This window comes from Nocardia sp. NPDC003183, from assembly GCF_053590715.1.
In genome coordinates, this window is sequence record NZ_JBSFTG010000003.1 from 736,965 (window position 1) to 851,792 (window position 114,828).

Genomic DNA, 114,828 nt, shown 5'->3' on the forward strand with positions numbered 1-114,828 from the left:
CAGGGAGCGCGCAGCACCGAACGCACCACTTCCGCTACCGCCGATCGCAATCGGTCGACCTCGTCCGCCCTGGCCAGTTGCTGTGCGAGTTCCCCGCCGACTGTCGACAACAACAGCGCGCTCACGGTGTCGGCGTCGATATCGGGACGGACTTCGTGCAGGAGCGTGCTGATGTGCTGCGCCCAGAACGTGTGGAATTCGGCGCTGCGCGGATGTGGCGGCATCGCCTGATAGGCCGCGATCAGCTCCACGTCGTCGGTGACCATGCGCGTCATCGCATCGAAGAAGGCGAGTAGCCGGTCGGTCGCCGGCGCGCCCGGACCCAGCGGCGGTGGGCCGCTCGACACCGCCGCCATCAACGCGACGGCGCCCTCGGCGACGAGCTCGTAGAGCAGGCCCGCGCGGCTGCCGAACCGGTGGAAGATGGTCCCCTTTCCGACACCTGCCGCCGCGGCCACCCGATCCATCGTCACCCCGGCCGCGCCGTGTTCGGCCAGCAGCGCGGCGGTGGCATCGAGGATCGCTCGACGGTTGCGCGCGGCATCGGCGCGTTCGGTGGGACGTCGGTCGGTCATCGCACCCGCTTTCTCGGCACCCGCCGATCCGTTGACAAGTTGACCGACGGTCCATATCGTTCGAGATATCTGGACCGGCAGTCAACTTATGGAGTTCTGATGCAGGCAATCGTAATGACCCAGACCGGCGCACCCGACGTTCTGGTAGCGCGCGAGATCGGCGAACCTCGCCCCGGCGAGGGACAGGTCGTCCTCCGGGCCGAAGTGGTGCCGGTGCTCTACCCCGAGACCAAGGTTCGGGCCGGCGCGTTTCCGTTTCCCGCGCCGCTGCCCGAGGTCTTCGGGTTCCAGGCGGCGGGCACGGTGATCGATATCGGCGCGGGCGTCGATCGGGCATTGCTGGGCGCCCGGGTGGTCGCGTCGACCCGCGGCTTCGGCGCCTACGCCGAACTTGTTGTCGCCGAGACCGATTCGGTGACCACGATCCCGGCCGACCTGACCATCGAGCACGCCGCCGCGATACTGATGCCGGGATCGGTGGCACTGGCGCTGATGCGGACCGCGGGTGTCGCGGCGGGCGAGACCGTCCTGGTCGAAGCGGCGGCTACCGGTGTCGGCAGCTGCCTCACCCAGCTGTGCGCCGCCGCGGGCGTGCGCGTCATCGGCACCGCGGGCGGGGAACAGAAGGCTCGGCTCGCGCGCGAGCGCGGCGCGCACGAGGTGCTCGATCACACCGCGCCCGACTGGGCGGATCAGCTGGCCGATCTCCTCACGGACGGCACGGTCGATGTCGTGTTCGATTCCATCGGGGGCGCATCACTGACGCCGCTGCTCGACCTGATCACGCCCCTGCGTGGCCGAATCCTCAGCTACGGCTGGCTCGACGGCGCTCCCGCACAGCTGGGCGTCACCGAACTGATCCTGCGCGGGCTCACGCTCACCGGCTGCGCGGGCACCGCCTGGCTCGGCGAAGTCGCCCGGCAGCGATCGGCGGCACTCACGGCAACAGCACAGGGCCTGCTGACACCCGCGATCGACTCGATCCTCCCCCTCGCCGACGCCGCGCGGGCACACCGAATGCTGGAGGACAGGACCGCTTTCGGCACGGTGCTCCTGCGGCCATGAACCTTCAGCCTCCTTGAAACTCGAGGTATGCTTCAACCAGCCTGAAGGTTGGTGGACGTCACGCAACCCGGGCACACCGATAGGAGCAAACCTCATGTCACAGGCCACATTCGGCGTCGACTCGCTGGCACTACCGTCCACCCCACTCGCGATCGAGACCCACCGGCTGATCAAGGAGGCCCTCGAAACATCGGTATGCCATCACAGCGTTCGCGGGTTCTTGTTCGGACGGGCCCACGCCGCCGAGCAGGGCCTGCGGCCCGGCGCGGACTACGACGAGGAGCTCATGTACCTCATCTGCGCGCTGCACGACATCGGCCTGTCCGAACGTGCCGTCGGCACACAGCGATTCGAGATCGACGGCGCGGATTTCGCGGCCGAGTTCCTCGAAGCGCAGGGCATCGACGACGAACGCGTCGACATCATCTGGGACGCCATCGCCGCACACACGACAGGCCTCAGCGACTCACCCGTGTACCGCCGTCGCCGACCCGACGCCATCTGGATCGCGGTCACCGGCATCGGTCTCGACGTCGGCGGCGGCCCCGACGATCTGCCCCCGGGATTCGCGGACCTGGTCCACGCCTCCTATCCACGTCTCGGCGGCACGCGAGTTCTCACCGACATCATCGAACGTCAAGCCGTCGCCGATCCGCGCAAGGCACCGCCGGGCTCGCTGCCGGGCGAGATCCTCCGGCTGCGGCATCCGGAATTGGTGCCGTACACGTGGGACACGGTTCTCGACACGAGCGGCTGGCAGGACTGAGATGTCGAGAGCGCCCGGGCGGCTCCGTCCCAGGGTTACGAGAGCCGAACGGGCCTCGAGACGACGAGCGTCAGCGCGTCCGAAATCGATCGACCCGGCCAGAATGAGCCGGACGAACCCGAGGAGAACATCATGACGGTCCATCGGATGGATCATGTCGGCATCGTGGTCGACGATCTCGCGGCTGCTGTCGCGTTCTTCGTCGAACTAGGCCTGGAGCTGGAGGGCGAAGCCACAGTCGGGGGCCAATGGGCAGACGACCTGCTCGGATTGACGGGCGTCCGAGCCGACATGGCCGTCGTTCGGACACCCGACGGCCACAGCCGGGTCGAGCTCTCGACGTTCCGCTCGCCGACGACCACCCTTGCCGCGCCGAACGCGCCGGTGAACATCCCCGGCATCCCGCGCCTGACATTCGTCGTCGACGATGTCGAGAACGTCCTCGACCGCCTGCGCGCCCACGGCGCCGAACTCGTGGGCACGCTCGCCCGATACGAAAACATCTGCCGCTACGCCTACGTGCGCGGCCCCGACGGCGTCCTCCTCGGGCTGGTCGAGGAACTCCGCTGAGCGACACTCGCACCACAGGCCGTCTATCGAACATACATTCGAACACGTTGTAGACTGGGGCTCATGTCGCTGCCCCTGCAAGGTTCACTGTTCGACGGTGATGCGATTGCCCTGGGTTCGATCGAGGCGATCCGGCGCACCCCACTCGACGCGACCAGCTGGGTCGATGTGCTGCCCGGCTGGCTGAGCGGCGCGAGCCGGCTGTTCGATCGACTGGCCGAACGCGTTCCCTGGCACGCCGAACGCAGGCCGATGTACGACCGGGTCGTCGACGTGCCGCGACTGGTGTCGTTCTTCGGGGAGAACGACCCGCTGCCCGATCACATTCTGGTCGATGCGCGGGCGGCCTTGACCGCGCACTACGCGGCCGAACTCGGTGAACCGTTCCGCACGGCCGGGCTGTGTTTCTACCGCGACGGTCGGGACAGCGTCGCCTGGCACGGCGACACGATCGGCCGCGGCGCCACCCACGACACGATGGTCGCGATCGTCTCGGTCGGAGCGCCGCGCGCTCTGCTGCTGCGCCCGCGCGGCGGTGGCGCGAGCGTCCGGTTCACGGCCGGGCACGGGGATCTCCTGGTGATGGGCGGGGCATGTCAGCGCACCTGGGAACACGCGGTCCCCAAGACCGCACGCCCCGTCGGACCCCGCATCAGCATCCAGTTCCGCCCCCGCGGGGTCCGGTGACCCGACCACGTCCGTCGGACTGATTCCGTCGAAACACTTTCCGTTGCGATGGCCGGTTTGCGATCGTCACCGGCGCGACGGTGCGCACACTGACGGGCCGGCGATCGGTGATGCCCGCACGGTTGGCCGGCAGTACTGCACCCAGGCCGAGCTGCACAGTCACAATCGTCGCCAACTGGACAATATTGTCGCCCAAACCATTTCGCTGTCGGACACCGCGATCATCACCGATGCCGAATCGGAAGCCGTGCTCCGCCAACTGCGCCGCTGGGCAATCGCCGCCCAGGAGGTCCTCGACTACCGCTGCGCCGACACCGACAACGGCGTCGAGGTCGGCACGGTCTATCGCGCGAAGGGCGGGCCAGGGACTATGTCTGGCTGGGGATCGTCCGGGGCTGACGGATGTCGGCGACGTGGCGGATTGTCGGTCGCTGGTCGTAGGATCCGGGGATGGGGAGTTCACTTCTGCCGCATGTGCGGGCATCGAACGCGCTGACGGGGCGGTGGTGCGAATCGTTCGAGGGCGGGGACGCGGTGGTGTCGGGGGCCGGATTGTGGCCGTTGCTCGCTGTGTTGGCCGGGGCTGCTTCCGGCCCGGCCAGGGATGAGCTCGCTGCCGCGGTGGGAGTTCCGGCGGAGCAGGCGCATGCGGCGGGGCTGGACATGCTGAAATCGCTGGATACTTCGCGGGAGGTGTCGACGGCGATCGGGGCGTGGGTCCGGGCGGGGCTGACCTTGCGCGAGGAGTGGGTTCGCAGCATGCCCGCCGGGACGGTCGGTGAGCTGGGCGATCCGGCGGCACTGGATGCGTGGGCGAACGAGCAGACCCGGGGGTTGATCAAGAAATTTCCGGTACCGATCACCTCGGACACGGCGCTCGCGCTGGCGACCGCGCTGATGGCACGCACCCGCTGGGTGACGGCGTTCGACGAGATCCTCTACACACCGGAAACCGGTCCGTGGCAAGGACATCGGGGACCCGGCCTGTACCGCACGAGCCATCCCGACGGCAGTGTGTCGGTACTCGACGACGAAGTGACCCGGGTGATCGTCATCGGCAAGGGCGAACTGGACGTGCACGTGCTGATCGGCGCGAATCCGCGGCACGGTCTGGCCACTGGCCTCGCAGCTCTGGACGGGACCGTCGAGGTGCGGACAGAACTGCCTGTCGGCACGACGGCACCCTGTCTATCGGTGAGTCGACGGGAGACCTTCGGCGGTGGCGACTCCGTGGTGCTGACCATGCCACCGTTCGAGGTGGAGAACAAGCACAACCTCGCTTGCCATGCGGCGATGTTCGGCCTGTCCACCTCGATGAACGTTCCCGGTTCCCATTTCGCAGGACTCGCAGCTGATCCGCTGGCGCTGGACGCGGCGGGTCAGGACGTCATCGCACGCTTCGACGCCGAAGGCTTCGAAGCGGCTGCCGTCACGGCCGTGGCGATGCGCCTCGGCGGTGTTCCGCAGAAGACATGGTCGACGATCACATCGGTGAACGTCGACCGCCCCTTCGGATTCATCGCGGTAGACCGGCCGACCGGCCTCGCCTTGGTCGCGGGTCAGGTCACGAAGCCGCCGGTGGAATGGGTTCGGCCGGTCGGTGTGGAACCGGCGGGCAGACGAAACCCGGGGCCGCCGTGGTGAGATCGGTAATCGACATTGCCGAAGCCGTTGCTCAGCAACAGGATTCGGTTTCGATACGGCTAGTGGAGGCCGTATCCTGGTAGCAGTCCGCAGTCAGGTGCACAGGGGGTCGTGGTGATCGTCGTTGTCGCGGACGAGAGCGAACTCGAAGGCGCGGAACAGATCGTCGGCGCGGCGCTCCGTGACCAGGCGTTTCGGGCGGGCGGCGTCGCCGTGTTCCGCTGTCACGTACCGGAGAACCGGGGTGGGTCGGTCGAGGTCGACGCGTTGGTGTGCACGCCGCAGAGCGTGACCATCGTGGAGGTGAAGGGTTTCACCGCCCGTCAGGAAGGCACCCTCGCCACCCCACCGAACGGCCCGTGGACCATCGACGGCGAACCGGCGGCGCTCTATCACGCCGTCCGGGTGCCGAACCCGTTCGTCCAGGTGCGCCGACAGGTGTTCGCGGCCAAGAGCCTGCTGCAGCAATCCGGGATCTTCGGCTGGGTGAACGCGGTGATCGCGCTGGTCGCTCAGCCCGGCGCCGAGATCACCATCGAGGAAACCAGGATCGCCGACGGGTACCGTGCGGTGCTGATCGATCGCGACGACGCCGGCGCGTTGCACGACTATTTCCAGGCCGAGAGCGGGCGCACGGTCCGGCTCAGCATCGATGACGTCACCCGGGTGTTCGGCGCGTTGAACCTGGGCCATCTGCTGCCTTCCCCCGATGAGCTGACAGCACAGGGCTTTCCGGCCGCGCTCGACCCGGCGACCACTTCCCGGCCCATCGCCCCGACCGCTGTGGAGCTCGGCTCCCCCTCGGAGACAGCTGTTTCCGACACCACATCGGATTCCCCTGCGGCGTCGACCGGTTCGGCTCGCGCATCTACACCCGCGTTTCTCGCCGCGATCGACAGACTCGCCCATCGACCCCCTACCGCGGCTCATCCCGAGGATCCGACGTCGGTGCCCGCTGAACGCGAGACGGAATCCCCTTCTTCGAGTGAAGGTTTCACCGGCGCGCAAGCCGACGAGTCCGACGACGCGGCGTTATCGGCCACAGCGATCGGACCACCCGACGAGCCGATACCCAGCACCGAATCCGCCGAACCGGTGACTGACCGAACTTCACACCCCGACGGTGCCGAACAAGACTCGCCCCAGGACGACAACCCGGAGCACGAGCCAACCGCTGAGGGCGCTGCTCCGGATCGGGAAAGCGCCACACGCGCTGAGCCTTTCGACGACGACACGATCGATCTGGACGAACCCGCGCTCGGTGAAGTAGCCGAATCATCGGACGGTCAGCCCGAAAGCACTGTCTCACTGAGCAAATCCGTCGCCGCCGATGAATCGGTCGCGATCGACGATCCACCGACCGATGGCATCGAACGCCACGAACCCACGCCCGGGGACGAAGTGGCCGCTGCGGGCACACCCGCTGGTACCGGCGAAAACCGCACTGCCGAGTGGGCTCCCGCGGTCGGTACAGTGGCCGCGTCGGGCGCTGCTGCCGCGGTCGGTGCCGCCGGGTCGGCCCGCGAGACCGAATCGCGAAGTACCCCTTCCCCGGCGTACACCCCCGCCGTCGCACCGTCGTATCGTTCCCCGGAAACCCCAGCGCCCCAGCAACACCCGGAGCACTGGTCCGATTGGGTCGAACACGACCGAACGACGCGGCAGCCGACCCTCTCGCAGAAATGGCGGTCGTGGCGTCGCGGGGACGGCCCGTCACTGCTCGAGCGGTGGCACAACCGTCCCGTTCGGGAGCGGAGTGCCCCCAGGCGGGGCCTGCGAGTCGGGCCCGGTGTCGCTTTGCTGCTGTTCATCGCGCTGTTCGGAGCCGGGTTCTTCGCGATCGCGGCGGTGCAGGCGAGCCGATTCGAGATGTCGGACTACGACCGGATGTGTGGCGAGGACAAGAAGCCGTTCCCGAACGCCGCGCCCTACGAGCGCGACGGCGCGCGCCCGATCTATCTGTCCGGTGACCTCACGACCATGGTCCACCCGAACGATCCGACCGCGTGGAACCCGGACGACCCGTCGACCGTGCAGCTCATCGCCTGCATGAAGCAGCTGGAACTGCGCGACCTCGTGCAGACCTGCCAGTACGGCCCCTCCCCCGGCGCACCGGTGGGGCGCACCGTCAACCTCTTCCGCGCCACCTACGAGGTCGCCGTCTACGAACTCCGTACCGGACGCGAGGTCGCCAAGGCCACCATGCTCGGTGAACGCTATTCCGACAACCCGGCCAACACCGACCAGGACCGCTGCCGGGCGGCCGCCGACGCCCCCGACTATCTCGGCCGCCGCCTGGGCCAACCCTCGAGAGCCCAGCTCACCGGCTTCCTCGCCCCACTGGTCCACGCCCCCCGCTGAACCGCTTGACCTCGAGCGCACTCGAGGTAGCAGGATTCACCTCGTGCCCCGAGCACAACCCGACACCGCGCCTACCCAGCGTCGGTCGCGCCTCCGCCGGTTTCCTCGTACACCCACCGGCGGAGGCCGTCGGGCTCACAGCGGGGCATCTGCGGCGACCCGCACGACCTCGGCGAGATGCGGATCCAGTTCGCCCGACTCGAAGCGAGTCGTGCCGATCACATGCCAGAACTGGCCCGCGACGTTGCCCTCGTATTTGTATCGCCCGTCGGGCGTCAACGCGGCCCATCCTTCGGGCAGTCCGAGCAACACCGCGCGAATCGAGGGCGCCGCCCCCTGATCCGCCGCACCGGACCACAACACGACGTTTCCGTCTTCGCTACCGCTGGCGAGTAGATCGCCCGACGCGTCGAACGCCAAGGTCGACACCCGGCGGCGATGACCTTCCAAGGTGTGCAGATGCCGACCGGTGTCCATGTCCCACAGCCGGATCACCAGGTCGTCTCCCGCGGTGGCGAGGATGCCCCGCTGGGCGTCGACGGCCGCCGACCAGAGTTTTCCGGTGTGCCGCGTCAATTCGTGCACCGGCTCGCCCGACGTGACGTCCCAGATCCGTGCCGAGCCGTCCCAGGAGACGCTGGCGACGCGGTTGCCGTGAAATGCCACCCCGTACACCCGGTCTCGGTGCCCGCGCAGAGTGTGCAAGCACCGCCCCGACTCCACGTCCCAGATCCGAACGACGGAGTCGTCGCAGCCCGAGGCCATCAGCGCCCCGTCCGCGCTGAAGGCCAGGGACCGAACCCTGCCTCGGTGCTCGCGGTAGATCCCGTACTGGGCGCCGGTCGCACGGTTCCAGATCGTCACTGTGTCATCGTCGTTCGCCGTCGCGATCAGTTCACCGGAGGGATTGAACGCGATCGCCCAGATCGGCGCATCCTCGATGCTGATGTGGCGCTCATAGGAGTCGGCGTCGAGGTTGAACAGGCTGAGTCTGCCGTCGTTGCCCACCATCGCGAGCTGCCCTGGTCGCATCGTGCTGAACAGTGCCGACTCGAAGGTCAGCAGGTGGTCGTCGCTGCCGGTCAGCGTGCGAACGAGACGTCCGGTGACGGTGTCCCACAGCCGGACGACGCCGTCGTTGCCCCGGGTGGACAGCATCGCCGAATCGGCGCTGAAGCCCACCGCTGTCGTTCGGCGGCCGTGCCCCGTGAGCAGGTATCGGCAGGCTCCGGTGACCGGATCCCAGAAACGCGTGGTGAATTGGTCGTCGGTTACCACGAGCTGGGTGCCGTCGGGCCGGAAAGCGAACGGCCAGATGGATCCGGTGTGGGCGGTGAGACGATGCCGCAGCTGACCGGTCTCGGACGCACGCAGGCAGACGAGCCCCGCACTGTCCCCGGAGGCCAGCAGCTCTCCCGACGGGTCGTACGACACCCAATAGATCGCCGCGCTGTGTTCGGTCGGCGCGTGCAGCACTTCTCCGGTGTCGGTGTTCCAGACGCGGAGCAACCCGTCGGTGTCCCCGCTGGCCAGCACGTCCCGGGACGGGTGGAAGGCCAGCGTGTAGATGCGTCCGGTGTGACCGGTCAACCTGCCGGTGAGCGTGCAGGTGACGGGGTCCCAGAGCGTCAGTAGTCCGTCTACTCCACCCACCGCTATCCGGGTTCCCGAGGAGTCGAAGGCGATGCGGTAGGCGGCGCCGCCCGCTGCCTGGAATTCCCCTGTTTGCCTGCCGGTTTCGATGTCCCACAGGCGCACCATGCCGTTGCCGTAGGCGGCGGCCAGCGTCCGACCGTGCAGGGCGATGCTGTAGATCAAGGTCATGCCGTGTTCGGGTGGCAGACACTCGTGACGCAGATCGCCGCTGGGCAACGACCACAGCCGCAGCACACCACGCGCGTCACCGGTGGCCAGCAGATCACCGCCGGGACCGAGCAGCACCGGCCACGGCCACTGTTCGTGCCCCCGCAGAATCCGGCGGAGTTCCCCACTGACGGCATCCCAGATGCCGACCGTTCCGTCGCCGGAGCCGGTGATCAGGACCTGGTCGGTGTACGCGACCGCGAAGGTGCGTGCGCGGTGGGTCTGCAGCATCCGCAGCGGCCGGCCGGTGTCGGCGTCACAGATCAGCACGCCCCCGTCGTCACTGCCGACCGCGACCGTACTTCCGTCCTGGCTGTACGCGACGGGCTGGGGCAGTCTGCCTCGACTGGCGTGGAATCCGTGCCGAACGCCCAGTGCGGCAGGCGCGAATTCGGTCTGCACCGATCCGCCGGGTACTACGGCCGCGCCGCGCAGATCCGCCCCCGAGGCCTGGCCGATCACGTCCAGGAGTGCGGCGCGCTGCCAGCGGCTACCCCTGCCACGCGCGCCGGTCAGGTCGGTACGGATCAGGCGCGCCCTGGTGAGATCCGCGTCGGTCAGATCAGCGCTGACGAGGCGTGCGTCGTCCAGCCGCGCCGCGACCAGCCGCGCACCGCGCAGCACCGCGTGGGTCAGATTCGCGCCGATCAACCGCGCACCACTGAGATCGGCGCCGCTGAGATCGACCCCTTGCAGGTCGCGGTAGGAGAGGTCCTCGCCGGCCAACATCGCGCCGCGCAGGTCCGAGCTCGGCGCCGTGCGCAGCCGGGTGGTGATCCGCAGCGCGTTGGTGCGTGAGTTCGGGTCGGCGTCGGAGTCGGACAACACCGACTCCGCCCAGGTACGCAGCGTGCGCGGGTCGGCGAGATCGCACAGGAAATCTATGATGAGCAGCGACAATTGGGCTTGCGCGAGGTGTGGTGCACTCACGCCCGCACCGAGTAGGCGGGCGAGGTGATCGGCCACCAGCCATTCGGTCACCGAGGAATGGATGAAACCGAACAGGTCGTCGTCGGTACGCACCAGCAGGCTGCCCGAACCGATGGCGTGCGCCGACTGCTGCACCGACATGCGATCGCGGACCGCGGTGTCGGTGAGTTCCCGTGCCACTTCCGACAATTCGGCCGCACGCAGATAGGGCCTGCCTGTCTCCCACACCCGCAGCGCGAAAGCCGTTACCGCCCTCCACAATTCGTCCAGTCCCAGTCCCGGCAGCGATCCGGCCACGGTAGCCGTGCGATCCACCTCGTAGCGAAGCCAGGAATCGAGGATCTCCCGATACAAGGCGGCCGGACCGATGGCATTGGTCGTTCCCGCGGCCGCGCGCAACCGGCGCTCCTCGAGATCGGCGATGAAGCTGAGCATGCGCGGGTTCTGTGCCAGCCCGAGCAGGTCCTGGATGCCCCTGATCAACTGCATTCTGGCGTCGGCACGCCGCGTGTCACCCCCGTAGCGATTGGTGAGGAAGGTATGGATCTGTGGCGGCGCGAACTCCTCGATGCTGATGATGCGCCGGTCGTCGAGCAGACCCACCCGCTCGCCCAACGCTGTCAACACCTGGGCCCTGGACTCGAAGTGCTGAGTCCGGCTGGCCACGATGATCTTCGCCTTGCCGACGGCGGCCTGCAGGAGGGTCTCGAGATGGTCGGCGGCGAACTCGTAGCTGATCCTGGTCACCAGTTCGTCGAAGCCGTCGAACAACAGCACCACCCGGCCTTCGCGCAGCATGTAGCGCAATGCCTTCAGATCGATCCGGTCTTCGCCGTGATTGGCCAGATGGGCGGCGACCAGTCCGTCGACCGAGTGGGTCTTGTCGAGCGCGCGCAGGTCGATCAGGATCGGAATCAGCGCGGGCGTCGACTCGCTGATCCGGCGGGCGAGCTCGCGCAGCGCGAACGTCTTGCCACGCCCGAAGTCACCGAGCAGGAGTACGAACCAGCCGTGATCGGCGGTCACCACGCCCATGAGTTCGGCGATCAGATCGTCGCGAATCGCGGTTTCGTTCTCCTCCAGCAGCCGAAACCGTTGTGGTACATACAACTCGGGTGGGTAGCGCCGGTCGGTGCGCAGGTCGAGCACCTGACGGGCGAGGTAGTCGGTCAGATCGAGCATGCCCTGGAATTCCAGGAAGCTGCGGATACGCAACCCTTGACCCGCTGCCTCCTCCCGCAGCGAACGGGCCGGAACCGCGCCACGATAAACGAGCTCGGATCCGAATTCCGGGTCGTGCGCCAGGAAATCCTCGACCACCTGTCTGGTCAGATCTCCTACGTGGGCGCCGATGCGCCACTGCGCCGCCATCCCGTCACGATGATGGGTGACGAACAGGTGCGGCGGGTCCGCCTCGACCCGCCTGATCCGCGCGCCGGGGTAGCGCGCCGCACAGACCTCGATGACGCGCTCCAGCAAACGCCCCTGCGGATCGACCACAGGCGCCGAGTCACCGGCCTGTTCATCAGAATCCGGATCGTCGGTCCCCGCGGATTCGATCATCTTCGTCTCGGCGGGCGCGGCCAGGGCCGCGGCCACATTCGACCAGGACACGGGGATGACCGTGCGTTCGACCTCTCGATCATGGTGCTGGGCGGGATAGCGCGACATGCCCTCGGCCGTCAGGTGGATGATCTCCGCACTCCCCGGGGCCGCGGCGGGCAGCACCGGCAGCACGCCCCCCAGCAGATCGGCGTGCACGCCACCGGGTCCCGGCCCGTGCAGCAGCACATTCAACCGGTTGCCGAGCAGCCGGGAGACCGTCGTCGCGTCACGAAGAAGCGCTGGGTCGGTTCGCGCGGCCCCCGCACCCGGCATCGGATCGTGGCGCACCACACCCAGGCGTAACCATCCGCGTGCCTCGAACGCGCGTAGTTGCTCGGAGAACCACGCGACCTGGGTCTGCCCCACGCTGCCGTAGTCGTCTTCCTGACGATGCGTCGCAGCGATCGTCGAATTCAGTCCTGCGACGACAATTCGCAAGTCCGCGATGGGAAACAGGGTCCATGGTTGCCCGGCGTCGAACACCAGATGATCCAGGCCCTGGTACAACTCGCCGAACATGCGCTCGAACTGTTCGAGTTTCTCGAAATACGGCGGTTGCGGCAGCCGGTCGCGTGACTCGCAGCGCAGAAAGTAGCTCTCGCACGCCTTCTTCGACACGTCGTGATTGCCGGGTACGACGATCAGGCGATCAGGCTCGAGGCCCAGCAGAATGCGCAGGCCGGTGAGGAAGGCAAGCGCGTCGTCGACCTCGCGCGGGTGACCCGATTCGGTGAGGTCACCGGAGACGACGATCACATCCGGTGACGGCACGCCCTGATCGGACAGGTGGATGACATCGGCCCAGATACGTGATTGCAGTTCGCCGGGACCGTCCGGCTCGTCGCGCCCGAACAGACCGCGCCCGAACCGGGGGCCCGCGACATGCAGCACCGAGAGCCCGTTGCGCGCTTCGCGTGAACTGCCCGCGCCCGGAAAGCTCGGTGGCACAGCGGGAGTCCGCCGACGCTCCACGGCCTGTGCCGGGCCGAAACCATTCGGAACGGGCCGATCCCGCACCGCCGCACCGGAACCCGACGGGAACTCCGGTCCGCGCGCCGGTTTGGCTCGACCGTCACGCATGTGACCGACGCGATCGAGCAGGGTGTTCCGCGCGGTCTCGGCGCTGGCGACATTCACCAGATCCAGATAGGTGCGCGTGGCGAGCAGACCCTCCAGCGCGCAATCGGCGACCCGCACCGGCAGCAACTTGTGCTCGTCGGTGCGAATTGCCGCCTGCCACTCCATCGTTCCGTAATGGGAGGTCAGGTAGCTGTCGGACAGGATGGCGATCACGATGGCCGAATCGCGCACACCACGGTCCATGAAGTCGATGAAGTTCGTCCCCGGCACGAAGTCCCACGCCTGGATCAGCGTGCGGAATCCGGCGGTCTCCAATTGCCACGCCACCCAGGTGGCCCAGCGTTCGTCAGCCGGCGAATAGCTGATGAAGAAGAATTCACGTGCCCACCCCAGGTCCGTCACACCGTCGAGTATGCGCCCGAATGATCACCGCGGCAGACTCTTGGCGGGACGAGCACGCGTCCGGCAAGCCGCAATGCGATCATGGATCGGTGTCCGAAAAGGTCGACCCGCACCGCCGCGTCACGCCACCGCAGTGGTGGGCACGGCTACCACGACCACGGCTGTCGGTGCTGGATCGGATTCGCGTCGGCCTGCTGCTCGTCGGGTTGACCTTCGTCGCGACCGGACTGCTGCCCCGCGCCGAGGCGGCGGCGAACCTGCGTCGCGTCGGGCCGTTGCTGCTGTTTCTCGCCAGCGTGATCGTGCTGGCCGAACTCACCAGGGAAGCCAAGGTTTTCGATGTCATCGCCCATCGGATCGCGATCGTCGGACGCGGAAACTACCTCGCCCTGTTCGCACTGTGCGTGACATTCGCCTCGGCGACAACGATTCTGCTGAACCTCGACACCACCGCCGTGCTGCTGACCCCGGTCATGCTCGCGCTCGCGGGACCGACGCGCATCCCGCCGCTGCCGCTGGCGATCACCACGCTGTGGCTGGCCAACACCGCCAGCCTGCTGTTGCCCGTGTCCAATCTGACGAATCTGCTGGCGGCGGATCGGATCGCCAAGAGCTCCACCGAATTCGCGGCGAGTATGTGGGCGCCCCAGCTCGCCTCGATCACGGTGACGATGCTGTTCCTGTGGCTGTGGTACTGGCGTCGTGATCGTCGCGACGCCGACCGCTACGTGCCGCCGGAGCCCATCCGCACCGAGGGAATGCGTGCGCGGACATTGCTTTACGCGACCGCCGGTGCGTGCTTGCTGTTCATCCTCGCGATTCCGGTGGTCGGTGATCAGATCGGTCTCGCCGCGGTGGTGGCCGCCGCGATCGCGGTCGTCGCCTTCGCGATTCTGCGGCCCGCAGCGCTGCGGTGGTCGCTGATCCCGTTCCAGTTGCTGATCTTCGTCGTCGGATTGTTCCTGGTGGTGCCGACATTGAGCCGATGGGGACTCAACGACATCATGCACGGCCTGATCGGCGTCGACGACGGTGTCGCCGGGGCGTTCCGCGCGGCAGCCGCGGGGGCGGGCCTGTCCAACGTGGCCAACAATCTGCCTGCCTACACCGCCGGCGAATCCGTGATCCCGGTGGAGAACGGGACACAGCTGCTCGCGCTGCTCATCGGCACGAACGTCGGGCCGGTCGTCACGCCGTGGGCATCGCTGGCAACGCTGATCGGACTGGAGTTCTGTCGCACCCACGAGGTGCGCGTTCCGATGCTCCGGTTCGTCTGCACCGGATTCGCACTGGCCGTGGTCGCGACGGCCGCCGCGGTCACCGCGCTGCTGCTCATCGCCTGACTTCTCGACTTCCCGACCCGCCGACCCGGTCGCGCGGCCTATCCTGGAATCACCGAACTGGGAGGGGGCGGGATGTCGCGACTGCTGAACTGGTTGCGTACCAACGTCGATGGCGCGCTGGCGCTGACCATCGCGGTGATCATCGGCGCGATCGCCGTGATGGATCCACTGTCGAATCAGATCGAGCTCGAACCGGCGGTCATCGACGGCGCAGTGCTGCTCGTGCTCGCTCTGCTCGCGACCACCCTGCTGCGTGACCGACGGATCGCCACCAAAGCGGTCCGCGACGCGACCGCGGTCCATCTGCTCTACGGACCCGAGATCGGCCACGCGCACACCCTCGCCCGCCGCGACACCGAGCAGTGGATCTTCAAGGGCGGCACCGGAACCTACATTCGAGCCGTCACTTTGCGCGCGTGTGTGGAGAACGCGCGCCGCGAACAACGCCCCCTGCGCATGCAGATCGAGATCCTCGATCCGTCGAACGAGGCGCTGTGCAAGACCTACGCGCAGTTCCGGTCCTCGCTCACCCCGGAAGCCGACCGCACCGGCGAGCAGTGGACCACTGAGCGCACTCGCAAGGAGGCCTACGCGACGGTGCTCGCGGCGTGCTGGTACCGCCAACGGTTCACCTTCCTCACCATCGACGTCGGGTTGTCCGCGGTGATGACGACCTTCCGCTGGGACCTCTCGTCGAGTTGCGTCATCGTCACGCAGGACAACCCGAACACCCCGGCGCTCATGTTCGAACGCGACCGGCCCTACTACCGTGACTTCAGCCGCGAACTGGTCGCCAGTTTCAAACAGACCCGCCAGGTTCCGTTGTATCGGTGCGAGGACCTGCCGTTGGCGGACGAACCCTCCGTCGACCAGACCAGGCGACTCTTCGACGCGCTGGGATTGGGTCTGCCGACCTCGTTCACCGACCGCGACGTCGCCGACATCGTGCGCCGTGCGCTCCAGCCGAGAAACCCGTACTGATGCCCGCCTACACCCGGCTCCGTTCGCTGCTCACCGCTGCGGGCGCGACCGCCGAGGTGCGTGCCTGGGTGCACGATTATCTGGCCGACGTGGCAGCAGGCGTGGTCGAGGTCGTTGCGGTCCGACATCCGTTGGGGTTCACCTGTTTTCCGGTGTGGCGACAGGAGGGCCACGGCATCTGCCTGCATGTTTGGAGTACCGACCGGCCCGCCGCGCCGACGACATCGATGGTGCACGCCCATAGCTGGAATCTGGTCAGTCATGTCCTGTACGGCACGGTCGTCAACGAGATCATCGATGTCTCGGCCGATTCGGACGCGGGCACACATCGGGTTTTCGAGGTTCGTAGCGACACCGACGGCGATACCGTCCACGCCACCCGCCGCTCGGTCCGATACCGCAGCCGATCGCGCGAGGTGTTCCGCGACGGCGACGTGTACACGTTGCCGCACAGCGAGTTCCACGTCACCGACGTGTTGAGCGCCGCCGCCACCATCGTGTTGGGCGAACACATCCCCGGCGAGCTCGACCTGTCGCTGGGCGATCCCGGCACCACCGATCATCGTGTCGAACGCACACCGCACAGTTCCCAGCGAACGCGGGAACTGGCCGAAGCCGTCCTGGCGCGTCTGCGAACGGATTGCCCCGCGAATGGCCTGGAGGAACGGTGCGACACAGCGAATTCATAGATCTCACACTCGAACGCGACGTCATCGAGCGCGCCGCCGCGACCGCACGTGACACCGCGATCCGCGCCGGGCAGCTCATCCACTCACGTCTGACTCAGCCGCTCGGTATCCGGGTCAAGGACGCGGGCGGCGACCTGGTCAGCGATCTGGACCTCGGCGCCGAGGAGATCATTCTTCGCGATCTGCGCCGAGCGTTCCCCCACCACCGCGTCATCGCCGAAGAATCCGGCGAACTCCGCGGCGAGCCGGAATGGTGCTGGTTCGTCGACCCGCTCGACGGCACCAACAATCTCGCAGTCGGTCTGCCGGTGTTCAGCATCGGTATCGCGTTGTGCCACTTCGGGACCCCGGTTCTGGGTGTCGTGCACGAACCGATGACCGGCAACACCTGGTCGGCCATTCGGGGACGAGGCGCGGCAGGGCCGCACGGTGCGCTGCGACGCCAGGTGACGCCACGACCGCCCGGCGATCCAGTCCTGGCGTGGTTGCAGGGGTATCCGGTCGGCCGTACCGACACCACCGCCATCGCCCTTCGACTCGCGCTGGAAACCCATTCCCGACGTCTCATCCAGCTGTGGTCACCCCTGCTGTGCTGGATCATGCTGAGCCGTGGTCTGATATACGGATTCGTCGGCTACCGCGCCGGGTTGATCGACTTCCCCGCAGGTAGCGTGATCGCTCGTGAGTGCGGCATCGAGATCACCGACTTCGACCGAACTCCGCTGCCCGAATCCATCGATGATCCGTCGAGCGAAGTGAGCTTCCTCGCCGGTGGGCCGGTCGCTGTCGACGAGCTGGCACAGCTCGTGAAGTCCGTCGTGCGCAAACCGGAGCCTCCCGCTAGCCTGTAGCGCATCGCACCGGACGAATGACCGGCGATGTCGGCGAAAAGGGGTGGCCGCCATGAGTTTTCCCGCACGCATCGTCGCTGCTGCGGTGTGGATCAAGAGCAATTTCGAAAGCGCGATCGCCATTGTTCTTGCTGTCACGCTGAGCGTGCTCGGGCTGGTCGACCCCACCAGGCAAGAGCTGCTGACCAAGGTCATCCCACTCACTCTCGGGGTGATCGCCTTCGCCGTTCTGCGTGACCGATGGCGACAGGAGGCGATGAACGCACAGGTACGACAGTCCCTCACCGATATCGCGCACACGCTGGACGAGCTGAACGACCGGCGCGACCGGGCCTCGGCGATCGACGAACTGCTCACCAGCACCCAGCGCACGCTCGACAGCTTGTCGGCCGTCCGATTCGCCAAGGGCGACGAGGTATCGGACGTGCTCGCCGAGGCACGGACCGAAACCGATCGCTGGATCTTCAAAGGCGGTACCGGGGCTCACACCCGCGTTGTCACGCTGCCCGATTGCTTGCACCGGGCTCATCGCAATCGCCGAGAGCTGCTGGTCCGCCTGGAAATTCTCGATCCGACCGATCGCGACCTCTGTTCGCGTTACGCAGCGCTCTACCGCTCGCTGGCCGAAGGCGACGACGACGACGCGCGCACCTGGACGGCCAAGGGCACTCAGATCGAGGTGTACGCCACCATCGCCGCGGCATGCTGGCACAAACAACGACTGCCGCAGCTCCTCGACATCCAGATCGGCCTGACGTCGTCGGTGTCGCTGTTCCGGTGGGACCTGTCCACCCGCTTTCTGATCGTCACCCAGCGCGGACCGCGGTTCCCCGCCATGATCATCGAGCGCGACCGCCCCTACTACGACTCCTGGAACATCGAACTCAGGACCAGCTTCGCCGAATCCCGGCCGGTCGCGATCGACCGCGCGACGTCCGTACGGCTCGACGACGACCCGACTGTCGAACAGGTACGCGACCTGTTCGACACCCTGGGCATGGGCCTGCCCGGCGATTTCGACGATGCCGACGTCACCGACATCATCACGAAAGCACTCCAGGACCACGATCGAGCGGTCCGGGGCGCCGGCGACACGGCAGCGTAGGGCTCGCCCCGCGGTATGGGTGCGAGACGACAGCCGCGATGCGAGTTCGATTGCGCCGGTGGCAAGCTGGCGGGGTGGAGCAGCCGAACATCCCGCAGGGACAACAGACCGGGCAGCCGGCGCGACCGAGTGATCAGTGGCGACCGCCCCGCGGTCGTCGCACACGGCCGGGCTATCGGGAGCAACGGGCGCGCACTGAACGCTTGTTCGGCGGCAAACGTAAGTGGGTTCTGCTCGGGCTGGTCGCGCTCGTGCCGATCAGCGCGGTCGGGTTGATGGCCTGGGGTCTGCTCTCGCCGCGATCGGACACGGAGCGAACCGGCGATTGCGGGTACTACACCGATCCGACCCGCGGTGGCTGGGACTTTCATCGACGCGCATGCGCCGACCCCGACGCGGCGTTGATCATCACCAGCGCGTGGAGTACGCAGAAATGCGCGACCGGTGACATGGACTTCTCGCGGAGTCGCCGGAAGTACACCAGCAGCCCCATGAAGTACCTGTGCACTCACCTCAACGCGAAAGTCGGTGAGTGTGTCAACGACCCGGGCAACGTCAAGCTCCATCTCGACCGTCTACGCAAGGTCCCCTGTGGCGCAGGGGCATTCGAGGTCGATACTCGCGTCGAAGCCGAGGACCGGAACGTCTGCGACGCGACGCGGAAGCGGTTTCGCGAGACGAAAGCGGTGATCCACACCTCACCGGCGGTCTCGTTCTGCCTGCACAAGATCTGACCGGGCCCGCGTACGACAACAGCCGCACGTTCACTCGGAACGTGCGGCTGCGGGAACGGGATTCACGCCGAAACGGTGATTTCCCATTCGTGGATCGTCAGATCCGAGGCGCCGGTGGTGTGCAGCGGGTCGGAGTGGGCGATTGTTGTTGCGGCGGTGAGGCTTTCGGCCAGGATGACATAGGCGCCGCCGGTGCCGTCGGTGAAGCCACCGCTTTCCTGGAGTCGGCCCTCAGCGAGCAGTTCCCGCAGGAAGCTGCGGTGCGGTTCGATCACCGAGGCGTCGAACGCCGGGGTGCGTTCGGCCATCACGAGGTACTTGCGCGCCACGCCTCAGGACTCCGACTCGCCACGCGCGGCCTTCGTGGCGGCCGTTGCGGCCGCGGCGGCGCGGACCTGCGGCGCCACCTGCACGACCTGGCCGAGCACGCCGTTCACGAACGACGGGGAGTCGTCGGTGGACAGTTCCTTGGCCAGCTCGACAGCCTCGTCGACCGCGACGACCGGGGGCACGTCGGTGGCGTGGAACAGCTCCCACACCGCGATCCGCAGAATGGCCCGGTCGACCGCGGGCAGCCGCTGCAGAGTCCAGTCCTGGAGGTAGCCCTCGATGGTGCCGTCGACCCGGTCGAGATCGTCGGCGACGCCCTCGACGAGGGTGGTGGTGTAGGCGTGCACGGGGGCCACGCTCTGGTCGCGGGTCGCCAGCTCAGCGCGATCCGAGAGCAGCACGGAGACGTCGACATCGCGCGCCTCCGCTTCGAACAGCAGGTCCACGGCCCGGCGGCGCGCCTTGTGGCGCGCGCCGAGCTTCTTGAACGAGCCCTTCTTGTCTGCCGGGGAGTCGGTCACGATCAGCCGTTGACGCGGCCGAGGTAGCTGCCGTCGCGCGAGTCGATTTTCAGCTTGTCACCGGTGTTGATGAACAGCGGAACGGCCACCTCGGCGCCGGTTTCCAGGGTGGCGGGCTTGGTGCCGCCGGTGGAGCGGTCGCCCTGCAGGCCGATGTCGGTGTGCTGCACGACCAGCTCGATGGTGACGGGGAGCTCCACGAACAGCGGCGCGTCCTCGTGCACGGCGACCTGCACGCCCATGTTCTCCAGCAGGAAGCGGGCACCGTCACCGATGGTGGCCTCCGGGATGGAGATCTGGTCGTAGGTGTCACCGTCCATGAAGATGTAGTCGGTGCCGTCGTGGTACAGGTAGGTCATGTCGCGACGGTCGACGGTCGCGGTCTCGACCTTGACACCCGCGTTGAAGGTCTTGTCGACGACCTTGCCGGACACGACGTTCTTCAGCTTGGTCCGCACGAACGCGGGTCCTTTGCCCGGCTTCACGTGCTGGAATTCGATGATCTGCTGGAGCTGACCGTCGATCTTCAGCACAAGGCCGTTCTTGAAGTCGCTGGTGTCCGCCACTGTCCTCGGATCTCCTCTTTCGTATTACTGCGTACTGGGGGTTACTGCGTTCTGCGCGCCGACGTCAGTCGACGACGATCAAGTCCTTGCTGGTGCGGGTGAGCAGTTCCGGGCCCGCTTCGCGTACCACGAGCGTGTCCTCGATCCGGACCCCGCCGCGGCCGGGAAGGTATACACCAGGTTCGACGGTCACCGCCACACCAGCCAGAAGTGTACCGGTACTCGTTTTCGCCACTCCGGGTGCTTCATGGATCTGCAGCCCGACGCCGTGACCGAGACCGTGCACGAACTGCGGGCCGTACCCCGCTTCTTCGATGATCATCCGGGCCGCCGCGTCGACCTCGCTGGTCTGCGCGCCGGGTTCGAGCGCCTCGGTGCCCGCGCGTTGCGAGCGGGCGACCAGTTCGTAGATCTCCCGCTGCCAGTCGGCGGGGGTCCCCAGGACCAGGGTGCGGGTCATGTCGGAGTGGTAGCCGTTGACCACCGCGCCGAAATCGAACTTCACGAAGTCACCGGTGGCCAGGACGGCGCCGGTCGGCCGGTGGTGCGGGATGGCCGAATGGGCGCCCGCGGCGACGATCGTCTCGAACGAGATCGCATCGGCACCGTGCTCGAACATCGCCCATTCGAGGTCGCGGGCGACCTGTCTCTCGGTGCGGCCCGGACGCAGCAGGCCCCGCTCGAGCAGGGTGGCCAGCGCCTTGTCGGCGGCCGTGCACGCCGCGCCGAGCTGGTCGACCTCGTAGGGATCCTTGACCATCCGCAGCTGTTCGACCAGACCCGAGGTGGGGACGAGTTGCAGCCCGGTGCGCAGCTCCTGGAACGCGGTGTGCTGATCGACGGTCACCACGTGGCTCTCGAAGCCGACGCGACCGAGCTGCCATTCCCCGGTCAGCTCGAGAACGCGGCGCGCGGTGGCCCGGCAGATCTCGGCCTGCAGATCGGGGACCTGTTCGGCGACCTGAGCGGAGTACCGGCCGTCGGTACCGATGACGGTGCGGTCCTCGGCTCCGCGCATATCCCACGAATGCACCAGCACAACGGCATTGGATCCGGTGAAGCCGGTCAGGTAGCGGATGTTGACCAGATCGGTCACCAGCAACGCGTCGACACCGTTTTCCACCAGCAGGCTCCGCAGGGCACCGCGCCGGGCCGCGTAATCGGGAGCCGTGTAGTCAGCACACATGGGTCAACGCTACCGCCCGACGGGCGACACGTCGGCACGCGATACCCAGGATTTCGTGTCGGTGGGCGAGGTGGATACGGCGTTGTCCACATGCGCGGACGTTATCCACATTCTCGGGTACGGCCCACTTTCGGCGGTCGCGGCCCAGCACGATCGATCCCATGACCACTGCCGCGTTCTGTTGCCTCATCGCCTGGTGCCTGCTGCTGGGCGTCATCGACATCCATGCCCGTCGCCTTCCCAACGCGCTGACCGGCGTGGGTGCGGCCGCGGTGTTCCTGTTCGCGTTCTCGACAGGGGAATTGGAGACCGCGGTGATCGGGGCCGCGCTGTTGACGATGCCGTATCTGATCGCCCACCTGCTCTCCCCGGCCGCGCTCGGCGCGGGTGATGTGAAGCTCGCGGTGTCGCTCGGAGCTGCCACGGCGATCGCCGGTCCGCCGGCCTGGGTGTGGGCCGCGGTGGCCGCCCCGCTGCTCACCGCCGCGGCCGCGGCCGTGCTGCTCGGCGGTGATCGGCTGCGTGCGGTGGTGGGCCGTGGCTCGCGGCAGGTGCGCGCGGTACCGGCACGGCGGCTGGTGCCACACGGCCCCGCGATGTGCCTGGCCACCGTCACCGCGATGGCACTGGCATGACCGGCAGCGCGACGCGCCGAAACGAACCCGGTGATGCGATGTTGCCTCCGGTCCGGAGCAGGCCGGTTCGGCCGGATCAGGGCGGCGGCCGCCACCGCGCGGCCCGCCTCGGCGCCGACGTGCCGCTCGTCACGTCGGCCCGCATTCCCGACTACACGTGTCGACATGGGAAGATAGTCGGCGTGTTGCGCTGGATAACTGCCGGAGAATCCCATGGTCCCGCTCTCGTCGCCCTCCTGGAAGGGATGGTCGCCGGAGTCGAGGTGACATCGGACGATGTCTCCGCACAGCTCGCCCGCCGCCGGCTCGGTTACGGGCGCGGCGCCCGGATGAAGTTCGAGGCCGACAAGGTCACCCTGGTCGGTGGCGTACGCCACGGCCGCACCATGGGTGGCCCGGTCGCCATCGAGATCGCCAACTCCGAGTGGCCCAAGTGGACCGAAGTGATGTCGGCCGATCCGATCGACGAGACCGAGCTCGCGGGAATGGCGCGTAACGCGCCGCTCACCCGCCCGCGCCCCGGTCACGCCGATTACTCCGGGATGCTCAAGTACGGCTTCGACGATGCCCGTCCGGTGCTCGAACGGGCCAGCGCCCGGGAGACCGCGGCCCGGGTCGCAGCAGGCACACTCGCGCGCAACTTCCTGCGTCAGGCCTTCGGTGTCGAGGTCATCTCGCATGTGGTGTCGATCGGCGCCGCCGCCAACACCACCGGCGTCACGCCGGGCCCGGCCGATCTCGACGCGGTCGACGCCAGCCCCGTGCGGGCGTTCGACGCCGACGCCGAGGCGGCCATGATCGCGGAGATCGAAGCGGCCAAGAAGGACGGCGACACCCTCGGCGGCGTCGTCGAGGTGATCGTGGACGGCCTGCCCATCGGGCTCGGTTCGTTCGTCAGCGGTGAGCAGCGTCTGGATTCGCGCCTGGCCGCCGCCCTCATGGGCATCCAGGCGATCAAGGGTGTCGAGGTGGGCGACGGGTTCGAGACCGCGCGACGACGCGGCAGCCAGGCCCACGACGAGATGCGTCCCGGCCCCGACGGCGTCTTGCGCTCGACCAACCGCGCGGGCGGCCTCGAAGGCGGCATGACCAACGGCGAAGCACTGCGGGTGCGCGCCGCGATGAAGCCGATCTCGACTGTGCCGCGTGCGCTGTCGACGGTCGACATGTCCAGCGGTGAGGAAGCCGTCGCCATCCACCAGCGCTCGGACGTGTGTGCGGTGCCCGCGGCGGCCGTGGTCGCGGAGTCGATGGTGGCGCTGGTGCTGGCGCAGGCCGCGCTGGAGAAGTTCGGCGGCGACTCGCTGGCCGAGACCGTCGACAACATCACCAGTTACGTCAAGCGGATCGGTAGCCGCCCACACGTGCCCGCGGACAGCCGTATCCCGTGACCGCGCAGGGGCAGGAGGGGACCGCGCCGGAGAGCGACGCGGGCCCCTCACCGGCGATCGTCGAGCCCGGAGCTCCTGACACCGGCGGTGACGACCGGACCGCGCCTGCGGCACGCGTGGTGCTGGTCGGGTTGCCCGGCTCGGGGAAGTCGACCATCGGGCGCAAGCTGGCCAGGGAACTCGGGGTGGAGCTCTACGACACCGACGCGGGGATCGAGGCCGATACCGGCCGCACGATTCCCGACATCTTCGCCACCGACGGTGAGACGGAGTTCCGCCGGATCGAGGAACAGGTGGTGCGCCGCGCTGTGCTCGAGCACGACGGCGTGGTTTCCCTCGGCGGCGGTTCGGTGCTGTCCGAACGAACCAGGGACCTGCTGCGGGACGCTCTCGTCGTCTACCTGGAAATCAGTGTGTCCGAAGGGGTTCGGCGTACCGGCGCCAGCAGTACCCGTCCACTGCTCAACGGAGTGGACCCCGCTGCCAAGTATCGGGATCTGATGCGCGAGCGTCGCCCGCTCTACCGCGAGATCGCCTCCGTGCGTGTGCGGACCGACGGGCGGAGTCCGGGTCGGGTGGTGCGAATGATCCTGGCCAAGCTCGGTCTCGAATCGGTGCGCACCGATCTGCAATCTCCACGTGTGAACGCCGGAAACACCTCGCCCGCTTCGGGTTCGGTCACCGGCAGGCCCGGAACGGGCAGCAATCGGTCCAAGAACAGGCGACGCGCCAGGGCCCGCGCCGCCGCCGCACGCCGAAGCGGTGCCGACCAGACAGGTGTGGCGGCCATCGAACGCCGCGACGTCCCGGATGATCGGAACCGTTCGGGGGCAACACAATCCGCGACCGATCGGGCGGCAGTCGACGACACCACCGGCGCCACTCGCACAGCGGGTGCGGCGCAGAGTGAGTCACGCACGACCGCCGGTCGACGGTCCCGGCGTAGCAGGTCGCGCCGAGGCGGTGCGCGGATCCGGCCGGCAACCACCGTGGCCACCCGGGAAACCGGCGGCTCGGTGGCCGAGAGTCCGGAGAGCCGCGCGAGCTCGAAATCAGAGGGCCGCGCGGGTACAGCCGAAAACCAGCCGGGCAATCGCGCTGCCGGCGCCGGGGGCCGGACGGGTAATCGCAGCACGCCGGGCAATCGAGTAGGCGGCCGCAGCCCGGTCACGGGAGGCCAGGCGGCCGGTCGCAATGCCGGTCGCGGCAGGCGAACGGCGAGCCGTGAGGCAGGCGCCCCAGGGCGGGCCGGGCAGCGCGGTGGCGAGCCTGCCGGACCGTCGGGTTCGACTACCCCGGAGTCTTCGGTGGAAAGCCGGACCGGGGTACCACAACAGGTGCAGCGGGCCGGACCATCCGGTGACGCGGAGCGTGGGACCGGCGCCAACGAACGCCGACGACGCGGGCAACCGCGGCGACGCGGCGGACGACGCAATAACAATGACCAGAAAGAATCGGAGCAGCGCACGTGACAGAGCCGAACATCATCCAGGTTCGCACCGCCGACCCGTACCCGGTGATCATCGGCCGCGGACTGCTCGGCGATCTCGTCGAAGCGGTCAACGCGGGCAACGCCGTGCGGACCGTGGCGATCTTCCATCAGCCGCCGCTGGCCGAAACCGCCGAGGCGGTGCGTAAAGCACTGGCCGACACCGGGATCGACGCGCATCGCATCGAGATCCCCGACGCCGAGGACGGCAAGGAACTGGCCGTGGCCGGGTTCTGCTGGGAGGTGCTCGGCCGGATCGGCCTGACCCGCAACGACGCCATCGTGAGTCTCGGTGGCGGCGCCGCGACCGACCTGGCCGGCTTCGTCGCCGCCACCTGGATGCGCGGGGTGCGCATCGTGCACGTGCCGACCACGCTGCTGGCGATGGTCGACGCCGCGGTCGGCGGCAAGACCGGCATCAATACCGAGGCGGGCAAGAACCTCGTGGGCAGCTTCCATGAGCCCAGCGCCGTGCTGGTCGACCTGGCGACCCTGGAAACGGTGCCGCGCAACGAGATCGTGGCGGGCATGGCCGAGATCATCAAGGCCGGCTTCATCGCCGACCCGGTGATCCTCGACCTCATCGAGGCCGATCCCGAGGCTGCCCTCGATCCCACCGGCGATGTGCTGCCCGAACTGATCCGGCGCGCCATCCAGGTCAAGGCCGACGTGGTCGCCGCCGACCTCAAGGAATCGAGCCTGCGCGAGATCCTGAACTACGGCCACACCCTCGGCCACGCCGTGGAGCGCCGCGAGCGCTACCGCTGGCGTCACGGCGCCGCGGTGTCCGTCGGCTTGGTCTTCGCCGCCGAACTCGGCCGACTGGCCGGCCGTCTCGACGACGCCACCGCCGATCGGCACCGCACCATCCTGGAAAGCGTCGGCCTGCCCGTCTCCTATGACGGCGATGCGCTCCCCCACCTGATGGACGCGATGCAAACCGACAAGAAGACCCGATCCGGTGTGCTGCGTTTCGTGATCCTGGACGGTCTGGCCAAGCCCGGCCGACTCGAGGGCCCTGATCCGTCGCTGCTGGCCGCCGCCTACTCGGCCATCGCCCGCGACACCACCCCGGGCACGTCGCCGATCATGCTCTGAGATCCGCACTCTGGCACCTGTTCGCGCCCCGACACCGTGGTGGGGCGCGAACAGGTTCGAAGGGTCTGACTCGCGGCCGGTGCCGTTCCCGAGAGAACGACTCCGCTCAGTTCGCGGTGGCGAATTCGGGTTCCGCGGCGCCGGTGGCGGATTCGCTCGAACGGCGCGACCGCGAGTAGCCGAAGGCGACACCCGCCAGCGCGGGCAGGAAGATCAGCAGCAGGATGAACGATGCCGCGGACGTCAGTTCGTAGAGGATCCCGGCGTCGCCGAGTTCGATTCCGGGCACCTGATCGAGGACCCAGCACACGGCCGAGCTGGCCAGCCCCGCGCCGAACCCGGCAGCCAACCAGCGGACGGTGAGGCCGTCTGCGCCCGTGCGGCCGTCGCGCACGCCCCAGGCGACTACCACGGCGACGATGGCGAGCAGGCAGGCCGCGCGCCAGAAGGTGCCGTAGGTGGGCCAGGAGGCCATGACGAGGCCGAGCAGAACACGCAGGGCGACGACCAGCGCGCCGAGGACGGTGGCTCGTACCACCCAAGCGGTCATGAAGAACACCTTAGCGGGCAAAAACTAGAACCGGTGTCAATTCGACAGATCGGTTGGTGATGTCGAGGATTCGGCACCGCACTCGGCGGCAGCCACCGGAGCCGTCGCCTACTGCTGCGGAAGGGACGCTTCCAGCGCGGCGGCCATCGCCGCACGCGGCGCAGGTCGACCGGTGAACAGTTCGACCTGTCCGTAGGCCTGATTCAGCAACATCTGCAGACCGCTGACCACCGTGTGCCCGGCGGCCTCGACCGCCGTTGCGAGGGGGGTCGGCCACGGGTTGTAGATCGCGTCGAGCACGACCGGTGCCACGGCTACCGCCGACGCGATCACCGCGGCCGCCTCGGCGGGCACCGTGCTCACCACCGCCGCGGCCGACGCGCACGCCGCGCGCACCTGCTCCCTGTCGAACGGCACGACCGCGGCCCGCAGGCCGAGACGGTCCGCCAATTCCAGTGCGCTGCGTGCCCGTCCGGCATCACGGGCGATCACCGTCACCTTCTTCGCCCCGAGTTCGGTCAGGGCAAGCAACGCGGGCCTGGCCGTTCCGCCGGCACCGAGCACGACAGCCTCGTCGATCGCCGAGACGCCACCACCGCGCAACGCACCGAGGACGCCGTCGACATCGGTGCAGTCCGCCGACCATCCGGCATCGACGCGCACGAGGGTATTGGCCGAGCCGACCAGCACCGCGCGTTCGGTGCGCTCGGCAGCCACCGCCAGCGCCGCTTCCTTGCCCGGCATCGTCACCGACAGCCCGACCCATTCCGGGCCCAACTCACCGACGAGCCCGGGCAACCGCGCGGCATCGCATTCGATCCGCTCGTAACTCCAGTCGAGGCCCAGCGCGCGGTAGGCGGCCAGGTGCAGCTGAGGCGAGCGCGAATGCGCGATCGGCTGACCGAGGACAGCGGCCTTGCGACCCATCTCAGCGCCCACTGTCGAGAATGCCGCTCTGCTCGGCCTTCACGATATTGCGCAGGTGCTCGGAGTAGCTCTCGGTGAACAGGGTGGTGCCCTTCTTGTCGATCGTGACGAAGTACAGCCACTTCCCCGGCTCCGGATTCTCCATCGCCTGCAGGGCTTTGAGCGAGGGCGCGGAGATCGGATTGGCGGGCAGACCCGACATCGCGTACGTGTTCCACGGCGTGACGGTGTTGCGGTCGGAGTCGGTGGTGGCGACCTCGGTCTCCTCCAGCGAATAGTTCACCGTCGAGTCGAACTGCAACGGCTGGTCGATCCGCAGCCGGTTGACGATGACCCGCGCGACCTTCGGCATGTCCGGTGCCAGCGCTTCGCGTTCGACCAACGAGGCCGCGATCAACGTCTGGTAGGGGTTGAGCTGGGTTTCGGCGCCCGAACGCAACAATCCGGTGGACTCGTAGAGCGCCGCGCTCGCGGTGATCAGCTGACGCAGGATCTGCACCGCCCCGCCGCTGGGATCGAAATCCAGGGTGCCCGCGGAGATCAGCCCGTCGAGCTGCCTGCGCCGGTCTGGAGCGGCCGCGACCGACGCCTTGGCCCAGTCGGGCACGCCGAGAGCGGCCAGGTCGGCACTGGCGCCCGCGGCATCGAGTTGCTCGTAGGTGACGCACTTGGCGGCGGAACCGGCGCCGAGGCAGCTGGCGGCGGCGATCTTGGTGTAGATGCCTTCCGTGGGGGCGCCGGTGTGGACGTCGCGCCGGTTGTGCAGCTGACGCCCCTCCGAGATCACGACGTTGCCGACGCGCGAGTCCTTCGACACCAGCGAGGTCACCGCGTGCGCGGCGGGACTGTTCTTCTGCACCGCGTAGTACCCGGGCTGCACGCTGTTCATGTTCGAATTGCGCACGGCCGCTTCGTAGAACGCTTCCGAACTGGCGACGACACCCTTTTCCTTCATGGTGTCGGCGATCTGGGTGGCGGTGTCACCGGAGTGCACCTGGACCACTACGAGTTCGCCGGGCGGGCCCGCGAAATCCTCGGCGGGCGCGAGACTGCCCATCAGTTTGTACCCGGCGAAACCGGCGGCGGAGACGACCAGCACGACGAACACCGCCGCGATCACCCACATATTGCGGCGGCGCTTCTTGCGCTCAGCCGCCTTCCGCGAGGCGATCCGTGATTTGGCGCGTCCCGACGGCTTGTTCCGGCCGGGCGGCTTGTTCCGGCCGGACCCCGCGCGAGGACGGCCACGCTCGGCCGTCGCGGCGCGCTGCCCGACGCGACGCGGCGGAACGACCGGCTCCGGCTCGGGTTCCGGTTCGAGGACGTCTTCCAGGACCTGGTCGTCGTAGACCTCGTCCTCATAGCGCGGGATGACGTCGGTGCCGTCCTCGTCCCACTCGCCGCGATCCGGCGCCGCGTCCTCACGCACCGTGCGGGCATCGAGCCCCCAGTCGTCGCGGCGGGGGTAGCGCCGATCAGCTTCCCGAGCCCGGTAGCGTTCCTCGGCCCTGGTCCATCGGTCGGTCATGCATCGTCTCCGACCCTCGCCGTATCTGCTGCGTCCTTCAACACCGAACTCCGCTCGTCCAACCATCCTTGCAGAATCGACACGGCTGCCGCCTGATCGATCATCTGCCGCTGGCCACGTGCGCGAACTCCACTGTCGCGCAGCGCACGTGCAGCAGACACCGTAGTCAAACGTTCGTCGGAAAGGCGTATCGGAATCGGGTCGATCACCCGGCGCAACTGCTTGGCAAACTTACGCGCGATGGTGGCCGCGGTGCCATTTTCGCCGCGCAGCGTGCGTGGCAGACCGATGATCACCTCGACCGCTTCGTATTCCCGCACAATGTCGGCAATTCTTGCGATATCGGCGGGTGGGCCCGCGCGCCCACCGGATTTGGCGCGCGCGACGGTCTCGACGGGGGTGGCGAGGATGCCGTCGGGGTCGCTCGAGGCGACTCCGATGCGCACGCTACCGACGTCGATCGCGATCCGGCGGCCCCGACCCGGGTCGGTCTCCGGGTCGGGGCGGTCGGCCGATTCCTCGCTGGACGAACCAGGGGTGGTCATCAGCCGGCGAGTTCGGCCACCCGGGCGCGGACCGCGGTCAAACCGGCCGGGATGCCCGACGGATCCGAGCCCGCGCCCTGCGCCATCTCCGGCTTGCCGCCACCACGCCCGGCGATACTCGGTCCGAAGGCCGCGACCAGATCGCCGGACTTGAAGCCGAGATCCTGGGCGGCCTTGTTCACGGTCACCACGAACGGTGCCTTGCCCTCGACGTTGCCGAGCAGCACGACCACGGCGGCCTCACTGCCGAGACGGCCACGGATATCGGTGGCCAGCGTCCGCAGGTCACCGGCCGACACGCCCTCGGGCGCCGCGGCGGCCACCAGACGCACCGCACCGACCCGCTCGGCCTGCTCCGCGAAGGTGCCCGCCGACGACAGCACCGCGGCGATCTTGGTGCGCTCCAGTTCCTTCTCGGCCACCTTGAGCCGCTCCACGAGCTGCTCCACGCGCCCCGGCACCTCGTCGGAGGGCACCTTCAGCGACGACGCGACGCCGGCCAGCAGCGCCCGCTCCTTGGCCAGGTACCTGTAGGAGTCGAGGCCGACGAAGGCCTCGACGCGGCGCACACCGGAACCGACCGAGGCCTCACCCAGCAGGGTGATCGGGCCGATCTGCGAGGAGTGCTCCACGTGGGTGCCGCCGCACAGCTCCATCGAGAACGGGCCGCCGATCTCCACGACGCGCACCTCGTCGCCGTAGTTCTCGCCGAACAGCGCCATCGCGCCCATCTTCTTGGCGTTAGGCAGATCGGTGACGAAGGTGTTCACCGGGAAGTTCGCGCCGACAGCGTCATTGGAGACGGCCTCGATATCGGCCTTCTGCTGCTCCGACAGCGCACCCTGCCAGTTGAAGTCGAACCGCAGGTAGCCCGGCTTGTTCAGCGAACCCGCCTGCACGGCGTTGGGGCCGAGGATCTGGCGCAGCGCGGCGTGCACCATGTGCGTGCCGGAGTGGCCCTGGGTGGCGCCGCGACGCCAGGCAGGATCCGCTTGCGCGAGCACGACATCGCCCTCGGTGAGCTGGCCCGACTCGACGGTGGCCTTGTGTACCCAGACCTTCTTGGCGATCTTCTGCACGTCGTTGACCTGCAGCTTCACACCCGAGGCCGTGATGGTGCCGCGGTCGGCGATCTGACCGCCGGACTCGGCGTACATCGGGCTGCGATCGAGGATGACCTCGATGTCGCGGCCTGCCGTGGCCACCGGGACGCGCACGCCGTCGGCGATCAGGGCCAGCACAGTGGCCTCGGAGGTCAGCTCGTCGAAACCGGTGAACTCGGTGGCGCCACGGTCGACCAGTTCCTTGTAGACGGTGAGGTCGGCGTGGGCGTGCTTGCGCGCCTGGGCGTCGTCCTTGGCCCGCTTGCGCTGCTCGGCCATGAGCGAGCGGAAACCGTCCTCGTCGACGGAAAGGCCCGCCTCGGCGGCCATTTCGAGGGTGAGGTCGATCGGGAAGCCGTAGGTGTCGTGCAGGGCGAACGCGTCGGAGCCGGTGATCTGCTTGCCGCCCTTGGACTTCACCGCGGTGGCGGCGTTGTCGAACAGGGTCTCGCCGGTGTTGAGGGTCTTGAGGAACGCCATCTCCTCACCGACCGACACGGTCTCGATGCGCGAGAAGTCGGTGGCCAGTTCGGGGTAGGACGGCGCCATCAGGTCGGTGACGACCTTGATCAGCTCGGCCATCACCGGCTTCTCGGCGCCGAGCAGGCGCGCCGAACGCACGATGCGGCGCAGCAGGCGGCGCAGCACATACCCGCGGCCGTCGTTGCCGGGGTTCACGCCGTCGGCGATGAGCATCGCGGCAGTGCGGGCGTGGTCGGCGATCACGCGGAAGCGCACGTCGTCGGTGTGCTCGACGCCGTAGGAGCGGCCGGTGAGTTCCTCGGCCTTGTCGATGATCGGGCGCATCAGGTCGGTCTCGTAGACGTTGTCCACGCCCTGCAGCAGGAACGCGACCCGCTCAACGCCCATGCCGGTGTCGATGTTCTGCTTGGGCAGCGGGCCGAGGATCTCGAAGTTGTCCTTGGAGATGCCCGCGCCGCGCTCGTTCTGCATGAACACGAGATTCCAGATCTCGATGTAGCGGTCCTCGTCGGCCTCCGGGCCGCCCTCGACGCCGTACTCGGGGCCGCGGTCGTAGTAGATCTCCGAACACGGGCCACACGGGCCGGGGATGCCCATCGACCAGTAGTTGTCGGCCATGCCGCGGCGCTGGATGCGGTCGGCGGGCACGCCCATCTCGAGCCACATCCGCTCGGCCTCGTCATCGTCGAGGTAGACGGTGACCCACAGGCGCTCGGGATCGAAGCCGTAGCCGCCGTCCTCCACGCTGTCGGTGAGCAGCGTCCAGGCCAGCGTGATGGCCTCGCGCTTGAAGTAGTCGCCGAAGCTGAAGTTGCCCGCCATCTGGAAGAACGTGTTGTGGCGGGTGGTGATGCCGACGTTCTCGATGTCGAGGGTGCGCACGCACTTCTGCACGCTGGTCGCGGTGGCGTACGGCGGGGTCTGCTGACCGAGGAAATACGGAACGAACTGGACCATGCCTGCGTTGACGAACAACAGGTTGGGGTCGGCCAGGATCAGCGAAGCACTGGGGACCTCGGTGTGTCCGGCACGGACGAAATGGTCCAGGAACCGTCGTCGAATCTCGTGGGTCTGCACAAATACCCAGCCTACCGGGCCGGTGCGGGTGCTTTTTCATCGACCGGGGTGGTCCGCGCCACGCCGGTGGCACAGTGGATCGACGACAATCGCGTCGTGACGAAAACCGAGCGGCTCTACGCACTCGCCGAGGAACTGCGGGCCTACAGCCCGCGACCGCGGACCGCCCGGCAGCTCGCGGCCCGCTTCGAGGTGTCGACCCGCACGATCGAACGCGATCTGGCCGCATTGGCCCAGGCCGGGGTGCCGATCATGACCGTGCCGGGGCGCTCGGGCGGGTACGCGCTCGATCGGCATCGAACGCTCGCTCCGGTGAGTCTGACGACGGCCGAGGCCACCGCTCTCGCGGTGGCGTTGCCACGGTTGGCCGGTACGCCGTTCGCCGCGGCGGCGGCTTCGGCGGTACACAAGATCGTGGCGGTCCTGCCCGAACAGGACCGAGTGCGCGCTACCGCACTGGTGGAGCGGATCCGGTTCCTGCCGGTGGATCCGGCGAGAGCGGTCTCGCCCGCGATTCTCGACGCGGTGATCCGGCGGCGAGTGCTGCGCTTGGACTACGCCGACCGCGAGGGCGTGACCACCTCGCGGGAAGTGGAACCACTGGCGTTCCTGGCGGGCGAGGAGTGGTTTCTGTACGCCTGGTGCCGAATGCGGACGGGACTGCGGGGATTTCGACTCGATCGGGTGCTGGCCGCCGATGTCCTGGACGAGGCGAGTCCCGAACGCGAGGTGGACCTGTCGGCGATCCCGACGGGGTTCGGCACGCTAATCGATGTGATGGCGATCACCGACACACCGTTGTCGCGCAACGACTGAATTCTGGATGACGCAGGCCGCCGCACCCGCCGCGGCCCGACTCGAAGGAGCAGTCCATGACAACCACGACCGTCACCGCCGATCAGCTCGCCGCGACCTGGACCGAGCTGTGGAACGGCAGCACCGAACTCGCGACGGCGTTGCTCACCGACGACTTCAGCATCCGTTTCGCCTCGCCGACCCGCGACATCGCCGACGCGCTGCGCGGGCCTGCGGCGTTCGCCTCCTTCGTCGCCGAATACCGGGCGCAGCGACCCGCCGTCGGGTTCGTCGTCGATTCCGACGCGGTCGGCGGGCTCGATGCCACCGGCACCGGCACATTCGCTGTCCGTTGGCATTCAACCCACGACGAGATTCCCGCGCACGGCGGGATCGACGTCTTCGAAGCGGTCGGCGGGCAACTGCGCAAGGTGTGGTCGGTCGGTGGCGCCGGTCCGTTCACGCTCGATTGACCGCACCCCGCCTCACTTGCCGCGGATGATGCGGCGCAGCTTTTCCAGACGCGGGGCGATCGTGCGTTCGTTGCCGTGGTCGGTGGGCAGGTAGTAGTCGGTGCCGACCAGTTCGTCGGGTGGGTACTGCTGGGCCACGACGCCTTCGCGGTACTTGTGCGGGAACTTGTAGCCCTGGGCGTTGCCCAGCAGGGCTGCGCCCGCGTAGTGACCGTCGCGCAGGTACGGCGGGACGGCACCGGCCTTGCCGCGTGAGACATCGGCCATCGCCGTGCCGATCGCGGTGGTCACCGCACCGGATTTCGGGGCGGTCGCGAGATGGATGGTGGCCTGCGCCAAGGCGAGTTTGCATTCGGGCAGGCCGACCTGCTGGACGACCTGGGCGGCCGCGGTCGCGGTCTGCAGGGCCATCGGGTCGGCCATGCCGATGTCCTCGCTGGCGTGGATCATCAAGCGGCGCGCGATGAAGCGGGGGTCCTCGCCCGCGGCGAGCATGCGCGCCAGATAGTGCACGGCGGCGTCGACATCGGAGCCGCGAATGGACTTGATGAACGCGCTGATCACGTCGTAGTGCTGGTCGCCCGCGCGGTCGTAGCGGACGGCAGCCTTGTCGACGGTCGCCTCGACCGTTTCCAGGTCGACGGCGCCCTCGGTCGCCGACTCGGCCGACGCCTCCAACGCGGTGAGCGCGCGGCGAGCGTCGCCGCCCGCGATCCGCACGATGTGCTCGATCGCGTCGTCGCTGACGGTGTAGGCGTCGGCGAGACCGCGCGGGTCGCTGATCGCGCGGGCGAGGACCGCGCGGATGTCGTCGGGAGTGAGTGGTTGCAGTTGCAGGACGAGCGAGCGCGACAGCAACGGGGAGACGACGGAGAACGAGGGGTTCTCGGTGGTCGCACCGACCAGCAACACGACCCGGTTCTCGACGGCGGCCAGCAGCGCGTCCTGCTGGGTCTTGGAGAAGCGGTGGATCTCGTCGATGAACAGCACGGTCTGCTCGCCCGCGGCGAGCCTGCGCCGGGCGAGGTCGATCACCGCCCGCACCTCCTTCACGCCGGCCGAGAGCGCCGACAGCGCTTCGAACCGACGGCCGGTGGCTTGCGAGAGCAACGAGGCCAGCGTGGTCTTTCCGGTGCCGGGCGGGCCGTAGAGCAGCACCGATGCAGCCCCCGACCCTTCGACGAGCCGACGCAGCGGAGACCCGGGACCGAGCAGATGCGTCTGGCCGATCACCTCGTCCAAGTTCGCCGGGCGCAGGCGGACGGCGAGCGGCGCGCCGGAGTCGCGACGGAACACCGCGTCGGCGCCGGGTTCGGCGGACGCGTGTTCGCCGGGCACGTCGAAAAGGCTGTCGCTCACGTTCTGCAGGGTACCGAGGCCCTCGGACATGTCCTGCGAAGCTCACCAACCGACCGCGGAGATCGACCAGGACCTGCCACGTAGATGGACAGTTGACCAACAATCCCCGGGTCGACTTGCGCCCGAGCGATTCGTGGGCTGTGATCGCTGATCGTGGTCGAAAACAACAGCGCCGTAACCTCCCAGCCGGTCGGGTTCGCCCGCCGCACCCTGTTCGCCGGTTCCACGGCGGTCGCGGCGGTCGCGGTGCTGGGCACCGCAGCGCCCGCGCACGCCGCGGGTGCTGTCTTCCGGCACGGCGTCGCGTCCGGCGATCCGCTACCGGACGCGGTCATCCTGTGGACCAGGGTCACGGTCGCCGAGGACGCCGCTCCCGGTTCCGGCCTCGGCGACGCGGCAGCGGTGCGCTGGGAGATCGCCACCGACGCCGGCTTCGGCACGCTCGCCGCGTCCGGCACCGTCACCGCCTCGGCCGACACCGACCACACCGTCAAGGTCGACGCGACCGGCCTCACCCCCGGTGAGGACTACTTCTACCGTTTCACCGCGCTCGGCGAGACCTCACCCGTCGGCCGCACCAGAACAGCGCCGGCACCGGACAGCGAGGTCGACCGCCTCCGCCTCGGCCTGGTCTCCTGCGCCAACTGGGAAGCAGGCTGGTTCGGCTCCTACCGGCACCTGGCCGCGCGCACCGATCTCGACGCGATCGTGCACCTCGGCGACTACATCTACGAGTACGGCCGAGGCAAGTACACCGGCCGCAACGGCGCGGTCCGCGCACACGACCCGGCGAACGAGATCGTCACCCTCACCGACTACCGCACCCGCCACGGCCAGTACAAGACCGATCCCGACCTGATGGCCCTGCACGCGGGAGTGCCGTTCATCTGCACCTGGGACGACCACGAGTCGGCCGACAACTCCTGGCGCGAGGGCGCGGAGAACCACGACCCCGCCACCGAAGGCCCCTGGGCCGACCGTAAGGCCGCGTCCACCCGCGCCTACCTGGAGTGGATGCCGGTGCGCGCCACGCGCGCCGACGGCCAGGTGCAGATCTACCGACGCCTGCGATTCGGCACGCTGGCGGAACTGTCGATGCTGGATCTGCGCACCTACCGTGACGAGGAGGCGGGGCCGGGCGGGGGCTGGCGCCACGCCGACGACCCGTCGCGCACCATCACCGGCCGCGCCCAGATGGCGTGGCTCACCGCGGGACTCACCTCCTCCCCCACCCGCTGGAAGCTGGTCGGCAATTCGGTGATGGTCGCGCCGCTGGTGTTCCCGCCACTGGAAGCGGCCACGACCCAGGCGATCACCGAGGCACTCGGTATTCCGCAGGGCGGGATCACCGTCAACGGCGACCAGTGGGACGGCTACACCGCCGACCGCACCACGCTGTTCCGGGCGATCGCCGACAACGAAGTGGGCGACGTCGTGTTCCTCACCGGCGACATCCATACCTCCTGGGCCGCCGACCTGCCGGTGAACGCCGCGAACTACCCGGGCGGACCGACTGTCGGCGCGGAGTTCGTGATCCCGTCGGTCACCTCCTCGAGTGTCGGCGACCTGCTGAAGATGCCCGCCCGCACCGCGTCGGTACCGGCGGAAGAGGCCATCAAGGCAGCCAACCACCACCTGCGTTACGTCGAGCTCGACTCGCACGGTTTCGGCGTGCTCGAGGTGACCGCGACGCAGACGCAGATGGACTGGTTCTACCTCGCCGATGTCACCGATCCCGCGACGGGCGTGCGCCACGGCGCGTCGTTCGCCGTTCCGGCGGGCGGTCGGCTCGAACCGCGGCCGACGCCGATGCCCTGACCGGGGTTCGCCGCGACGCGGCGGAAATCGGCGCAGAATTCTTCGGACAGGGTTGTCGATTGCGCCCGTGGTCGCTCGTCGAGTGAGTACGGCACTCGACGAGCGGGCAGCCCCACACCCGAAGGAGCACATCATGAGCCAGTACCTGGTCCTGATCTACGGCGACGAAGCCGCCTACGCCGCGTACTCCCCCGCCGAGTTCGACGACATGCTCGCCGCGCATCGCACCTTCCAGCAGATCGCCGGTGACGCCAATCTCGGTGGGCAGGCGTTGCAGCCCACCGCGACCGCCACCACGATCCGTCACGACGCCAACGGCGAGGTCGTCATCACCGACGGGCCGTTCGCCGAGGCGAAGGAAGCGCTCGGCGGCTACTACTTGCTGGAGGCGCCCGACCTGGATGCCGCGATCGCGATCGCCGCGCGGGTGCCTGCCCCCACCGGTGGCGTCGAGGTACGCCCGATCCAGGTCTACCCGCAGTCGTGACCACGGTGGCGGCCGCGGCCGTCGAGCAGGCGCACCGTCGTGAATGGGCCTTCGTGCTCGCCGCGACGGTGCGGCTGGTCCGCGATTTCGACCTCGCCGAGGAATGCGTCCAGGATGCCTACGCGACGGCCCTCACCGTCTGGGCGAGCGACGGTGTCCCGGCCAAGCCCGGCGCCTGGCTGACGACGGTCGCGCGACGCCGGGGCCTCGACCTGCTCCGTCGCGACAGCACCTTCCGGCGAGCGCTGCCCCAGCTCGTCGTCGACGAGCCGGTCGCCGACACCGCCGATCTGGCGCTGGCCGACCTGGACGACCCGGCGATCCCCGACGACCGATTACGGCTGATCAGCACCTGCTGTCACCCCGCGCTCGCACCGCAGGCACAGGTCGCGCTGACTCTGCGGCTGGTCTGCGGTGTCACCACCGCCGAGGTGGCTCGCGCGTTCCTGGTGAGCGAGTCGACGATGGCCGCGCGCATCACCCGAGCCAAGAAGAAGATCGCGGTCGCGGCCATTCCGTATCGGGTGCCCTCGGTGCGGGAACTGCCGCAGCGGCTCGATTCCATCTGCGCGGTGATCCATCTGCTGTTCACCACCGGCCATACCGCGCCGGCGGGTGAGGTGCTGGTCCGTGCCGATCTCGTCGACCGGTCGCTGCAGTTGGCCAGGATGATGCACGCGCTGGTCCCCGACGACCCGTCCGTGACCGGGCTGCTGGCGCTGATCCTGCTCACCGACGCCCGCCGGGCAGCGCGCGTCGACGACGACGGCAATCTGTGCACGCTCGAACTCCAGGACCGCGAGCGCTGGGATCACGCGGCCATCGCCGAGGGCATCGCGCTGGTGAAACACGCTCTGCCACATACCGACCGGTATACCTTGCAGGCCGCGATCGCCGCCGTCCACGACGAGGCGCCCACGTGGGCCGACACCGACTGGCGAGAGATCATCGGCCTGTATCGGCTGTTGCTGCGCGATTCGGCGTCGCCGGTCGCGCTGCTCAATCACGCCATCGCGGTCGGTCTCGCCGGCGATCCGGCACAGGCGCTGGCTTTACTGGATCCGCTCGGCGCGGAACCGGCGCTGGCGACCTACGGCTATCTCGACGCCGCCCGCGCCGCTTTCCTCACCGATCTCGGACGTACCGAGGAGGCGATCGCCGCCTACGAGTCGGCGCTGCTGCTCACCGACAACGCGGTCGAACGTGCCCATCTGCGTGACAAACTCGTCGCGCTGACGAGCTGACCGGAACCGGGCAACTCCGGATCAGGCGCCTTCGGCGGCCAGCTCCCGCTTCCACTCGCGGAAGCCCTCCTCGGTGCGGCCGCGCCGCCAGTACCCCGAGATCGAGACCCATTTCGGCGCGACGCCACGTTCCTTGCGCAGGTAGGGACGCAGCTGACGCATCACGGCCTCGGCCTCCCCGTGTACGAACGCGTGGACCTGTCCCGGCAGCCACTCGGCCGCGCGCACCGCGGCCACCAGTGGTGAGTGGGCACCGGCGAGGTCGTCGGTGATCCGGTCCGAGGACACCCCGCGATGCACCCACTGCAGGCGCAGGTCGGCGAGCGAGTCGAGGGCGATCTCGTCTTCGGTGCCGCCCACTTCGACGAACACCAGGGCGGGCACACCGGCGGGTAGCGCCTCGAGCGCGGCCGCGATGGCCGGCAGCGCCGACTCGTCGCCGGCGAACAGGTACCAGTCGGCCGCCGGGTCGGGCGCGAACGCACCGCCGGGTCCGTTCAACCAGAACCGCGCGCCCGGCTCCACCGAGCGCGCCCATGGCCCGGCGATGCCCTCGTCGCCGTGCACCACGAAGTCGATGCTGATCTCGCGTCGCTGCGGATCGAAGGACCGCACGGTGTAGGTGCGCAGCACGGGCTGGCTCTCCGGGCCGAGCGTCGCGCGCACAGTGTCGAGATCGAACGGCTCGGGGTAGTCGACGCCGGGCACCGGAAAGATCAACTTCACGTAGGCATCGGTGAACCCGTTCGGGCTGAATCCGTCCGAGACCGTGCCGACCACCCGCACCAGGTGCGGGGTCAACCACTGCTTGCGGACGACTGTGACGGTGACCGGTATCGGCACGGCTGCTCCCAACTCCTCAGATCCCTGCCGACGGTACCCGTGTCGCGCCGGGAAATGGGGAGCCCGCTCGGCCGCGCTACTCCGACCAGCGCTCTTCGAGCATCGCCGAGACCTGTTCGGCGAAGTCGCCGACCGCGTCGTCGCCGGTCATCCTCGCGTCCTCGGCCAGCGCCGACCACCGGTTGATCAGCGCCTCCGAGCGCGGCACCGACAGCCCGTGCTCACGCGCGGTGGCGATGCGGGCGTGGTCGGCGGGCAGGAACCAGTACGTCGACAGCCAGACCCAGATCAGCCGGGCCTCGAGGATTCGTTCGGCCAGGACGGTGTCGTCGGCCAGCGACGGCCATACACCGACCACGGCCGAACGCCAGGCCTCGACCATCTCCTTGGCACGGCTGCGCGAGAGTTCGAAATCGCACAGGCAGCCGGGGAAGGAGACCAGCGCGTAGGCGATGTCGAGGGTGGCGTCGCGGAAACCGCCCCACTCGTAGTCGAGGAACCGCGCGCCTTCCTCGTTCATGATCACGTTGTCGGGGCACAGGTCCGACGGGCTGAACGCGCGGTAGCGGCCGCCGGTGAACAGACGGTTGCCGTGCACGATGCGCTCGGCGATCTCCCCGGGCACCTCGACGCCGAACTCGGCTTCGAGCAGACCTGGAACCTCGGCGATGGCAGCCTGCGCCTGCTGGGCGATCCCGTCGACGCGATGCGCCGAGTCGACCCGGCGCATCAGGGCGACGAAGTCGGGTTCGCGGCCGACGGTCGCGGCGTGCATCCGGCCGAGCGCCTGAGCGAACGCCATCAGCGAGTTGCGGGTGCCCGGCTCGACACGCGCCTGCAGCACCGAGGTGAGTAAGGCGTTCTCGCCGAGGTCCGACAGCACGAGGAGCCGGTCGGGAACGCTGTGGGCGATCAGGAAGGCTCCGGGGCGCTGTTCGCGACTCAGCGCGGTGGTGAACTGGTAGGACACCGCCTCGCGCAGGAACGCGGCGTCGATGCTGGCGACGCCGGGCGCCAGACCACCGATGCGGCGGTCAGGACTGGAACCGCGCACCTGCTTCACGATCAGGGTGCGCGGCAACGAAAATGCGTTTTCCGCAACACGCACGCGTAGGACTGTCGTCCTACCACTGCCGCTGAGCTCCATCGGATCACTCAGCTTTACCGGAGCACCCATTCGCTTTGTGAGCAACTGTTGTGCTGCGGACACGACGTCGGCGGCGCGTTCGGCCAATAGTGCGGTCATCGCCTCTCAAGCTACTCGTACCCGGTCACTTCTAGCGAGCGGTTGGACAACCTTTCCGCGTCGCTCGGCGTGTTGGCGCCGAGGTTGCGCGTGTGTGCCTGTTCGCTTGACACATCAGCCGGTCGTCGGGTTTTCTCATCGTGAACTGCTGTGCGCCACACCGCAAACCGGTTGAGTCGAAAGGTCTATCACAGTGACCGACACTCCGTACGCCGCATCGAGCGATTCGCCGGGCGGGTCGCCTGTTCCGGGCGGTGGCGGACAGTTCGCCGGCCCCACGGGCAGACATGAGGGCACCGGGCAGCCACCGGCTCCCGGTCCGGGACCGAGCAGGCACGGAATGGCCGGTGGCGCAGGCTATCCGCAATTCGAGGGACCCGGCGCCGCCCAGTACGGGCAGGAGCCGGTCGAGCCGCCGCCACCGATTGCCGGACGCGGGGGGCCCACACCGCAGTACGGGCCCGCGGGCACGGGCTCCGGTTACGCCGTCCCCCAGGCGAAACCGGAGAATCCGGTATACCCCGCATCCGGCGTGTCGCAGGGCGGTGCCGGGCAGACGCCCGGTTACTACCATTCGGGAGCACAAGCCCTCGATATCGGCCGTTCGCTGAGCTACGGCTGGGAACGATTCCGGGCCAATCCGGGTCCGTGGCTCGGCGTCACCGCGGTGGGCGTGCTGATCTATCTCGGCTTCGTCGCCGTGGTCCAGATCGTCGAGCCGACGTCGCCGTTCAGCGTGCTGTTGCTGTTCTTGATGGTGATCGTCGCACTGTGGCTGCTGCAGGCGGCGATGGTGCGCGGCGCGCTCTACGAAACCGACGGATACCCACCGGCTTTCGGGTCCTACTTCCGGTTCGTGAACGCGGGCAATGTCCTGCTCACCTCGCTGCTCGCCTTCACCGTCACGCTGCTCGCCTCGACGCTGTGCCTGCTGCCCGGCATCGTCGCCGGGTTCCTGTGCATGTTCTCGATGCACTTCGTGATCGACCAGGACTACGGTCCGGTGGAAGCGATCAAGGCGAGCGCGCAACTGGTGCTGGCGAACCTGTGGGCGGCGCTGCTGCTGGCGCTCACCATCACGCTGGTCACCCTCGTCGGCGCGATACTGTGCGGGCTCGGCCTGTTCGTCGCGGGGCCGGTATGCGTCATCGCGGTCACCTACTCCTACCGGATGCTGACGGCGGGACCGGTCGCCCGCGTCTGAGGTCAGCGGTCGAGTGCGGACCGCATGCCGATGGCCCGCTTGAATCGCCCGAGCGGACCGTCCGTGTCCCCCGCCCGGGGTCGCAACTCGAGCACGATCACCCCGGCCACGACGATGCCGAGCAGGTTCACCGCGAGCTGACCGACCGATTCGAACGCGCGATGCCACTGACCGATCGTCGCCGCCACTACCGCGTAGCCCGCGGCAGGCACGGTGGTGACCGAGATGAACACCCCGATCAGGGCCGCCGACTTCGCGGTGACCAGCGACAGCATCCCTGCCGCACCGGCGAGTAGCGCCACGACCAGCGAGAACGGCCCCACCTCGTAGATGAAGTCGACATTGTGCGCGTCGATGACACCCTTGGTGGTGATCCAGCCCAGCTGCTGCCACACCAGGGTCGCGCCGAGCGTGATCACCATCGCCACCGGGAAGGCCACGGCAAGCGCGAGTACCGAACGCCGGGCCAGCCGCCAGTTACGGCGAACCAGTGCGACCGACAGCGCTGCCAGCGGCCCGAACTCCGGACCCACCACCATCGCGCCGACGATGGTGACCGGCGAGTTGGTCGCCACACCGATCGAGGCCAGCAGACAGGCGATCGTCAGAAACGCCACAAAGGTGGCGTTGAGCGAGGATTCCTCGTGCGTCTCCTTGAGCAACTGCTCCCAGACGACCGCGTCGCTCGGGTCGCCCGGCGCCGCGTGGACCGCGCGATCGGCGGCGTCGGACAGCACCGCCGTGATCGGTTCCAGCGTGATCCCGCCGGTGTGAACGATGCCGAGCGCCTTCACATCGGCGAGGACCTTGTTGCCCGCCTCGCGCGCCACATCGGCCTGGACCAGATCGCCCGGCGGGTCGAGGGCGATCCCGCGCGCCACCGTCAGATGAGTGACACCGGCGTCCTCCTCGAGCACCCGCACCAGGGCGTCGGTCTGCTCGGGCGGGCTGATCACTCGCAGATGTAGCACCCAGTGTCCTCCTGATCGGTCCCGCCGTCGCGATCGGGAACTGACCAGAAGGTACCGGGCTACCTCCGATGACCGCTATTTCTCGGCCGCAACAACTTTCGGCGCGTCGGCGGCGTCGCCCTTGCCCTTGGCCTCGGGCTTGGCGTCGATGCCCGCTTCCTTGCGCTGCTGCGCGGTGATCTGCGCGGGTGCGTCGGTGAGTGGGTCGACGCCGCCACCGGTCTTCGGGAACGCGATCACCTCGCGGATCGAGTCCTCGCCCGCCAGGAGCGCGGTGATGCGGTCCCAGCCGAAGGCGATGCCGCCCATGGGCGGGGCGCCGTAGGAGAAGGCGTCGAGCAGGAAGCCGAACTTCTCCTGCGCCTCGTCATGGTCGATGCCCATCACCTTGAACACGCGTTCCTGCACGTCGCGGCGGTGGATACGGATGGAACCGCCGCCGATCTCGTTGCCGTTGCAGACGATGTCGTAGGCGTAGGCCAGCGCCGCACCGGGGTCGGTGTCGAAGGTGTCGATCGACTCCGGCTTCGGCGAGGTGAACGCGTGGTGCACCGCGGTCCAGGCCGAGTAGCCGAGGGCCACGTCGCCGCTGGCGGTGGCATCGGCGGTGGGCTCGAACATCGGGGCGTCGACGATCCAGACGAAGGCCCAGGCGTTCGGGTCGATGAGGTCGCACTTGCGGGCGATCTCGCCGCGCGCGGCACCGAGCAGGGCACGGCTCGACTTCACCGCACCGGCCGCGAAGAACACGCAGTCACCCGGCTCGGCGCCGACCTGCTTGGCCAAGCCGTCGCGCTCGGCGTCGGTCAGGTTCTTGGCGACCGGGCCGCCCAGGGTGCCGTCTTCGTTGATCAGGATGTAGGCCAGGCCCTTGGCGCCGCGCTGCTTGGCCCAGTCCTGCCAGGCGTCGAGCTGACGTCGCGGCTGGCTCGCGCCACCGGGCATCACGACCGCGCCGACGTACTCCGACTGGAACACGCGGAACGTGGTGTCCTTGAAGTAGTCGATGAGCTCGGTGATCTCCACACCGAAGCGCAGGTCGGGCTTGTCGGAGCCGTAGCGCCGCATCGCCTCCGCGTAGGTCATGTGCGGGATCGGGGTGACGATCTCGTGGCCGACCAGCTTCCACAGCGAGGTCAGGATGTCCTCGGCCAGCAGGATCACGTCTTCCTGGCGCACGAAGCTCATCTCGATGTCGAGCTGGGTGAACTCGGGCTGACGGTCGGCGCGGAAGTCCTCGTCGCGGTAGCAGCGCGCGATCTGGTAGTACCGCTCGATGCCGCCGACCATCAGCAGCTGCTTGAACAGCTGCGGGCTCTGCGGCAGGGCGTAGAAGCTACCCGGCTGCAAGCGCGCGGGAACCAGGAAGTCGCGGGCGCCCTCGGGAGTCGAGCGGGTGAGCGTGGGGGTCTCGACCTCGACGAAGTCGTGGTTGGCCAGCACGTCGCGAGCCGCGGCGTTGACCTTGGAGCGCAGGCGGATGGCGTGGCCGGGGCCTTCGCGGCGCAGGTCCAGGTAGCGGTACTTGAGGCGGGCCTCGTCGCCGGGGGTCTCGTCGAGCTGGAACGGCAGCGGCGCGCTCTCGTTGAGCACGACCAGTTCCTTGGCGTCGACCTCGATCTGCCCGGTCGGCAGCTCCGGGTTCTCGTTGCCGTCGGGACGCCGTTCCACCACACCGGTGACCTGCACACAGTATTCCGCGCGCAGCTTGTGGGCCTGCTCGGCCGCCTCGCCCTCGCGGAAAACCACCTGCGAGACGCCCGAGGCGTCGCGCAGATCGATGAAGGTCACACCACCGTGGTCACGACGCCTCGCCACCCAGCCGGTGAGGGTGACGGTCTGACCGGCGTGCTCGCCTCGCAGCGAACCAGCCAAGTGGGTGCGCAGCACGGTATTCCTTTCGACAGACTTTCACGGACTTGTCGCACCGGCGCAGATGACCGTGTGCACTGCCATCGTAGTGAGACACGGTGCCCGGATGAAAACCGATATCTTCCTCACCGTGTCAAGCTTGTGACACCTGTCCGCCGTCGCCGCTCCCGCCGACGGTGAATCGCGCTGTGAGACAGCTGGACAACCGAGCGAAGGCGAGTACCGCGATGACCTTCAACGAAGGTATGCAGATCGATCCCGGCCGGGCGTCGTCGGGCGGCGGACCCGGCATGGGCGGCAAACTCGCTCTCGGCGGCGGCGCGGGCGGTCTGATCCTGTTGGTGATCACGTTGCTCCTCGGCGGCGATCCGGGGACAGTGCTCGGCAACTTCACCGGCGCGCAGAGCGGGCAGCAGGCACAGCCGGGGACCGCGGGAACGCCGACCCACTGCAAGACCGGCGCCGATGCGAACAAGTACGTCGACTGCCGGGTGGTGGCCACCGCCCAGAGCCTGGACGCGGTGTGGTCGGTGCAGCTGCCCAAGCAGACCGGCAAGCAGTACGTGGAGCCCGAACTGGTGCTGTTCACCGGCGGCGTGAGCACCGGCTGCGGCAACGCCACCAGTGATGTCGGCCCGTTCTACTGCCCCGCCGACCAGACCGCCTACTTCGACACCGCCTTCTTCCAGGAACTCACCGACCGCTTCGGCGCGAGCGCGGGACCGCTGGCGCAGGAGTACGTGGTCGCGCACGAGGTCGGCCACCACATCCAGAACCAGCTCGGCGACATCGGCAAGGCTCAGCGTGATCCGCAGGGTGCGACCTCGGGCGCGGTCCGCACCGAGCTGCAGGCCGACTGCTACGCCGGTATCTGGGCCAACTTCGCCGACAAGCAGCCCTCGCCGGGCGGTGGACAGCCCTTCCTGAAACCCCTGTCCGACAATGACATTCGCGATGCGCTGTCGGCCGCCAATGCCGTGGGTGACGACCGTATCCAGCGCTCGGCCGGTCGCGGTGTCAATCCCGAGTCGTGGACCCACGGATCCTCCGAACAGCGGCAGAAGTGGTTCCTCACCGGCTACCGGACCGGGTCGGTGCAGGCGTGCGACACCTATTCCGCGCGTGACCTCGACAACCCGCCCGGGATACGCTGACGCCTCGAACGCGAAACCCACGCACTGTCTTTCGATCGAGGGGAACCCATGCGCCCGACCATGACCGGACTGCTCGTCTGCGCTCTCGCCCTGAGCGGCGCGAGCGCACTCGCCCATGCCGATCCGGCGCCACTACCGTTGGTGAGCCTGACCACGATCCCCGACGGCTGGTCGCAGCGCACCGACCTGCGTCCGGTCCTGCAGGTGTTCGCCGACGGCAAGGCCGTGCACATGCCCGACGCGGTGAGCAAGGACCGTAAACCCGAGACCGCACCCAAGCAGGTGACCGGAAAGGTTGCCGCCGACGTGATCGAGGCCGCGCGCGAGGAGATCAACGCGCTGAAGGACACCGACTTCGGGATGCCGGCGGGCGACAACCGCGGCACCCAGATCATCGACCTGATGCCCGACGACCCGGCCGACGAAGCGCACCTGGTGATCTATTCCCCCGATGCGTCCGATGGCCTCAACCCGGAGCAGAAGGCCGCGCGCAAGCGCTTCACCGACCTCTACAAGAAGCTGGTCGACGCCTTCAAGAGCTGATCGTTCGACACCGAACCGCAAGGGGCTCGCCGGTTTTCACCGGCGAGCCCCTTGCCGGTCAGAACCGATCCGCGGTCGCGTCCGCTTCGCGTTCGTCCTCGTGGACGGCACCGATCACGTCGGGCGTGGATTCGCCCAGCGGACCGGTGAGATCGTCGTTGCCGGTGCGGCTCTGGTAGGGCTGCACGGTACGACCGTGTTCTTCCTCGTTGTTGCCACGGCCCGCACCCGCTCCCGCGCCACCGCCGCCCATCATGCCGGAGGTACCGCTGGTACCGGCGGCCGTGGTGGTGCCGGAGCCCATCACCGTGCTGATCGGCCGGCCCGACGCCGGAACCGCCGCACCCGGCACGGCCGCGGTGGACTTCGGAGTGCCCGAGCTCGGAGTGCCGCCGGTGCTGCCCGCCGAGCCGCCGGCGCCGCCGCGCGCGGTACCGAGCGCGCCGAGCGAGGCGCCGGATCCACCGCCGCTGCCACCGGTACCGACACTCGACGGTGAAGTCGAGCCAGGAGTAGTGGTACCCGCCGTGGTGCTCGCGGCGGTGGTAGACGAATCGCCGCCGCCGGTCAGAGCCTCCTCCGCCTGGGTGAGCAGCGGTTCGCCGATGTTCTCCGAAGCCGCGGAGAGAACTTCCTCGGGCGAGGGCAGGCCGCTCTGGCTGGCCAGCTGCCCGACGACGCCGCTGAGCTCGCCGGTGTACCCCATCAACTGCCCACGGGTGACGTTGACGACCGACACCGCCTCACCGAGATGCGAAGTGGCCAAGCCGATCAGGGTGGCCTGGGTCGGCGGCAGCATGATCGTCGGCGCGAGCGCGGTGGCCTGGGCCGCGAAGGTGGTGGCGATCGTGGTGAGCTGGGCGTTGCCGGTCTGGACGACGGCAGCGGCCTGCTGGGTGAGCGCGGAGATATCGATGCCGCGCTGGCTGGTGTCCTGCCCCTGTGTCTGCGCCTGCTGGCTGGCGGTGGTCGCCGCGTCGGCGGACTGCCCCTCCCACACCTGCTGAACGGTCTTCACGCCGCCTTGGGCCAGAGTCATCGCCTGCTCGATGACCGCCGAGGAATTGCTCAGGATCGAGGTCGGGTCCAGCGAGCCGAAAACGCCGGTACCGAAGCTGCTGAGCAGATCGAGGAACGGCTGGAACAGGGTGTCGATGCCGGGCAGTGCGGGCAGCGACAGGCCGCTCATCAGCGCGGCCACCGGATCTTCGGTCAGGGTCGTCGCGGCGGCCGACGTGCTCGCGCCGGAGGTGCTCGACGCGCCCGCACCCGAGGTGCCGGTGAGTGCGGACTTGGCCTGGTCGAACGCGGTCAGCGCGGCGGCCGACGCGGGCGCGGCGACCTGAGCGACCGTCCCCTGCAAGCCGCTCAGCGCGGACGACGCGTCGTCCGCGACGCCGGACAGGATGTCCTGGGGCTCTACGCCGGTGCCGAGGCCGCCGAGCCCACCCAGTCCGGCGGGCGACATGCTGCCGTTCTGGGCTTCGTCGGTGATCTTCTGCGCGAGGGTGAAGACCGCTTCCTCGTCGGTCGCCACATCCTCGGGCACCTGCATGAGCGGGACGTCCAGGATCGCCTGCGAATCGAGGGGTACCGCACCCATCACCGACGCCGTCGCGGCATCGGCGGCGGCCATCGCGGCATCGGGAGCGATGACGCCCGCGTCCGAACTCAGCGGCTTCACAGGCCGGCGGCCTGACGGGCGAGTTGGGCGGCATTGTCGATATCGGTGGTCTCGAAGGTCACCGACGACTTGAAGGCCGCGTCGGAGAGCGAGCTGAACTTCGCCGACAGGTCGTTGATGTCCTTGGCCTGCAACGCTTGCGCGGCCGCGAACATCGCCAGGTAGTCGGCGCCGATAAGGCCGAACACGGGCGTCGCCGCCGACACGCTGGCAACCAGGTCGATATTGCCCGCCGCGGCGACCTGTGCCGCCACCCCGCCATTGGTCGCCGCGAACGCGGCGACTTCTTCGGTTTGCACCGAGAGATCGGTCATGCGAAATCCCCCCAACTCGTCGTGAAAAGTCTGCACTACAGAAGCGAGCGACGGACGCGAAACTCCCGACGCGACCACCCAACTGCGATTGGCGCCAAATATAGCCGAACTCCCCGGCAGTTTTCGAGTCGTGCCACCCCCGATCTGCGTGATCCACTATCAAAACTAGAACATGTTCTATATCCTCGGCCTCATGAAGGTCGCAGTGACCGGCGCAGCCGGCTACCTCGGTACCAACTTGATCCCTCTGCTCGTCGAGCGCGGCCACGAGGTCGTCGCGATCGACCGCGTCGCCCCGGCTACCGCCGATCCGGCCGTCACCTGGGTCGAAGGCGATGTGCTCGACCCGGCGTCGATGCGCGCGGCGCTGGCGGGCACCGAGGTGGTCTACCACCTCGTCGCGCTGATCACCCTCGCCGAACGCAACGATCTGGCGTGGCGGGTGAACACCGAGGGCGTGCGCGTCACCGCCGAGGCGGCACTGGAATCGGGCGTGCGCCGGTTCGTCCACACCAGCTCCATCCACGCTTTCGACCAGTACCGCGCGGGCGGGCACATCGACGAGACCTCCGGCCGCTCAGACGATCCCGGTTTGCCCGTGTACGACCGGTCGAAGTGGTCCGGCGAACTGGCCTTGCGTCCGGTGATCGAGCGCGGACTCGACGCGGTGATCGTGAATCCGACCGGCGTCTACGGCCCGGTCGACCTCCCCGATCGCCTGTCCCGGCTGAACGTCATCGCCGCCCAGGCGATGCGCGGCCGGATTCCGGTGATGATCGGCGGCGGCTTCGACCTGGTCGACGTGCGCGACGTCGCCCAGGGCCTGGTCCTCGCGGGCGACAAGGGCCGCACCGGCGAGAACTACCTGCTCGGCGGCGAGATGACCACGATGATCGACTTCTGCCGGATGGCGGCGGCCCGCACCGGCGCCAAGGGCCCACGCTTCGCCATCCCGGCGAAGGTACTCGGCGCGACACTGCCGGTGCTCGAGCCGATCGGCAGGCGCTTCGGCTCCGACAGCCTGTCCAAAGCCGCACTGGGCGCGCTGATCTCGGCGCCGGTCGTCGACCACGGCAAGGCCGAACGCGAACTCGGCTACCGCCCCCGCCCGACCACCGAGACCGTCAACGACCTCGTCGACTTCCTGCGGGCGTCGCGTCAGGCTTGACAGCCGTTCGAACAAATGTTCGACTCGTGGGGTGCGGTGGCAAGCTCAGACCCTGGACGCCGATGACGGCGCGCTGCCCGGCCTGACCAGGGCCGGGCTGGTCCGCTCCGTCCGCACCCCCGAGTTCGACGGCATCACCTTCCACGAGGTGCTGTGCAAGAGCGCGCTGAACAAGATGCCCGAGAGCTCCGCGCTGCCCTTCCGCTGGACGATCAACCCGATGCGTGGCTGCTCGCACGCCTGCCGCTACTGCTTCGCGCGCGGCAGCCACGAATATCTCGGCCTCGACGCGGGCGAGGATTTCGATTCCGAGATCGTGGTGAAGACCAATATCGCCGCGGTGCTGCGTCGCGAACTTCTGCGCCGGTCCTGGCAGCGCGAGGCGGTAGCGCTCGGCACCAACACCGACCCGTACCAACGCGCCGAGGGCCGATACCGCTTGATGCCCGGCATCATCGGCGCGCTCGCCGATTCGGGCACCCCCTTCTCCATCCTCACCAAGGGCCCGCTGCTGCGCCGCGATCTCCCCCTGCTCACCGAGGCGGCCCGGCACGTAGAGGTGAGCGTCGCGGTGTCGATCGCCATCCTCGATCCCGACCTGCATCACCGCCTCGAACCGGGCACCCCCGAACCGCGTGCCCGTCTCGACCTGGTCCGCGCGCTGGCCGACGCGGGCTTCACCGTCCATGTCATGGCCGCGCCGATCATCCCCTGTCTCACCGACAGCCGGGCCCATCTCGAGGCCATGTTCGCCGCGATCGCCGACGCGGGCGCGGCCAGCGCCATGGCCTTCCCGATGCACCTGCGCGGTCCCACCCGAGACTGGTTCCTCACCTGGCTCGGTACCGAACACCCCGCGCTCATGCGCCGCTACCGCCAGCTCTACGCCCGCGGCGGCAACGTCACTCCCCTCTACCGCGACTGGCTACGCGACCGAGTGAATCCCCTCCTCGACCACCACGGCCTGCGCCGAGTCCAAGGCCCCACCACGCCAGCCGCTCCCCCACCCACGCCGCAGGACGCGCAGCTCGCCCTCTTCGGCTGACCGCCGGACAGGCGGTCGGGCTACGACACCATCCGGCAACGCTCAACCGAGTGCGGCGACCTCGGAATCGGTGAGGACCACCGGTGAGACGCTGTCCTTGCTCCGCACCGACCGCACCGCGCGATACAGCGGACGTTCGCCGAGGCCGGCGTCGCGCGCCTCGGCACGCAACTGCTGCACGAGCACTTCCGAGATCGCGATGGCCGCGGCGAGTTCGCTGGCGGCGAGTGCGTCGGCGAGTTTGCGCAGGCCGAGCAGATGCAGTTCGCGGCCGCTGCCCACGTCGGTGTACATCGCCAGCGGCACCAGTTGGGTGTCGCCGCCGGCGGTGACCCGCAAGACGATGCGGCTCAGGCGTGCGGGATACACCAGCAGTTGCACGCCGGTAGCGTGGGCGAGGTCGACCGTGTGTTCGCCGACCAGCCGGTGTGCGCGGATCACGGTGCCGCTCAACCACAGCCGCCGCCGCTGGAACGCGAAGACGTAACCGATGGTCGGGACAGCGACGGCCAGTCCGATCAGGATCGCGTACGGCCAGCTCAGCCAGACCGCCGACAGCAACGCCGCACCGACGCCCACGCCGAGCGCGGCCAGCGCGAGCCTGCGCAACATCGGCGCGAACACCTCGGGCGCCACCAGGTCGATTCCCACCGGTTCCGTCGCCGCCGGCTGCCCGGACTGCCCGTCCACGATTGCCTCTCCGCCCCCACCGGCCCGCCCGGCATGAGGCGCGGTCAGATTACCGCGCCCCACCGACCTCAGCAGCCGAGCGCGGCGCCCACCGCGGAGTACGCGGCCTCAGCGACCGAGCTCCGCGCGCAGCACCGCCACGACGCCGTCGAGCGGGACGGACCGCTGTTCACCGGTTGCCATCTCCTTGACGCCGATCGTGTTCTCGGCGAGATCGCGATCGCCGAGCACAAGGGTGTACTTCGCCCCCGAACGGTCGGCGCCCTTCATCGCACCCTTCATCCCGCGTCCGCCATAGGCCAGGTCGACGCTGATGTCGGCGGCACGCAGTTCACCGGCCAGCGCGACCAGCTTCGCCTTGGCCGCGTCGCCGAGCGCGACGCCGTACACCTGGCAGCGCGCCGGATCGGCCGCCGACTTGCCCTCGGCAGCGAGTGCCAGCACCGTCCGGTCGACGCCGATGCCGAAACCGATGCCCGACAGCGGCTGACCGCCCAGTTCGGCCATCAGTCCGTCGTAGCGGCCACCGCCACCGATGCCCGACTGCGCACCGAGCTGGTCGTGCACGAATTCGAACGTGGTCTTGGTGTAGTAGTCCAGACCGCGCACCATGCGCGGGTTCACCACATATGGCACGCCGAGCGCGTCGAGGTGTCCGAGAACCTGCTCGAAGTGCGCCTTCGCCGACTCCGAGAGGTGGTCGATCATCAGCGGTGCGTTCGCGGTCAGCTCGCGCACTTCGGGACGCTTGTCGTCGAGCACGCGCAGCGGGTTGATCTCGGCGCGGCGCTGTGTCTCCTCGTCCAGGGGCAGCCCACGCAGGAACTCCTGCAACAGTTCGCGGTACTGCGGGCGGCACGTCTCGTCACCGAGCGAGGTGATCTCGAGGCGGAATCCGTCCAGGCCCAGCGCGCGGAATCCGGCGTCGGCGATCGCGATGACCTCGGCGTCGAGGGCGGGGTCGTCGATGCCGATCGCCTCGATGCCGACCTGCTGCAACTGCCGGTAACGACCGGCCTGCGGGCGCTCGTACCGGAAGAACGGACCGGCGTAGCAGAGCTTCACCGGCAGCTGACCGCTCTTGTCCAGACCGTGCTGGATCACCGCGCGCATCACGCCCGCGGTGCCTTCGGGACGCAGGGTGAAGCTCTCGCCGTTGCGGTCGGCGAAGGTCCACATCTCCTTGCTGACCACGTCGGTCGACTCGCCGACACCCCGTGCGAACAGGGCGGTCTGTTCGAATACCGGCAGCTCGACATGCCCGTACCCCGCGAGTCGGGCGGCGTGGATCAAGCCGTCGCGCACGGCGACGAACTCGGCCGAACCGGGCGGCAGGTAGTCGGGGACCCCCTTCGGGGCGGTGAAGCTGCTGGTCTTGGTCACGATGGTCCAGTTTTCCCCACGGGCGCCCCCCGCGTCCAACCGGTTACCCTCTAGACGAACCTGACGACACGGGAGGAACGCGGTAGTGCCGAGTAACGAACAGCGACGGGCGGCGGCCAAGCGCAAGCTGGAGCGCCAGCTGGCACGACGGGCCGAGCAGGAGAAGAAGCGCAAGCGCTTGACGATCGCGGGCTCGGTACTGGGTGTGATAGTCGTCGCGGCCGCCGCGACCGGCGTGTATTTCCTCACCAGGGGCGACGACAGTGAGTCGGTCAACGCCGAGTCGTCCTCGGCGGTGCCGACGACCCAGTTCGTCAACACTCCCCTCGACATCCCCGGTCCGCCGCCCCCCGCGGCCAAGCCCGCGACCGTCGACTGCAGCTACCCGGCGGGCCAGGAGCCTGCGGCCAAGCCGGTCACCGCGCCCACCACGACGTCGGTCGCCACCGACGGTCCCGAGGTGAAGGTGGCGATCGATTCCACCCAGGGCCCGATCGGGTTATCGCTCAACAGCGCGCAGGCACCCTGCACGGTCAACTCGATGGTGAGCCTGGCCCAGCAGGGCTATTTCGACAAGACCAGCTGCCACCGCATCGTGGCCACGCCGGGCTTCGGCATCCTGCAGTGCGGTGACCCCGCGGCCACCGGTATGGGCGGCCCCGGCTACTCCTTCGACAACGAATACCCCACCGACCTGTTCCCCGCCGGTGACCCGGCGCTGCAGCAGCCGGTGAACTACAAGCGCGGCCTGGTCGCGATGGCCAACGCGGGTACCTCCCCGGAGGGCAAGGGCACCAACGGAAGCCAGTTCTTCCTGGTCTTCGGCGACACCCAGCTGCCGCCGAACTACACCATCTTCGGCACGATCGACGAGGCCGGCCTGGCCACCTTGGACAAGGTCGCGGGCGGCGGCGTCAAGGGTGGCGCGGAAGACGGCGGGCCGGCCATCCCGATCTCGTTCAACTCTGTCAAGGTGGGCTGACACCCGCTTTCCCAGGACAGAAACGGACCGGACACGCTGGCGTGTCCGGTCCGTTTCCGGTTTTCCCGCCCCGACGTGCGAAGAAGATCATCAGAGGCTAGGCAATCCTACGATTCATCCGCCTCATGCACCGCTCACCCACATTTTCTCCGCTGTCGACCCGGCCCGCCGGACATCGCACCGTGTCCTTCGCGCGGTAGGCTCAGATGTCCACTTCCACAGCAGCATCGGGGAGCAGTCATGGCGGAACTCGACGACATCGGCAGCGAAACAGCGTCCATGATGCGCACCATGCTGCAGATGGCCATCTTGGTCGCCGTCAAATCGCGGGAACACGGCCAGAAAGAGGCCGAGTCCCGGGCGAAGGCGATCGAGGCCAAGATGAAGGAAGCGCGCGAATTGCAGATCCGCGAGGCGCGTGATCTCAAGGCCAAGGATCCGCGCAATATCGAACTCGTGCAGATGATGTCGGTGGGGTCGCGCACGGTGGAATCGCGCGGTGTGGAGAACCGCGGAATCAACCTCAACAAGCCGGCGGGCTCCGCCTTCGCCGCGAGCGCCGCGGCGACGCCGAGCGTCGGCTACGACTCGGCCGAGCGACGCTCGGCGATCGCGGCACATCTGCAGCGTGCCGGCGTCGCTCCGGAGCTCACCCAGGTTCGGATGCTGGTCGAAATGGGCCAAGGCATCTCGCCGGAAGAGGCGATCCGGTCCCGGGACACCGTGATGCGCGCGACCCTCGCGCGTCAGCGTGGGGAACGCGGGATCGAACGCGGGATCGAACGCGGTCGCTGACCCGACTCCGAATATGCTCGGATCCCCTTGCCTGGCAACGGGATCCGAGCATCCGTCCGGTCAGTCCGGTATGCGGCCTTTCTGCCAGAGGCGGTCGATGTCCGGACTGCCGAACATCTGCGCGTCCGCGCCCTCCGGTTTCTTGAGCGGCAGCGGTTCGAGCATCCCCTTGTGACCGTTGCGCACACTGCAGTACTTGAACGGCCCTTTCGGGTCGAACAGCTTGGTCATGTGCGGGTCCGCATGGTCGAGAAACCACACGCTGATACCGGTCCCGCCCTGCAGACGGTGATGCTCCCAGGCCTGCCACAGCGCGCTCAACCGGATCACGGCCTCGCTGTGGTGCCACCATTCCGGGCACCACACCGTGTCACTGATATCGGTGACCTGGCGCCGGTAGACCTGACTCAGGTACTCGGTGACGAACTCGTACACCCCCTGGTAGCCGTTCGTAATCTCCCCATTGGCGACATTGTCGTAGCTCACAGCGGCTTGACCTCCTCGACTTCACCCATCTCTTCCGGCGGAACAGATTTCGCTAGCGACGCAGACCCGAAAAGGTCTTCGATGCGGGTCTTGCGAGTCGGGTCGTTCTGCTCGATCGACCGCTTGACCGCGTCGGCGTACTCCGACTCCCACCACGGCACGGTCCGCACCAGGACCGCGGGCTGACCGGAGGTGAACACGACGGCACGACCGCGCGGTAGCGTCGCCAGGCCCTGCGCGGTGAAGGTCACCGAGGAGCTCAGCGAACGCGAGTAGCTCTTGCTGTTGCCCGACTGCGACATCGACGCGGAGATCGAGTCGTACTCGCCGATCGCCTCGGACCGGTCGCGCAGGAAGGCCATATCGTCGACTCCGCTGCCGAGAACCTTGATATTGGCGGCCGACCACAGCGCGCTCATCCCGGCCTCGCCCCAGCAACGCGCGCCCTGCGCCCACGACTGCAACACGGTCATCACCACGATGCCGCGCGACCCGAAGTGGCTGTACTGCTTGGGCAGATCCTTCCAGCGCACCACGTTGGCGGCCTCGTCGAGCACCGCGAGCAACGGGATCGGCAACCGGCCACCCGACGAGCGCGAGGCCTTACGCATGGCCACATCGATGACCGCCTCGGTGAGCGCGCTCACCAGCGGTGCGGCCGAACCGCGCCCCTCGAGCGACAGGCAGTACAGCGTGCCGTTGCGTTCGATGAACTCCAGTTCGTCGAACTGGGGACGGACGCCGTCGGCCGGGGTGATCCACGGGTGCACATTGGACAGCTGCAAGCAGCGAATCATCTTCTTCGCGGTACCGAAGATGCCGCTCCTGGTGCGCTCGTCGGCGTTGTACTGCATGGCGAGGCCGGACGCGGTGAAGTGGTGTTCGGCGCCGCGCAGGTGTTCGATCGCCTCGGTGTTCTGCGGATTCGTCACCCATTCCCACACCTGGGTGATCGGTTTACCCGCGATCGCGGCCGCAAGGAAGAACGCGGCGAGTAGGTCTTCGGCCTCAGGATCGAAGAAGTTGTCGCCGTCGTCGGCGCTGCCGCCGGTCTCGGCGTCGGCGAAATGTCCCGCGAGCCGAGCCGCCCGCATCTCACACCCCTCGGTGCGGAAGTTGACCCAGCTCAGCGGATCCCAGAACCAGGTCGGTCGTTCACCGGCGACGCCTTGTGGATCGAACACGAATGTGCGACTGCCCTTGGCTTCCTGCACATCACGGGTCGCGTCGACCACGTCACGCTTGTTCGACGTCGCCAGCACGGGCCCGATCGCGGAGAGTATCGCCGGAATGACCCGCGAGGTGGATTTGCCCTGTCGCGGGCCCCAGATGTCGAGATGCAGGTCTTCGTAGGAGCCGTAGAGCGAGGTGCCGTCGGCGACAGCGATGCCGATCGGCACACCGGGTGAGTCGTTGGTGCCCAGCTTCATCCCCAGAGCTGCCGCCTTCTCCCTGACTCCGGCCTCGGTGATCGACGCGATCGCGCTACCGCTGCCCATGTGGTCGGCCTTGTCGTCGACCGCCAACCGCCCCACACCCGCACGCTTCTTCAACCGCTTGCGGATCACCACATACGCGATGGCCGACGCGATCACCAACAGCACGATCACCGTCGACGCACGCGGCCAGTGCAGCTTGCCCCGCGCCAGATCGGCGACCACCGCGATCGGGTTGATCGGAATGGTCTGCGGCACAACCGCCAGCGCGTTGCCCAGGTGCAGGGCGACGGCGAGGGTGATCAGCGCCGCGAACCCGAACATGATCATGATCAGCGTTGTGTCGGGTCCGACCGCGGCCGGATCCGTCACCTTCTTCTTCGCCACGGGTGCCTCCTTGTGTGGACGTGGTGGGTGGTCAGCGGAACGCGTCGAGGCGCCAGCCCTGCGGGGTCTGCACCACCGTCGCGATGACGGTGCTCGGCGGTAGCTCTTCGGTGCGGCCGTTCGGGTAGACGACCGTTTGTTCGATGCCGATCTTGTACTGCGCCACCGTGGGATCGGCGCTCGCGGGCGCCGGCTCCCCCGAGGCGAAGGTGAACGCCTCCACGCGCGCTTTCGCCTTGGCCCAGTCGGCCCACTGCAGCGACGGTTTCGGAGTCGCGGTGGCCCCGATCGAACTGTCCAGCATACGTATCATGCTGGGCCCCAGCCATTCTCGCGCGCGCTGCAGCGAGGATCCGGGTTGCTCGGTCGCGGGGTACCAGGTGTAGACCTCGCGCAGCGCGACCACCGCGACACCGTCGGGAGTCGTCGGGTCGACCGCGGCTTCGAGCAGACGCGTGGTGGAAGTCGCCTCGGGACGCGTCGGCTCGGCATCACCACTGCACGCCGGAACCGAGAGCAGGACTGCCACGAGCATCACCGCCGGGGTTGTGCGGATTCGTGTTCTCTCCCACCAGGTTATCGCTGGTCGCGTGGTCACAACACCCTCCTCGCCCGTGCGTCGCCGGGCACCGCCACCTCGGCGACACCCCCGCCACCGCGGTTGCTCGTCGGCGGCACCGACTGGATCAGCCGACCGTTGCCCGCGTAGATCCCGACCTGTGTCGGGCCCTGCCGTCCGAACCCGCTGAACACCAGATCACCGGCGACGGCCTTCGCGATCGGGACCTCCCGCCCGGCCTCCCATTGCTGTTCGGCGGTGCGTGGCAACGTGACCGCGCCCGAGGACGCGGCGAACACCGCCGCGGCGGTCAGTCCCGGCCCGTCGAATCCGCCACCGCTCGGCCCCTGTACGCCGCCGCCGCCCCACACATACGGTGTGCCGAGCCAGTCGTGGGCGGCCTCGACGATCTGCTCGCCGTCGCTGCCCTGCCCGGGGGTGAACCGGCCTTGCGCGCCGGGCGCGCGGTACTGGGGTTCCATCGACAAGATGTTGGTGACGTAGGGCCTGGTCTCGGAATAGTGCGCCGCATACTGATTGGGCATCCCCCCGGAGGCCAGCACCGCGCCCTCACCGGCGTTGTACCCGGCCAGGGTGAGGGCGGCCAGGTCGCCCGACACGCGCCCCGCGGCCATCCAGCCCGCGATCTTGTGGGCGATCGAGCACATGTAGCGGGCTTGTCCGATGATCGCGTCACCGTCGTCCCACACGCTGGCGGACCCGTTGCCGTCGGCGTCGATGACGTAGGGCTGACCGTCCTCGGGATTGATGCCCGCCGCCGTGCCCGGCAGGAACTGGGCCAGGCCCTGAGCGCCCGCGGGCGAGGTGAGCCCCCGCCGGAATCCCGACTCCTGCTTGGCCTGCGCGGCCAGCAGCGACGAGGAGATCTCCGGGCACACCGTCCCCGCGCGGCGATACCAGATCTCGAGTTCGGCGGGTACCTTCCCATCGGCCAATGCCCCACCGGCGCTGCCGAATCCGCGCACACAGTTCGGATCGCTCGAAAACGCCCGCGCGCCACCGACATCCGGGGTCGGCGCGCCGTCGAGCCACGGCATCGGGTCGATCTGACGACCGCCGGTGAACCGGCCGCCGGGCACGATCTCGAAATGCAGGTGCGGACCGCTCGATTCGCCCGCGGACCCGACCATCCCGATCGGCTGACCCGCGGTCACCGTCTGGCCGGTGCGCACCTTGACGCCGGCGTCCCACATGTGGCCGTACACCGCGGAGTAGGCGCGACCGTTGGTGTCGACGGAATCGACGACGATCCAGTTGCCGAAACCGGAAGCGGGACCGGCGGCGACGACCCTGCCGTCGGACACCGAGTAGATCGTGGTGCCGTCGGTGGCGGCCATGTCGATGCCCTTGTGATCGCCGCCGCGCGAACCGAACACATCGGAGATGGTGAACGTTCCGGTCTCCAGCGGCAACGTGCGGCGCAGCGGACCCACACCCGCGGCCAGCACCGGTGTTCCGGTGACCGCCGGATTCGATGTCGGCGCGGCAGCACTGGTCGCGCCCGCGCGATTGTCCCCACCGAGTTCGGGCAGCGTGGGCACCGACGATCCGACCAGCACATCGCCGGTCTCGCAGGTCTCATCCGAGGACGGCAGCACGATCACCAACACCAGGGCCACCAACCCGACGACCGAGCCGAACACCGTCATCATCATCGTGCGGACGTTCACCGGCCGCCTCCCTGCGGTCCGCGCCGGGCGCCGATTCGCGCAACGTCCGCCGCGGCGGAGTTCATGTTCGGCGCCGGGACTCGTTGAGCGTGTCGGCGAGCGTGCGGTTCATTTCCGCGGCGGCGGCCAGCTGTTGTTGCAACAGCGCCACTTTGCGGCGTAGCGCGGTGGCGTCCATGCGGTCCAGGCTCGGGTCCTGGGTCGCGCGGACCCAGTTGCGCACCGAATTGGCGTGCACGCCGATCTGTTCGGCCACCATTCGGCAGGCCTCCGATTCGCTGCGCAACTTGTCGGTCAGCGCGACCACCTGGGCGACGGCGGCATTGCGGACCTCCGGCGAGACCCGGCGATAGGACCGGTGCGGCATCATTGCTCACTCCCGTTCGAATAGTCCGGCGTGCCCCTTGGGTTGTCGCCGAACTCGCTGAAGCGCTGGTTCGTGTCGTGGATTCCGCTTTCTCGCTCCGACACCGTGAACTCCATGTGGAAAGGAATGCCCGGCCGGCGATCCTCGCCGACCTTCAGCAGGAACTTGCCGGTACCGGGCGGCGACGGCCGCTGCTGGCCGGGCTTGAGCGCCTCACCGGTGAGGGCCTGCGGCGCCGACCAACTCGTCACCATCTCCTGCTCGGCCGAGGTGAACGGCACCGTGGAGTCGAGCCTGCTGATCTCCTCGGCGGGTAGCGCGCCGAAGATCTTGGCGCGCGCGCGTTCCAGGAAGCCGATGGCCTTGGCGATCGCGGCGTCCGACCCCAGCGCCTGCAGGTCCTTGATGGTGTGGCTGATCATGATCAGGGCGGTGGCCAGGCCACGCTGCAGACGGGTCAGCTCGTCGACGCGGTCGACCATGAAGTCGCCGAGCCCGAGCACCTGCCACAGCTCGTCCATCACCACCTGGAAGTAGCGCTGCGGGCCGAGGTCCGCGTCGGCCAGCACGTGCGCGGCCTCGACGGACGCGAAACCGTCTGCCCAGCAGGCCAACATGACCGCGGCCTTGAGCTTCTTGTCGCCGCTGGGGATGTGCGAGACGTCGATGCACACCGCCACGGCGCTGGTGTCGATCGGAACGCTGGTCTGGCCGTTGAAGATCGCGCCGAACGGACCCTGGGTGAGCGCGCGCAACGATCGGCGCAGTCCCTTGATCGCGTTCTGGTATTCGTCGGCGTTGTCGGCGCCCGCGTCGAGCATCATCTCGGCGCCGCCGCCGACGATCACCTCGAGCAGGTTTTCCATGATCGGCGGTTTGTCGGGGGTGAAGCCGCCGGGCTGGTAGAGGATGCGCAGCGCGGTAGCGATCAGCGTTTCCTCGAAGTCGGCGACGCGGGCGCCGCGAACCAGTTCCACCAGGCCCGCGATCAACGTCACCTGCCGGGCGCGCAGATCCTGCAGCACCTGACGTTGCAGTGCGGGTTCGTCCGCCAGGCGTGGCACCACCGAACCGAGCACGCCCGCGGCCAGCGGGTTCAGCTTGCCGTGTCCGTAGCCGAGGTCGATCACCTGGCCGCCGACGAGTTCGACCATCTTGCGGTAGTCGGGTTTCACGTCGGCCAGGATCAGCGGGGTGATGCCCTGGGCGATGCCGCCGAGCACGATCCGGCGCACCAGCGAGGACTTGCCGAAACCGTTGAGGCCGAGCACGAACAGGCTGGGCGCGGTGATGAAACTGCCGCGCATGAACCAGTTCATCGGGTCGAAGCACACCGGGGCGCCGGTGTGCAGGTGCGAGCCGAGTGGGGTGCCGATCAACGGCGCACCGGCACCGACCGACCACGGCCACAGACCCGCGACCTGGGCGGTGGTGGCGCGATACTCGACCGGGCGGCCGACGACGTTCATCTTGCCGCCGCCCGCGCCCGAGTACCCGCGGTCGGTCAATTCGGCGGTGGTGCGGTCGAACCCGTCCTTGACCACGGCCTCGGTGCGCGCGTGCGCGTTGTTGCGGCGCAGGTCGTCGGTGTGGATCCGGAACGTCGCCCAGGCCGCGCGCAGACCCGACTGCTCGCGGGCGATCATCTCGTAGCGGGCGCGGGTAGCGTCGTCGAGCAGCGAGGGGCCTTGCGAACGCCGGTCCGGCTTGGTCGATTTCGCCGACCGGCCCGAACCCATCGCCCGATCGGCGGCCTCGTCGGCCCGGACCGCGCGCACCGCCTTCGCGGGCCGCGCCTTCTTCATCGGCTTCGGTGCGGCCTGCTTGGGACGCCGGCGCGGATCACCCTGTGGGCGTTCGTGTTCCAACCGGGGACCGTGATCCTGGTCGCGCAACCCACGCTCGGCGCGCGCCCTGGCGCCCCGATCGGCATCGGGACGCGGACCCCGCGTCCGCCGCTCGCCCTCGCGCGATCGACGCGGCTCGTCCTCGCGTGGCCTGCGTGGCTCCTCGCCACGGGGCCGGGGTGGACGACCTCGTTCGGTGCGGGCTTCGTCCCGTGCCCGGTGCTCGACCGGTGGACGGCCTTCGGCCGTGCGTGATCCCCGCGCCGAGCCTTCTCGCTCGTCGCGGTCGGTGCGCTCGTCGAGGCCGAGCACGTCGTCGCTCACGCGCGGCGCGCTCCCCGCGGGCCGTGGCTCGCGTTCGCCGCGGATGCGCGGCGGCCGGTGGACCGGGCGCAACGCGACGTCGTCGCGATCGCGCACCGGGGGTTCGTAGTCGCGTCCCATAATCGCCTCACCCCGCCAATGCCTTCGGAATGGTTGCGTGTTCGGGCAGGATCACGCCGCAACCGAGAGATGCCGCGAACGCCGCGGACTGGTAGCGGTAGCAGCGCCGGATCTTGAGCCGAGCCTGCGTGGACAGGTCGCGGGTGATGGCCTCGATGCGGGGCAGATCACCACGCAGCGGCTCGGTGATCGTGACCAGCGCACCGAACCGGGTGACACCGTGTCCGCGGGCCTGCTCCTCGCGCGCCTGCTGGGTGGCGCCGACGCGCAGCGTCGCCGCCGCCGAGACCACACCGCGTTCGCTCTGCTGGGCCACGAGCGCGTTCTTGAAGTCGTCGTCGACGATCTCGGCGGCGTCGGCGGCCGAGTGCGGCCGGTAGACGATCGCGATGCGTTTGCGTGGCACTTCGGGATTGGGCGCGAGCAATCGCTGCAGCACCCGCTCGTCCACCGCGCCCTCGGGCGCCGCGTCCATCTCCCAGGTCACCGAGCGGCCGCCGTCGTGGATCAGGTGATCCCACTTCTCGTCGTAGGACACCGGACCCGCGTCGTCCCAGCCGAGGCCGTGCCCACCGGGATCGGCCGCGGCCACCTCGAGGTCGGCCTGCGAGGCAGGGTCGTAGCTGCGGCGGATGAAGGAGATGACCTCCTCCGCCGACATCGGCTGCGCCCGCACGCCGGCCTCGGCCAGCGCCGCGCAGATACCGGGCAGCCTGCGCCCGATCTCCACCGCTTCCTCGGCCGGGTTCTTGCGCCGCTCGGCGGTGGTCGCCTTGAACGTGATCGCCACCCGCGGCAGCAGTTGCACACGCTCCTGCGGCAATTCGGTCGCCAGCTCGTACATCACCTGCTGGGCCAGATCGGGGGCTTCGGGGCGGGTGATCGTGGACACCTCGTTGAGCAACCGGTTTCCGGTCTCGGGCACCGTGTCGATCACCGGCACCACCGCGACGATGTCGCTGGTCTGCCCGACCGAGGCGAGGAAGGTGCCCCAGGCCGCGACCCAGCGATCGATCACCGGCTGGTCCACCGCCTCGTGCCCCTGCGGCCAGGCCCGCAACACCACCGTGTACTGCGCGAACGCGGGCAGATGGATCATCCCGAAGTGATACCCACCGGCGTCGATGCCTTCGTAGAGCTTCGACGGCGCGAGCAGCCCCGGCAATTTCGTGACACCGCCGGGGATCCGGGAGAACCGGCCACCGCGATACACGTGCTCGCCGTTGTTGCGCGAGCGCCTCCAGTTGAACATCATCAGTCCCGTCTCATAGCCCGAGCGGCCCCCCGTCCGCCACACCAGGGGCACCATCACCAGCGCACCGAGCCCGCCGACGACGAGGCCCCATTTGAATCCACCGACCATCGCGCAGATCAGTGCCGTGATCACCACGACGAAACCGATCACGGTCTCTTCCCAGCGCAGGCCGAAAAGGCCCGCGCTGCGCGGTTTCTGCCACAGCCCGTACGAGCGGCGCTCGTAGGTGTCGGTCGCCGAGGTCGTCATCGCGGAATCGTGCTCCTGCCGAGGTCGGGTGAACGATTCGCCCAGCGGTCACCGGCGACGTCGCCCATCGATTGGTCCGCGCGCGAGGTGGTGTTGGCCGCGGTCCGAGCGGCCGCCACATTGCGGGCGCCGGCGGGTACCGAGCCCGAACTCGTCGTCGCGGGCGCGGGCGCACCCCCTCGTGGTGGCGGTATCGGTCGTGGCGCCGCGCCACCGCCGCCGCTTCCCCCGCCCCCGCCGGGTCCACCGGGCCGCGGGCCCGCACCGCCATTACCGAAGTAGCCCGCGGAGCCGGGCGCCGCCACCGGCCGAGAGGCGACAGCCTTGGTGCCGATCGCACCGAGCCCCATCGCCGCTACCGCCGCACCACCGGCCACCATCAGACCCGAGCCACCGGTGCCGACCGTGGCCACCGCCGGCGCGACCAGGCGCATCAGCGCGGGCAGCACGAACGCCACGCTGCACAGCAGCACCAGCGCGACCAGCATCCGCTGCGCGTCCTCGCCGCTGGGCAAGCCGCCGGAGTCCGTGGTCTCGTCGACGTGGCCCGCGGTGGTGAACGCGATCATGTACACGATCGCGGCCACCGGTTTGAACAGCATGAACGCGATGATCCAGCCGACCAGTTTCTGATACGACTGCTTGCCGGTGCCCGTCGCCGAGGCGGCGGCGGCCAGCGGCAGCACGCCCGCCGCGACCACCAGCAAACCCTGCCGAACGATGGCGAGCACGATCTGGGCGAGCGCGCCGAGCAGGCCGACGATGGCGATGATCAGCACCAGGCCCGGCGAAAAGGCCTGCAACTTACTGGTTTTCACCATCAATTCGGCCATGTTCTTGGCATTGCCGCCGGTGGCGTCGTCGATGATCCACTCGGAGAACTTGTCCGACGCTCGCGTACCCGCGACGATCACCGCACCCAGCATCCACGAACTGAACACCACCCTGGCGAACAGGCGGAACGATTCGGCGGCCTCGCTCACGGCCGCCCCGCGTCTGGCCTCGGCCAATCGGCCGCCGGTGATGATCACCGAGGCGATCAACAGCAATATCTGGATCTGATAGGTGTAGTCGTTGATCTTGGTGAACAGTGCCCCCGAGTCGCTCACCGCCTCGTTGGGCACCTTCATCCAGAAGGTCAACGCCAGGATCAGCGCCTCGCCGAGGCCCTTCATCAGCGAGTCGACCACCTTGCCGAAGGTGGAATCCCACGCCTTGTCCTTGACCGCGGTGGCCGCGTCGCCGGGGTGGGAGGCGGCATTGCCCGCCTTGCACACCGCCGACGCCGCGTCGCCGAGCGAGACTCCGGGGATCGCGACGCTGTCGAGGGTGTCGTGCAGTTCGTTGCACGCCTCGTCGAAGCCGTAGGTCTGGCCGTAGGCCACCGTCGGCGTCGCGATCATCACGGTGAAGATCACCGCGAAAATGGTGACGATCCGCCTCAGCATAGTTGGCACCCCTCGATGGTCCGCGCGGAATCGATCCGGGCTGTGCTGTACCTCGATCACCATGTCGTCCACCCCGCCAGCGATTCCACGTATTCGGTCTGGGTATTTGCTGTCGTCGACGGTTTGAGCCGCCAGTCACCGGCGTCCCACACCACGATCATCCGCATCGCGGCGTACAGCTGCTTGCCATCGATCACCGGACCGCGCGAAGCCAGCCGCACGATCGCCAGATCCTCGGCGAAATCGTCGATCTTGAACGCGTCGGAGGCCACGAAATACCGGGTCACCTTCTCCGGCTGCTGTTTGGGCAGCCGCTCGCCCGACAACGCGGAGTCGTAGGCGGCCAGCTGCGCTGTGCTGACCCGCAATTGCGTCACATACAGGTCGCGGTCCGCCGGGCGGGCGTTGAGCCGGTAGGTGATCTGCGCGGCGGCCAGTGCGGCGCCCTGTGGTGTCCGCGCGTAGCCGACGGCGAGTCCGTCCTCGATTCGCGACGGCCCGTCGGAAGTGGAGAACGGCACCGACGCGCCGTAGACACGCTGCCAGCCGTGCGGTTTCGTGGTGCCCTCCGGCGCGCCGGTCAGCCAATCCGGGTCCGCGGCGGTACGTTGCGTACCCGGTTGCTGGGCCAGCGGCTGACCCGCCGGGTTGTTCGGGATGTCCACCCGCCTGCCGAGCAGGTCGACCTCGGGTTCGGCGAATCCCGTTCCGCCCGCGGCCTGGGCGGGCGGCGGCGCGTTGTCCACCTCGCTGCCGCCGTCGCGAGTGAAGTACACGACGGCGCCGACGACCATGATCAGGGCGAGCAGGGCACCGGAGGCGATCATGCCGAAGGACGCGCGGTCGCGCGTGCCCGGCTCCTTCTCGCTCACTGCGGTGCCTCCAATGTCACAATGTCCTGCGGTAATTCATCGATCGGGTCGACCGGCCGGTCGGTGGACCGGGGATCGGGTAACTGCAGCCGCCAGTCTCCGCCGTACCAGCTCACCGTGGTGTGGTTCACCGCCCGTGACCGGTCGGAGTATTCGGTATAGACGTCGACAGTCGTTCGCTCGTCACGATATTCGGTAATTTTGTAACCCAACAATTTCGGCGCGTACTCCGCCGTGGCGGGTCCGGTGATCGACAGCTGTACTCGGTTGATCGCCCACTCGTCCCGCGCGGGCCCCGGGACGAGTTCGGCGTTCACCACCTGGGCCCACTGGCTGTCCGGCGCCACCGACAACCGGATGGTGTGGGTCAGTGCCGCCAGCCCGGCCCCGCGCGGGGAATGCTCGAACCCCGTCGCGGCGCCCTGCCCCACTGTTGTCGGGCCCTGATCGGTGTGCGGCAGGGAGATGCCCTGGTAGTCCTGCCAGCCCACCCCGGTCGGCACGGCTGTCAGGTCGGGGCCGGTATCACCACCGCCGCCACAGCCGACGGCCGCGGCGAGCAATGCGATACCGACCGCAACCGGTCGTGTCACTGTGGAATTCATGCCGGCAGGAAGGCCAGCGCGATCGCCGACGCGGTGCTGGCCACCGAGGCACCGATCAGGCTCATCAGGACGCCGTGTGAGGCGTCGTTGACCGCCAGGTCGCTGCGGAACGCGATCCACAATCGACCCGCCGACAGGATCATCCAGGCCAGGCACGACAGCAGGACGAACCAGAGCAGCCAGTTGAGCAACTGCATCATCGGCGCCAACACGTCGGCCGGGATCTGTTTATAGGCGAGCACGGTGATCACTAACCGATGACCGCACTCATGATCGTGCCGGCGCTGGTCGCCACGACGCCACCGATCATGGCGCCCGCCACCATCTTCGGCGATTCGAGACCACCACCGGTCCAGCGCTCCCACGCGAACTTGCCGCCCGCGTAGGTGATGCCGCAGATGCCCGACAGCAGCACGAACCAGGTGAGGTAACGCACCAGCTGCAGGATCTTCTCCGAGCCGGGAGGAGCCTCCGGGGTCGGGTTACCGACCTGGGCCAGCACGGTGCCGTACGTGTCCTGCACGGCGAGGAGGAGCATGCTCATCGGGTGCCTTTCTCCCACAGTAAAGGTGTTGTGCCACAAACACTTCGACGACGACACACGTTTGTACACCACCGACCGGCGAACCGCCCGGCGTTCATGATCGACCCTGACCCGACGTGGGCGGGCCGAGACTGGTGCGGATCGCGGCGACCACATCGGTACCGAGGTCACCGATTTCGACCGGCACGTCGTCGAGCGGGTCGGGGCGGCGCTTCTTGACCGCCACCTCGTCGCCCGGCGACCACACCGGAAGCGCATCGGACTCCACCAGAGTCCATTCCTCGAACCACGGCACCTGCCAGACGTGCCCGGCCAGCGAGCCGACCACCTCCCGGTAGCGCCGGATCTCCGGTGCCATCCGGCCGGGGCGCGCGGCCACGGTGATCAGGCCGAGAACCAGCGCCGGGCCCGCGAGCCCGGCGTGATGCTGGCGCAGCAGATCGTGCGCACGGGTGAGTCCGGAGATGGTTTCCCTGGCGACCAGGACCACATAGGGGGATTCGCGGTCGAACACCCCGGGCCAGCGCCCACGCGCGTCGGCGGCGGGGGCGAGCACATGCGACAGCGTGGTCGCGCCCGCGCCACCGTGCACGCCGAGCAACCACACCAGCGGCGCCCGGCCGACCCCTGGCACCGGGCGCTCCCAGATCTTGGCGCGCAGCGATTCTGGCGGCGCGACTACACCGGCGGGGGCGTCCGGTTCACGACGACGACGAAGATTCATGGCTGCCGTCATGATGCCACCCCCGCGAGCAAGCTCGCATACGCCGAACGCGTCGTCTCGGCCAGCTCGGCGTGGCGGACGAGTTCTCCGCGCGCGAGATGCGGATCGTAGGGAATCTCGACGACCTCGCGCACCCACCCCGACAGGTGCTCGCGCAAATGCTCCGCTACGCGCGAGTCGTCGTGCGAATACTGATGCGAGACAACGATAGTGGTGTCGGCGACCACACCGGCACCGTCGTCGCCGTAGTGGTCGTCGAGCCATTCCAGGGTCACGCGCAGCCGGTTGGCGGCGTCGACGCGGGCCGGGATGGCCAGCACCAGTGCGATATCGGCATCGTCGAGCAGGGGCCGCAGTTGCCGTCCGGCAATCGGGTTGCCGCCGTCGTAGACCGCGGTGTACCCACCGGTGTCCAGCGCCCGCGCGACAGTGAGAAATGTCGCGCGGCGGCGCAGTGGGGTCGCGTCCCGCCAGAGCAGCCCGAACCCGGAGGTGGAGCGGGACAGGCAGTCTTCCAGCGGCGCCGGTTCGTCGTCGCCCCGGCCGTACACCCAGGACTGCAGGTTCACCGGGTGCAGGTGCTTGTCGGCCCCGCGCAGCGCGATGTCGCTACCCGCCGCGGTCGCGTCGACCGCCACTGTCGTCGCACCCGCGGTGACGAGCTCCGCGGCCAGGCCGAGCGCGGTCGTCGTGGTGCCCGCGCCGCCGCAGCCGCCGACCACCAGGATCGGCCTGCGAGTACCGTCGCGGCGCTCACCGTTGCGACGCCGCAACCGCACCACCGGAGCCGGATCACGCGCCAGGTCATCGGACGGGTCCCCCTCGGGGGCCTCGTCGAGCCATCGGCTCCAATCGTCTGTCATCGCCTCTCCTTACCCTGCCGCGATGCCCGTGATGAGCGTGCGATCGCCGACCAGCGCTGTCCGCACCGATTGCTTGGTGTAGGTGGCCGGTGCGCCCGCGGGCCGGAACTCGGTGACCTCCACGGTGAACCGGTCGGCCGCGACGGTGGTGATCCGCACGCAGTGGGTGGTCCCCACCGGGATGGTGTCGATACCGCGCTGGATCACGGCGGCCGGCGAGACGTCGGCGTCGGGGGTGACCACCGCTCTGGCCTGCGCCCCCGATCGGGTCACGTAGTAGGCGTACTGGAAGGCGAGGACAGCGTCGGGGCCCGAGTCGGTGCCGCCCGCTTCGGCGCTGCGCAGCACGATCTCGGTGCGTTCGGTCGGGCACGAGCCCGCGGTGTCGGCGGTCAGGTTGCCCGCGGTGAAGTGCAGTGGCGGGGCGGCGTTGCGGGCGGTGTTGCTGTCGCCGCGCCCGACCAGCAGGAAGAACACCCCGGTCGCGGCGAGCACGAGCACGAGGACCGAGACCGCGAGAACCACCCACGTGCGCTGACGTTTCCGGTTCGCCCGCAGGGCACCGGAGGGCTCGAGCACACGGGCGTTGTCGTATTCGTCGGCGGCGGCCTCCGGCCAGGGGAACTGGACGAGTTCGGCGTCGTAGTCGTCGTCGGGGCCTGGTGCCGGTTCGGCGACCCAGTCCGACCAGCCGCCGGTGAAGTCGCTACGGCGTCCGGCAAGTTGCGCGGGAGGCGGTGGCGGGGGCTCGGGCGCATCCTCCGGTTCGGCCGGGTACGGCCGCTTGTCGCCTTCGGCCGCGCCCCAGCCCGCGGATTCGGTTGTCGTGTCATCGAACTCGGTGGCCCGACTGACGGGGTCACCGTCTTTCGGCTCGGACTCGACGTTCCAGCCGTGCGGGTCGCCGGCAACTTTCGCCTGATGCCCCGTCTCCCCGCCCTGCGAGTCGCCGGTGGCGGTCGGCTGAAAGTCGAGGGCGAGGCTGAACGGTTCCGGCTGCCGCTCCCCTGCCGTGGCGCGATCCGGCGCCGGCTCGGCGATCGGGGCGGCGCCGGGACTCGTCGAATATCGGTCGATGCTGTCGTCGTCGCCCGTCACCGGTTCGGTGGTGTCCGGACGCACAGGGGCACCGGTCTCGGTCTCGGCCTCGGGCTCCAGCGCCGAGTACCAGCGCGACAATTCGTTGTACGACTTCAACATTCCCCCCTTTCCACGGCGCCGGGCACAGTTCGCATCGAAGACCTCTCGGTGATCAGTTCACAGAGAACGGACGGGTGGTGGGTGCGGTGGTTACGGGTGTCGCGGCAGGCGGAGTCGTCGCGCCGCCGGATGAGGCGCCATCGGCTCCTGTCCCGAACGGAAATTGTCCCCCACCGGAGGGTTTGGTTGTCGTAGACGCGCCGGTCGGGCTCTGGAATATTCCCATACCACGCGAGTCGGACCCGCCGACCGGTACCGTTCCCTTCCCGGAAACGCCTGCCGCGTCGTGGGCGAGCGCGGCGAACCACCGGCCGACGTACTCCGTCGGGGTGGCGCCGTTCGCGCCGACGCCCATGCGCGAGTACGCGTCATGGCGTTGCAGCGTGTCCCAGTAGCGCACCCAGGTGGTGACGTCGAGGAGTTCGGCGTTGTCGGTCACATTCTGCTGGACCGCGGTGAACGCCTCGTTGACCAGCCGGATCCCGGTGGTCGGCGGCACCAGTTGCGGGACCGCGCCTGCCAGTTTCGTCCCGAGCAGCGTCAGTCCGGCCAGCGGATTCGACAGTGTGGCCGTGGCCAATTCGCTGATACTCGCCGGGCTGATCACCGACTTCACCACGGTGGCGACGGCGTTCAGGCCGATCATGCCGACCTTCAGCAGCGCCTGATACGCGGCGTTCATGTCGAGCTTGCTGTTCGGGTCCGAGGCATCGGACACTCGCTGTGAGATCGACTTCTTCGGCGAGATCGACACGTCGGCCAGGGTGGCGCCGGAGATGTCCTCCTCGACCACCGCGGTGGCGGTTTTGATGGAGGTGAACGCCAGCGCCTGCGCGATCGAGGTCAACGAGCCGATCGGATCGCCGCCGGAGAGTTTCGACTGGCTCATGAGGTTGGTGACGGCGCGCACGATCGGCGCGCCCTGCGGTGCGTCACACGCGAGATCGCCTGTGGCACAAAAGCTTGCGACACGACCGGTCAGTTTACCGAAGTCGTCGGTCTGCTCGCTCTGCGGGGCGAGCCCACCACCGGAGGCGACCCCTTGACGCACGGCACCGATGTTCGCCACCGCGTCGCCGGAGGTTCCCGGCGCCGCCAGCGGTGCGGTCCGGTCGGGCGCGCCGGGAAACAGTGGCGCGTTCTCGGCACGGGTCGGGTCGGCGAACAACGCGACCGCGGCGACCTTGTCCGCGGGCAGTGCTCCGGTGCCCGCTCCGACCTCCTGGGCGAACAGCGAGGCGACGTGGGCACCTTGGGAATAGCCGACGACCGCGAACCGGGTGTCCGGGCAACGCTGCGCCACCTGGGTCGCCATCGCGCGAAGTCGTTCCAGGCCCCCGGCCACCGATTCGGTGTACGGCACCGCGCCGCCCTGGACCGCACCGCCGAAACCGGCCTCATAGGGCACGTACGCACGATCGACGAGGCCCGGGTCGGCCGCACCGGCGAACATCGGACGGAACACCGTCGACAGCATCCCGGTGTCGGTGCTGGGCGCCGCGTCGGGCGAGGACTCACCCGTGCCCTGAATTCCCAAGGCGTAGAGCGCCGGACACGCGGCGATGGATACGTGTGTAGACGGCGTGGTGGGTGTACCGTCTTCCGCGCCGGCCACCCCCGCCGTAACCGACAGCGAAGCGACGGTGAACGCGATCAGCGTCCCCGTGAGTCGTGTCGTGCACCGAGCCATATCGATCCGCATCACAGTCCGTTTCGGCTGACCAGTGGAGCGTTGAAACGCACTAAACCGTAACAGATTCCGGGTAACCCAACCGCTGCCCTAATCGGCCCTTTCGCTGCCCCCGGCAAACCCGATGCGACCAGCAACCTTTCGGCGATCACCTGGGCAGACAGCGGCCCGGGCACCCTCGCGAGGAGAGTGCCCGGGCCGTGGTCGGGGTCAGGCGGCGGAGGTCACCCGGTACACGTCGTAGACGCCTTCGACGTTGCGCACCACATTGAGCAGGTGACCGAGGTGCTTGGGGTCGCCCATCTCGAAGGTGAACTTGCTGATCGCGACACGGTCGCCATGGGTGGCCACCGAGGCGGACAGGATGTTGACCTTCTCGTCGGCCAGCACCTTGGTCACATCCGAGAGCAATCGGGTGCGGTCGAGCGCCTCGATCTGGATCGCGACCAGGAACACCGACGAGGGCGAGGGCGCCCATTCGACCTCGATGATCCGCTCCGACTGCTCCTGCAGGGAATCGGCGTTGGTGCAGTCGGTCCGGTGCACGCTCACCGCGCCACCGCGGGTCACGAAGCCCATGATCTCGTCACCCGGCACCGGCGTGCAGCACTTGGCCAGCTTCGCGACCGTTCCCGGCGCACCGGGAATGAGCACGCCGGCGTCCCCGGTGACCCGCTGACGGGCCGGCGTGGTCGACGGTGTCGACCGCTCGGCCAGCTCGTTCTCCACATCGCCGATGCCGCCGAGCTGGGCCATGAGCCGCTGCACCACGTGATGCGCCGACACCTGGTGCTCGCCGACCGCGGTGTAGAGGGTGGAGATGTCGCTGTAGTGCAGCTCGTGCGCGACCGCGGTCATCGCCTCGACACTCATCAACCGCTGCAGCGGCAGCCCGACGCGGCGGACCTCCTTGGAGATCTGCTCCTTGCCGCTCTCGAGCGCTTCCTCGCGCCGTTCCTTGGCAAACCACTGGCGAATCTTGGCTTTCGCGCGCGGTGAGACCACGAACTTCTGCCAGTCGCGACTGGGTCCCGCGTTCTGCGCCTTGGAGGTGAACACCTCCACGACTTCGCCGTTCTCCAGCTGCCGTTCCAGCGCCACCAGGCGACCGTTCACCCGCGCACCGATGCACTTGTGCCCGACCTCGGTGTGCACCGCGTACGCGAAGTCGACCGGAGTGGACTTCTGCGGCAGCGTGATCACATCGCCCTTGGGCGTGAACACGAAGATCTCCGGCGACTTCAGGTCGAAGCGCAGCGATTCGAGGAACTCCGCGGGGTCGGCGGCCTCCCGCTGCCAGTCGAGCAGCTGACGCATCCACGCCATGTCGTCGACTTCGGCGGCGTCACCGGAGTGCTTGCCCTTGGTCTCCTTGTACCGCCAGTGCGCGGCGATGCCGAACTCGGCTGTTCGGTGCATGTCCTGCGTGCGGATCTGCACCTCGAGCGGCTTGCCGTCGGGGCCGACCACCGTCGTGTGCAGCGATTGGTAGACGCCGTAGCGCGGCTGCGCGATGTAGTCCTTGAACCGCCCCGCCATCGGCTGCCACAGCGAGTGCACGACGCCGACCGCGGCGTAGCAGTCGCGGACTTCCTCGCACAGGATCCGCATGCCGACCAGGTCATGGATGTCGTCGAAGTCTTTGCCCTTGACGATCATCTTCTGATAGATCGACCAGTAGTGCTTGGGCCTGCCTTCGACGATCGCGTTGATCCGCGACGCGGCCAGGGTGTTGGTGATCTCCGCGCGCACCTTCGCCAGATAGGTGTCACGCGAGGGCGCGCGATCGGCGACCAGGCGCACGATCTCGTCGTATTTCTTGGGGTGCAGGATCGCGAAGGCGAGGTCCTCCAGCTCCCATTTGACCGTGGCCATACCGAGGCGGTGCGCCAGCGGCGCGATCACCTCGAGGGTTTCCTTGGCCTTCTTGGCCTGCTTCTCCGGCGGCAGGAAGCGCATGGTGCGCATGTTGTGCAACCGGTCGGCGACCTTGATCACCAGCACACGTGGGTCGCGGGCCATGGCGATGATCATCTTGCGGATGGTCTCGGCCTCGGCCGCCGCGCCCAGGTTGACCTTGTCGAGTTTGGTGACCCCGTCGACGAGGTGGGCGACTTCCTGCCCGAACTCTTCCTTGAGCTGCTCGAGGGAGTAGCCGGTGTCCTCGACGGTGTCGTGCAGCAGGGCCGCGACCAGGGTGGTCGTGTCCATGCCGAGCTCGGCCAGGATGTTGGCGACGGCGAGCGGGTGCGTGATGTAGGGGTCGCCGGACTTGCGGAACTGCTTGGCGTGGCGTTCGTCGGCGACGTCGAAGGCGCGCTGGAGCAGGCCGAGATTGGCCTTCGGGTACAGCTCGCGGTGGACGGTGGCCAACGGTTCGAGCACCGGCTTGACCGCCGCGATCCCCCGTTGACCGGTCATCCGCCGAGCCAGCCGCGCACGAACCCGCCGAGACGCCGAACTGGGCACCGAGGCTGTCGGGGACTGCTTGGCGGTTTCGGGGGTCTTCGCCGGTGCACCCTGGCTCGGCGTGGCGCCGGTGGATTCCTGCCCAACCTTCGCCTCGCCCAGTTGTCGAGTCATGCCACCACCTCTCACGCTGCATTCGGACCTTGTCGGCCGAGTGCTGCAACCGCCCAGGTCCTCACTTTAGTCCTCGTACCGACCTGGCGTTCGAGTCACCGGGGTCACAGGCCTGCGGCTAATCCGCCTCTTCGCGGTTTCTGCCGGTCGTTCCCGGGCAGCGTAATGAGTTTCCGGGAGTGCGGATAGGTGTTCGACAGGTTCGGACGTCCCCGGCGCGTTTCCCATCTCCCAGCGTGATCAGTGGTTTTGTTCGGGACCGAGTCGCGGATCCCGCCTGAGCGGGAGTGATTGGGGGCGAATCTGTTCAGCGCTCATCGCCTGGCATCGGGCGGGTGCGGAGACTGTGGCCGTCGAGACGGCCGGGCGGGGCGGCGAGGAGGTCGAGGACGGTGGGCGTGAGGTCCACCAGGGTGTGGGCGCTGGTCACGGTGCCCGGGGTGAAGTCGGGGCCGCGGGCGATGACGAAGTTGGCGGTTTCGGCGGGGGTCTGGCCGCCGTGGCCACCGGCCGGGAGGTGTCCGTGGTCGGTGGTGACCAGGACGGTCCACTGTTCACGGGGTTGAGCGTGCGCGCGCTGGTCGACCGCCGCGACGATCTGGCCGACGAGCGCGTCCACCCGGCGAATCGCGGCGAGATAGGCGCGGGACGCACCGCCGTGCCGGTGGCCCGCCAGGTCGATCTGGTCGAGGTGGGTGAAGACCAGATCGGGGCCGGAACGCTCGATCGCGGACACCACTTCGGTGGCGGTCGCGGCATCGGTGGCCGACTCGTCGGGATCGTCGACGACGGGTGCGGTGGTGAGGGCGATGTCGGCGCGCCGGTCACCGGTGGCGGCGATCGCCGCGATCTGGTGCCAGGTGCCGATGGACACCGTGTGCCGAGTGGGGTCGGCCCGTTCGATCCGGGTGAACACGCTCGGGTGCGCCAGGAACGGACTCGCGTCGAATTCGTTGCCGGTGATCCCGTGCTCGGTGTCCCACACCCCGGTCAGCGCGCTGGCCCACGACGGCCCGGAAATCGTGATGTGCCCCGCGATGGTCCCCTGCGACAGCAGCCCTTGCGCGGCGAGATGCCGCAATCGCGGTGCCTGTGCCGCATCGGCCTTGTCGAACATCAGCCCATCGATCCCGATGACGACGACCTTGTTCACCACCTCGCCCGCGCCGCGCCGCGGAGCACCGAACGCGGCCGCCGCGTCGACCCTCGCCCCCACGTCGTCGAACGCCGCTACCGAGCCTGCCGTCGATCCCACCAGCGGAATCGTCACCAACGCCGTGACCAGCGCTGCGAGCACTTTCGCCGGAGCCGACACCTCGCGCATGTCCTCACGATGCGGGATCGGCACCGACGCGGCGAGGCCGACGCGACGGTGTTCATCGACGTTTCATCGGCTTCGCACGCATCGGACGCCTCGCTGAACATCCCGCGAACGGGCGAGGCGAGTTCCGCCGCCTCGGCGCGCACGCCGAAATACTGCCGCAGGCAGGCGATCTCACCGATGCCGACACCGAGCGAGAGTCGGCAATCCGGTCGCCGGGGCTCAGTGTCCGTCGACGTCGAACGCCCACACCACAGCAGGCCGCCCGGTGGCTTTCACCCGGCGACGTTCACCGGTCCGGCCGAGCCCTGGAATCGCGGCGAGCGTGCGGTTGAGGTTGGCCGGGTCGGGACGAGTGCCGTGGAGGGAGGTACTGAGATCGACCGCGCGGGTGGCGGGGAACTCGGTGCCCGCCAGTGCCCGGGTGAGCGTCGGGTCCTTCCACAGAAGTCCGGCCAGCAACGCACGACTGGTATCGACGATGCGATTGTGGTCGAACGCCAGCGGCGGGACCTCGTCGAAGCCCACCCACTCGGCGGGTCCCTCGTGCTCGGCGACCACCGCCCACATCGCGATGGCCAGCGTCGGCCCGCGCGGGTCGCGGTGTGGTTCGTCGAACGTGACGAGCTGGCCGACCGCGCCGACCGCCGCGGGTGGCACCCCGAGTTTGGTGTGGACGGCGCGCCGGGCCGCGTCGACGAGACGTTCGCCGCGGCCGAGTAGCACACCCGGTAGCGCGAGTTCGCCGGTGAACGGCTCGAACTCGCGGGGGGCGATGCCGATCCGGACGCCACTGTCGGCATCCCAGCACCGCAGGGTCACCACATCGATCGACACAACGGATTGCTCCACGTCATCCCATCCTGCCTCGAGCTGCTCTGCTCCGGGCGCAGTACGTTGTCACCGGCCGGTACCGCGGTTCACGGTACGGATGCTCCGATTCTTCCCTGCCCACCGACATCAGCGGTCCGCTCCCTCCGGTCGGCGACCGAAGCCGCGACAGCGCGGTCGCGCCGATCCGGGCCGTGCCCGGTCAGCACCACCGGTACCCGCAACCGCTCGGCCAGCCACGCTGCCGGGTCGGTGTCGATCGGCACGAGAATCGGTGTCGCAGCGAGGAGTTGACCGGTGAGCCGCTGCTGGTGATCGAGATCACGCCACCGGCCGGGGACCAGTTCGGCCGATCTGCCCGCCGGCGTCTCGTATGCCTCTGCGGCGCAGAGGGTTCCGGGCATGTCGAGGTGGTTGACAACCAGCCCGTCGATCCCGCCGCACACATCGACGGCGTAGCGCAGCAGGATCGGATCCAGGTGTCCCTGCCGAAACGCACCCTGATAGTGCCCGGTGCCGTTGTGCGGTTCGGGAAAACCGAGCGGCGCTTCGGTCGGCAGCGGACCCGCGCCGTGCCGGGTCATATAGGTGCGGGTCACGCCGAGAACCGCGGCGGATCCGCCGATGTCGCGGATCATGGCGCGGGCGTTGCGTGGCTCGACCGTCGACCAGGTGGTGTGCGGGTGCAGGCCGCGCCACTCGTCGAGTAACACACCCTGCGCGCCCTCGAACACCAATCGGCCACCGTGCGCGATCCGGGCGAGTTCCTCCGCACCGGTGATGCGGACGGCTCGCGCGAAATCGCCGTACATCGCCACCAGGGCATCGATCGATTCGTACCCGTGCGCGCTGGGGCCGATGAGGTCCTCGTAGTGCGCCGCGAGCCGATCCAGTTTGGCGCGCAGCACGGCAGGAGCCCGGCAGTCGGCAACGCTCGGCGCGTCGTTCTCCAGTGCGTACCAGGCTGTTTCACCGATACCGCGGCCGCAGGAACCGTGCCGCGAAGTACCCCTCGCGTCCTCGCGCGCACGGTTCGCCGCGATGTGGATCGGCGTGGTCAGCAGGGCGCGGCCGTCGATGGCGAGCAGGCCGAGCGGGTCGTGCACACCGAGCGCCGCCACCTGTTCGGACTCGGCGGCGAGCGCGATCGGCTCGACCAGCATGTGCCGCGACAGCAGCGTCGGAACCCCCGAGAAAGTCCCCGATCCGAATTGCGCGAAGGTGTGGTGGCGACCGTCGGCCACGACGTTGTGCGCGGCCTGCGCACCGCCGTTGAACCGCACCACGGCCGCCACCCCGAGATCGGCCTCGGGCGAGCACAACCAGTCGACCGTGGCGCCCTTGCCCGCGTCACCGAAGCCCAGATCGACGACGACGAGGTGCCTGTCACCGAACACCTGGCTCATCGCCCCGGCGGCAGCGCGCGCGGTGCCTGGCCGGGCTTCGAGCCGAGCGCTCGCCCGACCGCATCGGCCTCGTCACTCGATCCGACGTCGCGCAGATCGGCCAGACCGGTGTCGAGATCGACCCGGTCCTCGCCCAATCCGATGGTCAGCGCGATCAGTTCGCAGACCGCGCCGGGGTCGTCGAGTTTCAGGAAGTTCTGCCCGAGCAACGCCCGCCAGTGTTCGGCGATGTCCGGATCCCGGTAGTACGACGACTGATTCGGCAGGATGTAGTACACGTGCCAGCGCCGCTCGAGTTCGCGATAGATCGACTCGACGGACACGTCGCGGCGCACATGGTCGCCGATCACCGCCCTGATGTGCCGGGCGGCCAGGCGAGGCTTGTTCAGCTCGTCGCCGATCAGGAACAGGTATCCCTTCTTGCCGCGCTTGTCCCATGCGTCCGTCGCGACATGCTCGGCGACGAAATAAGCGGCCAGTTCATAGCTTTCGGACTTCTGCCCGCCCCCGCCGCCTTCGAGCAGGATCGCCCGCAGCTGTTCGTCCATCCGGTTGTCGGATTCGAACTGCCCGACCTGCAACGGCACCCGGTCGGTGTCGGCGTCGCCGATCGCGCCGAACAGGACCTGCGGGTCCTGCGCGTACCCCTTGTTCTTCAGCAGCCCGTGCAGCTTTCCCAGCTTGTCCTGCATGATGCGTGGCACCCGGCCCATCGACCCGGTCACATCGAACAGCACGGCCACCGGCAGTGAGTTCCCGTGCTCGGCCGAGTCCCGGCACTCGCGCGTGCCGACCCCGAAGGGATCGAGCAGCGGATGCGCGCACCACGTGTCATACGGCTTCGCCCGCATCTCGGCCGTGTACCCGAAATCGTCCACCCCCTGCCGCGCCCGATACGTCTTGCCCGCCCGGTAGGCGGTGTCATCCCAGTTCCCGTACCCCATCCGAACCACGCCCTCTCGCCTTGATCGTTGTTTTAGTCTATTCAACTAAAACAACGATCGTCAAGGCGCCGGGGCGAATTCGCCGGAGCCGATCAGCAGGAGGCAGTGCCGTCCGGCAGAGGCGTCAAGCGCGAGGCGACGAGAACGGCACCGGGACCGGGCCTACCGCCCGGACCGGCATGCCAGGTGACATTGTCCGAGGTGAGCGGAGCGGCGCAGGCTCGACAGACGACGACACCCTCGGTCACGTGACCGCAGTCGCGGTGAACCACCGACAGCGGCGGCCCGTCCTCACCGGCAAGCCAGCGATCTCCCCACGCCAGCAGCATGGTCAGGATCGGGTAGAGATCGCGACCGCGGTCGGTGAGGACGTACTCGGTGCGGGTCGGGTTCTCCTGGTACACCCTGGTTTCCACGATCTCGTGGTCGCACAGGGTACGAAGACGATCGGTCAGCACATTGGACGCGATGCCGAGGTCTCGACGCAGGTCCTCGAAGCGGCTGATGCCGAGGAACAGGTCGCGCAGGATCAGGGGAGTCCACCGCTCCCCCACGATGCCGACGGTACGGGCGATCGAGCACGCGATATCGGCGAGGTCCACTTTTGCCATAGCACTCAGGATAGTCCATTGCTTTTTGCAAGTCAGCTGGTTACGGTCGGGAGGCACCTGAAGGATTCGCCACAGAGGAAGGTGTATTTCCCATGCCCGACGCCCTTGCCGATCCGGTGTCCACCGATTCGGTCGCCCGATTCCGGCGCGCGACCACCGACAACGACATCCCCGCCCTGCTCGACACCTTGACCGACGATGCCGAGCTCATCTCACCGGTGTCGGGGCGGCTCGTCTTCCGTGGCCGAACCGACCTCGCCCCGTTGCTCACCCTCGTCTATCGCGCGGTCAGCGATCTGCGATGGACCGACACACTCGGCACCGGCGACACCCGAGTCCTGTTGGGCGAAGCCAGGTTCGGGCCTTTCCGGATGACCGAGGCGATGGTGCTCGACCTCGATTCCGACGGCCGCATCCGGCGCATGCGCCCACACTTGCGTCCCTGGCTCGCGCTCACCGCCGTGGCGGTGTGGTTGGGCCCGAATCTGCTCCGGTATCCGGGAGCGGTGCGCCGGGCCGCGAGTTCTGGGCGGTAGCCACCGGACCGTCTTCGGCCAGGCCGTCCGGGGTGAGCTCGAGCCTGCGGGTGACCCCGATGTCGTCGAGGAAGCGTTCGTCGTGGCTCACCACGATCAGCGCACCCTCGAAACTCGCCAGTGCCTGGGTCAGATGAGCCAGGCTGGGCAGGTCGAGGTTGTTGGTGGGCTCATCGAGCATCAGCAGCCGGGGAGCCGGTTCGGCGAGCAGCAGGGTGGCCAGGGCGGCGCGCAGTCGTTCACCGCCCGAGAGGGCGGCGGCCGCGATGTCGGCGTCGGCGCCGCGGAACAGGAAGCGCGCGAGCTGACCGCGGATCTGTTCCGGTGTCGCGTGCGGTGCCGCGGCGGCGACATTCTCGAACACCGTTCGCGTTTCGTCGAAGACATCGAGTCGCTGCGGCAACAACCGCCACGAAACCTTCGGTCCCTCGGCGACGATCCGACGCAGCAGGGTGGTTTTGCCCGCGCCGTTGCGGCCGGTCACCGCGATCCGCTCCGGTCCGCTCACGCGCAGGTCGACCACCGGACCGTTGGCCAGCTCGACCCGCTGTAGGTCGAGCACATCCTGTCCCGGATACAGCCGGGTGCCGGGGAGCTCGACGCGGATCTCCCGGTCCGCGCGCACCAATTCCTCGGCCTGATCAAGGGTTTCGCGGGCAGAGTCGAGTTTGTCGATATGGGAGTTGCGCAGTTTGCCCGCCGATACCTCCGAGGCGTTCTTGCGCAGTCCCGCGACGATTTTCGGTACCCGCTTGTTGTCCTGCATCTTCTGTGCGAAGCGCGCCCGCCGGTCCAGTTTCGTTCGGGCGTCGACGAGTTCGCGCGCCTGCTTGCGCACATCGCTGCGCGCATCGCGAACGGCGGCGCGCGCCGCTTCCTGCTCGGCCTCGATGATCCGCTCGTAGTCACTGAAACCACCACCGAAGGAGCGGATTTCGCCCGCGCGCAGTTCGGCGATGCCGTCCATCCGATCGAGCAGTTCGCGATCGTGGCTGACCACGATCACGGTGCCCGCGAACTGCCGGATCACCTCGTAGAGCCGCCCGCGGGCGACCGCGTCGAGGTTGTTGGTCGGTTCGTCGAGCAGCAGCACGTCGGGTTCGCGCAGTAGTTCGGCGACCAGGCCGAGCAGCACGGTTTCGCCACCGGAGAGGGTGTCCAGGGTGCGGTCGAGGTCGTCGACCGAGGTGGCGACGTAGTCGAGACCGAGCTTGCCGAGCAGTGCGACAGCCTCGTCCTCGATCTGCCAGGACATGCCGACCGTGTCGAAGTCGGCGGGCTCGCCGGCGCCGCTCTCGATGCGGTGCAGCGCGCCGCGTACCTCGGCGATACCGAGCACCGCGTCCACCCGCTGACCGGTCTGCATGCCCAGGTCCTGCCGGAGATAGCCGAGACTGCCCGGCACGGAGATCGACCCACGCACCGGCTTCAGTTCACCGGCGACCAGCCGCAACAGCGTCGATTTGCCGGCCCCGTTGCTGCCGACGAGACCGATCTGACCGGGGCCGACGACAGCATCGAGCCCGTCGAAGACAGCGGTGCCATCCGGCCAGTGAAAGGTGAGATCGGACAAGGAAAGAGAGGTCATGCGGATCCCCTGGAGGTGCGACGGAAACACGGTGCGCAGAATGCGGACCGTCCGAGAGCGCTACCTCAAGAAATCAACGCGTGGCTCCGATCGCCGGGAACAAGACCCTTCATTGATAACACCGAGCTACCCCGACGCGCCACCCCTTTTTCTCCTCCTGTGAGGCCCGTCATGGAAAAGCTAGCCTGGACGCGAGTCGCCATCTTCGTGGGCGACCCCGGATCGAAGGAGTGCGATGGCGACGATTGTGGTGCGCAAGGCGGCCCGGCACGATGTCGGCGCGGTGGCCCAGACGCTGGCCGCGGCGTTCCAGCGCGACCCGGTGATGAGCTGGATCCTGCCGGATCCGGATCGTCGAGCCGCCGGCCTGCCCCGGTTCTTCGCCACGATGGCGCGCCACCTCTTCCTACCGGCGGATGCCTCCGACCTCGCGCTGCGCCCCGACGACACGGTGGGCGGCGTGGCCCTGTGGACCCCACCGCACCGTCAGAACCCGTCACCCCTGACCGAACTTCGCACGCTGCCCGGTATCTGGCGCGCGTTCGGCCGCCGCACCCTGGCCGGCAAACAGGTGGGTGACCTGCTGAAGAAGAACCATCCGACCGAACCACACTGGTATCTGGCGATGCTCGGCTCCGCCCCCGATGTCCGAGGCGGAGGTTACGGGAGCGCCCTGCTCCACAGCCGGCTCGACCGCGTCGACGCCGAGCACGCTGTCGCCTATCTGGAATCGAGCAACCCGGTCAACGTCCCGTACTACGAACGCTTCGGCTTCGTCGTGACCGGCGAATTGCAGGTGCCGGGCGGCCCGATGCTGTGGCCGATGCTGCGGGCAGCGCGCTGAGTCAGATCTTGACGATCGAGCTCACCGGGTAGTCACCCTGGTGCTCGCGGCCCTTCAGGAACTCGAGTTCCATCACCACGGCGGCGGCCACCACCTCGGCGCCGACCTCCTTGAACAGGGCGGCCGCGGCGGCGAGAGTGCCGCCGGTGGCGAGGACGTCGTCGAGCAACAGAATCCGCTTGCCCTCGAGGTCCACGCCGTCGGCGGGGATTTCCAGTGCGGCGGAACCGTATTCGAGCTTGTACTCGCGTGAGACGACCGGCGGCGGGAGCTTGCCGCCCTTGCGGATGGCGAGCACGCCGGTGCCGAGCGTCGCGGCGACGCCCGCTCCGAGCAGGAAGCCACGCGCGTCGACGCCTGCCACGAGGTCGGCGTCGGGGGCGATGGCGGCGAAGCAGTCGATGACCGCGCGGAAGCCCACGGCGTCGGCGAACACGGGAGTGAGATCGGCGAAACGCACACCCGGCGTGGGGAAGTCGTCGTGCCAGCGGGTCAGCCGGGTGACCGCGGCGGCCGCCTCGGCGGTGCGCTCACTGGCCTGATCGTCGGACTCGACCACCGCGTGCTTGCTCATCAACCCTCTTTCATCACGTGCGCTCATCGCTGCAACACCCAGCGATCCATGTTCCAGCCGGTACCGGCCTGTGTCGGCCCGGCGATCCCGTTCTGCATCCCGTTACCGAACGCGATGATGCGCGGCGTCGCGAACAACGGAATGCTCGGTAGCTGCGCCCACAGCAGGTTCTCGGCCTCGGTCAGCAGGTTCAGCGTCGCGGTCGAGTTGGCTTCGCCCGCAAGCTGATCGGTGATCGCATCGTAGCGACCGTTAGCGAAGCCACCGAAATCGAGGCCGCTACCTGCCCGCAACGCGGCGAACGCGGCAGCGCCCTCGCTCGATCCCGCGGGCCCCGGCACCGCGCCGGTTCCGCCGAGGACCGCGTCGACCGCGCCCTCGGGGAGCTTCACCGGGGTGAAGTCGGGCGAACCCGCGTCGACCACGGTGATGCCCGCGCCACGGCAGGTCTCGGCGATCATCGCCACGGTCTGCGCACGGCGGGCATCGGGACCCTGATACCCGATCCGCACCGTCGGCTGCGCCGTGCCGGAGGACGCCAACGTCGCGGTGGCCGCGGGGATGTCGGCGCCGCGATACCGGTCCGCACCTCCGGTCACCGCGGGGTAGTACAGCGAATCCTGCTGTACCACATGGGCGTTCAGCACTCCCGCGCCGAGGCCGTGCGGCGCGGGCTCACCCGCTTTACCCAGCGTGTCGAACAAGGCCTGGCGCGGCACACACTGTGCGAACGCCCGGCGCACCTCCACCCGTGAGAACACCCCACCGGTGGCGAGCACGAGCTGCTCGGCGCTACGGCTCGCCACCGTCCGCTCGTCGAAACCGTCGAGCTTCAGATCCGCGACCGACCCGGCCCCGAGATCGACGACCCCGAGCGCGTTCTCCTTCGCCTTGGCGGCGAAGTCGGTGCCCTTGGGCCACACCACGATCCGCTTCGTCTCGGGCGCGTCACCCCACCACTTCTCATTGGCGACCAGCACCAGACCGTCCTTCGCGCTGAAGGATTCGATCCGATACGGCCCCGACGACGGGAACTTCGTCAGGTCGAGCCCCCCGGCCTTCACGGTCCAGCCGGTGTTCCAGAAGTCGGCGATCCGGCCGATCACCGCACCGTCGCCGGTCTGCAGGGCGTTCACCACGTTCGGCACACCCACCGCCTGCGCCACCACATGGGCGGGCATCACCTCGGCCGCGGTGAACAGCGTCCGCCACGGCAGGTAGTGCTTGCCCGGCCGGAACACCACGGTGGCGTCCTTGGACCCGGGCTGACAGTCGATCCGTTCGATCTCGTCGTAGCCCACGGTGCTCGCGGCGTCGAACAACGAGACGGGCCCACGGTCGCCGGGGCGGGTGAACTTGCCCGAGCGCGCCGACCACGCCAGCACCAGATCGTCGCAGGAGGTCTTCACCCCGTCGGAGTACACCCCGTCCGGGTTGAGCCGGTACTGCACCGTCTGCGTCTCGCCCGGCACTTCCTTGGCTGTGCCGACGTCGGTGTCGGCCACCTGCTGACCGTCGGGTCCGGTGTAGAAGAACCCGGTCAGCACCCGGCCGAACACCGCCGCGGCGCCGCTGCTCGCGCCGAGCGTGCTCGCGCCGTTGTAGCTGGCGACCGCGGCGTCGACCGCGTACCCGATGGAGGGCACCTGGTTCTTGGTCGAGCACCCGGCCACCACGGAGGTGGTCACAGCCGCCGTGGCGAGCACGGTGATCAGTCGAATCGTGCTGCGTCGCATGATGAGACCCCCTGCTAGTCGGTCGTCAGTGCCTTCTCTGCTGCCGCTTCCCACTCGGACGCGACCCCGGCCGCGGCGCACCGCTGCCGGTCGGTCGTGCGCCACGGGCAGCCGTCGCGCCCACCGGAACCCGAGCGCCCGCACCGACACCGGCGCGCTTGTCCAGGACCTTCTTGGTGTGCGCGGCCACCGGACCCCAGCGTTCCTTGATCGAGACCAGCACCGGCACGGCGAGGAAGATCGAGGAGTAGGCGCCGACGATCATGCCGACCAGCTGCACCAGCGCGAGGTCCTTGAGCGTGCCGACCCCGAGCAACCACACCGCGATCACCAGCATGCCGATGATCGGCAGGATGCCGATCACGGTGGTGCTGATCGAGCGCATCAGCGTCTGGTTGGCGGCCAGGTTGGCCTGTTCGGCGTAGGTGCGTTTGTTCAGGTGCAGCACGCCACGGGTGTTCTCCTCGACCTTGTCGAAGACCACCACGTTGTCGTAGAGCACGTAGCCCAGAATCGTGAGCAGACCGATCACCGCGGCCGGTGTCACCTCGAACCCGACCAGCGAGTAGATACCCGCCGTCACGAACAGGTTGAAGAACAGCGACACGATCGCCGCGACGGACATGTCCCGCTCGAAACGGATGGCGATGTAGACCATCGTCAACAGCACGAACACCGCCAGCGCGATCAACGCCTTCTGGGTGATCTGCCCGCCCCAGGTCTCGCTGATCTCGGCGATGCTGATGGCGTTGCGGCTCACCTGCCCGGACGAGTCCTTGGGCTGGAATTCGTCGTAGAGCGCGGTCTGGAGCTGGTCGATCTGTTCCAGGTCGAGCGTTTCCGAACGCACCTGGATGGTGGCCGCGTCCCCGGAGCCGACCTTCTGCACCGATACCGGTCCGTGGCCGAGCGCCTGCGAGTAGACGTCTTCCACCTCCTGGGTGGTGACGCCCTCGGCCGCGGGGATCTGGATACGCGAGCCGCCCTCGAAGTCGATACCGAGGGTGAAACCGCGCACCCCGATGCTGAGCAGCGAGATCAGCAGCAGCACCGCCGACAGCGCGTAGAAGAACTTGCGCCTGCTGACGATGGGGAAGCCGCCGGTGCCGGTGTAGAGACGTTCGAAGAATCCGTGCTTCGGACCCTGCGTGGGCTCGTAGGAGTCCAGGTTCACCGATTCCTCGGTGGGTTTGTCGTTGCTCATCGTGACATCTCCTTCGACCTGGCCTGGCCGCGTTCCCTGGCGATCTGCTGAACCGAGCCGAGTCCGTTCACCGACGGCTTGGCCCAGAACGGCGATCGCGAGGCGAGCATCAGCAGCGGTGCGGTGACCAGGTACAGCACGATCACGTCGAGCACTGTGGTGACACCGAGGGTGAAGGCGAAGCCCTTCACCTGACCGGCGGCGAGCAGGTACAGCACGACCGAGGCGATCAAGCTGACCGTCTTACCGGACAGGTTGGTGCGCTGGGCTCGCTGCCAACCGCGCGGCACCGCCGAGCGGAAGCTGCGGCCTTCGCGCATCTCGTCCTTGATGCGTTCGAAGAACACCACGAACGAGTCGGCCGTCAAACCGATACCGATGATCAGACCGGCGATACCCGCGAGGTCGAGGGTGAACCCGATCCACCGCCCGAGCAGCACGATGATGCCGTAGACCGCGACACCGGCCGCGATCAGCGAGAACCCGGCCAGCAGGCCGAGCATCCGGTACACGAGCAGGCAGTACAGCAGCACCGCGATCAGGCCGACGGCGCCGGCCAGCAGACCCGCCTTCAGCGAGGACAGACCCAGCGTCGCCGAGACCGTCTCCGCTTCGGAGGTCTGGAACGACAGCGGCAGCGAACCGTACTTCAGCGTGTTGGCCAGCTCGGCCGCGCTGTCGGCGGTGAAGCTGCCCGAGATCGAGGTACGACCACCCAGCTGCGGGCCCTGCTGCACCTGCGGCGCGCTCACGACCTTCGAGTCGAGCACGAACGCGACCCGCTTGTTGACGTACTCACCGGTCAGCTTCGACCAGGCATCGGCACCGGAGGACTTGAACTCGAGGTTCACCTCGTGCCGGGCCTGCTGGGAGTTCAGGCCGGAGGTCGCGTCGGCGATCTCCTGGCCGTCGATGCGGCTCGGGCCGAGCAGGAACACCTCGGTGCCGTCCTGCGAGCAGGTGACCAGCGGCAGCGTCGGATCGTCGTTACCGGTCAGCGGGTCGGGCTTGGTGCAGTCCATGGCGGCCACGGCGACCTGCTGAACCTGCTGATCGGTGCTCTGACGCAGTGCCTTGGCGTCGGCGATCTCCTTGGCCTGCTGCTGCTGGGTGGTGAGCCCACCGGGCGGCGGCGTCGGCGTCGGCGGTGCCTGCGCGGGGAACACCCGCGACTGCGGCGCCGGGGTCGTCGCGCCCTCGGCGGGCGGGGTCGACTCGCCGGGCACGGGCGCCGGCGTCTCCGTGGCCGCGGGGGGCGCGGTGCCACCCGGTGGCGCGGTGCCGGTCGCAGGCGGGGCCGCGCCGCCTGCCTGCGGCTCGGTCGCGAACAGCACCGGGCGGATGTAGAGCTTGGCGGTGGTGGCCAGCGCGCGTGCCTGCTGGCTGTCCTCACCGGGCACCGTGATGACCAGGTTGTCACCGTCGATGACCACCTCGGAGCCGGAGACGCCGAGACCGTTGACGCGGCTCTCGATGATCTCCTGCGCCTTCTTCAGGCTGTCCTGGCTCGGCTTGTTGCCGTCGGGGGTCCGCGCGGTCAACGTGACGCGGGTACCGCCCTGCAGGTCGATGCCGAGCTTGGCCGACGGGGAATGGTCACCGGTGAAGAACACCAGCGCGTAGATCACGGCCAGCAGCGCGGCGTAGACGCCGAGCAGCCGGAACGGATGCGCCGATCCTTGGGAAGGTGGCACAGCAGGTCATCTCCTAGGCGGGAAGTCGAGGCTGGATCGGTGGGCACAACGGTGCCCGGCCCGCAACGCCAGTGCGCCCGGGCGGGAAAAGGGACTGGTCAGTCCTTGGTCAGCCGGGTCTCGGTCTGTTCCACGACTTCCTCGACGGGGGCGTCGGTGGCCTCGGGGGTCTCCTCGACCGTCTGCTCGTCGGCGCGCACCTCGCGGATCGCCTGGCGCAGCCACGTGGTGACCACGTCTTCGGCGATCTCCAGGTCGACGGTGTTCTCGTCGAGGTCGACGACGGTGCCGTACAGACCCGAGGTGGTGACGACAGCGTCACCGACCTTCAAGGCCTCCTGCATCGTCGAGACCTTCTCGGCCTCCCGCTTCTGTTTGCGGATACCGAAGAACATCGGCACGAGCAGGGCCAGGATCAGCAGCGGAAACAGGAAGTCCATCGTCGAAGTCAGTCCCTAGTCAGTGGTGGACGTGCAAGTACGCCTGACAGTCTGCCAGTTCCCCGCCGCGGCGACACACCGGACACCGACGCGCGCGTGAAACAGCCCCGGTCCGCGGGTGCGCGAACCGGGGCCGAGAGTGTTCAGGCGATGCTGCCGTAGGTGTAATCGTCGAGGGGGAAGGTGACGGCCTCGCGGTGCGCGGCGGCGGTGCTGGTCGGGCGCAGCAGTGCCGCTTCCCCGTGCTGGTTGAAGTAGTAGCTGCGCGCGGATGAGCAGTCACCGCCGTAGAAGACCGAGGAACCCAGCTTGTCGGTCATCCGGTCGAGGAATTCCGCGTTGGCTTCTTCGGTGACCTCGAAGGTCTGCTCGCCACGACGGAACAGCTCGGCGAACAACCTGCCCATGTGCTTCATCTGGGCTTCGATGGTGGTGAAGTACGACAGCCCGCTGTAGGAGTAGGGACTGTTGAGACTCAGGAAGTTGGGGAACTTGGGCACGGTGATGCCCTCATAGGCCTGAAAACGGTTGTCGCGCCAGAACTTTCCGAGGTTCACACCGTCGCGGCCGATGATCTCGATGGCCGGGAAGTTCACGTCCCAGAGGTTGAAGCCGGTGGCCAGCAGCAAGGTGTCGATCTCGGTTTTGTGGCCGTCGGCGGTGACGATGCCGTCGGGTTCCACGTGGTCGATCGAGTTCGTCTCCAGCCGCACGTGCGGTTGGTTGAACGTCTTGAAGTAGGTGTTGGAGAACGTCGGGCGCTTGCAGCCGAAGTCGTAGTGCGGGGTGAGCTTCTCCCGGGTCCCGGGATCACGCACCTGTGCGAACAGGTGCGCCTTGGCCAGCGCGGCGGCCGCCCGGTTCAGCGGTTTGGCCTGCTTGTAGTGCAGCACGCCGACAACCATCAGCGCCTCGAGCATGCCGGTGTTGACGAGCCGAGCCGCCTTCTGCGTGAGCGGGACCTTGTCGAACAGTTCCCGCACCACCCCCGGAATCGGCGCGTCGACCTTGGGCACCACCCAGATCGGGGTCCGCTGGAACACGGTCAGCTCGTCGACCTTCTTCGCGACCTCGGGCACCAGCTGCACCGCGGTGGCGCCGGTGCCGATGATGGCGGCCTTGCGACCGGTCAGGTCGTAATCGGCGTCCCAGTCGGTGGTGTGGATGATCTTGCCCGCGAAGGACTCGATGCCGGGGAACGGCGGCGTGTAGGGCTGGGACAGGAACCCTGTCGCCGCGAGCAGATAGCGCGCGGTCAGCGTCTCACCGCCGACGATCGTCACCACCCACTGCTGGTGCTCCGCGTCCCAGCGCGCACCGTCGACGACGGTGCCGAACCGCATCCGCCTGCGCAGATCGTATTTGTCGGCCACGTGCTCGGCGTATTTCTTCAGCTCGGCGCCGGGCGCGAACAAGCGGGTCCAGCGCGGATTCGGCTCGAAGGAATAGGAATAGGTCACCGAGGCGATGTCGACCGCCAGACCCGGATACCTGTTCACATGCCAGGTGCCGCCCAGGTCGTCCTCCCGTTCCAGGATGACGAAATCGCGCAACCCGAGCCGGTCGAGCTCGATACCGGCACCGATGCCACCGAAACCCGCTCCGACCACGACCGCGTCGAACTGAGGTACCACGCCGAACCTCCACACTGAGAGAGAATGCTCCAGTCTCAGAATGACACGTCATTCTGATTACATCGAATGTAACATCGTCAATGTGACGAAGCCACCCTCGCGAATCGACCAGCGCAAAGCCGAATTGCGCAGGGAGATCATCGATACCGCGTTCGACTGCTTCGCCGAGAAGGGCTATCACGCCACCGGAATCGCCGATATCGCCACGCGTCTTGGCATCGGACACGGCACCTTCTACCGCTACTTCGCGAACAAGCGCGACATCATCGACCATGTCATCGACGAGGTGAGCGGGCGCATCTTCGGCACGCTCGATAACGACATGGAGCCCGAAAGCGCCGCCACCATCGAGGAATACGCCGCACTGATCGACCGGCTCAGCGATTCACTCAACCGCGTCCTGCTCGACGATCCGCGCACCGCGCACCTGTTGCTGTTCCACGCCACCGGCATCGACGACGAGCTCACCGACCGGGTGTACGGCCTCGTCGACGCCACCGAGATCCTCATGGCGCGCTACCTCGATCACGGTGTGCGCGTCGGCTACCTGCGCGCCGATATCGATACCGCCAATACCGCCAAGGCGGCACTCGGCATGATCGTCGCCGGGCTGGTGGCGGGGATGCGAACCCCTGATCCGGCATCGATGTCGGTGTACAGTCACGCCGTGCGGCGGCTGTTCATCGATGGCGTGCGCGCCGCTGCCCGATAACGAAAAGCCGTGGGATAGAAGGGCAATCCTGAGACAATGACCGCTGTGACGCCCGACGATGTGAGCCGCACCCACTTCGCCATGCCGACCCTGGGGCACCGCGGCTACCACGCAGACGAGGTCGACGCCTTCCTGGAACGGGTGTCGGCCACCCTCGACGGGCAGGGCGCGCTCACCGCCGACGACATCCGTCACGTGCACTTCGGCGCACCGCGCTTCGGCGGTCGCGGATATCAGGCCGATCAGGTCGACGACTTCCTCGACCGGGTGCGGACCGAGCTCGAACATCGCCAGAAGGGCGGCGCCCCCGTTCCGGCGGCGCGCGCGGGCGACGATGTCGCCGAGATGCTCACTCCCGACGATGTGCACCGCATGCGGTTCACCCAGTCCGCCGTCGGCAGGCGCGGCTACCACGAGGAAGAGGTCGACGCCTTCCTCGACCTGGTCGCGGCGACCCTGGCCCACAACGGCCCCGGCAGCCTCACCACCGCCGATGTGCGGGGCGTCCGCTTCACCGACACCCGCCTCGGTACCCGCGGCTACGCCCGCGAAGAAGTCGACGCCTTCATCGACCTGGTGATCACCGCACTGGAACACCCCGAGCGCCGTCAGTAATTATGGCGGCCGGCGCCGCGGGGGTTCTCGGCCCGAAGGCCTCGATCTTCCCTCCCTCCGGGCACTCCTTCGTCGCACCCTCCACTCAGTCCAGATCGAGGCGGCCGAGAACCAACAGTAATTTTGGCGGCTGGCGCCGCGGGGTTCTCGGCCTGGCACGAGCGGTAGGGATTGCCGCCGGTTGCGTTATCCCTGGATGCTGTGGAGTTCGGCTTCTCGCAGGTCGTCGGGGAAGACGTAGCGGCGGAAGGCCCAGAAGCGGAACGCCATGGCCAGCAGGACGCCGAGGATCTGTCCCGAGATGAAGTTGGCGACCATCTGTACCGTCGGATCCACGTGCGGCACACGCAGATTCAGCGCGTAGAGCGACAGCGCCTGCGGGATCATGGTGACCACGATGCCCAAGGCGCTGACCGCGAAGAACAGGGCCGCTTCGTGACTGCGCTGGCGCCCGCCGCGTGCGTTGAACGACCACTCGCGGTTGAGGATATAGGAGGCGATGGTCGCGATCAGCGCCCCGAGCAGGCGTGCGGTGAGCGGCTTGTCGCCGAGCACCGTCAGTTTCACCGCGTACACAACGCCCGTGTCGATGAACCAGGTGATCGCACCGACCACGGCGAATTTCAGAAGTTCCCGATGCTTCAAGAGCAGGGAACGCAACGGCTCGGGGAGTCGTTGCACCACCTCTAGGACTGCCACCGAATCGACAGTAGACGACGTTGCGGCGCCGTGCCCGCCCGGAGGCGCGCTAGCTCAGTCGAAGCGGTCAGCGCTCGGTTGCGGTTCGCGACCACGCACTTCGATGGCGCCGATGACCAGGTCGGGCGGCGGCACCAGGCCGAGATGTTCCCAGGCCCCCGCGGTCGCCACCCGGCCGCGGGGTGTGCGGGCGACGAGTCCGGCGCGGACCAGGAAGGGTTCGCAGACCTCCTCCACGGTGGCCGCTTCCTCGCCGACGGCGACGGCCAGGGTCGATACACCCACCGGTCCCCCACCGAATCCACGCACGAGCGCACCGAGGACGGCGCGGTCGAGCCGGTCGAGGCCGAGCGCGTCGACGTCGTAGACCTCGAGCGCCGCCATCGCGATGGGGTGGGTGATGATGCCGTCCGCCCTGACCTCGGCGTAGTCGCGCACCCGGCGCAGCAGCCGGTTGGCGATACGCGGCGTGCCCCGCGAGCGCCCGGCGACCTCGGCGGCGGCGTCGTGGTCGATCTGCACTCCGAGAATCCGGGCCGAGCGGGTGAGGATCTGCAACAGCTCGGCGGGGTCGTAGAAGTCCATGTGCCCGGTGAAACCGAAGCGATCACGCAGCGGACCCGTGAGCGCGCCCGAACGGGTGGTGGCGCCGACCAGGGTGAACGGGGCGATGTCGAGCGGGATCGAGGTCGCGCCGGGACCTTTGCCGACGACCACGTCGACACGGAAGTCCTCCATCGCCAGGTACAGCATCTCCTCGGCCGGGCGGGCCATGCGGTGGATCTCGTCGATGAACAGGACATCGCCCTCGACCAAGTTGGAGAGCATGGCGGCGAGATCGCCCGCGCGTTCCAGCGCGGGTCCCGAGGTGATGCGCAGGGCGGTGCCGAGTTCGCCGGCGATGATCATCGCCATGCTGGTCTTGCCGAGGCCGGGCGGTCCCGACAGCAGGACATGGTCGGGAGTGGCGCCGCGCTGACGCGCGCCACGCAGGACCAGTGCCAGCTGTTCGCGCACGCGGGGCTGGCCGATGAACTCGTCGAGCGAGGTGGGACGCAGGCCGGTCTCTGCTTCGCCGTCGGTGCTGAGATACCGGGCGGTGAGGTCGGATTCGTCGGTCTCGGCGAAGGTGTCGAAGTCTTCGTCCACGGTCTACCTGTTCTTGCCGAGCAGGCCGAGCGCCGCGCGCAACGCCACCGAGGTGGTGGCGGTGGGCTGGTCGGCGAGGACGGTGTCGACGGCCTGTTCGGCCTGCTTCGCCGGGAACCCGAGGCCGACGAGCGCTTCGGAAACCTGCTCGCGCACAGGGGTACTCGGGGTTTGCGCACCGGGCGGACCGGTGGGGACGGCCACCTGGTTCACCTTGTCGCGCAGTTCGACGACCATCCGCTCGGCGCCGCGTTTGCCGATGCCGGGGACCCTGGTCAGCGCGGCGACGTTGCTCTCGGCCAACGCCTTTCGCAGCGCTTCGGGTTCGAGCACGGCGAGCACCGCCATCGCCAGGCGTGGGCCGACGCCGGAGACGGTCTGCAACAACGCGAACAGTTCGCGCGCTTCGGTGTCGGCGAACCCGAACAGGGTCATCGAGTCCTCGCGCACGATCATCGCCGTGTACAGGCGGGTCTGCTCGCCGCGGGTCAGCCCGGCGAGTGTGGCCGGGGTGGCGTTGAGGCGGTATCCGACGCCCGCTGCTTCGATCACCACGTGATCGAGCGCGATCTCGAGCACCTCCCCGCGTACCGACGCGATCACCCGCGCACCACCTTCCGTTGTTCGGCGAGCCGTTGTTCGTAGCGGCGGCGGACCTCGTCCGCCTGTGCCTGCGCGGCCGCCATCCGGTCCATCAGCGGCGCCCGCCAACAATGACAGATCGCCAGTGCGAGCGCGTCGGCGGCATCGGCCGGTTTCGGCGCGACCCGCAAACCGAGAATCCGCGTCACCATCGCGGTGACCTGCGCTTTGTCCGCCGTACCGTTGCCGGTGACGGCCGCTTTCACCTCGCTGGGCGTATGGAACGCCACCCGGATCCCGCGCCGCGCCGCGGCCAGCGCGATCACCCCACCGGCCTGCGCTGTGCCCATCGCGGTCCGCACGTTGTGCTGGGCGAACACCCGCTCGATCGCGACAGCTTCAGGCCGATGCGTATCCATCCACTCTTCGGCGGCATCCGCGACGGCCATCAACCGCAACGCCAGCTCGGCGTCGGGCGGGGTCCGCACCACCCCCACATCGAGGGCGACCACCTTCCGGCCCGGTCCGCTGTCCACCATGCTGAGCCCGCACCGGGTAAGCCCCGGATCGACGCCCATCACCCGCACCGGCCACCCCTTCGAAGACACGAACAGTTGTTCGAAAGTCTAGAGCATCCCCGCGTTCGGGCCGACCAACGACACGATCCTCACGCCGGTCGCGGCGGCAGCCCCAGCAACGCCGGATCGCGGGCGTGCTCGGCCCAGACCCCCGCCGGATCCGCGACCAGCTTGCGCGCCCGCAGGTCGAGCAGTCCACTCACATACGACACCGTCGCGGCGATCTCACCGTCCGCCCTGGTGAGAGTGTGCTCCACCCGATAGGTCTTGCCCTGCCCCCACTCCCACCGGCAGTCGACCTCGACCGTGTCGTTGGCGCGCAACTCCCGCAGATAGCGAACGTTCAGCTCGAGATTGACCGGCCCCATCCCCGCCGCGAGGAGGCCGGGCACCGAGACTCCCGCCTCGGTCACGCACGCGAACCGCGCGTGATCGGCGAACTGCTGATACGCCGAGCCGGTGACGTGCAGTTGCGGGTCGAGATCGGACACCCGAATCGGGATCCGAACCCGAAACGGCACAGTGGTTTCCGCCATGCCCGCGAGTGTGCCACCGGGGTCCGACACCTTCGCGGGCCGTCGCCGAGGGACCGGCGACTACGGCGTGCTCTTCAGCCCGATCGACGGGTCGATGAACTCGTTGGTGACGATCGCGTCGGCGGCGAGGCCGTCGGGAACCTCGACTCCGCGCTTGCGCAGGATCGGGGTGACGGCGCTGATCACCCGGTCGACGCGGGCGGTGTCGAAATCACCGAGGCTGCCGTCGGGGCCGTTGCCGACGATCTTCTGGGCGAGCTGGACTTTCACCGAGTCGGTGTTACCGCCCGCGGTCATCGGCGGACCGTCGGGAATCGTCTGGGCGATGCGCAGCAGCGCCGCGTTGACCGGTTCCGGATCGCTGATGTAGTCGATCTGGGCCTGCTGCAGCATCGGCACCAGCTTGCTCAGGCAGGGGCCGAGTTTTTCCCTGTCACCGGCGCGTACCGACCAGGCGTGCGGATAGATCTCATAGCCGGACTCGTGGACCAGCAACGACTTCACCGGCTTGAGCCACCCCTTCACGTCGTGTTCCCAGCGGTAGGGCTCGTTGGAGACGTAGCCCTGCTGCATCACTCGGCCGTGTTCGGCGACGAAGCGGCTCGGGGTGCCGTCGAAGGAGGCGTCGGCCTGGTCGGGTTTCACGTCGCCGTGGGCGATCAGGTAGTCCATGAACAGCTTGCCCTCGCTGTAGACGACGGGTGCGCCGGACGCGGGAACGTCCTTCCACGACGTGATCTGCGGGTAGGTCGCCGGATCGAACAGGACGATCTGCGGATTGACGTCGAGTGAGGCGAACACCCCGGTCACCGGGAATTTCGCCTGCGCCCGCACCGCGTCGTCGGTCGGGACGAAACCGAGGGTGATGCTCTGGTCCTGATACATCTGCGCGGGCACCGGCTGACCACCGAGGAACGGACCACCGAGGCGCACTTCGACATTCACCCCGGTGTCACCGAGCGGACCGGAGTACGCGCCCTTCTTCACATCGACCGTGCCGTTCGGCCCGACCAGCTGATACGCCGCCGCCCGCTCCGGCGTGGCGAACCAGTCCGTCTGAACGACCACGGTCGACGGGCAGACACCGGCGAGGACACCCTGCCCGGTGGGGCCGGGCACCGAGGTCGCACTGTTGCAGGCGGTCAGCACTGTGGCGCCGGCCAGCACGGCCGTGGCGAGGAGAGGTTTGCGCACCGGAAATCCTTCGGGGTCGAGCGAATGTGAGGGTGGGACAAGAGAAGTGGGCTACTTGCCGCGACGCAGTCCGTGCGCCCGGTCGACGCGCCCGGCCAGGAAGTCGAAGAACCAGAACAGGATCAGGCCGACCAGCGAGGACATCAGCAGCGCGGTGAGCAGTTCCTCGGTGGCGAGTTGCTGACGGTAGACATCGATCATCCGGCCGATGCCGGGCTCGCCCTGACGGAAGAAGAAGTCGGCCACGATGGAGCCGATGATGGCCATGCCGCCGGAGATCTTGAACCCGGAGATCATCGCCGGAAGCGCTGTGGGCAGTTGCAGTTTCAGCAACCGCTGCCACCGCGAGGCGCCGTGCAGGGTGAACAGGTCGTGCTCGGCGGGAGCCACCGATTTGAGCCCGAACAGCGTATTGGTGATCACCGGGAACAGCGCCACCATCACGCACACGATCACCCGGCTGGAGAACTCGTAGCCGAACCAGAACCCGAACAGCGGCACCACCGCGAGGATCGGGATCGTCTGCAGCACCACCGCGTACGGATACAGCGAGTATTCGGCCCAGCGCGCCTGGCTCATGACCACCGCGAAGCCGACGCCGAGCGCGATCGCGATCACCAGTCCCACGAGCGCGACCTGCACCGTCGACCACAGCGCGCTCAGGATCGTCGATCGCGCCAGCGGATCGAGCAGCCCCTTGACGATCACCTGTTCCGGCGCGGGCAGCAGGAACCGCGACTCCTCGGCCAGCAGTTGGTGGCTGACCAGCGACCAGAGCCCGAGGACTGCGACGAACACCAGGATCGGCGCGACGACACGCACCGGGGCGACCCGGAAAGGCCAGCGGTACTTCGGTTTCGCCGCCGATTCCGCGACGACTCCCCCGGGGAGGGCGACGGTGGTCATGCGGCGGCCTCCTGTCCACGCAGCGCGGCCGATACCTCGGCGCACAGGTGGGCGAATTCGGGGGTGTAGCGCAGCTCCGGGGTGCGCGGGAAGTCGAACGGGACCGGGATGTCGGCAGTCACCCGGCCCGGCCGGCCCGTGAGCACGACGACCCGAGTGGACAGGAACACCGCCTCTCCCACCGAGTGGGTGACGAACACTCCCGCGAACCCGTCGCGGCGGAACAGGGTGCCGACTTCCTCGTTCAGGCGCTGCCGGGTGATCTCGTCCAGCGCGCCGAACGGCTCGTCGAACAAGAACAGCTCCGGCTGCGACGTGAGGGCGCGCGCGATGGAGGCGCGCATCCGCATGCCGCCGGACAGCTGGGCGGGTTTGTGCTTCTCGAACCCGGCCAGTCCGACGCGTTCGATGGCGTCCGCGGCGGCGGCCCGACGGGTGGTCTTGTCGACGCCTTCCAGCTCGCCGGGCAGTTCCACGTTCTGCCGCACCGATCGCCATGGCAGCAGGGTGGATTCCTGGAAGACGTAGCCGAGGCGGCGGGTGCCGACACCGACCGTGCCCGTGGTGGGCTTCTCGAATCCGGCGGCCAGGCGGAGCAGGGTCGATTTGCCGCAGCCGGAGGGCCCGACCAGCGAGACGAATTCACCACTGCGAACAGCGATGTCGATGTCGGCGACGGCGGTGGTGCCGTTGTCGAAGGTCAACGTCACATTGTCGAAGGACAGGGCGGGGGCGGGCTCGTCGCGTTCAGCAGTCGTATACGAGTCCCGGCCCGATACTGCGGGGGCGGTGGAAACCGTGGCGCTCATGCACTATTTCTAGTGGCATACCATTGCCACCAGCGGTCAGCGCGATTACGTCCCTGTTTCGTATACGATCAGTTCGCAGTGCGGGTATCCGCCCGGGACACGATCTGGCCGCGCTTCACCACCAGCTGCCGGGTGGGCAGCTGGACCACCGCGGCGGCGGGCGTTTCGGCCTCCACCACGAACAGATCGGCGGGTGCGCCGACCGCGAGCCCGTAGTCGTCGAGGCCGAGAACCCTCGCGCCGCCATAGGTTCCCGCGGCCAGCGCGAGTTCGATCTCGGCATCGGCGACAAGGCGGTCACGGTAGGCGACGGTGTTCACGCGGCGCAGCATGTCGCCGTCGCCGTACGGCGTCCACAGGTCGCGAATGCCGTCGTTGCCCAGAGCCAGGGTGGCGCCCGCCTCGTGCATCACGCGGACGGGAACGACCGCCGCCTCACCGACCGCGCAGGTCACCATGGCGACACCTGCCTCGGCGAGCGCGTCGGCGAGGCGGCGCTGTTCGTCGTCGGATCGCCCGCCCATCGCATAGGCGTGGCTGATGGTGACCCGGCCGGAAAGGCCGGTCGCCCTGGTGCGTTCGATGATCAGGTCGAACTCCCACACACCCATGGCACCGCCGTCGTGCAGGTGGATATCGACCTTGGCGCCGAATTTGTCGGCGAGATCGAAGATCACATCGAGTTGCCCGACCGGGTCGTTGTCGTAGCCCGCCGGATCGAGGCCGCCGACGACTTCGACACCATCGGCCAGCGCCGCGGCCATCAACGCGGCGGTGCCGGGACGCGTGATCAGCCCACCCTGCGGGAAGGCGACCAGTTCCACCTCGACCCGCCCCGCGTGCCGTTCGGCGGCGGCCCGCACCTGCTCGACGCCCCGCAACCCGATGCCGGGATCGATGTCGACGTGGCTGCGCACGAAGGAGGTGCCGTATCCGACCATGGCACCCAACAGATTCGCGGCGTATTCGGCATTCGGAATGCCGAGTTCGGCGCGGCGGCGTTCCCCGTTGGCGATGCGCCCGGCCAGCGTCCGACCTCCCGAGTTGGCCACCCATGGCGCGCTGTACAGGGTTTTGTCCAGATGACAGTGGGTGTCCACGAGGCCGGGCAGTACCAGCGCGCCGTTCAGCTCGATGATCTCGGCGCCGGGAGCGGTGAGGCCGGTGCCGATCGCGGCGATCCGGCCGTCGGCTAGGTGGAGGTCAGCGAGTTCCGGTGTGGTACCGGGTGTCCACGGTCGGCCACCGCGCAGGAGCAGGTCGGTCATCAGAAGTCCTTTCGGTCGCGGGTAGGGAGTCGTGCGATGAGCGGTCGTCGTAGGTCCCGGCGCACTGTCAGCCGGTGACCAACATGGCGGACCCGGCGCCGACCCCGAAGACGATCACCACGGTCCGGAACACGGCCGGGCGCAGACGATCGGCGAACTTCGCGCCGAGGACACCGCCGAACAGACAGGCCGGCGCGAGGATCGCGACGACGAGCCAGTCCACCGGCCCGAACAGTGCCACCGCCACCATGGCGGTGGTCGAAACACTCAGCGTGAGGACGCTTTTCAGGCCGTTGAGCAGTTGCGCGGAGGCATCGAGGCCGAGCGCGAGAGCGGTCAGCAGCACGATGCCCATGCCGCCGTTGAAGTAGGCGCCGTAGACGCTGCCGACGAAGACCCCGAGATAGAGGGTGATGCGCGAATCGGGCCGGCGGGCACCGAGAGTGCGCGAGAGCCAGGGTTGCGCGGCGAACACCGCGGTCGCCCCGAGGACCAGGAACGGCACCAGCGCGGCGAACACCTCGGGGGGTGCGGCGAGCAGTGCGAGCACACCGAGACCGGCACCGGCGACGCTGATCACGACCAGCCGCGGCAGCAGTGCGCGGTAGTCCTCGGCACGCTTGCGCAGGGCCGCCGCGCCGCCCAGGTAGCCCGGCCAGACCGCGACCGAGTTGGTGACCGTGGCGGTTACCGGGGGCAGGCCGAGTGCGAGTAGCGCGGGGAACGACAGCAGGCTGCCGCCGCCCGCGATGGCGTTGCAGAAGCCTGCGCCGAGTCCTGCGGCCAGCAGCAGGGCTAGATGCACGGGGTCCATGAAATCCTTCCGACAGAGCGTCGTGCGATCGTATACGACAGCGGACGAGGGGTCGCGCCGAGCGATGTCACCGGCAGAACACCCGCCCGAATGCCGTAGATTCGGAGCAATCCTTCGAAGACCGGGCGCCGGTTCGTAGCCGACCGGCGCGCGGCTCCGCCATTCGACCGTTGGGGGCGACGTGAGCAGCACCGTCCGACGCATGACACCGCAGCAGGTGTGCCGCGCGATCCGCGACGACATCATCCGTGGCGATTTCCGCCCCGGGCAGCGCCTCACCGAGGACACTCTGGCCGAGCGATACGGTGTCTCCCGCGTGCCGGTCCGGGAAGCATTGCGGACGCTCGAGGCCGAGGGATTCGCCTGGTCGCGCCCCTACGCGGGGACCTTCGTCGCCGAGCTCACCGAGGCGGAGGCGGCCGATCTGCTCGAGATCAGGGCACTGCTGGAACCGATGTGCGCCGGTAGGGCCGCCGTGCGCCGTTCGCCCGAACAGCTGGGACGACTCAAGGAACTCACCTCGCTCGGCCAGGAAGCGGTGCGCGACGGCAGACTCGGCGAACTCGCCCGGCTCAACAGCCGCTTCCACGAGGTGCTCGCCGAGGCGTCGGGCAGCGCGCTACTCAGCCAGCTCATCACCCAGCTGAGCTGGAAGATCGCCTGGGTGTACGCGGTCGAACTCCCGCGGCGCGCCGAGGATTCCTGGCGCGAGCACGAGGAGATCTGCGCGGCGCTGGAGGCACAGGATCCCGACCGGGCGAGCGCGGTGGTCGCCGAGCACATTGCCCACGCCACCTCGGCTTATCGCCTGCGACCACGTGCCGGCGCCGAGACTGCGCCCGAGCCCGTTCCCCCGCCGGTACCTACGCCCTGAGTACCGCGCCTGCGCGCCGATGGCGTAACACAGGCGCAGCAATCGCCGCCATCACCCGAAACCTCAGCGTCGTATACAAACGGTGTCCCGTACTGCGACTGGAGGTTTTCATGGTCGATCTGCTGCTGCGTCGCGCGTGTATCGCCGATGACGCCGACCCGGTCGATATCGCCGTCACCGAAGGCTTGATCACCGCGATCGGACCCGCCTTGCCCGGTAGCGCGGCGACCGAGATCGATTGCGCGACAAGGGTCGTCATTCCCGGGCTCGTCGAATCCCATGTGCACCTGGACAAGGCTCTGCTCGATCGCCGGCGCAGCGCGCCCGACGGCACCCTCGCGAGCGCGATCGAGGTGACCGGCGAACTCAAACGGGGGTTCACCGCCGACGGGGTTCGCGACCGCGCGCGCCGGATTCTCGATCAGGCGATCACCCACGGCACCACCGCACTTCGCGCACACCCGGATGTCGATCCGATCGTCGGACTACTCGGCGTCGAGGTGCTGTTGGGGCTGCGCGAGGAGTATCGCGACCTGATCGACCTCCAGATCGTCGCCTTTCCACAGGAGGGAATCCTGCGCGCACCCGGCACGCTGGAACTGCTCCGCGCAGCGCTGCGTCTGGGCGCCGATGTCATCGGCGGATGCTCCTACAACGAAGCCGACGTCGCCGACTGCCGCCGCCACGTGGACCTGGTCTTCGAACTGGCCGCCGAATTCGGCGTCCCCGTCGACATCCACGCCGACTTCGCCGACGACGCCACCGACCCCCGCTTCGCGATGGCCGACTACATCGCCGAGGCCACCCAGCGCTCCGGTCTGCGCGGCCGGGTCGCCCTCGGCCACGTCACCTCTTTGGCTGCCCGTCCCCCGCGCGAACGACAGGCGACCATGGCCCACCTCGCCCAGGCAGGCGTCGCCGTGGTTGCGCTGCCCGCCACCGACATGCACCTCGGCGGGCGAGGCGATCAGGCCGCGGTGCGCCGTGGCGTCGCACCGGTCCGTGAACTGTGGGCCGCCGGTGTGACAACCGCGTACTCCTCCAACAACATTCGCAATGCGTTCACCCCCTACGGCAACGCCGATCTCCTCGACATCGGCCTGTTCCTCGCCCAGACCGGGCATCTGTCCGGCGACACCGACCTGCGCCGCGTCCTCGACATGGCCACCACCGACGCGGCCGTGGTGCTCGGCATCGCCGAGCACCACGGTCTGCGCGTCGGCGCCCGAGCCGATCTGGTCGTCCTCGGCACACATCGCCTCGCCGACGCCCTGCTCGATCGCCCCGACCGCTGCTACGTCATCAAGGCAGGCCGAATCATCGCCCGCACCACACGCGTCACCGAAATCCTCGCCCCCGCTGTCCACGCACGCTGATCCGGCGCTCGACGGACCGACTTCGCCCGTGGGGCATCCGCTGCGTCGGCTCAGGCCGCGCTGTGGTTGCCGCGGTGGACGAGGGCGTCGATGCGCCGTTTGAAGGCATTGAATTCCGGTGTGGTGGAGTCGCGTTCGCCGGGCAGGTCGATCTCGACGATCTCGCGCACATGGCCCGCGTTGCCGTGGGCCGCACCACCGGCCATCACCACGACACGGTCGGCCAGGTAGACCGCCTCGTCGATGCTGTGGGTGACGAACACGACGGTCACCGCGGTCTCGTGGTGGATGCGTTTCAGCTCGGCCTGCATGTCCGTGCGGGTGAGGGCGTCGAGTGCGCCGAACGGCTCGTCCATCAGCAGCACCGCGGGACTGTTCGCCAGCACTCTGGCGATCGCCACGCGCTGCTGCATGCCACCGGAGAGCTGATGCGGGAACGACTCGCGCACCCGGGACAGGCCGACGGTATCGAGCCATCGGTCGGTGATCTCACGGATGTCGGGCCGGGTCATTCTGGCCTGTTTCGGTCCGTAGGCGATGTTCTCGGCGACCGTGAGCCAGGGGAACAGCCCGTAGTCCTGGAACACCACACCGCGCTCGGGACCCGCCCCGCTCACCGGTTCGTCGGCGACGGTGACCGTTCCCTTGGAACCTGCCTCCAAACCGGCGAGAATCCGCAGCAGCGTGGACTTTCCGCAGCCGCTGGCGCCGACCACGCAGACGAATTCACCTGCCGCGATGTCGAGTTCGACGCCGTCGACGGCGAATCCGGCTGCACCGGCATATCGCTTACCGAGCCCGTCGACGACGATGCGCGCGGGGCGCTGCGGGCGGCGGCGGGTGGAGTAGATCTTCATGAGGGTCCTGTCTGCTCGATCACGGTAGGAGCGGCCTACGGCCCGCCAACAGCCTCACCAGCAGCATCAGCAACCGGTCGGCGACGAATCCGGCCAATCCGATCACGATCATCACCGCGATGATCAGGTCGGTGCGTGACTGTTCTCTGGCCTGGGTGATCAACGCCCCCAAGCCGATTCGGATACCGACCGTCTCGCCGACCACGAGGATCACCCACGACAGGCCGAGCGCGATCCGCAGACCGGAGACGATGCTCGGCACGGCGGCGGGCAGCACCACCTTGTACAGCGTGTGCGCGGGTCGGGTGCCCAGCATCGCGGCGGCCTCGAGCAGCCGGTCCGGTACCGCCCGCACCCCGGCGATCGTGTTCAGCAGGATCGAGAACACCGCGGCGAGGAACACCAGGAAGATCGTGGAGCGGTCACCGAAGCCGATGATCAGCAGTGACAGCGGCGCCCACGCGGTCACCGGGATCGGGCGGACCAGGTTGACGGTCGGTTCGAGCATCCGGTAGACCAGCCGGGAGCGACCCATCACGATGCCGAGCGGGATCGCGACGGCGGCCGCGAACAAGAACCCCTGCACCACCCGCAGCGTGCTCGCGTACAGGTGCAACCACAGGGTGCCGCTGTAGGTGTCGCCGATGACGCCGCCGAACGCGAGGTCGGCCAGGCGCCGCGCCACCTCGTACGGTTTCGGCAGGAATTGCATCTGGATACCGAACGGCAGCGTCCACGCGCCGTCGACACCACGATCCCACAGCAGCCCGAGCAGCAGCGGGACCGGCAGGGCCCACAGCACTGTCAGCACCCGGTCGGGAAGTCGCCGTCGACGCGCGGGCGGCGCCTCGGTGGTGCGGACGACCGGTGGTGCGTCCAGCGCTGTCATCGCCCGATACCCGCGGGGGTCAGGAACCCGGTGTCGAACACCTTCGCCATATCGGGTGCCTTGGACAGCTGGTCGAAGGCCCGCATCTGCTCGGCGAGGGCGACCACCCGGCCGCGATACTCGTCATCGAGTTCCCACCGCAACCAGACGTTCTTCGTCGCGGTGTCGACGATGGTGCGGTCGAGGCCGAAGGTGTCGACGAGCCCGTCGACCCAGGCGGTGTGATCGCCCTTCATGTACTCGATCGCCTGGACGAAGCTGCGCACGGTCTGCTGCACCCGGTCGCGATCCTGGTCGATCAGCGCGCCCCTGGTACCGAAGACGATGTTCACCGCGCCGATCGCGGTGTCGTACGGCGAGACGATCGGATGCGCGCCGACCCCCATGACGATCGACGGTGCGGTCTCGGCGCTCAGGAACGCGTCGATCTGGCCGGACTTGTAGGCGTTGGCCATGTCCGAGTAGGAAAGGTTGACCAACTGCACGTCGGTGGCCGGGTCGAGGCCGTGCGCGGTCAAGGTGAGCCGCAGCAGGATCTCCTGCGACGAGCCCTGCGGGAATCCGATCTTCTTGCCGCGCAGCCCGTTCACCGTGGTGATCTCCGGCTTGCCGACGAACGCCGACCCGCCGTCAGCGGCCGAGGCGACGATCTTCACATCCTGACCCGCGGCACTGCCCGCCAGGATCGACGGCGCGCCGAGCACTCCGAAATCGATAGCACCCGAGGCGATCGCGTTCTTGATATCGGGTGAATTCTCGAACAGCACGATCTCGTAGGTCGTGCCCGCGGGGGCGAAACGCTGCATGAAGTAGGGCGCGTAGAGATGCGGCTGCCCCCGCAGGGTGCCGATTCGCACCGATGCCGGGTCGCTGCCGCCGCCCGGTGTCGATACGCAGGCGGTCAGGCCCGTGACGATGAGCAAGGCCGCGATCACGGCCGAGAGAACCCGGCGCAGTGGGCGATTCATCGGTGCAGCGGTGGCGGTCCACGGCATGTCGGAGGCAGGCATTGCGGGTCCATTTCTCATAGGTTCGCCAGTCGGGCGGCGCACTGGGTAGCGAGGACGATGAGGGCGCGGTCGGAGTTCGCGGCGCCGATCAGGCACAGCCCGGCGGGCAGGCTGCGGCGGTTCGGCAGCGGCAGCGTGACGGCGGGCAGGCCGGCGATCGACGCCAGGCAGGTCAGCCGCAGAGTCGCGTGGCGGACGGCGTCGCGCGTACGCCGGTCAGCCGCTCGCGGCGGCGGCGGTCCCGCCGTGGTCGGCAGCACCAGCGCCCGGTCGCCGAGGATGTCGCGGATCCGCGCAGCGGCCTCGGCGACGACTGTCCGCGCGGCCGCGGCCTCCTCGGCGGTCACCGTTGCGGCCCAGGCGAATCGCTCGCGCACGTCGGGTTCGAGCGCGTCGGGATGCGCGGTCAGCCAGTCGCCGTGCCCTGCCCATGCTTCGAACGCCTGCACCGCGCGAAACGCGGAGAACCAGCGATCGAGGTCGGCCCGCAGGGTGATCCGTCGAGCGCCGAGTTCTTCGGAGGCCCGCGCACACTGCTCGGCGATCTCGGGCTCTGCCGCCGCACACAACGTTGGATCGACGACCAGGTCCGTGTTCGAGAACCCGGACCTGTATGACCGGGGTACAGCAGGATGGGCGAACACGCTGTCGGCCACCGCGAGCAGGGTCGCGGCGTCGCGGGTGAGCCATCCGATGGTGTCGAACGACGGGGCCAGCGGGAGGAGGCCGGTGGTGTCGAGACCGGCGTGCGTAGTCCTGATGCCCCAGAGTCCTTGGTACGAGCCGGGAACCCGGATCGAGCCCGCGGTGTCGGTGCCGAGGCCGATCGATACCTCGCCGCGGGCGACCGCGACGGCGGGGCCGCTCGATGAACCACCCGGAACTCGCTGTGGTGCGACCGGATTGACCGGCATGCCGGTGCGCCCGTTGGCGCCGGTGATGCTATAGGCGAACTCGTCGGTCCTGGCGATGCCGGTGACGGTGGCGCCCGCCGCCAGCAGGTCGGCGACGACCGCGGCGTGGCGGGACTCGGGAGTGCGCTCGGCGAGAAAGTCCTCCACACCTGCGCCGAGCGGGTGGCCGGCGACAGCGAACAGGTCTTTCACGGCCACCGTGTGCCCGGTGAGCGGGCCGGTCGAGGTCGCCCCCACCAACGGCGAACCGAGCTCGCGCCACACCGTGGTGTCCACGCCGCAGCGCGCTCCCGCGCCGAACCGCGTCGCCGTTCCCCGCGCCGTCGCGGTCACCGCGCCCGCTCCAGGATGAAGCGGGCCAGATCGGTACCGGTGGTATGCGCGAAGTCGGCGACACGGATCTTGCCGTGTACCCCGCGGGTCAGATCGACGGCTTGCGAGATGGTGAAGTCGGCTGCGGCACTGAGGTAGAGGTAGGCGCTGCGCGGATCGGTGTCGAACAGCGCGCCGAGCAGGTCGACGGCGTTGCCCACGCACAGCGACAGCGCGGTGTCCAGATCGGGATCGAGCCCGGTCGGGATGACGAGTCCGTGGCCTGCGGCGAACGGACCTGTACCCGACCCGATGTCGGTGACCTGTTCGGCCGCAACGACGTCGAGGGTCACGGTCGCCCGCAGCGGCGCCTCCAGGGCGGTGAGCGCCACCTCTCCGTCGCCCTGCGCGAAATGCGGATCGCCGACATAGAACAGCGCGTCGGGCACCTGCACCGGCAGGAACAAGGTAGCGCCCGGAGTGAGCAGTGTGACGTCGATATTGCCGCCGTGCGCGCCCGGTGGCACGGAGTGCGCCCGGTCCTCGGTGTCGGTGGCCACGCCCATGATGCCGAGGAACGGGGCGAGCGGGAAGCGCGCCCGGTGCGGGCTGCCCGGCCGGATCGGCATGGTGCCGAACCACTCGTCGTCGCGCCCGGTCACCGTGCAGAACTGACCGTACGAACCGTCGTGTGGTGTCCCGGCCAGCATGCCGCGGCCGTGCCGGGTCGAGATGACGCCGTAGGGCGCGCGCATGGCGAGGTGCTCGATCCGCACGGCGAGGAGATCGCCGGGCTCGGCGCCGTCGACGGCGATCGGACCGGTCACGATATGCGGGCCTGCTCCGTCCTCGCGGACGCGCCGGGCGACCACCTCGACGGTGTCGTCGAGTATCTGATCGCGGGCCACGCCGTGCCCGCGGAAGTAGGCGACCGGGTCCGAGCCCTGATCGTCGAGGATGCCCTCATGACTGATGGTGTCGATGACCACCCGCGTCCCCGGCGCGACGGTGGTGACCGGCGTATCGCCGCGTCGCGGCAGCCTGCCCCACAGCACCCGATCCGGATCGGCGGGGATATAGGTGGTCTCGGGTGTGATGCCGATGCCCTGCTGCAGCACCGGGAAAGCGGCGGCGATCTGGTCCCCGGCCAACGACGTCACAGTGGGTCCTCCGGTCTCCGCGACACTCGGTCGAACATTGGTCCGACCATCTGATGCGATAACGGTATTCCACTATCAACAGCCCTGCTACCGGGAGAAACGTGCGTAACCGAGGCTTTACACCCCGGCAATATCGGGCCATGCGGCACCACTCTTATATGATTGGCCGGACCAATCCGTAGGTGTCGAGAGGAGTCCGATGGCCGTCCCGCCGATCCCCCCGCTGCGCCGCCGCACCGGCAGCGTCAGCGCCGAAGTCGCCGCTCACCTGGAGCGGCTGATCATCGACGGCGCGCTGCGCGCGGGCGATCGCCTGCCGCCTGAACGCGAGCTCGCGGCGCAGCTGAACGTGTCGCGGTCCTCGCTTCGCGAAGCCATGTTCGAGCTGGAATCCAAGAAGCTGGTCGACCGCAGGCAGGGCCGTGGCAGCACCGTCACCGAACTGCCCCGCGGCGCCGCCGAACTGCACGGCAGCCTCGCCGACCTCGACACCGAACTCGCCTACGCGACCGAACTGCGCGACCTGGTCGAACCCCGCATCGCCCAGCTCGCCGCCCTGCGCGCCGTCGAATCGAATCTGCTGTCGCTGCACGAGATCATCGACCGCTCCGACGAAGCCCTCGGCCCGGCGGAATCGATGGCCCTCGACATCGAATTCCACACGCTCCTGGCACATTCGGCCCAGAACCCGCTCCTGGTCACCCTCTGCACGATGACCACGGAATGGACCCGCCACACCCGAGTCCTCTCCCACCGCACTCCGCTCGGCCGCCGCGTCTCCGTCCACGGTCACACCCAGATCCTGCGCGCCGTGGACCACCGAGACGGCCCCGCCGCCGCTGCCGCCATGGAACAACACCTGCGCGAGGTCCGCGAGATCAGCACCCGCTAGCGACCCACATGATCCGGGGAGCAGAACCTTCCCACGCTGTCGCCTACCCCACAGCGGTGGTGAAGACCTCCAGGGCACGATCGTCGAACAGCACGAACCGCACCTGCGTCACGTGCGTCTCGGCCGCGCGGACCGTCTCGACCGCGATCCGCGCGCCGTCATCCATCGGCCAGCCGAAGATACCGGTGGAGATCGCCGGGAACGCGACGGTCGCCGCTCCCAGTTCGTCTGCCACGCGCAGGGATTCGCGATAGCAGGAGGCGAGCAGCTCGGAGCGGTCCTCGGTGGCCGACCACACGGGCCCGACCGTGTGGATCACCCAGCGGGCGGGGAGCAGGCCCGCGGTGGTCGCCACCGCCTGGCCGGTACGCAGGCCTTTGCCGTAGTGCGAGGCGCGCAGGTCGCGACATTCCGACAGGATCTGCGGACCGCCCTTGCGGTGGATCGCCCCGTCGACGCCACCGCCGCCGAGCAGCGAGGAATTCGCGGCGTTGACCACCGCGTCCACCTGCTGCTCGGTGATGTCACCCCGGACCGTCTCGATTCGCGTCATGATCCTCATTGTGCCGGGGCGTCGACCTAGTCCACGGGTACGGTCGAGTGAGCAGGCATGGTCGGTCCGTCCGAGGCGAGGAGAACCACGCATGGCCATACCCACCGGTGACATCGTCGCGACGCCCGACGGGCGGGACCTGGTGATCACCAGGTCGCTGGGGTTGCCGATCGAGGAGGTGTGGGCACGGTTGACCGATCCGCATCTGACCTCGGGGTGGTACGGCACCTGGGAGGGCGAGTCGGGGACCGGCAACACCATCCGGGTACAGATGCGCTTCGAGGAGGGTGAACCGTGGTCGGCGATGCGCATCGACGACTGCACCCCACCGATCCACCTCGGCGTCTCCTCGACCGACCAGATCGGCCTGTGGCGGCTCGAGGTGACGTTGCTCGACACCGGCGCGGCCACCGAACTGCGCCTGGTCCACCATCTGACGTCGGAATATCAGCTGGCGGAGATCCCGCAGATCGGTCCGGGGTGGGAGTACTACGCGGACATGTTCGTCGCGGCCTGCACGCACACCGAACGACCGGATTTCGCCGACTACTACCCGTCGATGTCGGGCTACTACCAGCAGCGGGCGTCCTAGCCGAAACGTGAACCGCCCCGGCCGAATTCACGGCCGGGGCGGGTTCGACGGACAACGATCTACTCGTCGTCGAGTTCCGCGGCGACCTCGTCGGAGATGTCGACGTTGGTGTACACGTTCTGCACATCGTCGCTGTCTTCGAGCGCGTCGACCAGCTTGAACACCTTGCGTGCACCGTCGGCGTCGACCGCGACCGACACCGACGCCTGGAAACCGGACTCGGCGGAGTCGTAGTCGATGTTCGCGGCCTGCAGGGCCGAGCGCACCGCGATCAGATCGCCGGGCTCGGAGATGATCTCGAAGACGTCGCCGTGGTCGTTGACGTCTTCGGCGCCCGCGTCGAGCACCGTCTCGAGAACGTCGTCCTCGGACAGGCCGTTCTTCTCGAGCGTCACCACGCCCTTGCGGGCGAACAGGTACGACACCGAACCCGGGTCGGCCATGTTGCCGCCGTTGCGGGTCATCGCCAGCCGGACCTCGCCCGCGGCGCGGTTGCGGTTGTCGGTGAGGCACTCGATCAGCACGGCCACACCGTTGGGCCCGTAGCCCTCGTACATGATCGTCTGCCAGTCGGCGCCGCCGGCCTCTTCACCACCACCGCGCTTGCGGGCGCGCTCGATGTTGTCGTTGGGGACCGATGTCTTCTTCGCCTTCTGGATGGCGTCGAACAGCGTCGGATTGCCCGCAGGGTCACTACCACCAGTGCGGGCCGCCACCTCGATGTTCTTGATCAGCTTGGCGAAGAGTTTGCCGCGCTTGGCGTCGATTCCCGCCTTCTTGTGCTTGGTGGTGGCCCATTTGGAGTGGCCGCTCATGCCCTACTTCCTTCAAGTCGGTTGCGCGTCTGCCCGGGCGGACAAGCTCGATCCAGCCTACTCACCGTCCACCACGCCCGCCGACGCGGGCTTTATCGCGCAGCCCGAACCAGGTCGACGAACAGTTCGTGCACCCGAAGATCGCCGGTCACCTCGGGATGGAAGGAGGTCGCCACCACGTTGCCCTGCCTGGCAGCGACGATGCGGCCCTCGGCGGGGCCGTGCGGCACCCGCGCCAGCACCTCGACGCCGTCGCCCACCCGCTCCACCCACGGCGCGCGAATGAACACCGCGCGCACGGGCGTGTCGAGGCCGGTGAAGTCCAGGTCGGTCTCGAAGGAATCGACCTGCCGACCGAACGCGTTGCGCCGCACCGTCATATCGATGCCGGACAGGTGCTGGGCGTCGGCCCTGGTGTCGAGGACCTCCGAGGCGAGCAGGATCATGCCCGCGCACGACCCGAACGCGGGCAGCCCGTCGCGCAGCCGCGCCCGCAACGGTTCCAGCAGGTCGAACGCCTGCAACAGCTTGGAGATCGCGGTCGACTCGCCGCCGGGCAGCACGAGCCCGTCGACCGCGGCCAGCTCCGACTCGCGCCGCACCAGCACCGGATCGGCCCCGCAGTGCTCCAGCGCGGCAACGTGTTCACGCACGTCACCCTGTAGCGCGAGGACACCGATGGTCGGCCGGGTGGGGGTCGAGGTTGCGTTCACAGCCGTTGAGCTTACGAGCGCGCCCGATGTGGGCCCGCTCACGCTCACTTCTGGCGCGGCGTGCGGATCAGACCTTCCTGGACGACAGCGGCGACCAGGTTGCCCTCGCGGTCCCAGATCTTGCCGCCGGTCAGCGCGCGACCGAAACCGGCCGAGGGTGAGGACTGGTCGTAGAGCAGCCATTCGTCGGCACGGAACGGGCGCAGGAACCACATGGCGTGGTCGAGCGACGCGTTCTGGGTCGGTTCGTCGGGGTGGATCACCTTCGACGAGCCGAGCAGCGTCATATCGCTCATGTAGGCCAGCGTGCAGACGTGGAACATCGGGTCGTCGGGCAGCGGGTGCCGGTACCGGAACCACACCTGCTGGGGTGAGACCGCGCCGTCGCGCGCGACGACCTGATCCTGTGGGACCGTGCGGATGTCCCAGTGCTCCCATTCACGCATGGCCCACAGCCGCTCGGGGGTCATGGTCACGCTGGCGTCGGGCAGGTCGTCGGGACCGTCGACCGAGGGCATCACGTCCTGGTGTTCGGGCCCTTCGTCACCGTGATGGAACGAGGCCGACATCGTGAATATCGCCTGTCCGTCCTGCACGCCGGTGACCCGCCGCGTGCAGAACGACCGGCCGTCGCGGATGCGTTCCACCAGGTAGACGGTGGGTTCCTCCGGATTGCCCGGTCGCAGGAAGTAGCCGTGCAGAGAATGCACCTGGAAGCTGCGATCGACGGTGCGGACCGCCGAGACCAGCGCCTGCCCGGCCACCTGACCGCCGAAGGTGCGCGGTAGCTGAGACTCCGTGGAAGCACCGCGGAAGATGTCGCGCTCCAGTCGCTCGATCGCGAGCGCCTCTTCGATTGTCGCCATGCGCTCGAGATTATCGCCTTGCCGACCGGGCGGTATGTCCGGCTCTGCACAGCGGCCCGGAATTTGCTGAGATGGTCCGGTGCCGACGTTCACTCCCACCTCTCCCGCCGCCCTCGCCCGGCTCGTCGCCGACCGGCTCGTCGAGCTGCCGGGGCGACGGGTGCTCGCGGTCGACGGCGCCGACGCGGCCGCCCCGGTGGAACTGGGCCGCCGGATCGTGGACACGCTCACCGACCGGGGGCGATCGGCGGCGGTGGTGTCGGTGCACGACTTCGTGCGACCCGCGTCGCTCCGCATGGAATACGGGCGCGATGACGAATGGTCTTATCGCACAGCATGGTTCGACTACGAGGCCATGCGCCGCGAGATCCTCGACGTGCTCCGCACCGAAGGGCGCTGGTTGCCCGCGCTGTGGGACGAGGAACGGGACAGGTCTGCGCGGGCGGCGATTCGGCCCGCGCAGGCCGATCTGGTGCTGGTACTCGCGGGGCCGATGCTGCTCGGTCGCGGTCTGGATTTCGATCTCGCGATCCGCCTGGAACTGAGTGAGCAGGCGGCGCTGCGGCGCACCCCCGCCGAGCAGCGATGGACGCTGCCCGCTGTACGCGATCACACTGCCGACAATCCCGAGGAAGCGACCTGGACCGTTCGCTGGGATCACCCCGATCGGGCGGCACTTCGCCGCTGACAGCACGGGAGCCGAAACAGCCCGGATACGCGAAAGCCCCGTCCGACAGACGAACGGGGCTCGAGCGACGACGATCAGGCGCAGGCGACCGAGGTCTGACCCAGGTTGGTCAGCATGCCGCAGGCCCACGACTTCTGGACCTTCCACTTGCCCGCTTCGGCCACGAACGGCACGTCGACGACATTGGTCTGGCCGTTGACGGTGAAGTTGGCCTTGGCGTTGACGCTGTCACCGAAGGAGGTCACCTCGGTGACCTGGACCTGGACGTTGTTGTCCTGGACGGCCTGTGCCAGGCGGTTCGGCAGCTCGGGGTCGGCCTCGATGCCCTGCACGAAGTCCAGCTTCTGGTCGTTGGGGACCGCCGGATCCAGTGCGGTGGTGAGCTGCGCGTTGAGCTGTTCGACCGTCGGCACCGCCGGCAGGTCCGCGGTTGCCGAACCCTGAGCCTTGGCACTGGTGGTGGTCTTGGGCGCGGGCTTGTCGCCCTTGTCGTCACTGCACGCACTCAGGCCGAGCGCGGCGACCACAGCCAATCCTGCGATCGCGACTCGTCCGGTCCTACGAAACTTCATCCACTCGTCCTTACGTCGGGTCGGAATCTCGCCCTCTGGGCGACGGCGGAGGACCGGCGCCACACAGCGCAGGCCTCGATGCCACGGCGAGGACGCTACCCAGTGATGTTGAGGAAACTCTGAGACACAGACAACCGGGGGCTGTGAGCTGCGCCCGATTGTGATGCACCCCAGCGTCACCCGGCGCGCAGACCCACCACCGCCTCGACCAGCCGCGCATGGGTCGGCGCGTCCGCTGCCGCGATGAGCCCGTGTGGCGCGGTGTGCAGCGGTTGCCCGGCGAGACCGGTAACCACGCAGCCAGCCGCCTGACACACCGCGATCGCGCTGCTGAAATGCACGCTGTCGCGGAGATCGCCGCCGGTGATGTAGGCGGCGCGACGCCCGGCCGCCACCCAGACAAGGGCTAACGAGGTCGATAGGACCCGCGGATGGAACTCTCCCGCAAAGCCTTCGGCGTCGAAGAGCCGCGCCGGGGTCGACCAGGGGAACGGGTGGTCGAGGTCGACATCGACGAGATGGCTTCCCGAGTGCGGGCGCAACGGCTCGTCGCGGCCCTCGGTGCGCAGGAACGCGCCCTGCCCCGCCGTCCAGAACACTTCGTCGGCGAACGGGTCGGCGGTCGCCGCCACTGTCACGGCGTCGCCGTCGCGCAGCGCGACGTTGACCGCCACGAACGCGGTGTCGACAGCGAAATTCCTGGTGCCACAGAGTGGATCGACAAACCACGTCCGATCGCTGCGGGCAGAGCCGGTGACGCCCGATTCCTCGGCGACGAACCGGTCGCCCGGACATTCGGTCGCGAGGACGTCGAGGATGGCTTTCTCGGCCGCGATATCGGCCTGCGTGGCGAAATCGTCGCCCTGTTTGGCGTAGCGAGTGAGCGGGCCGTGGAAGGCCGACCGGATCACCGCCGAAGCGACTTCTGTTGCGTGGATTGCGATTTCACTATCTGAGTGGTGCACCGTCTCCAGGCTACGGACCGTGTCGCCACCCGGCAGGCGAACAGCGGTCTGATCGGCCCGGACACGCAGCGCGCACGGCCCGAGCCAACGCGGAGGTACGCCTATCGGGCCAGATACACGGCGAGCCCGAGTCCGCCGATACCGACGGTCACCCGCAACACACTCGGCGGAATCACTTTCACCACCGGCGGACCACACCAGCCACCTGCCAGCGCACCCGCGCCGAGGGCCAGCGCCGCGCCCCAGTGCACCGGTCCGAAGGCCGCGAAGCCGACCGCGGCGACGAGGTTCGCGATGCCGAGCAGGAAGCTCTTGAGAATCGACGCGCTCCAGATGGATTCGGCGGTGCACAGCATCATCATCGACAGGTAGATCACGCCCGCGCCCGCGCCGAAGTACCCGCCGTACACGGAGGTGAGCAGGATGCCGACCGGCACGATCCAGGGCGCGCTGAGCTCGCCGATATGGTGGCGCACGAGTGGTTGCACCAACAGCGCGATCGACGCCATCGCCACCAGGAACGGCACGACCACCTCGAACGCGCCGTCCGGAGCGACCAGCAGCGCGAGCGCGCCGAGCAGCCCGCCCACGGCCGCCAGCACCGCCCAGCGCACCAGCGTGGGCCCTCGGCCGACGAGTTCACGCCCGGAATTCGCGGTCGCCCCGACACCGACGGCGACCATGGCGACCGTGTTGGTGACATTGGCCGCGACGGGCGGCAGACCGGCGGCCAGCAACGCCGGATAGGAGACGATCGAGGCCATCCCGGTGACGAAACCGATCAAGCCGGTGAAGAATCCCGCGACGACCAGCAAGGAGAAGTCGAGCGCGGTCACGGACCGACTGTACGGTATGCCCAGTTGGCAGCAATTCCTGGGCCAACCGATACCGAGCCCACATCGCCCACCTGCGCCGGGATCACTCCGACGCGCCGAAGGCCGTGCCAGGATGTCGGAGTGCAGATGACGACTTTCGAGCCGGGCGAACCACCCGTTCGACGTAACCGGCTGGACTCCAACACCGTTGCCCGCCTCGACGACGTCACCACCTTCGCCCAGCTGCTCGACGCGTTAGAGCTGGTCCGCATGGATCATCCCGATGCCAGAATCCTCTGCACGCTCGACGATCTCGGCCAGTGCGCCTACACGAGCATGCACGCCACGCTCGGACTCGTCGAAGGCGAGGGCGGGGTCGTCCACGACGACCCGGACGACCCCGCCGCCACCCACCACGCCGAGAACGCCACGGTCTCGCGCATCGCCGCGCTGCTGGACAACCCGTCCGCCCGCGTTCCGTGGGACGCGCTGCGCGACACCCGCAACGCGTCCGAGGACGAACTCGCCGCGCTCGTCGCCGCCAACCGTTCCCCCGACCGTGTGGTCGACGACGTCGTGCTGATCCAGCGGGTCCCGGTGGACCGTGACGACCTCGCCATCGCCGGTATCCCCAACGGGTACTTCGCCGACGACTGGAGCACCTACGACAACCACACTGTCATCCGCCGCATGGCCACCCACGGCTACCGCCACATCGCCATCGGCGCTTCCCTGCTCGC

At 68.5% G+C, this 114,828-nt stretch carries 109 protein-coding genes and 1 pseudogene (2 of these 110 running past the window's edge); 39 read left to right on the top strand and 71 right to left on the bottom strand.

The window, feature by feature from the left end:
- On the bottom strand, positions 1–575 hold the 5' portion of the coding sequence (locus ACWDXS_RS15320) for a TetR/AcrR family transcriptional regulator (RefSeq protein ID WP_449966005.1). 1 nt of this gene lie to the left of the window's left edge; 575 of the gene's 576 nt are visible here — the first part of the coding sequence; its start codon is at positions 573–575; the stop codon is cut by the window's left edge — 2 of its three bases fall inside, at positions 1–2.
- 99 nt (positions 576–674) lie between these two features.
- Between ACWDXS_RS15320 and ACWDXS_RS15325 the strand changes: the two genes are divergently transcribed.
- The 7 genes from ACWDXS_RS15325 to ACWDXS_RS15355 all read left to right on the top strand — a co-directional run bounded on the left by ACWDXS_RS15325 (position 675) and on the right by ACWDXS_RS15355 (position 7,668).
- Positions 675–1,640 (top strand): quinone oxidoreductase family protein, encoded by a 966-nt coding sequence (locus ACWDXS_RS15325; RefSeq protein WP_449966008.1) that lies wholly within the window; start codon positions 675–677, stop codon positions 1,638–1,640.
- Between the two features lie 94 nt (positions 1,641–1,734).
- Positions 1,735–2,406 (top strand): HD domain-containing protein, encoded by a 672-nt coding sequence (locus ACWDXS_RS15330; RefSeq protein ID WP_449966011.1) that lies wholly within the window; start codon positions 1,735–1,737, stop codon positions 2,404–2,406.
- Between the two features lie 132 nt (positions 2,407–2,538).
- Positions 2,539–2,976 (top strand): VOC family protein, encoded by a 438-nt coding sequence (locus ACWDXS_RS15335; protein WP_449966014.1) that lies wholly within the window; start codon positions 2,539–2,541, stop codon positions 2,974–2,976.
- 63 nt (positions 2,977–3,039) lie between these two features.
- Complete coding sequence (locus ACWDXS_RS15340) at positions 3,040–3,663, top strand: alpha-ketoglutarate-dependent dioxygenase AlkB (protein WP_378989037.1); 624 nt, start codon at positions 3,040–3,042, stop codon at positions 3,661–3,663.
- A gap of 43 nt (positions 3,664–3,706) precedes the next feature.
- The gene (locus tag ACWDXS_RS15345) at positions 3,707–4,159 is read left to right on the top strand and encodes a hypothetical protein (RefSeq protein WP_449966017.1); all 453 of its coding nucleotides are present in this window, start codon (positions 3,707–3,709) and stop codon (positions 4,157–4,159) included.
- Positions 4,114–5,307, top strand: a complete 1,194-nt coding sequence (locus ACWDXS_RS15350; protein WP_449966019.1) for a serpin family protein — start codon at positions 4,114–4,116, stop codon at positions 5,305–5,307. Before ACWDXS_RS15345 ends, ACWDXS_RS15350 begins: the two co-directional genes overlap by 46 nt.
- 111 nt (positions 5,308–5,418) lie before the next feature.
- Positions 5,419–7,668, top strand: coding sequence for an NERD domain-containing protein (locus tag ACWDXS_RS15355; protein ID WP_449966022.1), 2,250 nt, complete (start codon positions 5,419–5,421; stop codon positions 7,666–7,668).
- Positions 7,669–7,803: 135 nt separating this feature from the next.
- Here ACWDXS_RS15355 and ACWDXS_RS15360 read toward each other — a convergent pair whose 3' ends face one another.
- Positions 7,804–13,548: a WD40 domain-containing protein gene (locus tag ACWDXS_RS15360; protein ID WP_449966025.1), complete on the bottom strand. Its 5,745-nt coding sequence runs from the start codon at positions 13,546–13,548 to the stop codon at positions 7,804–7,806.
- 89 nt (positions 13,549–13,637) lie between these two features.
- On the opposite strand from ACWDXS_RS15360, the gene ACWDXS_RS15365 reads away from it, so the two are divergent.
- The 6 genes from ACWDXS_RS15365 to ACWDXS_RS15390 all read left to right on the top strand — a co-directional run bounded on the left by ACWDXS_RS15365 (position 13,638) and on the right by ACWDXS_RS15390 (position 19,251).
- A complete protein-coding gene (locus tag ACWDXS_RS15365; RefSeq protein WP_378989032.1) occupies positions 13,638–14,891 on the top strand; it encodes an ArsB/NhaD family transporter in 1,254 nt (417 codons plus the stop codon).
- Between the two features lie 72 nt (positions 14,892–14,963).
- Positions 14,964–15,872: a hypothetical protein gene (locus tag ACWDXS_RS15370; protein ID WP_378989031.1), complete on the top strand. Its 909-nt coding sequence runs from the start codon at positions 14,964–14,966 to the stop codon at positions 15,870–15,872.
- The gene (locus tag ACWDXS_RS15375; protein WP_449966029.1) at positions 15,872–16,561 is read left to right on the top strand and encodes a hypothetical protein; all 690 of its coding nucleotides are present in this window, start codon (positions 15,872–15,874) and stop codon (positions 16,559–16,561) included. The genes ACWDXS_RS15370 and ACWDXS_RS15375 overlap by 1 nt, the downstream gene beginning before the upstream one ends.
- A complete protein-coding gene (locus tag ACWDXS_RS15380; protein ID WP_449966032.1) occupies positions 16,540–17,412 on the top strand; it encodes an inositol monophosphatase family protein in 873 nt (290 codons plus the stop codon). Before ACWDXS_RS15375 ends, ACWDXS_RS15380 begins: the two co-directional genes overlap by 22 nt.
- A gap of 52 nt (positions 17,413–17,464) precedes the next feature.
- On the top strand, positions 17,465–18,517 hold the full coding sequence (locus tag ACWDXS_RS15385) for a hypothetical protein (RefSeq protein ID WP_449966034.1): 1,053 nt from the start codon (positions 17,465–17,467) through the stop codon (positions 18,515–18,517).
- A gap of 74 nt (positions 18,518–18,591) precedes the next feature.
- Entirely contained in the window at positions 18,592–19,251 is a 660-nt protein-coding gene (locus tag ACWDXS_RS15390) for a hypothetical protein (RefSeq protein WP_449966036.1), read from the top strand.
- A gap of 62 nt (positions 19,252–19,313) precedes the next feature.
- Here the strand turns inward: ACWDXS_RS15390 and ACWDXS_RS15395 are convergent, their stop codons facing one another.
- From ACWDXS_RS15395 to ACWDXS_RS15410, 4 genes are all read right to left on the bottom strand, one after another.
- On the bottom strand, positions 19,314–19,580 hold the full coding sequence (locus ACWDXS_RS15395; RefSeq protein WP_449966039.1) for a YciI family protein: 267 nt from the start codon (positions 19,578–19,580) through the stop codon (positions 19,314–19,316).
- Positions 19,581–19,583: 3 nt separating this feature from the next.
- Positions 19,584–20,102: a transcription antitermination factor NusB gene (gene nusB / locus ACWDXS_RS15400; protein WP_378626982.1), complete on the bottom strand. Its 519-nt coding sequence runs from the start codon at positions 20,100–20,102 to the stop codon at positions 19,584–19,586.
- Between the two features lie 2 nt (positions 20,103–20,104).
- Complete coding sequence (efp, locus tag ACWDXS_RS15405; RefSeq protein WP_067452307.1) at positions 20,105–20,668, bottom strand: elongation factor P; 564 nt, start codon at positions 20,666–20,668, stop codon at positions 20,105–20,107.
- 64 nt (positions 20,669–20,732) lie between these two features.
- A complete protein-coding gene (locus ACWDXS_RS15410) occupies positions 20,733–21,854 on the bottom strand; it encodes a M24 family metallopeptidase (protein ID WP_378989024.1) in 1,122 nt (373 codons plus the stop codon).
- 161 nt (positions 21,855–22,015) lie between these two features.
- Between ACWDXS_RS15410 and ACWDXS_RS15415 the strand changes: the two genes are divergently transcribed.
- From ACWDXS_RS15415 to aroB, 4 genes and pseudogenes are all read left to right on the top strand, one after another.
- Positions 22,016–22,489: a prepilin peptidase gene (locus tag ACWDXS_RS15415; protein ID WP_449966044.1), complete on the top strand. Its 474-nt coding sequence runs from the start codon at positions 22,016–22,018 to the stop codon at positions 22,487–22,489.
- 182 nt (positions 22,490–22,671) lie between these two features.
- Positions 22,672–23,880, top strand: coding sequence for a chorismate synthase (aroC, locus tag ACWDXS_RS15420; RefSeq protein ID WP_387444442.1), 1,209 nt, complete (start codon positions 22,672–22,674; stop codon positions 23,878–23,880).
- Positions 23,881–23,936: 56 nt separating this feature from the next.
- A pseudogene (locus ACWDXS_RS15425) lies at positions 23,937–24,482 on the top strand (shikimate kinase); the annotation flags it as partial.
- An 866-nt stretch (positions 24,483–25,348) separates the two neighbouring features.
- Positions 25,349–26,467 carry a 3-dehydroquinate synthase gene (gene aroB, locus ACWDXS_RS15430; protein WP_101467074.1) on the top strand — a complete coding sequence of 373 codons (1,119 nt, stop codon included), beginning with the start codon at positions 25,349–25,351 and terminating at the stop codon, positions 26,465–26,467.
- Positions 26,468–26,573: 106 nt separating this feature from the next.
- Here the strand turns inward: aroB and ACWDXS_RS15435 are convergent, their stop codons facing one another.
- The 5 genes from ACWDXS_RS15435 to alaS form a co-directional block, all read right to left on the bottom strand.
- Complete coding sequence (locus ACWDXS_RS15435) at positions 26,574–27,017, bottom strand: B-4DMT family transporter (RefSeq protein WP_449966047.1); 444 nt, start codon at positions 27,015–27,017, stop codon at positions 26,574–26,576.
- Positions 27,018–27,125: 108 nt separating this feature from the next.
- Positions 27,126–27,944, bottom strand: a complete 819-nt coding sequence (locus ACWDXS_RS15440; RefSeq protein ID WP_378989021.1) for a shikimate dehydrogenase — start codon at positions 27,942–27,944, stop codon at positions 27,126–27,128.
- Position 27,945: 1 nt separating this feature from the next.
- The gene (locus ACWDXS_RS15445) at positions 27,946–29,472 is read right to left on the bottom strand and encodes an endolytic transglycosylase MltG (RefSeq protein ID WP_449966051.1); all 1,527 of its coding nucleotides are present in this window, start codon (positions 29,470–29,472) and stop codon (positions 27,946–27,948) included.
- Complete coding sequence (gene ruvX / locus ACWDXS_RS15450; RefSeq protein WP_378989019.1) at positions 29,469–30,017, bottom strand: Holliday junction resolvase RuvX; 549 nt, start codon at positions 30,015–30,017, stop codon at positions 29,469–29,471. Before ruvX ends, ACWDXS_RS15445 begins: the two co-directional genes overlap by 4 nt.
- Positions 30,017–32,680, bottom strand: a complete 2,664-nt coding sequence (alaS, locus tag ACWDXS_RS15455; protein WP_378989018.1) for an alanine--tRNA ligase — start codon at positions 32,678–32,680, stop codon at positions 30,017–30,019. Before alaS ends, ruvX begins: the two co-directional genes overlap by 1 nt.
- 96 nt (positions 32,681–32,776) lie before the next feature.
- Here alaS and ACWDXS_RS15460 point away from each other — a divergent pair, with 96 nt between their 5' ends.
- Complete coding sequence (locus ACWDXS_RS15460) at positions 32,777–33,496, top strand: helix-turn-helix transcriptional regulator (protein WP_449966056.1); 720 nt, start codon at positions 32,777–32,779, stop codon at positions 33,494–33,496.
- A 56-nt stretch (positions 33,497–33,552) separates the two neighbouring features.
- On the top strand, positions 33,553–33,948 hold the full coding sequence (locus tag ACWDXS_RS15465; RefSeq protein ID WP_449966059.1) for a hypothetical protein: 396 nt from the start codon (positions 33,553–33,555) through the stop codon (positions 33,946–33,948).
- Between the two features lie 12 nt (positions 33,949–33,960).
- Here ACWDXS_RS15465 and ACWDXS_RS15470 read toward each other — a convergent pair whose 3' ends face one another.
- A complete protein-coding gene (locus ACWDXS_RS15470) occupies positions 33,961–35,337 on the bottom strand; it encodes a replication-associated recombination protein A (RefSeq protein WP_449966062.1) in 1,377 nt (458 codons plus the stop codon).
- A gap of 123 nt (positions 35,338–35,460) precedes the next feature.
- Between ACWDXS_RS15470 and ACWDXS_RS15475 the strand changes: the two genes are divergently transcribed.
- The 3 genes from ACWDXS_RS15475 to ACWDXS_RS15485 all read left to right on the top strand — a co-directional run bounded on the left by ACWDXS_RS15475 (position 35,461) and on the right by ACWDXS_RS15485 (position 38,856).
- A complete protein-coding gene (locus tag ACWDXS_RS15475) occupies positions 35,461–37,125 on the top strand; it encodes an alkaline phosphatase D family protein (RefSeq protein WP_379312454.1) in 1,665 nt (554 codons plus the stop codon).
- 133 nt (positions 37,126–37,258) lie between these two features.
- Positions 37,259–37,612 carry a YciI family protein gene (locus ACWDXS_RS15480; protein WP_387442819.1) on the top strand — a complete coding sequence of 118 codons (354 nt, stop codon included), beginning with the start codon at positions 37,259–37,261 and terminating at the stop codon, positions 37,610–37,612.
- Positions 37,609–38,856: an RNA polymerase sigma factor gene (locus tag ACWDXS_RS15485; RefSeq protein ID WP_449966067.1), complete on the top strand. Its 1,248-nt coding sequence runs from the start codon at positions 37,609–37,611 to the stop codon at positions 38,854–38,856. Before ACWDXS_RS15480 ends, ACWDXS_RS15485 begins: the two co-directional genes overlap by 4 nt.
- Before the next feature lie 21 nt (positions 38,857–38,877).
- Here ACWDXS_RS15485 and ACWDXS_RS15490 read toward each other — a convergent pair whose 3' ends face one another.
- Both ACWDXS_RS15490 and ACWDXS_RS15495 read right to left on the bottom strand, forming a co-directional pair.
- Positions 38,878–39,699, bottom strand: coding sequence for a siderophore-interacting protein (locus tag ACWDXS_RS15490; protein WP_449966070.1), 822 nt, complete (start codon positions 39,697–39,699; stop codon positions 38,878–38,880).
- A 76-nt stretch (positions 39,700–39,775) separates the two neighbouring features.
- Complete coding sequence (locus ACWDXS_RS15495; RefSeq protein WP_379312458.1) at positions 39,776–40,945, bottom strand: phosphotransferase family protein; 1,170 nt, start codon at positions 40,943–40,945, stop codon at positions 39,776–39,778.
- 193 nt (positions 40,946–41,138) lie between these two features.
- Between ACWDXS_RS15495 and ACWDXS_RS15500 the strand changes: the two genes are divergently transcribed.
- On the top strand, positions 41,139–42,149 hold the full coding sequence (locus tag ACWDXS_RS15500; RefSeq protein WP_378989009.1) for a hypothetical protein: 1,011 nt from the start codon (positions 41,139–41,141) through the stop codon (positions 42,147–42,149).
- A 2-nt stretch (positions 42,150–42,151) separates the two neighbouring features.
- Here the strand turns inward: ACWDXS_RS15500 and ACWDXS_RS15505 are convergent, their stop codons facing one another.
- Complete coding sequence (locus tag ACWDXS_RS15505; RefSeq protein ID WP_449966075.1) at positions 42,152–43,120, bottom strand: DUF389 domain-containing protein; 969 nt, start codon at positions 43,118–43,120, stop codon at positions 42,152–42,154.
- Positions 43,121–43,195: 75 nt separating this feature from the next.
- Positions 43,196–45,010 carry an aspartate--tRNA ligase gene (gene aspS / locus ACWDXS_RS15510; RefSeq protein ID WP_449966078.1) on the bottom strand — a complete coding sequence of 605 codons (1,815 nt, stop codon included), beginning with the start codon at positions 45,008–45,010 and terminating at the stop codon, positions 43,196–43,198.
- Between the two features lie 209 nt (positions 45,011–45,219).
- Here aspS and ypfJ point away from each other — a divergent pair, with 209 nt between their 5' ends.
- Both ypfJ and ACWDXS_RS15520 read left to right on the top strand, forming a co-directional pair.
- Positions 45,220–46,146, top strand: coding sequence for a KPN_02809 family neutral zinc metallopeptidase (gene ypfJ, locus ACWDXS_RS15515; protein ID WP_378989006.1), 927 nt, complete (start codon positions 45,220–45,222; stop codon positions 46,144–46,146).
- A gap of 48 nt (positions 46,147–46,194) precedes the next feature.
- Positions 46,195–46,689: a hypothetical protein gene (locus ACWDXS_RS15520; protein WP_378989005.1), complete on the top strand. Its 495-nt coding sequence runs from the start codon at positions 46,195–46,197 to the stop codon at positions 46,687–46,689.
- A 58-nt stretch (positions 46,690–46,747) separates the two neighbouring features.
- On the opposite strand, the gene ACWDXS_RS15525 is transcribed toward ACWDXS_RS15520, so the two are convergent.
- Positions 46,748–48,373: a hypothetical protein gene (locus tag ACWDXS_RS15525; RefSeq protein ID WP_387442808.1), complete on the bottom strand. Its 1,626-nt coding sequence runs from the start codon at positions 48,371–48,373 to the stop codon at positions 46,748–46,750.
- Complete coding sequence (locus ACWDXS_RS15530) at positions 48,370–48,687, bottom strand: type VII secretion target (protein WP_378945397.1); 318 nt, start codon at positions 48,685–48,687, stop codon at positions 48,370–48,372. Before ACWDXS_RS15530 ends, ACWDXS_RS15525 begins: the two co-directional genes overlap by 4 nt.
- 193 nt (positions 48,688–48,880) lie before the next feature.
- On the opposite strand from ACWDXS_RS15530, the gene ACWDXS_RS15535 reads away from it, so the two are divergent.
- Positions 48,881–49,855, top strand: a complete 975-nt coding sequence (locus ACWDXS_RS15535) for an NAD-dependent epimerase/dehydratase family protein (protein ID WP_378989003.1) — start codon at positions 48,881–48,883, stop codon at positions 49,853–49,855.
- Between the two features lie 31 nt (positions 49,856–49,886).
- Positions 49,887–50,900 (top strand): Rv2578c family radical SAM protein, encoded by a 1,014-nt coding sequence (locus ACWDXS_RS15540; protein ID WP_449966085.1) that lies wholly within the window; start codon positions 49,887–49,889, stop codon positions 50,898–50,900.
- A 42-nt stretch (positions 50,901–50,942) separates the two neighbouring features.
- Here ACWDXS_RS15540 and ACWDXS_RS15545 read toward each other — a convergent pair whose 3' ends face one another.
- Complete coding sequence (locus tag ACWDXS_RS15545; protein WP_449966087.1) at positions 50,943–51,590, bottom strand: hypothetical protein; 648 nt, start codon at positions 51,588–51,590, stop codon at positions 50,943–50,945.
- 108 nt (positions 51,591–51,698) lie between these two features.
- Entirely contained in the window at positions 51,699–52,973 is a 1,275-nt protein-coding gene (gene hisS, locus ACWDXS_RS15550; protein ID WP_379315761.1) for a histidine--tRNA ligase, read from the bottom strand.
- 85 nt (positions 52,974–53,058) lie between these two features.
- On the opposite strand from hisS, the gene ACWDXS_RS15555 reads away from it, so the two are divergent.
- Together ACWDXS_RS15555 and ACWDXS_RS15560 are read left to right on the top strand one after the other, a co-directional pair.
- Positions 53,059–53,955 carry a peptidylprolyl isomerase gene (locus tag ACWDXS_RS15555; protein WP_378988999.1) on the top strand — a complete coding sequence of 299 codons (897 nt, stop codon included), beginning with the start codon at positions 53,059–53,061 and terminating at the stop codon, positions 53,953–53,955.
- Between the two features lie 240 nt (positions 53,956–54,195).
- Positions 54,196–54,750, top strand: coding sequence for a hypothetical protein (locus ACWDXS_RS15560; RefSeq protein ID WP_387442801.1), 555 nt, complete (start codon positions 54,196–54,198; stop codon positions 54,748–54,750).
- A gap of 60 nt (positions 54,751–54,810) precedes the next feature.
- Here ACWDXS_RS15560 and ACWDXS_RS15565 read toward each other — a convergent pair whose 3' ends face one another.
- The 22 genes from ACWDXS_RS15565 to ACWDXS_RS15670 all read right to left on the bottom strand — a co-directional run bounded on the left by ACWDXS_RS15565 (position 54,811) and on the right by ACWDXS_RS15670 (position 79,113).
- Positions 54,811–55,236, bottom strand: coding sequence for a DUF4913 domain-containing protein (locus ACWDXS_RS15565; RefSeq protein ID WP_378626947.1), 426 nt, complete (start codon positions 55,234–55,236; stop codon positions 54,811–54,813).
- A complete protein-coding gene (locus tag ACWDXS_RS15570; RefSeq protein ID WP_387442797.1) occupies positions 55,233–57,059 on the bottom strand; it encodes a type IV secretory system conjugative DNA transfer family protein in 1,827 nt (608 codons plus the stop codon). The genes ACWDXS_RS15565 and ACWDXS_RS15570 overlap by 4 nt, the downstream gene beginning before the upstream one ends.
- A gap of 31 nt (positions 57,060–57,090) precedes the next feature.
- Positions 57,091–57,657, bottom strand: coding sequence for a hypothetical protein (locus tag ACWDXS_RS15575; RefSeq protein ID WP_449966093.1), 567 nt, complete (start codon positions 57,655–57,657; stop codon positions 57,091–57,093).
- Entirely contained in the window at positions 57,654–59,309 is a 1,656-nt protein-coding gene (locus ACWDXS_RS15580) for a peptidoglycan DD-metalloendopeptidase family protein (protein WP_449966096.1), read from the bottom strand. Before ACWDXS_RS15580 ends, ACWDXS_RS15575 begins: the two co-directional genes overlap by 4 nt.
- A gap of 61 nt (positions 59,310–59,370) precedes the next feature.
- Entirely contained in the window at positions 59,371–59,679 is a 309-nt protein-coding gene (locus ACWDXS_RS15585; protein ID WP_056810706.1) for a transposase, read from the bottom strand.
- Positions 59,676–61,967 (bottom strand): hypothetical protein, encoded by a 2,292-nt coding sequence (locus ACWDXS_RS15590; protein WP_379313400.1) that lies wholly within the window; start codon positions 61,965–61,967, stop codon positions 59,676–59,678. The genes ACWDXS_RS15585 and ACWDXS_RS15590 overlap by 4 nt, the downstream gene beginning before the upstream one ends.
- A gap of 7 nt (positions 61,968–61,974) precedes the next feature.
- On the bottom strand, positions 61,975–63,471 hold the full coding sequence (locus ACWDXS_RS15595) for an SCO6880 family protein (protein ID WP_378988993.1): 1,497 nt from the start codon (positions 63,469–63,471) through the stop codon (positions 61,975–61,977).
- On the bottom strand, positions 63,468–64,919 hold the full coding sequence (locus ACWDXS_RS15600; protein WP_449966101.1) for a hypothetical protein: 1,452 nt from the start codon (positions 64,917–64,919) through the stop codon (positions 63,468–63,470). The genes ACWDXS_RS15595 and ACWDXS_RS15600 overlap by 4 nt, the downstream gene beginning before the upstream one ends.
- 56 nt (positions 64,920–64,975) lie before the next feature.
- Positions 64,976–65,791 carry a hypothetical protein gene (locus ACWDXS_RS15605; RefSeq protein WP_378626938.1) on the bottom strand — a complete coding sequence of 272 codons (816 nt, stop codon included), beginning with the start codon at positions 65,789–65,791 and terminating at the stop codon, positions 64,976–64,978.
- The gene (locus ACWDXS_RS15610; protein WP_449966105.1) at positions 65,788–66,384 is read right to left on the bottom strand and encodes a hypothetical protein; all 597 of its coding nucleotides are present in this window, start codon (positions 66,382–66,384) and stop codon (positions 65,788–65,790) included. Before ACWDXS_RS15610 ends, ACWDXS_RS15605 begins: the two co-directional genes overlap by 4 nt.
- Positions 66,385–66,392: 8 nt before the next feature.
- Entirely contained in the window at positions 66,393–66,638 is a 246-nt protein-coding gene (locus tag ACWDXS_RS15615; protein WP_371852067.1) for a hypothetical protein, read from the bottom strand.
- Positions 66,639–66,646: 8 nt separating this feature from the next.
- Complete coding sequence (locus ACWDXS_RS15620) at positions 66,647–66,940, bottom strand: hypothetical protein (RefSeq protein WP_056815437.1); 294 nt, start codon at positions 66,938–66,940, stop codon at positions 66,647–66,649.
- Between the two features lie 94 nt (positions 66,941–67,034).
- On the bottom strand, positions 67,035–67,676 hold the full coding sequence (locus ACWDXS_RS15625) for a hypothetical protein (RefSeq protein WP_449966109.1): 642 nt from the start codon (positions 67,674–67,676) through the stop codon (positions 67,035–67,037).
- Positions 67,673–68,527, bottom strand: coding sequence for a MinD/ParA family ATP-binding protein (locus ACWDXS_RS15630; RefSeq protein ID WP_378626934.1), 855 nt, complete (start codon positions 68,525–68,527; stop codon positions 67,673–67,675). Before ACWDXS_RS15630 ends, ACWDXS_RS15625 begins: the two co-directional genes overlap by 4 nt.
- Positions 68,528–68,536: 9 nt before the next feature.
- Positions 68,537–69,727, bottom strand: coding sequence for a hypothetical protein (locus ACWDXS_RS15635; RefSeq protein ID WP_449966114.1), 1,191 nt, complete (start codon positions 69,725–69,727; stop codon positions 68,537–68,539).
- Between the two features lie 52 nt (positions 69,728–69,779).
- Complete coding sequence (locus ACWDXS_RS15640) at positions 69,780–71,417, bottom strand: cutinase family protein (RefSeq protein ID WP_449966117.1); 1,638 nt, start codon at positions 71,415–71,417, stop codon at positions 69,780–69,782.
- A gap of 210 nt (positions 71,418–71,627) precedes the next feature.
- On the bottom strand, positions 71,628–74,000 hold the full coding sequence (locus ACWDXS_RS15645; RefSeq protein ID WP_101467044.1) for a RelA/SpoT family protein: 2,373 nt from the start codon (positions 73,998–74,000) through the stop codon (positions 71,628–71,630).
- 307 nt (positions 74,001–74,307) lie between these two features.
- A complete protein-coding gene (locus tag ACWDXS_RS15650; protein WP_449966121.1) occupies positions 74,308–75,324 on the bottom strand; it encodes an alkaline phosphatase family protein in 1,017 nt (338 codons plus the stop codon).
- A gap of 219 nt (positions 75,325–75,543) precedes the next feature.
- Complete coding sequence (locus ACWDXS_RS15655) at positions 75,544–76,173, bottom strand: NUDIX hydrolase (protein WP_449966124.1); 630 nt, start codon at positions 76,171–76,173, stop codon at positions 75,544–75,546.
- Between the two features lie 68 nt (positions 76,174–76,241).
- Positions 76,242–77,558, bottom strand: a complete 1,317-nt coding sequence (locus tag ACWDXS_RS15660) for an adenylosuccinate synthetase (protein ID WP_449966127.1) — start codon at positions 77,556–77,558, stop codon at positions 76,242–76,244.
- A complete protein-coding gene (locus ACWDXS_RS15665; RefSeq protein ID WP_387444439.1) occupies positions 77,555–78,502 on the bottom strand; it encodes a hypothetical protein in 948 nt (315 codons plus the stop codon). The genes ACWDXS_RS15660 and ACWDXS_RS15665 overlap by 4 nt, the downstream gene beginning before the upstream one ends.
- 92 nt (positions 78,503–78,594) lie before the next feature.
- The gene (locus ACWDXS_RS15670) at positions 78,595–79,113 is read right to left on the bottom strand and encodes a winged helix-turn-helix transcriptional regulator (RefSeq protein WP_387442779.1); all 519 of its coding nucleotides are present in this window, start codon (positions 79,111–79,113) and stop codon (positions 78,595–78,597) included.
- A 92-nt stretch (positions 79,114–79,205) separates the two neighbouring features.
- Between ACWDXS_RS15670 and ACWDXS_RS15675 the strand changes: the two genes are divergently transcribed.
- Positions 79,206–79,649 (top strand): nuclear transport factor 2 family protein, encoded by a 444-nt coding sequence (locus ACWDXS_RS15675; RefSeq protein ID WP_378626922.1) that lies wholly within the window; start codon positions 79,206–79,208, stop codon positions 79,647–79,649.
- Here the strand turns inward: ACWDXS_RS15675 and ACWDXS_RS15680 are convergent.
- The gene (locus ACWDXS_RS15680; RefSeq protein WP_449966131.1) at positions 79,567–81,237 is read right to left on the bottom strand and encodes an ABC-F family ATP-binding cassette domain-containing protein; all 1,671 of its coding nucleotides are present in this window, start codon (positions 81,235–81,237) and stop codon (positions 79,567–79,569) included. The two genes, ACWDXS_RS15675 and ACWDXS_RS15680, sit on opposite strands and share 83 nt — an antisense overlap.
- A gap of 235 nt (positions 81,238–81,472) precedes the next feature.
- Here ACWDXS_RS15680 and ACWDXS_RS15685 point away from each other — a divergent pair, with 235 nt between their 5' ends.
- The gene (locus ACWDXS_RS15685; protein ID WP_449966134.1) at positions 81,473–82,081 is read left to right on the top strand and encodes a GNAT family N-acetyltransferase; all 609 of its coding nucleotides are present in this window, start codon (positions 81,473–81,475) and stop codon (positions 82,079–82,081) included.
- Between the two features lies 1 nt (position 82,082).
- On the opposite strand, the gene ACWDXS_RS15690 is transcribed toward ACWDXS_RS15685, so the two are convergent.
- From ACWDXS_RS15690 to ACWDXS_RS15715, 6 genes are all read right to left on the bottom strand, one after another.
- Positions 82,083–82,655: an adenine phosphoribosyltransferase gene (locus tag ACWDXS_RS15690; RefSeq protein WP_378626917.1), complete on the bottom strand. Its 573-nt coding sequence runs from the start codon at positions 82,653–82,655 to the stop codon at positions 82,083–82,085.
- Between the two features lie 23 nt (positions 82,656–82,678).
- Positions 82,679–84,391, bottom strand: coding sequence for an ABC transporter substrate-binding protein (locus ACWDXS_RS15695; protein WP_378988979.1), 1,713 nt, complete (start codon positions 84,389–84,391; stop codon positions 82,679–82,681).
- A 25-nt stretch (positions 84,392–84,416) separates the two neighbouring features.
- The gene (secF, locus tag ACWDXS_RS15700; protein WP_378988978.1) at positions 84,417–85,595 is read right to left on the bottom strand and encodes a protein translocase subunit SecF; all 1,179 of its coding nucleotides are present in this window, start codon (positions 85,593–85,595) and stop codon (positions 84,417–84,419) included.
- Positions 85,592–87,289 (bottom strand): protein translocase subunit SecD, encoded by a 1,698-nt coding sequence (gene secD / locus ACWDXS_RS15705; protein WP_449966139.1) that lies wholly within the window; start codon positions 87,287–87,289, stop codon positions 85,592–85,594. The genes secF and secD overlap by 4 nt, the downstream gene beginning before the upstream one ends.
- 98 nt (positions 87,290–87,387) lie before the next feature.
- Positions 87,388–87,729, bottom strand: coding sequence for a preprotein translocase subunit YajC (gene yajC / locus ACWDXS_RS15710; RefSeq protein ID WP_449966142.1), 342 nt, complete (start codon positions 87,727–87,729; stop codon positions 87,388–87,390).
- A gap of 143 nt (positions 87,730–87,872) precedes the next feature.
- Entirely contained in the window at positions 87,873–89,363 is a 1,491-nt protein-coding gene (locus ACWDXS_RS15715; protein ID WP_449966144.1) for a flavin-containing monooxygenase, read from the bottom strand.
- An 82-nt stretch (positions 89,364–89,445) separates the two neighbouring features.
- On the opposite strand from ACWDXS_RS15715, the gene ACWDXS_RS15720 reads away from it, so the two are divergent.
- Both ACWDXS_RS15720 and ACWDXS_RS15725 read left to right on the top strand, forming a co-directional pair.
- Positions 89,446–90,075 (top strand): TetR/AcrR family transcriptional regulator, encoded by a 630-nt coding sequence (locus tag ACWDXS_RS15720; RefSeq protein WP_378988974.1) that lies wholly within the window; start codon positions 89,446–89,448, stop codon positions 90,073–90,075.
- A 36-nt stretch (positions 90,076–90,111) separates the two neighbouring features.
- Positions 90,112–90,690: a DivIVA domain-containing protein gene (locus ACWDXS_RS15725; RefSeq protein WP_378626903.1), complete on the top strand. Its 579-nt coding sequence runs from the start codon at positions 90,112–90,114 to the stop codon at positions 90,688–90,690.
- 186 nt (positions 90,691–90,876) lie between these two features.
- Here ACWDXS_RS15725 and ACWDXS_RS15730 read toward each other — a convergent pair whose 3' ends face one another.
- From ACWDXS_RS15730 to ACWDXS_RS15775, 10 genes are all read right to left on the bottom strand, one after another.
- Positions 90,877–91,389, bottom strand: a complete 513-nt coding sequence (locus ACWDXS_RS15730) for a GtrA family protein (RefSeq protein ID WP_378626902.1) — start codon at positions 91,387–91,389, stop codon at positions 90,877–90,879.
- Positions 91,390–91,443: 54 nt separating this feature from the next.
- Positions 91,444–92,538, bottom strand: coding sequence for a Holliday junction branch migration DNA helicase RuvB (ruvB, locus tag ACWDXS_RS15735; protein ID WP_378626900.1), 1,095 nt, complete (start codon positions 92,536–92,538; stop codon positions 91,444–91,446).
- 3 nt (positions 92,539–92,541) lie between these two features.
- Positions 92,542–93,141, bottom strand: a complete 600-nt coding sequence (ruvA, locus tag ACWDXS_RS15740; protein ID WP_378988972.1) for a Holliday junction branch migration protein RuvA — start codon at positions 93,139–93,141, stop codon at positions 92,542–92,544.
- On the bottom strand, positions 93,138–93,707 hold the full coding sequence (gene ruvC, locus ACWDXS_RS15745) for a crossover junction endodeoxyribonuclease RuvC (protein ID WP_358111945.1): 570 nt from the start codon (positions 93,705–93,707) through the stop codon (positions 93,138–93,140). The genes ruvA and ruvC overlap by 4 nt, the downstream gene beginning before the upstream one ends.
- Before the next feature lie 80 nt (positions 93,708–93,787).
- The gene (locus ACWDXS_RS15750; RefSeq protein ID WP_378988971.1) at positions 93,788–94,234 is read right to left on the bottom strand and encodes an acyl-CoA thioesterase; all 447 of its coding nucleotides are present in this window, start codon (positions 94,232–94,234) and stop codon (positions 93,788–93,790) included.
- A 60-nt stretch (positions 94,235–94,294) separates the two neighbouring features.
- Positions 94,295–95,428 (bottom strand): ABC transporter substrate-binding protein, encoded by a 1,134-nt coding sequence (locus ACWDXS_RS15755; RefSeq protein ID WP_378988970.1) that lies wholly within the window; start codon positions 95,426–95,428, stop codon positions 94,295–94,297.
- Between the two features lie 51 nt (positions 95,429–95,479).
- The gene (locus ACWDXS_RS15760; protein WP_378988969.1) at positions 95,480–96,334 is read right to left on the bottom strand and encodes an ABC transporter permease; all 855 of its coding nucleotides are present in this window, start codon (positions 96,332–96,334) and stop codon (positions 95,480–95,482) included.
- Positions 96,331–97,143, bottom strand: a complete 813-nt coding sequence (locus tag ACWDXS_RS15765; protein ID WP_378988968.1) for an ABC transporter ATP-binding protein — start codon at positions 97,141–97,143, stop codon at positions 96,331–96,333. The genes ACWDXS_RS15760 and ACWDXS_RS15765 overlap by 4 nt, the downstream gene beginning before the upstream one ends.
- Positions 97,144–97,211: 68 nt before the next feature.
- A complete protein-coding gene (locus tag ACWDXS_RS15770; protein WP_449966156.1) occupies positions 97,212–98,411 on the bottom strand; it encodes an amidohydrolase in 1,200 nt (399 codons plus the stop codon).
- 67 nt (positions 98,412–98,478) lie between these two features.
- Positions 98,479–99,225 carry a sulfite exporter TauE/SafE family protein gene (locus ACWDXS_RS15775; protein WP_378988966.1) on the bottom strand — a complete coding sequence of 249 codons (747 nt, stop codon included), beginning with the start codon at positions 99,223–99,225 and terminating at the stop codon, positions 98,479–98,481.
- Positions 99,226–99,427: 202 nt separating this feature from the next.
- Between ACWDXS_RS15775 and ACWDXS_RS15780 the strand changes: the two genes are divergently transcribed.
- Positions 99,428–100,099, top strand: a complete 672-nt coding sequence (locus ACWDXS_RS15780; RefSeq protein WP_378988965.1) for a GntR family transcriptional regulator — start codon at positions 99,428–99,430, stop codon at positions 100,097–100,099.
- 110 nt (positions 100,100–100,209) lie between these two features.
- Positions 100,210–101,475, top strand: a complete 1,266-nt coding sequence (locus ACWDXS_RS15785) for an amidohydrolase family protein (protein ID WP_378988964.1) — start codon at positions 100,210–100,212, stop codon at positions 101,473–101,475.
- Between the two features lie 50 nt (positions 101,476–101,525).
- Here ACWDXS_RS15785 and ACWDXS_RS15790 read toward each other — a convergent pair whose 3' ends face one another.
- Genes ACWDXS_RS15790 through ACWDXS_RS15810 form a run of 5 tightly spaced genes read right to left on the bottom strand, consistent with a single transcriptional unit; the run spans position 101,526 to position 106,617 of the window.
- Positions 101,526–102,332, bottom strand: coding sequence for an ABC transporter ATP-binding protein (locus ACWDXS_RS15790; protein ID WP_378988963.1), 807 nt, complete (start codon positions 102,330–102,332; stop codon positions 101,526–101,528).
- A gap of 19 nt (positions 102,333–102,351) precedes the next feature.
- A complete protein-coding gene (locus tag ACWDXS_RS15795; protein ID WP_387442763.1) occupies positions 102,352–103,221 on the bottom strand; it encodes an ABC transporter permease in 870 nt (289 codons plus the stop codon).
- A complete protein-coding gene (locus ACWDXS_RS15800) occupies positions 103,218–104,231 on the bottom strand; it encodes an ABC transporter substrate-binding protein (protein ID WP_378988961.1) in 1,014 nt (337 codons plus the stop codon). The genes ACWDXS_RS15795 and ACWDXS_RS15800 overlap by 4 nt, the downstream gene beginning before the upstream one ends.
- A gap of 14 nt (positions 104,232–104,245) precedes the next feature.
- Positions 104,246–105,478 carry an amidase family protein gene (locus ACWDXS_RS15805; protein WP_449966162.1) on the bottom strand — a complete coding sequence of 411 codons (1,233 nt, stop codon included), beginning with the start codon at positions 105,476–105,478 and terminating at the stop codon, positions 104,246–104,248.
- Positions 105,475–106,617: an acetamidase/formamidase family protein gene (locus ACWDXS_RS15810; protein ID WP_449966165.1), complete on the bottom strand. Its 1,143-nt coding sequence runs from the start codon at positions 106,615–106,617 to the stop codon at positions 105,475–105,477. The genes ACWDXS_RS15805 and ACWDXS_RS15810 overlap by 4 nt, the downstream gene beginning before the upstream one ends.
- Before the next feature lie 199 nt (positions 106,618–106,816).
- Here ACWDXS_RS15810 and ACWDXS_RS15815 point away from each other — a divergent pair, with 199 nt between their 5' ends.
- Positions 106,817–107,509 carry a FadR/GntR family transcriptional regulator gene (locus ACWDXS_RS15815; RefSeq protein WP_449966168.1) on the top strand — a complete coding sequence of 231 codons (693 nt, stop codon included), beginning with the start codon at positions 106,817–106,819 and terminating at the stop codon, positions 107,507–107,509.
- A gap of 43 nt (positions 107,510–107,552) precedes the next feature.
- Here ACWDXS_RS15815 and ACWDXS_RS15820 read toward each other — a convergent pair whose 3' ends face one another.
- Positions 107,553–108,062 carry an O-acetyl-ADP-ribose deacetylase gene (locus ACWDXS_RS15820; protein WP_378988957.1) on the bottom strand — a complete coding sequence of 170 codons (510 nt, stop codon included), beginning with the start codon at positions 108,060–108,062 and terminating at the stop codon, positions 107,553–107,555.
- A 91-nt stretch (positions 108,063–108,153) separates the two neighbouring features.
- Between ACWDXS_RS15820 and ACWDXS_RS15825 the strand changes: the two genes are divergently transcribed.
- Entirely contained in the window at positions 108,154–108,654 is a 501-nt protein-coding gene (locus ACWDXS_RS15825) for an SRPBCC domain-containing protein (RefSeq protein ID WP_378988956.1), read from the top strand.
- A gap of 59 nt (positions 108,655–108,713) precedes the next feature.
- Here the strand turns inward: ACWDXS_RS15825 and ACWDXS_RS15830 are convergent, their stop codons facing one another.
- The 3 genes from ACWDXS_RS15830 to ACWDXS_RS15840 all read right to left on the bottom strand — a co-directional run bounded on the left by ACWDXS_RS15830 (position 108,714) and on the right by ACWDXS_RS15840 (position 111,048).
- The gene (locus ACWDXS_RS15830) at positions 108,714–109,469 is read right to left on the bottom strand and encodes a YebC/PmpR family DNA-binding transcriptional regulator (RefSeq protein ID WP_378988955.1); all 756 of its coding nucleotides are present in this window, start codon (positions 109,467–109,469) and stop codon (positions 108,714–108,716) included.
- A gap of 92 nt (positions 109,470–109,561) precedes the next feature.
- A complete protein-coding gene (gene pdxT / locus ACWDXS_RS15835; RefSeq protein ID WP_387442758.1) occupies positions 109,562–110,182 on the bottom strand; it encodes a pyridoxal 5'-phosphate synthase glutaminase subunit PdxT in 621 nt (206 codons plus the stop codon).
- 44 nt (positions 110,183–110,226) lie between these two features.
- On the bottom strand, positions 110,227–111,048 hold the full coding sequence (locus ACWDXS_RS15840; protein ID WP_378988953.1) for an acyl-CoA thioesterase: 822 nt from the start codon (positions 111,046–111,048) through the stop codon (positions 110,227–110,229).
- A gap of 79 nt (positions 111,049–111,127) precedes the next feature.
- Here ACWDXS_RS15840 and ACWDXS_RS15845 point away from each other — a divergent pair, with 79 nt between their 5' ends.
- Positions 111,128–111,736, top strand: a complete 609-nt coding sequence (locus ACWDXS_RS15845; RefSeq protein WP_387442755.1) for a nucleoside/nucleotide kinase family protein — start codon at positions 111,128–111,130, stop codon at positions 111,734–111,736.
- A 74-nt stretch (positions 111,737–111,810) separates the two neighbouring features.
- Here the strand turns inward: ACWDXS_RS15845 and ACWDXS_RS15850 are convergent, their stop codons facing one another.
- The 3 genes from ACWDXS_RS15850 to ACWDXS_RS15860 all read right to left on the bottom strand — a co-directional run bounded on the left by ACWDXS_RS15850 (position 111,811) and on the right by ACWDXS_RS15860 (position 114,109).
- A complete protein-coding gene (locus ACWDXS_RS15850) occupies positions 111,811–112,308 on the bottom strand; it encodes a hypothetical protein (protein WP_378988951.1) in 498 nt (165 codons plus the stop codon).
- 176 nt (positions 112,309–112,484) lie between these two features.
- Complete coding sequence (locus ACWDXS_RS15855; RefSeq protein WP_449966175.1) at positions 112,485–113,471, bottom strand: inositol monophosphatase family protein; 987 nt, start codon at positions 113,469–113,471, stop codon at positions 112,485–112,487.
- The gene (locus ACWDXS_RS15860; RefSeq protein ID WP_378988949.1) at positions 113,375–114,109 is read right to left on the bottom strand and encodes a sulfite exporter TauE/SafE family protein; all 735 of its coding nucleotides are present in this window, start codon (positions 114,107–114,109) and stop codon (positions 113,375–113,377) included. The genes ACWDXS_RS15855 and ACWDXS_RS15860 overlap by 97 nt, the downstream gene beginning before the upstream one ends.
- Positions 114,110–114,235: 126 nt before the next feature.
- Here ACWDXS_RS15860 and ACWDXS_RS15865 point away from each other — a divergent pair, with 126 nt between their 5' ends.
- A protein-coding gene (locus ACWDXS_RS15865; RefSeq protein ID WP_449966178.1) for a hypothetical protein crosses the window boundary here: on the top strand, positions 114,236–114,828 show its 5' portion. Its footprint extends 205 nt past the window's final position; only the first 593 of its 798 coding nucleotides appear in the window; it begins with the start codon at positions 114,236–114,238; its stop codon lies off the right edge, out of view.

Coding starts and splice junctions, on each gene's coding strand:
- ACWDXS_RS15560 (WP_387442801.1), top strand. CDS start 54,196: ATGGCGGAACTCGACGACATCGGCAGCGAAACAGCGTCCATGATGCGC.
- ACWDXS_RS15620 (WP_056815437.1), bottom strand. CDS start 66,940: ATGAGCATGCTCCTCCTCGCCGTGCAGGACACGTACGGCACCGTGCTG.
- ACWDXS_RS15645 (WP_101467044.1), bottom strand. CDS start 74,000: ATGACTCGACAACTGGGCGAGGCGAAGGTTGGGCAGGAATCCACCGGC.
- ruvX (WP_378989019.1), bottom strand. CDS start 30,017: ATGACCACCCCTGGTTCGTCCAGCGAGGAATCGGCCGACCGCCCCGAC.
- ACWDXS_RS15765 (WP_378988968.1), bottom strand. CDS start 97,143: ATGAGCGCCACGGTTTCCACCGCCCCCGCAGTATCGGGCCGGGACTCG.
- ACWDXS_RS15770 (WP_449966156.1), bottom strand. CDS start 98,411: ATGACCGACCTGCTCCTGCGCGGTGGCCGACCGTGGACACCCGGTACC.
- secF (WP_378988978.1), bottom strand. CDS start 85,595: ATGAGCAACGACAAACCCACCGAGGAATCGGTGAACCTGGACTCCTAC.
- ACWDXS_RS15795 (WP_387442763.1), bottom strand. CDS start 103,221: ATGACAGCGCTGGACGCACCACCGGTCGTCCGCACCACCGAGGCGCCG.
- ACWDXS_RS15350 (WP_449966019.1), top strand. CDS start 4,114: ATGGGGAGTTCACTTCTGCCGCATGTGCGGGCATCGAACGCGCTGACG.
- ACWDXS_RS15760 (WP_378988969.1), bottom strand. CDS start 96,334: ATGACCACCGTCGCCCTCCCCGGGGGAGTCGTCGCGGAATCGGCGGCG.
- ACWDXS_RS15330 (WP_449966011.1), top strand. CDS start 1,735: ATGTCACAGGCCACATTCGGCGTCGACTCGCTGGCACTACCGTCCACC.
- ACWDXS_RS15830 (WP_378988955.1), bottom strand. CDS start 109,469: ATGAGCGGCCACTCCAAATGGGCCACCACCAAGCACAAGAAGGCGGGA.
- ACWDXS_RS15595 (WP_378988993.1), bottom strand. CDS start 63,471: ATGACGACCTCGGCGACCGACACCTACGAGCGCCGCTCGTACGGGCTG.
- ACWDXS_RS15535 (WP_378989003.1), top strand. CDS start 48,881: ATGAAGGTCGCAGTGACCGGCGCAGCCGGCTACCTCGGTACCAACTTG.
- ACWDXS_RS15660 (WP_449966127.1), bottom strand. CDS start 77,558: ATGAGCCAGGTGTTCGGTGACAGGCACCTCGTCGTCGTCGATCTGGGC.
- ACWDXS_RS15670 (WP_387442779.1), bottom strand. CDS start 79,113: ATGGCAAAAGTGGACCTCGCCGATATCGCGTGCTCGATCGCCCGTACC.
- ACWDXS_RS15725 (WP_378626903.1), top strand. CDS start 90,112: ATGACCGCTGTGACGCCCGACGATGTGAGCCGCACCCACTTCGCCATG.
- ACWDXS_RS15435 (WP_449966047.1), bottom strand. CDS start 27,017: ATGACCGCTTGGGTGGTACGAGCCACCGTCCTCGGCGCGCTGGTCGTC.
- ACWDXS_RS15495 (WP_379312458.1), bottom strand. CDS start 40,945: ATGACCGCACTATTGGCCGAACGCGCCGCCGACGTCGTGTCCGCAGCA.
- ACWDXS_RS15685 (WP_449966134.1), top strand. CDS start 81,473: ATGGCGACGATTGTGGTGCGCAAGGCGGCCCGGCACGATGTCGGCGCG.
- ACWDXS_RS15850 (WP_378988951.1), bottom strand. CDS start 112,308: ATGAAGTTTCGTAGGACCGGACGAGTCGCGATCGCAGGATTGGCTGTG.
- ACWDXS_RS15650 (WP_449966121.1), bottom strand. CDS start 75,324: ATGCGCGAGGTGTCGGCTCCGGCGAAAGTGCTCGCAGCGCTGGTCACG.
- ACWDXS_RS15385 (WP_449966034.1), top strand. CDS start 17,465: ATGAGTTTTCCCGCACGCATCGTCGCTGCTGCGGTGTGGATCAAGAGC.
- ACWDXS_RS15695 (WP_378988979.1), bottom strand. CDS start 84,391: ATGCGACGCAGCACGATTCGACTGATCACCGTGCTCGCCACGGCGGCT.
- ACWDXS_RS15335 (WP_449966014.1), top strand. CDS start 2,539: ATGACGGTCCATCGGATGGATCATGTCGGCATCGTGGTCGACGATCTC.
- ACWDXS_RS15325 (WP_449966008.1), top strand. CDS start 675: ATGCAGGCAATCGTAATGACCCAGACCGGCGCACCCGACGTTCTGGTA.
- ACWDXS_RS15815 (WP_449966168.1), top strand. CDS start 106,817: ATGGCCGTCCCGCCGATCCCCCCGCTGCGCCGCCGCACCGGCAGCGTC.
- ACWDXS_RS15785 (WP_378988964.1), top strand. CDS start 100,210: ATGGTCGATCTGCTGCTGCGTCGCGCGTGTATCGCCGATGACGCCGAC.
- ACWDXS_RS15840 (WP_378988953.1), bottom strand. CDS start 111,048: ATGGCGACAATCGAAGAGGCGCTCGCGATCGAGCGACTGGAGCGCGAC.
- ACWDXS_RS15825 (WP_378988956.1), top strand. CDS start 108,154: ATGGCCATACCCACCGGTGACATCGTCGCGACGCCCGACGGGCGGGAC.
- ACWDXS_RS15530 (WP_378945397.1), bottom strand. CDS start 48,687: ATGACCGATCTCTCGGTGCAAACCGAAGAAGTCGCCGCGTTCGCGGCG.
- ACWDXS_RS15520 (WP_378989005.1), top strand. CDS start 46,195: ATGCGCCCGACCATGACCGGACTGCTCGTCTGCGCTCTCGCCCTGAGC.
- ACWDXS_RS15630 (WP_378626934.1), bottom strand. CDS start 68,527: ATGACAGACGATTGGAGCCGATGGCTCGACGAGGCCCCCGAGGGGGAC.
- ACWDXS_RS15410 (WP_378989024.1), bottom strand. CDS start 21,854: ATGTGTGCTGACTACACGGCTCCCGATTACGCGGCCCGGCGCGGTGCC.
- ACWDXS_RS15820 (WP_378988957.1), bottom strand. CDS start 108,062: ATGACGCGAATCGAGACGGTCCGGGGTGACATCACCGAGCAGCAGGTG.
- ACWDXS_RS15590 (WP_379313400.1), bottom strand. CDS start 61,967: ATGGGACGCGACTACGAACCCCCGGTGCGCGATCGCGACGACGTCGCG.
- ACWDXS_RS15465 (WP_449966059.1), top strand. CDS start 33,553: ATGACAACCACGACCGTCACCGCCGATCAGCTCGCCGCGACCTGGACC.
- ACWDXS_RS15750 (WP_378988971.1), bottom strand. CDS start 94,234: ATGGCGGAAACCACTGTGCCGTTTCGGGTTCGGATCCCGATTCGGGTG.
- ACWDXS_RS15340 (WP_378989037.1), top strand. CDS start 3,040: ATGTCGCTGCCCCTGCAAGGTTCACTGTTCGACGGTGATGCGATTGCC.
- ACWDXS_RS15675 (WP_378626922.1), top strand. CDS start 79,206: ATGCCCGACGCCCTTGCCGATCCGGTGTCCACCGATTCGGTCGCCCGA.
- ACWDXS_RS15790 (WP_378988963.1), bottom strand. CDS start 102,332: ATGAAGATCTACTCCACCCGCCGCCGCCCGCAGCGCCCCGCGCGCATC.
- ACWDXS_RS15370 (WP_378989031.1), top strand. CDS start 14,964: ATGTCGCGACTGCTGAACTGGTTGCGTACCAACGTCGATGGCGCGCTG.
- ACWDXS_RS15415 (WP_449966044.1), top strand. CDS start 22,016: ATGACCACTGCCGCGTTCTGTTGCCTCATCGCCTGGTGCCTGCTGCTG.
- ypfJ (WP_378989006.1), top strand. CDS start 45,220: ATGACCTTCAACGAAGGTATGCAGATCGATCCCGGCCGGGCGTCGTCG.
- ACWDXS_RS15445 (WP_449966051.1), bottom strand. CDS start 29,472: ATGACCGACCGATGGACCAGGGCCGAGGAACGCTACCGGGCTCGGGAA.
- ACWDXS_RS15775 (WP_378988966.1), bottom strand. CDS start 99,225: ATGGACCCCGTGCATCTAGCCCTGCTGCTGGCCGCAGGACTCGGCGCA.
- ACWDXS_RS15625 (WP_449966109.1), bottom strand. CDS start 67,676: ATGACGGCAGCCATGAATCTTCGTCGTCGTCGTGAACCGGACGCCCCC.
- ACWDXS_RS15640 (WP_449966117.1), bottom strand. CDS start 71,417: ATGGCTCGGTGCACGACACGACTCACGGGGACGCTGATCGCGTTCACC.
- ACWDXS_RS15780 (WP_378988965.1), top strand. CDS start 99,428: ATGACACCGCAGCAGGTGTGCCGCGCGATCCGCGACGACATCATCCGT.
- ACWDXS_RS15585 (WP_056810706.1), bottom strand. CDS start 59,679: ATGATGCCGCACCGGTCCTATCGCCGGGTCTCGCCGGAGGTCCGCAAT.
- ACWDXS_RS15635 (WP_449966114.1), bottom strand. CDS start 69,727: ATGTTGAAGTCGTACAACGAATTGTCGCGCTGGTACTCGGCGCTGGAG.
- ACWDXS_RS15800 (WP_378988961.1), bottom strand. CDS start 104,231: ATGCCTGCCTCCGACATGCCGTGGACCGCCACCGCTGCACCGATGAAT.
- ACWDXS_RS15480 (WP_387442819.1), top strand. CDS start 37,259: ATGAGCCAGTACCTGGTCCTGATCTACGGCGACGAAGCCGCCTACGCC.
- ACWDXS_RS15440 (WP_378989021.1), bottom strand. CDS start 27,944: ATGGGTCGCAAGGCCGCTGTCCTCGGTCAGCCGATCGCGCATTCGCGC.
- ACWDXS_RS15690 (WP_378626917.1), bottom strand. CDS start 82,655: ATGAGCAAGCACGCGGTGGTCGAGTCCGACGATCAGGCCAGTGAGCGC.
- ACWDXS_RS15665 (WP_387444439.1), bottom strand. CDS start 78,502: ATGGGGTACGGGAACTGGGATGACACCGCCTACCGGGCGGGCAAGACG.
- ACWDXS_RS15470 (WP_449966062.1), bottom strand. CDS start 35,337: ATGTCCGAGGGCCTCGGTACCCTGCAGAACGTGAGCGACAGCCTTTTC.
- ACWDXS_RS15680 (WP_449966131.1), bottom strand. CDS start 81,237: ATGACCTCTCTTTCCTTGTCCGATCTCACCTTTCACTGGCCGGATGGC.
- ACWDXS_RS15375 (WP_449966029.1), top strand. CDS start 15,872: ATGCCCGCCTACACCCGGCTCCGTTCGCTGCTCACCGCTGCGGGCGCG.
- yajC (WP_449966142.1), bottom strand. CDS start 87,729: ATGGACTTCCTGTTTCCGCTGCTGATCCTGGCCCTGCTCGTGCCGATG.
- ACWDXS_RS15600 (WP_449966101.1), bottom strand. CDS start 64,919: ATGCTGAGGCGGATCGTCACCATTTTCGCGGTGATCTTCACCGTGATG.